The sequence below is a fragment of the Streptomyces sp. SAS_270 genome (assembly GCF_052543295.1).
Genome location: NZ_JBMNDS010000015.1, coordinates 1 through 115343 on the forward strand (window position 1 = coordinate 1; position 115343 = coordinate 115343).

Consider the following 115343-nt stretch of genomic DNA (forward strand, 5'->3'; position numbering starts at 1 on the left):
AATGTGTGCAGGTAATCCTGCGAAACACTCGCGTTGAGCGGAACAGCCGGGCGGAATAAGCCCAACCGTTCACAGCGTCCTCGCTAATGCGCCTACCGAAACAATGCCCGGCAGGACTTTTTTCAAAGGAACCTCGCCCCGACCGATCGGCCGGAGACGGGGTATCAACATATCTGGCGTTGATTTTTGGCACGCTGTTGAGTTCTCAAGGAACGGACGCTTCCTTTGTACTCACCCACAGAACATTTTCTGGGGCTTTCCTCCGGGCGCTTCCCTTCGGTCTTGCGTTTCCGACTCTATCAGACCGTTTTCCGATCCGATTTCCTCGGCGCTTTCCAGGTTTTCGCTTTCGCGTTTCCCTTTCCAGCGGCTCCGACTTTATCAGAGATTCTGAGTCGGAATTCCCCGCCCCGTTCGGGGACTGGTTCCGGCGCACGAAGCGACCGGGTTCCCGTTCAGGCGGAGACGTAAACGTACTGGAGCGGGGCGCCCCGATGCAAATCGAGGCGCCCCGCTCCGGGTTGGCGCGTGCGAGAGGGTCAGACCTCGACGACGACCGGGAGGATCATCGGGCGCCGGCGGTAGTTGTCCGAGACCCATTTGCCCAGCGTGCGGCGGATGAGCTGCTGCATCTGGTGGGGCTCGACCACGCCGTCCTGGGCGGACTTCTCCAGGACCTCGGTGATCCTCGGGACGACCTCGCTGAAGGCGGAGTCGTCGATGCCCGAGCCGCGGGCCTGGATGTGCGGGCCGCCGGTGATCTTGCCGGTGCTGGAGTCCATCACCACGAACACCGAGATGATGCCCTCGTCACCGAGGATCCGCCGGTCCTTCAGGGCGGGCTCGCCGACATCGCCGACCGAGAGGCCGTCGACGTACACGTAACCCGCCTGGACCTTGCCGGAGATCTTGGCCTTGCCCTCGACGAGGTCGACGACGACGCCGTCCTCGGCGATCACGATGCGGTCGTGCGGGACGCCGGTGAGGGCGCCCAGCTCGGCGTTGGCGCGCAGGTGGCGCCACTCGCCGTGGACCGGCATCAGGTTCCGCGGCTTGCAGATGTTGTAGAAGTACAGCAGCTCGCCCGCGGAGGCGTGGCCCGAGACGTGCACCTTGGCATTGCCCTTGTGGACGACGTTCGCGCCCCAGCGGGTCAGGCCGTTGATGACGCGGTAGACGGCGTTCTCGTTGCCCGGGATCAGCGACGACGCGAGGATCACCGTGTCGCCCTGGACGATGCGGATCTGGTGGTCCCGGTTGGCCATGCGCGAGAGGGCTGCCATCGGCTCGCCCTGCGAGCCCGTGCAGACCAGCACGATCTGGTGGTCGGGCAGGTCGTCGAGCGTCTTCACGTCGACCACCAGGCCCGGCGGGACCTTCAGGTAGCCGAGATCCCGGGCGATGCCCATGTTGCGGACCATCGACCGGCCGACGAAGGCGACACGACGGCCGTACTCGTGGGCGGCGTCCAGGATCTGCTGGATGCGGTGGACGTGGCTGGCGAAGCTCGCCACGATGATCCGCTTACTGGCCCCGGCGAAGACCTGGCGCAGCACGTTCGAGATGTCGCGCTCGGGCGGGACGAAGCCCGGGACCTCGGCGTTCGTCGAGTCCGAGAGAAGGAGATCGATGCCTTCCTCGCTCAGACGTGCGAACGCGTGCAGGTCCGTGAGGCGGCCGTCCAGCGGAAGCTGGTCCATCTTGAAGTCACCCGTGTGGACCACCATGCCCGCAGGGGTGCGGATGGCGACCGCGAGGGCGTCCGGGATGGAGTGGTTGACCGCGACGAACTCACAGTCGAAGGGGCCGATGCGCTCGCGGTGGCCCTCGGCCACCTCAAGCGTGTACGGGCGGATGCGGTGCTCCTGGAGCTTCGCCTCGATCAGGGCGAGGGTCAGCTTGGAGCCGATCAGCGGGATGTCCGGCTTCTCCCGCAGGAGGAAGGGGACACCGCCGATGTGGTCCTCGTGGCCATGCGTGAGGACGATGCCCTCGATGTCGTCGAGGCGGTCCCTGATGGACGTGAAGTCCGGCAGGATCAGGTCGATTCCGGGCTGCTCCTCCTCGGGGAAGAGCACGCCGCAGTCGACGATCAGCAGACGGCCTCCGTATTCGAAGACCGTCATGTTTCGGCCGATTTCACCGAGGCCGCCGAGCGGGGTGACCCGCAGGCCGCCCTTCGCGAGCTTCGGCGGGGCGCCGAGTTCAGGATGCGGATGACTCAAAAGACTCTCCTCACCACACGCGCCACGTACCTGTAAGGCACGTGGCGCGCATGACGTTCGTGCAGTAGCAGTTGTCTGTGTGGGGTGCAGGCCCGTGGCCTGCGTTGTCGTACGTATTCAGTTGTGAAGTCTGTGGTTAGAGCTGTACCCCGCCGGCGGCAAGATCGATCTTGAGCTGCGCGGTCTCCTCGGGTGACAGTTCGACCATGGGTGCGCGCAGCGGTCCGGCCGGCAGGCCCTGGAGGGCGAGCGCGGCCTTCGTGGTCATGACGCCCTGGGTGCGGAACATGCCGGTGAAGACCGGGAGCAGCTTCTGGTGGATCTCGGTGGCCTTCTGGACGTCGCCCGTGACGTACGCCTCGAGGAGGGCGCGCAGCTCGGGGGTGACGACGTGGCCCACCACGGAGACGAAGCCGACCGCGCCGACCGAGAGAAGCGGCAGGTTCAGCATGTCGTCGCCGGAGTACCAGGCGAGGCCGGAGCGGGCGATGGCCCAGCTGGCCCGGCCCAGGTCTCCCTTGGCGTCCTTGTTCGCGACAATACGCGGGTGCTCGGACAGACGCACCAGCGTTTCGGTGCTGATCGGTACGCCGCTGCGGCCGGGGATGTCGTAGAGCATCACCGGCAGCTCGGTCGCGTCGGCGATGGCCGTGAAGTGCCGGTACAGGCCCTCTTGCGGGGGCTTGTTGTAGTACGGCGTCACGGTCAGCAGGCCGTGGGCGCCGGCCTTCTCGGCGGCGCGAGCCAGTTCGATGCTGTGGTGTGTGTCGTTCGTGCCGACGCCGGCGACGACGTGGGCACGGTCGCCGACCGCCTCCAGTACGGCTCGTACGAGATCCGATTTCTCCGCGTCGCTGGTGGTCGGGGACTCGCCGGTGGTGCCGTTGACGATCAGACCGTCGTTGCCGGCGTCCACCAGGTGGGTTGCGAGCCGCTGCGCGCCGTCGAGGTCGAGTGCGCCGTCCGCCGCGAAGGGCGTGACCATGGCGGTGAGGACCCTCCCGAAGGGGGTCTGCGGAGTGGAGGTCGGAGCCATGGGTAACACGCTACTCGCTGCTCCATGCCTGGTCTGCCCTCGGGGTGGGCGACAAGTCGCGACAAAGGTGGAGCCCGGCACTGCCTGCTCGGGGGTTCAAGCAGTGCCGGGTCCGTTTGATCAGGCTAGATGAACTTCTCGAAATGCCGCAATACGGACACTTCGCACGGCTGATCCGTACATCTGTGCCGCCCGGGAGAACTGAGGTGCCCTACGGGGCCACGCGACCGTTGGCGTTGAAGGCCGCGTAGGTGAGCGGCATGAGCTTCGCCCACTCCGCCTCCATCTTCTCGCCGACCATCTCGATCTCCCGCTGCGGGAAGGACGGGACCTTGGCGAGCTCGTGCTGGGTGCGCAGGCCGAGGAAGTGCATCAGCGAGCGCGCGTTGCAGGTGGCGTACATCGAGGAGAAGAGGCCGACCGGGAGGACCGCGCGGGCGACCTCGCGGGCGACGCCGGCGGCGAGCATCTCCTGGTACGCCGCGTACGCCTGGCGGTAGGAGTCCTCCATCGTGCGGCCGACCAGCTCCTGTTGGGCCTCGGTGCCGTCCACGAAGACGTACTTGCCGGGGCGGCCCTGCTGGACCAGCTTGCGGGACTCGCCCGGGACGTAGAAGACGGGTTCGAGCTCCCTGTACCGGCCCGATTCCTCGTTGTACGACCACCCCACGCGGTGCCGCATGAACTCGCGGAAGACGAAGATCGGGGCGCTGATGAAGAACGTCATCGAGTTGTGCTCGAAGGGGCTGCCGTGCCGGTCCCGCATCAGGTAGTTGATCAGGCCCTTGGAGCGCTCCGGGTCCTTCTGCAGCTCGTCCAGCGACTGCTCGCCGACGGTCGAGACACGGGCGGCGAACAGCACGTCCGAGTCGGACGCGGTGTGCTTGACCAGCTCGACGGTGACATCGCTGCGGAAGCTTGGCTTGAGGTCGTCGGCGGGGGTGTCGGTCACGGCTTGGAGGGTCCTTCCCATCACGTCTCTCGGGCGGCGACCACTCTACGGCCCGGCACTGACAACGGGGCGTTCGGTACCGTGCCGCGACATTCGGCAGCGAACTTCTGCGAATTCGGCGAAACTGGGCACCTTTTGGGCTCTTCGAGCGTCTGTGTTGGTGACAGTGATTCGTTCGAGTCATCCGGGACACCCGACGGCTCCGATGTCTCTGATGTCTCTGATGTCTCTGATCCCTTCGAGTCTCCAGAGGAGAAGCGCTCCCCATGTTCCGTCGGCGCGAGCCCGTTCCGTTCGCCTTCATCGCCGAAGCCGACCAGTTCCGCAGCAACGTCACTCCCCCGCCCCGCGAGCGCGCGTCCGCCGGGCAGGTGGCCGGGCAGTGGCTCATAGGCCTCACCGTGGTCGCCGGGCTCGTGGGCGCTCTGCTGATCGGCACGCCCTCGCTGTCCCTCGACCAGTCACCGGCCAAGACGCAGCACTCCGAGGCCTCCGACGGGCGCTGACGCCCCCACGCCGCCCGAATGGCGTGGGACATACCCCCTTGGACCCCCAAGGGTGGTGAGCAGGCACGCGGCTCGATAACCTCACCGGGCATCACCCATGCGTGGATTGAGTGAGGATCAGTCGTGCCCCTGCCCTTCCTGACGGCGGACCGCGCCTTTGACGAGGCGGCGGACGATCTCGCGCTGCCCTTCGACGACCGCGATCACTGGCGGCGCCCGTACCGGCCCGGCCCCTGGCGGGTGGGCGCGGCCGCGCTGCTCCTGCTGCTCGCCTCGTACGTGCTCTTCGCCGCGGTCGTCATCGCGCTCACCGGCACCGTGGCCGCCGCGGGAGCGGTCCTGGGCGGAGCCGCGTTCGTCATCCTCTGCGCCCTGCGACTGCTGCGGGTCGGCACGTGGGTGAGCGCGATCGGGCTGCGTCGCGTGGCCTTCTTCCGTACCCGGACGACGTCCTGGGACCAGATCGTTGCGGTACGGACGGTCCAGCAGCCGGTGCGCTGGCTCGGGCTGCCCCGCACGGTGCAGGGGCAGGCTCTGGTCGTCGTACGCGGGGATCGGACGGCCGATGACCAGGCGCCGCTGCTGACGTCGCACAGTGCGGACTTCCTGGCGCGTATGGAGGCCTTCGACCGGGCGGCCGACTCCATCGAGGCATGGGCCGCGGAGTACGGCCGAGGCTGACCGGAACGCGTCGGAGCGCGTTCTCAGGCCTCGACAGGCGGCCTTCCCTCATGGAGTGCGATCGCGCGCTGCATCGCCTTGCGGGCGCGCGGGGTGTCGCGGGCGTCGTGGTAGGCGATGGCGAGGCGGAACCAGCTGCGCCAGTCGTCGGGGGCGTCCTCGGTCTCGGCCTTGCGCTTGGCGAAGACCTCGTCGGCCGAGTCACGGTCGATACGGCCGCCCGCGGTGCGCCTCAACTCGTCGACGGGCAGGCCGCCTTCGGCGTCGAGTTCGGCGGCGAGCCGGTTGGCCTTCCGCACGAACTGGGTGTTCTTCCAGAGGAACCAGAGGCCGATCACCGGAAGGATGAGGACGGCGACGCCGAAGGCGACGGTCACGACCGTGCCGGTCTGTATGAGCATGACGCCGCGGCTGCCGACCAGGACGAAGTAGACGACCAGGACGGCTGCCGTGACGGCGTAGGTGATTTTCGCGCGCATGTCTGCTGCCAGCTGTCTGTGACTGACCGACGGCTCAGCCGAGGTCCAGGAAGTGTTCCAGGCCGAAGGTGAGGCCCGGCGTGGTCACCACGCGGCGCACACCGAGCAGGATGCCCGGCATGAAACTGCTGTGGTGGAGGGAGTCGTGCCGGACGGTGAGGGTCTCGCCCTCGCCGCCGAGCAGGACCTCCTGGTGCGCCAGCAGGCCGCGCAGGCGGACCGCGTGCACCCGGACACCGTCGACGTCCGCGCCGCGCGCGCCGTCGAGGGCCGTCGCCGTGGCGTCGGGCTGCGGGGCACTGCCCGCCTTGCGACGCGCCTCGGCGATGAGCTGGGCGGTGCGCGTCGCGGTGCCGCTCGGGGCGTCCACCTTGTTCGGGTGGTGCAGCTCGACGACCTCGACGGACTCGAAGTACGGCGCTGCGATCTGCGCGAACTTCATGGTCAGCACGGCGCCGATGGAGAAGTTCGGGGCGATGAGCACGCCCGTCCGCGGCGACGCGGCCAGCGCGGTGTTCAGCTGTGCGAGGCGCTCGTCGGTCCAGCCCGTCGTACCGACCACCGCGTGCATGCCGTGCCGTACGCAGAAGTCGAGGTTGTCCATGACCGAGGCCGGGGTGGTCAGTTCGACCACGGCCTGGGCGCCGGTGTCGACCAGCGTCTCCAGCTTGTCGCCGCGGCCGAGGGCGGCGACCAGCTCCATGTCGTCGGCGGCCTCGACGGCTCGTACCGCCTCGGATCCGATACGGCCCTTGGCACCGAGGACCGCCACGCGCAGCTTGCTCATGTTCTTGATTCCTTAGTCGAGGGCTTGCCCGACAGTCGAGGACCTACGTGACCGCTTCGTGCAGACGGGAGGCCTGTTTGTCCTTGAGCGGGCCGATGACCGAAAGCGAGGGCCGCTGTCCCAGGATGTCGCGGGCGACGGAGCGCACCTCGTCCGGGGTGACCGAGGCTATCCGGGCCAGCATGTCGTCGACGGACATCTGCTCGCCCCAGCACAGCTCGCTCTTGCCGATGCGGTTCATCAGCGCGCCGGTGTCCTCGAGGCCGAGGACGGTGGAGCCCCTGAGCTGGCCGATGGCGCGGTTGATCTCGTCGTCGGACAGGCCGTCGGCGGCGACCTGGTCGAGTTCGTCGCGGCAGATCTTCAGCACGTCGTGGACCTGCGAGGGCCGGCAGCCCGCGTACACGCCGAAGAGGCCGCAGTCGGCGAAGCCCGAGGTGTACGAGTACACGCTGTAGGCCAGGCCGCGCTTCTCGCGGACCTCCTGGAACAGCCTCGACGACATTCCGCCGCCCAGCGCCGTGTTGAGGACACCGAGCGCCCAGCGGCGGTCGTCCGTGCGGGCCAGGCCCGGCATGCCGAGGACGACATGGGCCTGCTCGGTCTTGCGGCCGAGGAGCTCCACGCGTCCGGCGGCACGGATGGCGCGGCTGCCGTCGCGCGGGGCGATCGGCTCGGCGGCGGTCTGCTTGAGGGCGCCTGCCTTCTCGAAGGCGGCGCGGACCTGGCGTACGACCTTGTTGTGGTCGACGTTGCCCGCGCAGGCGACGACGAGGTGAGTCGGGTCGTAGTGCTTCTTGTAGAAGCGGCGGATGCGGTCCGCGGTGAGGGCGTTGACCGTGTCGACCGTGCCCAGGACGGGGCGGCCGAGCGGGGTGTCGCCGAGCATCGTGTGCGCGAACAGGTCGTGCACGCAGTCGCCCGGGTCGTCCTCGGTCATCGCGATCTCTTCGAGGATGGCGCCGCGCTCGACGTTGACGTCCTCTTCGCGTATCAGCGAGCCGGTCAGCATGTCGCAGACGACGTCGATGGCGAGCGGCAGATCGGCGTCGAGCACGCGTGCGTAGTAGCACGTGTACTCCTTCGCCGTGAACGCGTTCATCTCGCCGCCGACCGCGTCCAGGGCGGAGGAGATGTCCAGGGCGGACCTGCGGCTGGTGCCCTTGAAGAGCAGGTGCTCCAGGTAGTGCGTGGCACCGTTCAGGGACGGGGTCTCGTCGCGGGAGCCCACGTGCGCCCAGATGCCGAACGTCGCGGAGCGCACGGAGGGCAGCGTCTCGGTGACGATGCGCAGGCCGCCCGGGAGGGTGGTCTTGCGGACCGTGCCGATTCCGCCGGTGCCCTTGATGAGGGTTTGGGTACGGGCGACGGCCCGCGCCTCCGAAGAGGTGCGGGCCGTCGTCGTGGAGCTACTCGACGTCACTTGTCGGTGTCGTCCTTCTTGTCGTCGTCGCCTTCACCCTCGATGACCGGGATCAGGGAGAGCTTGCCGCGGGAGTCGATCTCGGCGATCTCGACCTGGACCTTGGAGCCCACGCCGAGCACGTCCTCGACGTTCTCCACGCGCTTGCCACCGGCGAGCTTACGGATCTGCGAGATGTGCAGCAGACCGTCCTTGCCCGGGAGCAGCGACACGAACGCACCGAAGGTCGTCGTCTTCACGACGGTGCCCAGGTAGCGCTCGCCGACCTCCGGCATGGTCGGGTTGGCGATCGAGTTGATCGTGGCGCGGGCCGCCTCGGCGGACGGGCCGTCGACCGCACCGATGTAGATGGTGCCGTCGTCCTCGATCGTGATGTCGGCGCCGGTGTCCTCCTGGATCTGGTTGATCATCTTGCCCTTGGGGCCGATGACCTCACCGATCTTGTCCACGGGGATCTTGACGGTGATGATCCGCGGGGCGTTGGGGGACATCTCGTCCGGCGTGTCGATCGCTTCCATCATCACGTCGAGGATGTGGAGGCGGGCGTCGCGGGCCTGCTTGAGGGCCGCGGCCAGGACGGAGGCCGGGATGCCGTCCAGCTTGGTGTCGAGCTGGAGGGCGGTGACGAACTCCTTGGTGCCGGCGACCTTGAAGTCCATGTCGCCGAAGGCGTCCTCCGCACCGAGGATGTCGGTGAGGGCGACGTAGTGCGTCTCGCCGTTGATCTCCTGGGAGATCAGACCCATGGCGATACCGGCGACGGGGGCCTTGAGGGGCACACCGGCGTTCAGGAGCGACATGGTGCTGGCGCACACGGAACCCATGGACGTCGAACCGTTGGAGCCGAGGGCCTCGGACACCTGACGGATCGCGTAGGGGAACTCCTCGCGCGTCGGCAGCACCGGCACGAGGGCGCGCTCGGCGAGGGCGCCGTGGCCGATCTCGCGGCGCTTCGGGGAGCCGACGCGGCCGGTCTCACCGACGGAGTACGGCGGGAAGTTGTAGTTGTGCATGTAGCGCTTGCGGGTCACCGGGGAGAGGGTGTCCAGCTGCTGCTCCATGCGGAGCATGTTGAGGGTGGTGACGCCCAGGATCTGGGTCTCGCCACGCTCGAACAGCGCCGAGCCGTGCACGCGCGGGATGGCCTCGACCTCGGCGGCGAGCGTACGGATGTCCGTGACGCCTCGGCCGTCGATGCGGACCTTGTCCTTGATGACGCGCTCGCGCACCAGGGACTTGGTCAGCGAGCGGTACGCGGCGGAGATCTCCTTCTCGCGGCCCTCGAACTGCGGGAGGAGCTTCTCGGCGGCGATGTCCTTGACGCGGTCCAGCTCGGCCTCGCGGTCCTGCTTGCCGGCGATGGTGAGCGCCTGCGCGAGCTCGCTCTTGACCGCGGCGGTGAGGGCCTCCAGGACGTCGTCCTGGTAGTCGAGGAAGATCGGGAACTCGGCGGTCGGCTTGGCGGCCTTCGCGGCGAGGTCCGACTGCGCCTTGCACAGGACCTTGATGAAGGGCTTCGCGGCGTCGAGACCGGCGGCCACGACCTCCTCGGTCGGCGCCTCGGCGCCACCCTTGACCAGCTGGATGGTCTTCTCGGTGGCCTCGGCCTCGACCATCATGATCGCGACGTCGCCGTCCTCGAGGGTGCGACCGGCGACGACCATGTCGAAGACGGCGTCCTCGAGCTCGGTGTGCGTCGGGAACGCGACCCACTGGCCGTTGATCAGCGCGACGCGGACGCCGCCGACCGGGCCGGAGAAGGGCAGACCGGCCAGCTGCGTGGACGCGGACGCGGCGTTGATCGCCACGACGTCGTACAGGTGGTCGGGGTTGAGGGCCATGATCGTCGCGACGACCTGGATCTCGTTGCGCAGGCCCTTCTTGAAGGACGGGCGCAGCGGGCGGTCGATCAGGCGACAGGTGAGGACGGCGTCCTCGGAGGGACGGCCCTCACGTCGAAAGAAGCTGCCGGGGATCTTGCCGGCGGCGTACATCCGCTCCTCGACGTCCACCGTGAGGGGGAAGAAGTCGAGATTGTCCTTGGGCTTCTTGGAAGCGCTGGTGGCCGACAGCACCATGGTGTCGTCGTCCAGGTACGCGACGGCGGAGCCGGCGGCCTGCTTGGCCAGGCGGCCCGTCTCGAAGCGGATGGTGCGGGTGCCGAAGGAACCGTTGTCGATAACGGCCTCGGCGTAGTGGGTCTCGTTCTCCACTAGCGTTTTCTCCTCGTCTTCGTCCCGGTCCTGCCCGTGTGGCAGGGGGACGGTGGCGGAGAAGCGCTCCGTCTTGCGGGCCGGTCTTCGATCGAAGCACCCGGGGGTCTCTTTCGCCCGGGGGCCACTACCGAGGACCGGCGGCGGCGAGGTGCGCTTCTCCTCGTTCGGTGTGGGTGATGACGCCCTACCCGGTGGGGTGGGCGGTATCACTCTGTGTCGTACGTATTGCGTTGTGCCACCACACTACAAAGCGGCAGTGACACTCCGCATGTTTCCGCACGTACAGCAAATCTGCACGTACAGCAAAAGGGAGCGGCCCCCTTCTTCAGTGGGAACCGCTCCCTTCACGGCGTCTTACTTGGCGCCGGCCGCACCGCGGCGGATGCCCAGGCGGTCGACCAGCGCACGGAAGCGCTGGATGTCCTTCTTGGCCAGGTACTGCAGCAGGCGGCGACGCTGACCGACCAGGATCAGCAGACCACGGCGGGAGTGGTGGTCGTGCTTGTGGGTCTTGAGGTGCTCGGTCAGGTCCGAGATCCGGCGCGAGAGCATGGCGACCTGGACCTCGGGGGAGCCGGTGTCGCCCTCCTTCTGGCCGAACTCGGTGATGATCTGCTTCTTCGTAGCGGCGTCGAGCGACACTCGTACTCCTCGTAGTCCTGTGATTGCCACCGAGTGCCCCTGGTCCACATCTCAGGGGAGCTTCCGTTACTCGGGAGGCGGGGATCCGCTGGGCGCGGCCTTCAGATCCCTGGGCAGTTCCTTGCGGAGTGCCTTCATCGGGGTCCGAGGGTGCGTACACAAACGGCCGCTACACAGGGTACCAGGGCATACGACGACCTCGTGCCCGGCGTCAATCCGCCTTCGTGCCCGGCGTCAGTCCGCCCGTCGGCGGGTGTCAGTTCGCCTGGCGGCGAGTGTCAGTCCGCCTGGCGTTTGGCCGCCCAGACGCACAGGACCACGATCAGGATCACGACAGGGATGATCCACATCAAGGAGGAGCCGCCTCCACCGCTTCCGTAGTGGTGGCCGCCCCCATAAGTGTGACGGTAGCCGCCGCGTCGTCCGCCGATGGCGAGCAGGTGTGCGTCGTGGAGATTCATGCGGCGGACTCTAGTCAGCGTTTCCCTGACATGGTCACGTCGTCACGGAGGCGTGACACGTCTGTGGCGCGGAGGGTACCCGCGTCAGCGCCACGGCGGGGCGGGATGTCCCGTACCGGTGACTACCAGCTCGTTTCCCGGTGCATGCCAGGAGTGAGCGCATAGGGTGACCGCACAGTTCGCACGTACGTGGGGAAGGGGCCGCTCGACCATGGCCGAGGCAGAGGACCAGGACGTCAGGGCACGCAAGGAGCGGGAGAAGGACGAGCTCTACGCCCTCGACATCTCGGGTGTCGAATGGCAGAGCGCGCCGGGCACGGAGGAGCACGAGGAGCGGGTGGAGATCGCCTACCTGCCCGGGGGCGCGGTGGCCATGCGTTCGTCCCTCGACCCGGAGACGGTCCTGCGGTACACCGAGGCGGAGTGGCGTGCCTTCGTGCTCGGGGCTCGGGACGGGGAGTTCGATCTGGAGCCGACGCCGCACAACGGTGGGACGGCAGCGCAGTAGAAAGCGGCAGAGGCCTTACAAGCGGGGACGGGCAGAGCGACGCCGCGCCGCTGTTCAATCTGTCGGCCCTGGCGACGACTGCGAGCAGCTTGCCCGTCGTCTGCCGCCCGTCGCCCGACTGCCGGGCCCTGAGCGGTCTTGCCGTCCCTGAAGTGCTCGTCGTCGAGGTGCTCGTCGTCGTTGCCGCGCAAGAAGAGCCGACCGCCCGGGCGCAGGGGGCGTGAGTCGAGGCTCGGGCGAACAGGTCCTTTCCACGGGGAAGTGGGCGATAACGCCCGTAATGATGGCTGTGTTTGTCCGTTTTGAGGGTCAATCGTGAGCGTGCGCAGGCGACTTCTGGGCAGGGTGTGACGTAGCGGGCAGTCGCGGTGGGGTGGACAGGCCTGCCCTATTGACAGTCATGGTGATTAGGCTGGGACCGGGCGCGACGCCAGAACCCGTGACCGGCTTGCCCGCGCCCCAGGGGGAGAGCCGCGTGGAATCGGACGACCTCGAACGACTTCGGACGACTACGAGCGACCACGGACGACCGCGGACGGAACGAGCAATGACCGTCCCGGCACCGCACGAGGGTGCTCGACCACACCAGGAGGAATTGTGAACAGCGATCGGGACGGGATCCGCGGGGGCTGGGCCACACCCGGCGATGACCAGTCCGACGCGGAGTCCGCCGTCGAGACGACGGGCGAGTTCACCATCGACTACGCGCCGCCTGCCTGGTACACGCAGAACGCGTCGGAGGGGTCGGGCGACGAGGCGTCGGATCCGAAGGCTTCGGAAACGTCCGAGACCCCGGAGGCTTCGGCTGCTTCGGCGGCTGCGCCCTCGGCTCCGGCCGCTCCCTCCTTGCCTGTTCCGCCGGCGCCGCCCGTTCCGCCGGTACTGCCCGTCGGCGGTCCCCTTGCCGTGCCGAAGTTGCCCGTGGGGAGTGGGTTCCGGCCGGAGACGGCCGAACCCGAGCCTGTCGCTGCCGCTGCGGCGGATCCGGCTCCAGCCGCGGATGCAGGAAGTCCGGCGGCTCTGCCGAATCTCCTCGGCTTCCCCGCGGGCGGTGCTCCGGGGCAGTGGGCTCCGCCCGCACCGGTCGCGCCCACCGCGCCGCCCGCCCCTGTTGCTCCGGCCCCTTCCGAGGAGGCGGAGTCCGGAAACGGGGATCTTGAGAGTGGCGCCACCATGCGGATCTCCGCTGTCGCTCTGAAGCGGGAGATCGCGGAGCGAGAGCCTGTTGACGCCGAAGCCGAGCGGGCCGCGGGGCCCGATGCCGAGCCTGAGGTCGAAGTCGAGCCCGACGCCGAAGTCGAGGCGGAGGCCGAGCCCGAGGTCACCGAGGACGACGGTGCTGACGCCGGCGCCGAGGCCGACGTCGTGGAGTTGTCGCTCCGCCGTCCCGCCGAGCCCGCTCCGGAGCAGGAGCCGGAGCAGGAGCCGGTAGGCACTGAGGGTGACGACGCCGATGGCGTGGACGCCGTAGATGTGGTGGAGGAAACCGCTGACGCCGGTGACGTGGCATCGGCCTCCTCCGAGGATGAGGACGAGAACGAGGTCCAGGACGCGGCCCTCGCCGAGGCGCCTGAGGTGCCTGAAGTGCCGGAGGCCCCCGAGGCCGCTGACGTCGAGGTCGTCGACGCCGAAGCAGTCGATGCCGAGGTCGTCGACGACGTGCCGCAGGACGACATCAATGACGCCGTCCCTCAGGGTGCCGAGCCTCAGGACGCGGTGCCCGCGGCCGTGCCCGTACAGGACGCCCCGCCTGCGTGGGCTCCGCCGCCCGCGCCTCAGGGTGGGCTGCCGCCGTTGCCGCCCACGTACCAGCCTGCCGCGCCCGCTCCCGCCGCCCAGTGGCCCGCGTCCACCGAGCCCGCGGTCGCTGACGCCGGTCCGGCTGCGCCGCAGCCGCAGGGACAGCCTCCGGCGCAGCCGTTCCACCCGCAGGCGCCGCAGCCCGCTCCCCCGGCGTGGCCGTCCTCCCCCAGCGCGGGTGCACCTGCTCCGCAGCCGCCCGTGCCGCCCCTGCCGAACCCGGTGCCGGCCCAGGCGCAGCCCGGGAGTTACGGCTTCCCGCAGGCCAGCACTCCCCCTTCTCCTCCGACTCCGCAGGGCAGTTACGGTTTCCCGCAGCCCGCGGCCGCCGCGCCCGCGCCCCACCCGGCTCCCAACCCGGCGCCCCAGGGCCCCGGTTACGGCTTCCCGCCGCCGGCTGCGCCCGCTGCCCCGCAGCCCCCGGCACCGCAGTCCGCCGCCCCGCAACTCCCCACCCCCCAGCCGGGCTACGGCTTCCCGCAGCCCCCGGCGCCCAACTCACCTTCCCCGCAGGGTGGTTACGGCTTCCCGCAGCAACAGCAATCGCCCCAGCCGCCGCAGCCACAACCGCAGCCGGCGCAACCCGCCCCAGCACCCCAGGCACCCGCGCCCCAAGCCCCCGCCCCACAGGCGCACGCCCCGCAGCAGCCCGTCGACCCCCGTGCCGGTGCCGCCTGGCCGCAGCCCGTGCAGCACGACCAGCGGCAGCCGACCAACCCCGGTGCCGCGCCGCTCGGTTACACGGCGGCCGTGGAGCTGTCCTCCGACCGGCTGCTGAACAACAAGAAGCAGAAGGCCAAGAGCGGGCGGCCCGCCGCCTCGTCGCGGTTCAAGATCGGCGGCAAGAAGGAGGAGGCCGAGCGGCAGCGGAAGCTCGACCTGATCCGTACGCCGGTGCTGTCCTGCTACCGGATCGCCGTCATCAGCCTCAAGGGCGGCGTCGGCAAGACGACCACGACCACCGCGCTCGGTTCCACGCTCGCCACCGAGCGGCAGGACAAGATCCTCGCGATCGACGCCAACCCGGACGCCGGTACGCTCGGCCGCCGGGTGCGTCGCGAGACCGGGGCCACCATCCGAGACCTCGTCCAGGCGATCCCGTACCTCAACTCGTACATGGACATCCGGCGGTTCACCTCCCAGGCCTCGTCGGGGCTGGAGATCATCGCCAACGACGTCGACCCGGCCGTGTCCACGACCTTCAACGACGAGGACTACCGGCGCGCGATCGACGTGCTGGGCAGGCAGTACCCGATCATCCTCACCGACTCGGGCACGGGCCTGCTGTACAGCGCCATGCGCGGGGTGCTCGACCTCGCCGACCAGCTCATCATCATCTCGACGCCGTCCGTCGACGGTGCGAGCAGCGCCAGTACGACGCTGGACTGGCTGTCGGCGCACGGGTACGCGGATCTCGTCTCGCGGTCCATCACCGTCATCTCCGGGGTACGCGAGACCGGCAAGATGATCAAGGTGGACGACATCGTCGGCCACTTCGAGACGCGCTGCCGCGGAGTCGTGGTCGTGCCCTTCGACGAGCACCTCGCCGCGGGCGCCGAGGTCGACCTCGACATGATGCGGCCGAAGGTGCGGGAGGCGTACTTCAACCTCTCCGCGATGGTCGCCGAGGACATCGTGCGGCACCAGCAGTCGCACGGGCTGTGGACGAACGACGGCAACCCGCCGCCGGTCGCCGCCCCGCCGATGCCCGGCCAGGGATATCCGGGCCAGCCCACACCGGGCCAGCCGGTTCCGGGCCAGCCCGGCCAGGGCCAGGTCCCGCAGCCGCCCCAGCCCGGTCAGCCGTACCCGCAACCCGGTCAGCCGTACCCGCAACCCGGTCAGCCGTACCCGCAACCCGGTCAGGCATACCCGCAGCAGGGCCAGCCCTACGCCCAGCCGCAGCCGCAGCCGCAGCCGCACCAACCGCAACAGCAGCAACAGCCCGGCCATCAGCCCTCCCCCCAGCCGCACCAGCCGTACCCCGCCTACCCCCAGCCCGGCCAGGCACCGCACCCCCAGCCAGGCCAGGCCGCAGTGCCCCCGCAGGCGCCACAGCCCGCGCCCCTGCCCGCGCCTCAGCCCGGCCAGCCGTACCAGCCGGGGCAGCCGTTCCAGCCCAACTCCCCCGCGCCGGGGCAGCCGTACCAGTTGAACCAGCCGGAACAGGGGCAGACCCCGCCCCCTCCGGCGCCCCCTCAGCAGTAGCGCGAAGTCACCCGGACGGCCCCTTTCGGGGTGTCATTTCGGGCCAGGGCCCGCACCGTTCACCCACGGTGCGGGCCCTGCGTGTGTCCAGGGGCGAAAAGGGGCGCCACTCCCTGGCCAGGAGGGCGTCACCGGTCTGAACCAATGGGCGTCAGATTCGAGCCAACTCGTTATTTCCGCAGGCCACATGGGGTCCAACTGCCGTTGACGTGCGTGGAGCGCCGCTGATAGACACACACATCAACCCCGCCGGCGTCACCTGATCAATCTCCTGCTCCAGTACTGCGACAAGCCATCCCTGTGCGAGCGATGACGCGAGGTCACCGACTGATGAACAGATTCGAGAAACACAGCAGTGGGCTTCGGCTCATCGCCGCCGCGGGCGCCGCGGCGCTCACCCTCACCGCCGGTCTCGCGACCCCGCTCAACCCCGCGCCGCAGCAGGCCCAGGCCAAGGAGAGCAAGAAGGTCCTGACCGTCGCGGTCGCGCAGAGCGTCGACTCGCTCAGTCCGTTCCTGGCAAGTCGTCTGATCAGTACGAGCATTCACCGGCTCATGTACGAGTACCTGACCAACTACGACCCCAAGGACAACCACGTCGTCCCGGGCTTCGCCACCAAGTGGGAGCCGTCGGCCGACAAGCTCACCTGGACCTACACGATCCGCTCCAACTCCAAGTGGTCGGACGGCCAGAAGGCCACCGCCGAGGACGCGGCGTGGACGTTCAACAAGATGATGACCGACGAGGGCGCGGCCACGGCCAACGGCAGCTTCGTCGGGAACTTCAAGAAGGTCACGGCTCCCAGCGCCACCCAACTGGTGATCGAGCTGAAGAAGCCGCAGGCCACGATGACGGCGCTCGACGTGCCGATCGTGCCCAAGCACGTCTGGGAGAAGGTCAAGGACTTCTCGAAGTTCAACAACGACAAGTCGTTCCCGATCGTCGGCAACGGGCCGTTCGTCCTGACCGACTACAAGGCCGACAGCTACGTACGGCTGAAGCCCAACAAGACCTTCTGGCGCGGCACCCCGAAGTTCGACGAGCTGGTCTTCAAGTACTACAAGGACGGCGATGCGGCCGTCGCCGCCCTTCAGAAGGGTGAAGTGTCGTTCGTCTCCGGGCCCCTGACGCCGGCTCAGGCCACCGCGCTCAAGAGCCAGCAGGACATCAAGGTGAACGACGCGCCGGGCCGCCGTTTCTACGCGATCGCCACCAACCCGGGCGCGCAGGCCAAGGACGGCAAGAAGTTCGGCGACGGACACGAGTCGCTGCGGAACGAGAACGTGCGGCACGCCCTGTTCATGGCGGTCGACCGCAAGACGATCGTCGACAGGGTCTTCCAGGGCCACGCGGTCGAGGGCGCCGGCTACATCCCGCCCCGCTTCTCGTCGTACTTCTGGAAACCGTCGACGAGCCAGGAACTGGCCTACGACCCGGCGAAGGCGGCCCAGCTCCTCGACCAGGCGGGCTACAAGAAGAACGGTGACGGCAAGCGCGTCGGCAAGAACGGCAAGCCGATCAACTACCGCATCCTGTGCCACGCCACCGACCCGAACGACAAGGCGGTCGGCCAGTACCTCAAGGAGTGGTGGGGCAAGCTCGGCATCGGGGTCACGCTCAACTGCCTGGACAACGTGACCGACCCATGGCTCGCGGGCAAGTACGACCTGGCCTTCGACGGCTGGTCCGCCAACCCCGACCCCGACTTCCTGCTGTCGATCCAGACCTGCGACGCGCTCCCGGCGACCCCCAAGGACACCGGGGCGACGGACAACTTCATCTGCGACAAGAAGTTCGACGACCTCTACCACCAGCAGCTCGCCGAGTACGACGCCACCAAGCGGGCCGAACTCGTCAAGCAGGCGGAGTCACGGCTGTACGACACCGGGTACATGAACGTCATGGCGTATCCGAACGCGGTCGAGGCCTACCGCACCGACCAGATCAAGTCGATCACCACCATGCCCGAGGCCGCGGGCAACATCTACGGCCAGGACGGCTACTGGAGCTGGTGGTCGGCGGTTCCGGCCGGGTCCTCCGGTGAGTCCTCCGACGGTTCGAGCTCGACGGGCGTCATCATCGGCATCGTCGCGGGCGTCGTCGTCCTCGCGGGCGCCGGAGTGTTCCTCGCGATGCGCCGCCGGTCCACCGCCGGGGACCGCGAGTAGGCAGCACGCATCACCGGCACCTCGATGGGCGTACGAGCGAATGAGTAGTTCATGACCGCTGACGCAACACCCGCGCTGGTCGAGACGATCGGCGGCCCGGCTCAGGCCGGGCCGTCGGTCCGCGGACCAAGGGCGCGCACCAGGACCGCGTATCTGCGCTATGTGGCGGGCAAGCTGGGCGGCGCGGCCGTCTCGCTGCTCGCCGTCCTCGTCACCAGTTTCTTCCTCTTCCGACTGATCCCCGGCGACCCGGTCAAGTACATGACGGGCGGCCGTCAGGTCTCGGCCGAACAACTCGCGGCGTACCGCAGGGAGTTCGGTCTCGACCTGCCGGTGTGGGAGCAGTTCACGGACTACTGCGGCAAGGCGCTCACCGGCGACCTCGGCACCTCCTACCAGTTCCGGGCGCCGGTCATCGACAAGATCACCGAGGCGCTGCCGAACACCCTGCTGCTCACCGGCACGGCGTTCGTCCTCTACACGGCGCTCGGTATCTTCCTCGGCACACGCGCGGCCTGGCGCAACGGCGGGCTCGGTGACCGGCTCAACACCGGTCTGGCGCTGACCCTTTACTCGATCCCGTCGTTCTGGCTCGGACTGCTGCTCATCATCGTCTTCTCGGTGGGCATCGGCCCGATCCCCGGGCTCTTCCCGACCGGCGGCATGGAATCGGGCGGCGAGGAGGGCTTCGCCTACGTCCTCGATGTCGCCCACCATCTCGTCCTGCCGGTGCTCACACTGGTCGCGGTCGAGTACGGACAGACGCTGCTCGTCACGCGCTCGGCGCTGCTGGACGAGATGGGCAGCGACTATCTGACGACCGCGCGGGCCAAGGGACTTCGGGACGATCTCGTACGGCGTCGGCATGCCGTTCCCAACGCACTGCTGCCGACCGTGACGCTGATCTTCATCAACCTCGGGCGGACCGTGGCGGGAGTGATCCTCGTCGAGACCGTCTTCTCCTGGCCGGGCCTCGGCGGGCTCTTCTACCAGGCGTTGAGCGTGCCCGATCTGCCTCTGGTCCAGGGGCTGTTCTTCGTTTTCGCGGCAGCTGTGGTCGTGATGAACACGCTGGCCGATCTGATCTATCCGCTGCTCGACCCCCGGGTGGGCCGATGACGACCGAATCAACCGCCACTGAACCCACAGGCGTGGACAAGGCCCCCGCTCCGACGGCGGCGCGGAGCCCCCGGGCCCTGGCCTGGCAGCGCAGGCGGCACTCCGCCGCCCGCTTCTGGAAGCAGTACCGCACCCATCACGCCGGCGTGTTCGGCCTGGCCGCGCTCGCGCTCTTCGCGCTGATCGCACTGACCGCGCCGTTGACCGTCGGCTCCGACGTGCAGAGCGTGACCGACGCGCCCGGCGATGCGATGGAGAGCCCGAGCACCGAATTCCCGTTGGGCACCGACCAGTTCGGGCGCAGTCTGCTCGGCCTCGTGGTGTGGGGCGCGCGGGTCTCGCTGCTCGTGGGGCTGCTCGCGGCCGTGCTGTCGGTGGCGATCGGCGCGTTCATCGGCATCACCGCCGGGCACTTCAAGGGCTGGTACGCGACCGTACTGATGCGGATCACGGACTGGTTCCTGGTCATGCCGACCCTGGTGCTCGCGATCGCCCTCGCGACCGTGATGTCCCGCTCGCTCGGCACGATCATCCTGGCGATCGGTGTCACGACCTGGCCGACGACGGCCCGGCTGGTGCGCGCGCAGACCCTCGCCGTGGAGTCGCGGCCTTACATCGAGCGCGCCAAGGCGCTCGGCGGCGGCCACTGGCACATCATGTCCCGGCACGTCCTGCCGAACGTGATGCCGCTGGTGCTGGCCCAGACGACCCTGATCATCTCCTCGGCGATCCTCGCCGAGGCGACGCTCGCCTTCCTCGGCCTCGGCGATCCGACGGTCGTGTCCTGGGGCGGGCTGCTCCAGGACGCGCGGGAGGCGGGTGCGGTGAGTTCGGGCAAGTGGTGGTATCTGGTGCCGCCGGGCATCGCGATCGCCACCGTCGCGCTGGCGTTCACGCTGTGCGGCCGTGCGGTCGAGTCGGTTCTCAACCCCAAGCTGGGGGTGGCGCGTTGACGCTCCTGGAGGTCAGGAACCTCGAAGTGACGTACGCGGGCGGAGCCGCCGCCGTGCGCGGAGTGGACCTCGCGGTGGAGGCGGGGCAGAAGCTCGGGATCGCGGGCGAGTCCGGCTGCGGCAAGTCCACGCTGGCGCTGGCGCTGCTGCGGCTGCTGCCCGCGGGGGCACGCACGAGCGGTGAGATCCTCCTCGACGGCGAGGACGTGCTGACGATGAAGTGGGGCCGGGTGCGCGCGGTGCGCTGGGCCGGGGCGTCGATCGTCTTCCAGGGCGCGATGCACTCGCTCAACGCCGTGCACCGCATCGGCGACCAGATCGCCGAGCCGATCCTGCTGCACAGGAAGGCGACCCCGGCGGGCGCGAGGAGCAGGACCGGTGAACTCCTCGAACACGTCGGCCTGCCCGCCGCCCGCGCGGACGCCTACCCGCACGAGCTCTCGGGCGGCCAGCGCCAACGCGTCATGATCGCCATGGCGCTCGCCTGCGACCCGCAGCTCGTCATCGCCGACGAACCGACCACCGCCCTCGACGTGATGATCCAGGCACAGATCCTGCGCCTGATCGAACAGCTCGTCGCGGAGCAGGACGTGGGTCTGATCATGATCAGCCACGACCTGGCGGTGCTGGCCGACACCTGCGACCGGCTCGCGGTGATGTACGCGGGCCGCGTCGTCGAGGAGGGGCCGGCGCGGCAGGTGTACGAGAACGCCCAACACCCGTACAGCAAAGCCCTGTCGGCGGCGTTTCCGCGCATCGGTGACGCGGCGTCGCGGTTCGCGCCGCGCGGCCTTCCGGGCGACCCGCCCGACCCGGCGGCGCTGCCGTCCGGCTGCACGTTCCACCCGCGCTGCGCGGTGGCGCTCGACTCGTGCGGCACGCAGGACCAGGTGCTGCGCGCGGCGGGCGGTGGCCGGTGGGCCGCCTGCGTGCACGTGGGCACCACGGCTCAGGAATCCGCGCCGGAACCCGAGGCGGACGACGCGAGGAGCACCGCATGACGACATCGGCCTCGCCTCTCCTCACCGCCGAGGGCCTGCACGTGAGCTTCCCGGGCCGGCACGGCGCCGACCGGGCCCGGGCCGTCGACGGCGTCGACCTCGACATCCGGCCCGGCGAGATCGTGGCGCTGGTCGGCGAGTCGGGCTGCGGCAAGACGACGCTGGCCCGCTCGCTCCTCGGCCTCGTCCCGCCGACGGGCGGCCGCGTGACCTTCGACGGCAAGCCGCTCGACTACTCCTCACGCGCCCTGAAGGCCTACCGCAAACGCGTCCAACTGGTGCTGCAGGACCCGAGCGGCTCACTCAACCCCCGGCACACGGTCTACGACGCGGTGGCCGAGGGCCTGCGCATCCACCGGTACGGCGGCGACGAGCGGGCGGCGGTCGCCGAGGCCCTCTCCCGGGCCGGGCTCAGGCCGCCCGAGCGGTTCTTCCTGCGCTACCCGCACGAGCTGTCCGGCGGCCAGCGCCAGCGTGTCGTGATCGCGGGCGCGCTCGTCCTGGAACCCGAACTCATCGTCGCCGACGAGCCGGTGGCCTCTCTGGACGCCTCCGTACGCGGCGAGATCCTCGCCCTGCTCCTGCGTCTGAGGACCGAACTCGGCCTGTCCGCCCTGGTGGTGACCCACGACCTGGGCCTGGCGTGGAACATCGCCGACCGGGTCGCGGTGATGTACCTGGGCCGGATCGTGGAGACCGGCGAGGTCGAACAGGTTCTGACTGCACCTCAGCACCCGTATACCCAGGCCCTGTTGTCGGTCCTGCCTGAGGCGCCGGGCGACCCGGTGGTGCTGACGGGCGAGCCCCCGGATCCGTCCCGCATCCCCGCGGGCTGCCGTTTCCACGCGCGGTGCCAGATCCTGGCGAGCGGCGAGGCCGAGCGGGCCGGGGTCGCGGACGCCTGCCGGGGCCAGGACCTGGAGGTGCTGAGCGGCGGCGGTGAGGCGCAGGTGGCGTGCCACTGGGCGCGGGCACGCGTCAGTACGTGATGCCGGCAACGTGAAAAAAAGGGGGCGGCCGGTGCTCGCGAAAGCACCCGCCGCCCCCTTCGCGTACTACCGACTCCCCTACCGCAGACGGGAGTTACTCCCCGTCATACGCCTCGATCAGCTCGCGCGAGCGCTTCACGTCGTCGGCGATGGCTTCGAGGAGCGCGTCGATGGATTCGAACTTGGCCATGCCGCGGACGTAGGCGAGGAAGTCGACCGCGACGTGCAGGCCGTACAGGTCGAGGCCGACGCGGTCGATGGCGTACGCCTCGACGGTGCGCTCGGTGCCGTCGAACTGCGGGTTCGTGCCGACGGAGATCGCGGCCGGCATGGCCTCGCCCTCGACGTGCAGCCAGCCGGCGTACACGCCGTCGGCCGGGATCGCGGTGTGCGGGAGGGTCTCGACGTTGGCGGTCGGGAAGCCGAGTTCGCGGCCGCGCTGGGCGCCGCGCACGACGATGCCCTCGACGCGGTGCGGGCGTCCGAGGATCTCGCGGGCTCCCTCGACGTCGCCCTCGGCGACCAGCCGCCGGGTCATCGTCGAGGAGAAGGGCTCGCCGCCGCCCGCCTCACCGGTCACGTACAGGTCCACGATCTCGACCTCGAAGTCGTACGTCCGGCCCTGCTCGGCAAGGAAGTCGACGTTCCCGGCGGCCTTGTGGCCGAAGCGGAAGTTGGGGCCCTCGACGACGGCCCTGGCGTGCAGCTTGTCGACCAGGACCTTCACGACGAAGTCGGCCGGCGACAGCTTCGAGAACTCGGTGGTGAAGGGGAGGATGAGCAGCGCGTCCACGCCCAGCTCGGCCATCAGCTCCGCGCGGCGGTGGTGCGGCGCGAGCAGCGGCGGGTGGCTGCCGGGGCGCACGACCTCGCTGGGGTGCGGGTCGAAGGTGACCACGACGGAGGGGACGCCCAGCTCACGGGCGCGTTCCACGGCGTGCCGGATGATCAGCTGGTGTCCGCGGTGCACCCCGTCGTAGGAACCGATGGTGACGACGCTGCGCCCCCAGTCCTCGGGGATGTCCTCCAAGCCACGCCAGCGCTGCACTGTGACCGCTCCTTGTCGAACTCGAACCCGAACCCGTGTCCGTGTTTGCCTCTTACGCAGCTCTAAGGGTGCCATGCCGGGTGCGCTCGGCTTGCATCGGCATCACGCTGTGACGAGGAGCACGGCGAGCCCGGCGGAGCGGGATCAGGCGGGGACCCGGACCCCGGCCAGGTTCTCGATCATGCGGCGGGTGCTCGGGCCGACCACCGCGGCCCACTCCTCGGGCGCGCCGGTCAGCCAGTGGGCCACGAGACCGGCGAAGCCGGGGACCTGCCGGGCCAGGTCGACCAGGCCGCGGTCGAAGCCGGTGGCCCCTGCCGGGGTGCGGACCAGGAGCAGTCCCGCGCGGTGCACCAACTCCCGGGTGCGCTCGGCGTCGTCGCCGCGCGCCGCGCCGTCCGCGGCCGCCCGCAGCAGGGCGTCGAGGACCAGCGGGTCGCGCTCCTGCGCCAGCAGCAGTTCCAGCAGCTCCCGCCGCAGGGGCCGCGAGAGGCGGCTGCCCGGTGCGGCGAGGACGGCCGCGAGCGCCGCCCGTACCTGCGGAGGACGCCCCGCCAGCAGCCCGCTGACCAGCGGGTGCAGCACGGCGCGCGCGGCGGGCCCGTGCTCCTCCAGCACCCGGTCGACATATGCGGCCACCGGCGTGGCGGCTTCCGGGCACAGCTCCACGACTTCCCGTACAAGGCCCGCGACCCGGCGGGCGAGCGCGGGCGTGGTGACGTCGGCGAGGGCGCGCAGGGCCTCGTCCGTGTCCGGTCCCGGCCTGCGCAGCAGCCGGGCCCGGAAGGCGGCGAGGACCGCGTCGCAGTGGGTGGCGAGGGCGGCGACCAGCGGGCTCGCGGGCACCTGCGGGTCACCGGCCGCGAACCGTTGCAGGGCCGGTGGGAGATAGCGGGCGCGGGTGATCGGATCGCGTGCGAGGAGGCCGAGCGCGCCGCCGTGCAGCGTGCAGTCGGCGGGGCTGGACAGCAGGGCGAGCGCCGCGTAGCGCAGCAGTTCGCGGTCGGCCTCCGTGCGTACGTGGGGCGCGGCCCGCAGCCCGTACGCCACCGCCGCCACGTGCCGTGCCGGACGCTCGTCGTGTGCCCACCGGTCCACCGCCCGGCACAGCGCCGAGGGTTCCTCCTCCGCGAGCACGGCCAGCAACTCGTCCCCGCGCCGGTGCGCACTCCCCACCAGCGCCTCCGTGAGATCGTCCAGCGCCCGCCGCCGATGCGCGTACAACAGCGCCTGCGCCGCCGTCGCCACGGTCGCGTCGGGCGTGGCGGGAAGCGGCCGCTCGTCGTCGAACCAGCGGGTGAGATACGGCTGTACGACAGCGGGGGCCGAGGCGAGAAGCCGGGCGACGGCGTCGAGGAAACGGGCGGGGTCGGCGGAGGGACGAGCGGCGGGAGCATGCCAGACCGTGGGGCCGGCAGGAGCTTCGGCGTGCTGGGGAGCCGAAGGGGCGGGGCAGTCGGGTTCGGCGGTAGCACGGTCGGCGTTCGCCGCGTGCCGAGCCGGGTCGGCCATGGCGCGTGCACCGTCCGCGGTGTGCCAAGAGGGATCGGCCGTCGACCAGGGATCGGCCTCATGAGGGACGGGGCGGCCGGGGCCTGCCATGGCGCGGCCGGCATCCGCAGCATGCCGGGCAAAGTCGGCGGCCGAGGGGGAGTTTGTCGGTGTGGTCGTTGTGCGGGGTGCCTGGTCGGCCACCACTAGCCGCCGCAGCAGGTCGACGCGTTCCGCCTGCGGCAGCGGGAGCGCCTCCCAGAACGGTGGTCCGAACTCCTCCGGTACGCCCCGGCCCTCCTCCCGCCATGTCACGATCCGCTCGGCGAGCAGCCGTAGGAGGCCGATGTACGCCGTCGCGTCGGGCACCCGCAGCAGGACGTCGCCGACCAGGTGGCCGGCCCACCAGGCGGAGTCCTCGGGCGGGGCGGGTACGGCGGGCCGCAGGGCGTCCAGGGCGTGGACGAGGTCCTCCAGACGGCAGGCCAGCGCCGCGGCACCCTGCTCCCGGCCCAGGAGGAGCAGGGCCTGCACGACGGGGCCGATGCGGTGCCGCGGGACGGGGACGGCCCGGGACGCGTACGCCCCGGACGCGAGCCGGGAGGCCCGGGCGCGGCGGCGGCGTGAGGCGGCGCTCGCAGTCGACGGCCCGGCGCCCACTCCCCGCGTCGCCGCACCCCGGCCCCGGTGGACGAGGGAGTGCAGGGCCGCGTCCAGGTCCAGGTGTGTGCCCTGGATCCAGTCGGCGAGTTCCTCGTGGGCGAAGCGGTAGCCGTTTCCCGCGGGGACGAGGAGCCCCTCGGTGAGCACGGCGGAGGCCCAGCCGGTGGTGCCGCCGAACCGGCGTCCGGCCGCCGGCCCCCACGGGAAGACGGCCTCGAAGGAGGCGCGGTCCAGCTCGCCCTGCCCGGGCCCCAGCGAGCGGCGCGCCGCCTCGTGCACCTGGCCGGCGACCTGGGCCGCGAGGCGGCGTACGGCCGTGCCGCGCAGCCCGCCCGTCGCGGCGAGCCGTACCGCGACGCGCAGGCACATCAGGTCCAGGTGGGCGGCGAAGACCTCGTCCCGGCCGGGGCGTCCGGCGGGGCCGTCCGGCAGCGCGGCCCGTACCTCCGCCAGCAGCCGCAGCGTGAGCGGATGCCGGGCGTCGGCCTCGGCGAGCGCCCTTTCGGGAATCCCGTACCCGAGGCGCGCCCGCCGCGCCTCCTCCTCGGTCAGGTCGCCCAGCCACACACAGGGCGGGAACGACCCGCTCGCGCCCGGGGAGGGCACCGCGCCCCCGTCCCCGTGCAGCAGCTCGCGCGCGAACCCGGCCCCCGCCTGCTCCCAGTACTCCGCGCGGCACGCGACGACCAGCCGTGCCCCGCTCCCCCGCAGCCACTCGGCCGTCCCGTGGGTCCACTCGGGCAGCCGGTGGGCGAGGGCGGGCGGCATCTCCTCGGGGCTGTCGAGGAGGAGCAGCAGCGGACGGCCCGCGTCGCGCGCGAGCCGTGCCAGGCGTTCGGGCCCGATGTCGCCGAGTTCGCCGCCGTAGCCGCCGACGGGCAGCACCCCCGAGGACGCCCCCGCACCGTCGCCAGACGCCGCCACGATCCGCCCCGCCCGCTCCAGCGCCCTTGCCGCCGCGTCCGCCACGGACGCGTCCGTGTCCCTGAGGTCGGCCCCGCGCAACCACAGGGTCGGCGCCGGTGCCGCGCCCCGGGTGCGGCGCGCGGCGAGGGCCGCCAGTTCCGTCGTGCGGCCGCTGCCGGGCGGGCCGACCAGCCCGAGGACGGCGGCCGGGCCGTTCTCGAAGGCGGTGAACTCCCTTACGGTGTCGGCTCGTTCGACGAGCCCCGAGGGCGCCGCCCCTGGTCCGTCCGAGCCCACGGACGTCGCCGTGAGTTCCAGGATCCCCGCGAGGTTGAGGTCGGCTCCGTACGCCGGCACGGTCGCCGCGTTGCGGTCGAGGACCTCGCGGAGTGCGGCGCCCCGCAGCGGGACGGCGAAGCCCGCCGCCCGGTGGCCGTTGTGCAGCGCGGTGCCGAGGACGGCGACGACCGCCCCGGTCGCGGCGTCCAGGACCGGCCCGCCGGCCGCTCCGCCGCCCAGCCGCAGCGCGTCGGTGCCGGCCGTGCCGATCGCCAACTCCAGTGCGTGGTCCACGAGATGGAAGCGGTCGGTCGCCGTGTACGTCACGGTGGACGTGCCGAGGACACGGGCCTCGCGCCAGCCGCCCGCGGCGATCCGTACGTACGCACCGGTCTCGGCCCCGTCCCGCACGGTGACGGGGAGCGGGTCGAGGCCGAGACCTTCGGTGCGTACGAGTGCGAGGTCGCCGTCCGGCAGTGCGGTGACCGCGTCGGCGCTCACCACGCAGGTGCGGTCGCCGGGGGCGTGCAGGACCAGCCGGGCGAGTCCGTCGACCGCCTCGTGGCTGGTGAGAACCGTGCCGTGGTGGTCGACGGCGAAGCCTGTGCCGCGCGGGCGTCCCGCCAGGTCGCAGATGCGTACCAGGGGCTCGTGCCGCGTGTCCCGGGTGTCGTCCGGTGCGTACCGGTTCCCGGTGCGCGGGCCCCGTTCCGCCATGGTCGAACCTCCCCGCCGTGCTCCTTCTTCCGAAGGTAGGGGCGAGGTGATCAGCGGGACAGATCGCGTGGCGAACGCGCCCCCTTCCGCTCCCGCGGTTCACTCCGAGCGCCTGCCCGATGGGGTGAATCAGGGCATGCGGATGGATACAACCTTGGGTGGGGGAACCGAGGGGGGACCATGGAGCGGCGGGCACGTTCCCCGTGACCGCCGCTCCACGGGCAGCACTCAGGCAGGGCTCAGGCCCCGAACACGGCGAGGCTCTTCGCCTTGCCCTTCTGTTCCTCCACCAGCGCCAGGAAGCTGCCCGCGGCGTCGAAGACGGCCACGGCGCCCTTGCCCGCGTAGACCTCGGGCATCTCCAGGCGTACGCCGTTGAGGAGGAGCCGGGCCCGCCTGGTGTCGACGTCCCAGCGGGGGAACGCGGCGGTGGCGGCATCCGCGATCGGCATCACGGTCAGCTCCTGCTGGAGCTGGTCGAGGGTGCGCGCGGAGTCGAGCTTGTAGGGGCCGACCCGGGTGCGGCGCAGGGCGGTCAGGTGGCCGCCGACGCCGAGGTCGGCACCCAGGTCACGGGCGAGCGCCCGGATGTAGGTGCCGGACGAGCAGACCACCGAGACGACCAGGTCCAGGACGGGGGTGCCGTCCTCGGCCACGGCGTCACGCATGTCGTACACCGCGAAGGAGGAGATCTTGACCGGGCGGGCCGGGATCTCGAATTCCTCGCCCTCGCGGGCCCGCTTGTAGGAGCGCACTCCGTCGATCTTGATGGCGCTGACCTTGGACGGCACCTGCATGATGTCGCCGGTCAGCTTGGCGATGCCGGCGTCGACGGCATCGCGCCGCACGCCCGACGCGTCCGTGGACGACGTGATGTCGCCCTCCGCGTCGTCCGTCAGCGTGTTCTGCCCGAGACGGATCGTACCGAGGTACTCCTTCTCGGTGAGGGCGAGGTGCCCGAGGAGCTTGGTGGCCCTCTCCAGGCCGAGGACGAGGACGCCCGTGGCCATGGGGTCGAGGGTGCCCGCGTGGCCGACGCGGCGGGTCCTGGCGATCCCGCGCATCTTGGCCACCACGTCGTGCGAGGTGAAGCCCGACGGCTTGTCCACGATGACAAGCCCGTCGGGCGTCCGGTTCTTCTCGGTCATTCCGCGGCGTCGCCGTCCGTCTCGTCGTCCTCGCCCGGCTTCTTGTACGGGTCGGCGTCACCCGCGAAGGTGGCGCCCGCGGAGACCTCGCGGACCTTCTCGTCCGAGGCCCGTGCCTTGTCGAGCAGGTCCTCGATGGTCTTCGCGGTGTCCGGCAGGGCGTCCGCGACGAAGGTCAGGGTCGGCGTGAACTTCACGCCCGCCGCCGCCCCCACCGCCGAGCGGAGCACGCCCTTGGCGCTCTCCAGGCCGGCGGCCGCGGCCGCCCGCTCCTCGTCGTCCCCGTACACCGTGTAGAAGACGGTCGCCTCCCGGAGGTCCCCGGTGACCCGGGTGTCCGTGATGGTCACATGCGAGCCGAGCCGCGGGTCCTTGATCCCGCGCTGCAGCTTCTGGGCCACCACCTCTCGAATGAGGTCCGCCAGCCTCTTAGCCCGCGCGTTGTCGGCCACTGGTCCGTCTCCCTCGTTCTTCCTGTACCAAGTGCTGCGTACTACAAGTGCTGCGTACTACGTTGTCGGTCACTCGTCGTCGTCGCCATGGAAGCGCCGCCGTACCGACAGCAGCTCGATCTCGGGGCGGCCGGCGACCAGCCGTTCGCACCCGTCGAGTACGTCGGTCACATGTCCCGCGTCGCCGGAGACGACCGCCAGGCCGATACCGGCCCTGCGATGCAGATCCATGTGCTCGACCTCCGCCGCGCTCACCGCGTACTTGCGCTGGAGCTCGGCCACGATCGGGCGGACGACGGAACGCTTCTCCTTCAGGGACCGTACGTCGCCGAGAAGGAGGTCGAAGGACAGAGTCCCCACATACATGTGTGATCCGGATGTCCCGCCGGTACGGGATAGACGCCCTGCCAAGGCTCTTGGCAGGGTCATCAGAACCGTACAACGAACGGCCGGGGCCGATCGACGGAAATTACTCTCCGCCGACCGGCCCCGGACCGGACCGATACTCGGATACCGAGTGGACCGCGCTCTACGAGCGGGGCTTCTCGCGCATCTCGTACGTCGCGATGACGTCGTCGACCTTGATGTCGTTGAAGTTGCCGAGGTTGATACCGCCCTCGAACCCTTCGCGGATCTCGGTGACGTCGTCCTTGAAGCGACGCAGACCGGAGATGTTGAGGCTCTCCGCGATGACCTTGCCGTCGCGGACGAGGCGCGCCTTGGTGTTGCGCTTGACCTCTCCGGAGCGGACCAGGACACCGGCGATGTTGCCCAGCTTGGACGACTTGAAGACCTCGCGGATCTCCGCCGTGCCGAGCTCGACCTCCTCGTACTCCGGCTTGAGCATGCCCTTGAGGGCCGCCTCGATCTCCTCGATGGCCTGGTAGATCACCGAGTAGTACCGGACGTCGACGCCTTCGCGCTCCGCCATCTGCGCCGCGCGGCCCGCAGCGCGGACGTTGAAGCCGATGACGATGGCGTCGGAGCCGGTCGCCAGGTTGATGTCGGACTCGGTGACCGCACCCACACCGCGGTGCAGGACGCGGATGTCGACCTCGTCGCCGACGTCGAGCTGGAGCAGCGAGGACTCGAGAGCCTCCACCGAACCGGACGCGTCGCCCTTGATGATGAGGTTGAGTTCCTGCACCAGGCCGGCCTTGAGGGCCTCGTCCAGGTTCTCCAGGGAGAACCGGACGCCACGCCGGGCGAAGTTGGCGTTGCGCTCGCGCGCCGCGCGCTTCTCGGCGATCTGACGGGCCGTGCGGTCCTCGTCGACGACCAGGAAGTTGTCGCCGGCACCCGGGACGTTGGTGAGACCCAGGACCAGGACGGGGGTCGACGGACCCGCTTCCTCGACGTTGTTGCCGTTGTCGTCGAGCATCGCCCGGACACGGCCGTACGCGTCGCCGACCACCATGGTGTCGCCGATGCGCAGCGTGCCGCGCTGGACCAGGACCGTCGAAACGGCACCGCGTCCGCGGTCGAGGTGGGACTCGATCGCAATACCCTGCGCGTCCTGCTCCGGGTTGGCCCGCAGGTCGAGCGAGGCGTCCGCGGTCAGGACCACGGCCTCCAGCAGTTGGTCGATGTTCAGACCCTGCTTGGCGGAGATGTCGACGAACATCGTGTCGCCGCCGTACTCCTCGGCCACCAGACCGAACTCGGTGAGCTGACCGCGCACCTTGGTCGGGTCCGCGCCCTCGACGTCGATCTTGTTGACCGCGACCACGATCGGCACGTCGGCCGCCTTGGCGTGGTTCAGCGCCTCGATCGTCTGGGGCATCACACCGTCGTTGGCCGCCACCACGAGGATCGCGATGTCGGTCGACTTGGCACCACGGGCACGCATGGCGGTGAACGCCTCGTGACCGGGGGTGTCGATGAAGGTGATCCTGCGCTCTTCACCGTTGACCTCGGTGGCGACCTGGTACGCGCCGATGTGCTGCGTGATACCGCCGGCCTCGCCCGCGACGACGTTCGTCTTGCGGATGGTGTCGAGGAGGCGGGTCTTGCCGTGGTCGACGTGACCCATGACGGTGACGACCGGCGGACGGACCACCAGGTCTTCCTCGTCGCCCTCGTCCTCGCCGAACTCGATGTCGAAGGACTCGAGCAGCTCGCGGTCCTCCTCCTCGGGGCTGACGATCTCGAGGACGAAGTTCATCTCGTCCGCGAGGAGCTTCAGCGTCTCGTCGGAGACGGACTGCGTGGCAGTGACCATCTCGCCGAGGTTCATCATCACGCCGACGAGCGACGCCGGGTTGGCGCCGATCTTCTCGGCGAAGTCGGTGAGCGAAGCACCGCGCGACAGGCGGACGGACTGTCCGTTGCCGCGAGGCAGCATCACGCCGCCGACCGACGGGGCCTGCATGGCCTCGTACTCCTGGCGCCTCTGCCGCTTCGACTTGCGACCACGACGCGCGGGACCACCGGGGCGACCGAAGGCGCCCTGTGTGCCACCACGGCCACCGGGACCACCGGGACGGCCACCGAAGCCGGGACGACCGCCGCCGCCACCGCCGGGACCACCGGGACGACCGGCGAAACCGCCGCCACCGCCACCGGGACCGGCCGGACGACCGGCGAAACCGCCACCGCCGCCACCGGGACGACCGGCGAAGCCGCCGCCACCCGGACGACCGCCGCCGCCACCGGGACCACCGGGACGACCGCCGCCGCCACCGGGACCGCGGCCACCGGGGCCACCGCCGGGACGCGGGCTACCCGCAGCGGGACGCTGCGGCATCATGCCGGGGTTGGGACGGTTGCCACCGGGGCCACCGCCCGGACGCGGAGCGCCGCCCTGCGGGCGGGGCATGCCGCCGGGGGTCGGACGGGCACCGCCCGGACCGCCCTGCGGACGCGGAGCGCCGCCGGGACCGCCCTGGGGACGGGGAGCACGGTCCTGACCCGCGCCCTGCGGACGCGGAGCGCCACCAGGACGGTCACCACCGGGACGCGGGGCGCCACCCGGACGGGGCGCCTGCGGGCGCGCCATGCCGGTGGAGCCACCCGAGGTGAACGGGTTGTTGCCCGGACGGGGACCGGCCGGACGAGCGCCCGGACGCGGGGCCTGGCCGCCGGGACGCGACGCGCCACCCTGACGGTCGCCGCGCTCGGGACGGTCACCACGGCCCTGGCCGCCCTGCGCGGGACCGGCCGGACGAGCGCCACCGGGCTTCGGGGCGCCGGGACGGGCACCCGGACGTGCGGCACCTGCGCCTGCACCGGCGGCCGGAGCCGCGGGGGCCGACGGGGGCGCGGTGAACTCGGGCACCGCCGGAGCCGGAGCCGCCGGAGCGGGCTTCGGGGCGGGCTTGGGGCCCGGACGCGGGCCCGCAGCAGCCGGGGTCACCGGAGCAGCGGCCGCGGGCGTCTCCGCAGCGGCCGGCTTCGGGGCCGGCGGGCGCGGGGCTGCCGGACGGGCGGCCTGCGCGGGAGAGGGGGCTGCCGGCCTCGCCGGGGCAGCCTTGCGCGGGGCGGGCTTGCCGCCTCCGCTGCCCTGCTGGAGGGCATCAGTCAGCTTGCGTACAACGGGCGCCTCGATCGTCGAGGACGCCGAACGGACGAATTCACCGAGTTCTTGGAGCTTGGCCATGACGACCTTGCTCTCCACCCCGAACTCCTTGGCGAGTTCGTATACCCGGACCTTAGCCACTTCGCTCCTTTTAGGTCCGGGTTGCGTCCGGACCGTCGCTACTTCATGGGCGTACTCATCGCGTGCTCATCGAGTGCTCATCGCAATCTCGACCTACTTCCAACTCGCGGGGTACCAGGGCCGCACGGAGGTTCCGTACGACACGTCTTACGGTGTTGCCTGCTCGACGTAGAGACGCAACGCCGCTGTGTCGAGCGCTCCCGGGGCACGCAGCGCCCTCGTGAACGCCCGGCGGCGGACCGCCAGGTCGAGACAGACCAGGGCGGGGTGCACATACGCACCCCGGCCGGGCAGCGTACCGCGAAGATCGGGGACACATTCGCCCTCGACCGCCACGGTGCGCAGCAGATCGCTCTTGGCCGCTCGCTCCCGGCACCCCACACAGGTGCGCTCAGGGCATGCGCGGGCTCGCGTCCGGCCAGACACTCTTAAGTCTACCTCCCCGCACCGACCTCACCCCTTTGGGGCAAAAGTCGAACGGTTGTTGTCGTGATCCAAGCCACTTACGGCTCAGATCTATTCCCCGTCCCCGCTCCCGGGCTGTTCGGTGTCGGGACGGATGTCGATGCGCCAGCCGGTGAGGCGGGCCGCAAGCCGGGCATTCTGCCCTTCCTTGCCGATCGCCAGCGACAGCTGGTAGTCGGGGACCGTCACCCGCGCGGAGCGGGCCGCGAGGTCGACGACCTCGACCTTGGAGACCCGGGCCGGGGAAAGGGCGTTCGCGACCATCTCCGCCGGGTCGTCCGACCAGTCGACGATGTCGATCTTCTCGCCGTTCAGCTCGGCCATCACATTGCGCACCCGGCCGCCCATCGGGCCGATGCAGGCGCCCTTGGCGTTGAGCCCCGACCGGGTGGACCGGACGGCGATCTTCGTGCGGTGGCCGGCCTCGCGGGCGATCGCGGAGATCTCGACGGAACCGTCGGCGATCTCCGGCACCTCCAGCGCGAAGAGCTTCTTCACCAGGTTGGGGTGCGTGCGCGAGAGCGTCACGGAGGGACCGCGCACGCCCTTCGCGACCCGGACGACGTACGACCGCAGGCGCAGGCCGTGCTGGTACGACTCACCGGGCACCTGCTCCTGGACGGGCAGGATGGCCTCCAGCTTGCCGATGTCCACCAGCACGTTCTTCGGGTCGCGGCCCTGCTGGACGACACCGGTGACGATGTCGCCCTCGCGGCCCGCGTACTCGCCGAGCGTCGCGTCGTCCTCGGCGTCCCTCAGGCGCTGCAGGATGACCTGCTTGGCGGTGGTGGCGGCGATACGGCCGAAGCCCGACGGGGTGTCGTCGAACTCGCGTGCCTCCTGCCCCTCCTCCAGGTCCTCGGGGTCCTCCTTCGCCCACACGGTCACATGGCCGGTCTCCCGGTTGAGCTCCACGCGCGCGTGACGGCGGCTTCCCTCGGTGCGGTGGTAGGCGATGAGGAGGGCCGACTCGATCGCCTCGACCAGCAGGTCGAAGGAGATCTCCTTCTCCCGCACCAAACCCCGCAGGGCACTCATGTCGATGTCCACGGCTACGCCTCCTCTGCGTTCTCTTCGGTCTCTTCGTTCTTGTTCTTACGGTTGAACTCGACCTGGACGCGCGCCTTGGCGACGTCATCGAAGGCGAGTCGCCCGGCGGTGGCCTTGCGGCCCTTCACGCCGGGCACTTCGGTGTCGACGCCCTCGTCGTCCACCGAGAGGATTCTCGCGACCAGTTCGCCGCCACCGGCGGCCTCGGTCAGCTTGAACTTCACCAGGCGGTCGACGGCGCGTACGTAGTGGCGGTGCTCGGTGAGCTCTCGTTCGGCACCCGGGGTACCGACCTCCAGGTCGTACTCGCCCGGACCCATCAGGTCGCTCTCGTCGAGCTTCGCCGAGAGCGCGCGGCTCACATCGGCGATCTGGTCGAGGTCGGCACCGGCATCCGAGTCGACGACGACACGCAGCACCCGCTTGCGCCCGACCGAGTCCACCGCGATCTCCTCGAGATCGAGTCCCTGGGAGCTGACGAGCGGTTCCAGGAGTTCTCGCAGCCTCTCGCTCTGGGTGGTGCTCATCCGGGTGACTCCTCGGCCGCGTGTGCTGTTGTGGGTAGGTCGCGTGTCAGGTCAAAGGGTATCCGGTCCCGGAGGGTGTTGCCGTCCACCGGAGACGCACTTCGGCCCGTGCGGGCGCGGGGCGCGGTTGCGGGAGAGCCGCTGGCCGGTGATCGCCCCGGACGCGGGTACCGTGATCACGGGCGTGCCGCCCTCCCGTTCGTACGAGCCTGCCGAGGACGTCTGCCGTGCCGTTCACCCTGCCGCCGCGCACCCCCTCGGGGCCGCGCCGAAGGAGCCTGCTCGCTTCGGCCGCGGGCGCCCTGGTGCTCGCGGGCTGTTCCGCCCCCGAGTCCACCACCGACACCACCGGCGGAAGCCCCTCGGCCGCCGACCGGGCACGCGCGCGTGCGGCGCGCGACAGCGAGACGCTGGCCGGGCGGTACGCCGCCGTGATCGCCGCGCATCCACCGCTGGAGGGGCGGCTGCGGCCGCTGCGTGCCGAGGTCGTACGGCATGCGGAGGCGTTCGGGGGTGGGAGCGGAGGCGGTGGCCGGGCGTCCTCCTCGGCGTCTGCGTCTGCGTCTGCGTCTGCGTCCGCGCCGGTTTCGGAGTCGGCACCGGCTTCGGCCGGCGGCTCCCCTGCCGTTCCGGCCACGGAGAAGGACGCGCTCGCCGAGCTCGCGGCGGCCGAGCGCACCTTGGCGGACGAGCGCACGAAGACGCTGGTGGAGGCGCCGGGCGAGCTGGCCAGGCTGCTGGCCTCGGTGGCGGCGGCCGGTGCCGCACACGCGTTTCTGCTGACGGAGGGGGCGAAGTGAGCCTGACGACGAGCGGGACGGGCAGCGCGACGGCCGAAGAGGCTGAGCTGCGGGCTCTGCAGGCCGCGCTCGGGGCCGAGCACGCCGCCGTGTACGGGTACGGCGTGGTCGGCGGCAAGGTCCAGGAAGGCCGACGGGACGAGGCGCGGGCGGCGTACGCGGCGCACCGGGCGCGGCGCGACGCGCTGGTGCGGGCCGTACGGGACCTGGGCGGCAAGCCCGTGGCCGCGTCCGCCGGATACGCGCTGCCCTTCCCGGTACCGGACTCGGCGGCGGCCGTACGGCTCGCCGCGGAGCTGGAGGAGCGGGTGGCCGGGGTGTACTCCGACCTCGTACGGGCCTCAGCGGGCGACCGGCGGCGTACGGCCGCCGAGGCGCTGCGGGAGGCGGCGGTGCGGGCAGTGCGCTGGAGCGGCGAGAGCGTAGCCTTCCCTGGTCTCGCCGAGCGGGCGGCGGCCACGGGCACGGACACAGCCACGAGCGCGCCTTCCGTGTCGGCAGCACCGGGCACGTAGACGCCAGACATAGAGGCGTCGCACATGTACACGCCCCACATGTCGACGCTGTACATGGCCGCGCCGCACACGCCCGCACCGCACCGCACATGTACACACCGCACACGTGGGCAGTCGACGTGTGGGCAGCGCCCACGCGTCGCGACCTCGAAGGGAACATCTCGCGTATGGCTTTCGAACCGCCACAGCGCCTCGTGCGGGCACTCGGCGAGACGCGGCACAACGGGTCCGACGGCTCAGGCGGAGTCGGTGGCGCCGGCGAGTGGCTGGAGAGGCTGCCGGAGCTGGCTCGACAGGCCGTGGATCTACGCGAGTTGACCGTCGAGCGGGTGCAGGCGCCCGGTGGGCGCAGCAGCCTGGTGGTGCTGGTGCGGTTGATCGACGGGACACCCGCCGTGCTGAAACTGGCGCCCGAGCGCGCCCGGCCGGCGAGCGAGCGGGCCGGGCTCGCCCACTGGGACGGCCGGGGCGCGGTGCAGCTGCTCAACCCCGGCGACACCGAGGGCGTACTCCTCCTGGAACGGCTCCAGCCCGATCTGTCGGTGCGGTCGCTGCCCGAGGCGAAGGCACTGCTGGAGGCGGCGGGGACGCTGCGTCGACTGTGGGTCGAGCCGCCCGCGGCTCATGTCTTCGAGACGGTGGCAGAGCGGACCGGGCGGCAGGCCGCGGCGATGCGGGCGGGCGTCGGCGAGGACGCCGAGGTCGCGGCGCTGGTGGACACGGCGCTCGCGGCCCGCGAGGAGCTGCTCGCCGACCCTCCCGCGCAGCGGCTGCTGCACGGCACCTTCCGGCAGAGCAAGGTGCTCGCCGGTGAGCGCATGCCCTGGCTGGCCGTGGGCCCCGACCCGGTGGTCGGCGAGTGCGCGTTCGACCTGGCCCGGCTGGTCCGCGACCGGGTGGAGGACCTGATCGCCTCCCCGTCCGGCGCGTCGATCACCCGGCGCCGGGTGAAGCGGCTCGCCGAGTCACTGGAGGTGGACCAGGAACGGCTGCGGGGCTGGACGCTGTTCCGGGCGGTCGAGTCGGGCGTACGGGCCCGGCGGGTCGGCCGCCTCCAGGACGCGGAGCTGCTGCTGGAGTTCGCAGGGTGGCTGTAGGGGGCTGAAAAATTCAGCCCCTCCGGCGTCTGAGGCGCGGGGGTCCAGGGGCGGCGCCCCGGAACACGGGCGGGGAAGGGGCGGAGGGGGCGAAAGAAGCACCCCTCCGCCCGATCGGCGGGCCGTCAGGCCGTGAGGCGGGCGATCGCCTCGTCGACCGTGAGCTCCTCGCGCTCGCCGGTCTTGCGGTCCTTGAGCTCCAGGACACCCTCGGCGGAGCGACGGCCGGCGACCAGGATCTGCGGTACGCCGATGAGCTCCGCGTCGGTGAACTTCACGCCCGGCGAGACGCCCGCGCGGTCGTCGACCAGGACGCGCACGCCCGCCGCGCCCAGCTTCTCGGCGACGTCGAGGGCCAGTTCGGTCTGCAGGGCCTTGCCCGCGGCGACCAGGTGGACGTCGGCGGGAGCGATCTCCTTGGGCCAGCACAGGCCCTGCTCGTCCGCGGTCTGCTCGGCGAGCGCCGCGACCGCACGGGAGACGCCGATGCCGTACGAGCCCATGGTCACGCGGACCGGCTTGCCGTTCTGGCCGAGCACGTCGAGCTGGAAGGCGTCGGCGTACTTGCGGCCCAGCTGGAAGATGTGGCCGATCTCGATGGCGCGGTCCAGCTTGAGGCCGGTGCCGCACTTGGGGCAGGGGTCGCCCGCCTCGACCACGACGACGTCGAGGTAGTCGTCGACCTCGAAGTCACGGCCCGCGACGACGTTCTTCGCGTGCGTGTTGACCTTGTTGGCGCCGGTGATCCAGGAGGTGCCGGCGGCGATGCGCGGGTCGGCGATGTAGCGGACCTTGTCCAGGCCCTGCGGGCCCACGTAGCCGCGTACGAGGTCGGGACGGCCCTCGAAGTCCTCGGCCGTGACGAGTTCGACCTCGGCCGGGGCGAGGTGCTCGCCGAGCTTGCCGAGGTCGACCTCGCGGTCACCGGGGACACCGACGGCGACGATCTCGCCGTCGACCTTGACCAGGAGGTTCTTGAGGGTCGCCGAGGCCTGGACGCCGAGGAGTTCGGCGAGGGACTCGATGGTCGGGGTGTCGGGGGTGTCCAGCTCCTCGACCGCGGGGTGCTCGGCGGCTTCGGCGGCCGGGGCCACGTAGGTGACGGCCTCGGTGTTGGCCGCGTAGTCGCAGGCCGGGCAGTCGACGAAGGTGTCCTCGCCGGCGGGGGCCGGGGCGAGGAACTCCTCGGAGGCCGAGCCGCCCATGGCGCCGGAGACGGCGGAGACGATGCGGTGGTCCAGGCCGAGGCGGTTGAAGATCTTGATGTACGTCTCGCGGTGCAGGGCGTACGACTGCGCGAGGCCCTCGTCGGTGGTGTCGAACGAGTACGAGTCCTTCATCTGGAACTCGCGGCCGCGCAGGATGCCCGCGCGCGGACGGGCCTCGTCGCGGTACTTCGTCTGGATCTGGTAGAGGATCACGGGCAGGTCCTTGTAGGACGAGCACTGGTCCTTGACCAGCTGGGTGAAGATCTCCTCGTGGGTCGGGCCGAGGAGGTACTCCGCGCCCTTGCGGTCCTTGAGGCGGAACAGCTCGGGGCCGTACTCCTCCCAGCGGCCGGTCGCCTCGTAGGGCTCCTTGGGCAGCAGGGCCGGCAGCAGGACCTCCTGGCCACCCATGTCGTCCATCTCCTCGCGGACCACGCGGGCGACGTTCTCCAGGACCTTCATGCCCAGCGGCAGCCAGGACCAGATGCCGGCCGCGCTGCGACGCACGAAGCCCGCGCGCACCAGCAGCTTGTGGTTGAGCGTCTCGGCGTCCGCCGGGTCGTCACGCAGTGTCTTGATCATCAAACGGGACATGCGCTGGACCTGGGCCATGGTTCTCGACTCCTGCTGCGTAAGGGTGGTGGCTAGGAGGTTAGCCGGGCGGCCCATCCCGGCGGAAATCGGTTAGCGACGGCGCAGGGGCAGGGGGGCGCCCATCACGGCGTACGGCTTCGGGGCGCTGGGGAAGAGGACCTGCCTGGCCAGGTCCTCGTAGCCGAGCGAGCGGTAGAGCCCTCGGGCGGGGCTCTCCGTGTCGATCGCCGAGAGGATCGAGCGGGGTTCGGCGGCGCTGTCCGTGATGGTGGTGATGAGGGTCCGGCCGATGCCGTGGTTCTGGTAGCGCGGGTGGACGTGCAGCTCGGTGATCACGAAGGAGTCGTCGAGCCAGCCGTCGCGGTCCTGGGCGCGCAGATAGGGCTCGACGACCGTGGACCACCAGTGCGTACGGTCGTTGGGCATGCCGTAGACGAAGCCGACGAGCCGTCCGTCGCCGGTGGTGGCGCCGAGGGCGCGGGCTCCCGGGTGGGTGAGGTGCCGCAGCACGATCTGGCGGCGTACGGCGATCTCGTCGGCGCCGAGCCCGAAGGCCAGTGCCTGCACGGCGAGCGCCTCGTCGACCCGGGCGGCGAGGTCCAGGGGGCCGATGACCACGTCGTCGGGGTTGCGGTGGCCCTGGCCGGGAAAGCGCAGCATGCCGGGGAGACTACAGGCCATGTTCGTGTGCCTGAACGGCACTCTCGGGTACGGGAAAGGGCCTGTCTCAGAACAGGACGCTCATGAACGCCCCGACCTCCTGGAACCCCACGCGCCGGTAGGCGGCACGCGCCGGGGTGTTGAAGTCGTTGACGTACAGGCTCACCACCGGGGCCACGTCCGCCAGCGCATAGCGCAGGACCGCCGCCATGCCGGGGGCGGCGAGGCCCTTGCCGCGGTACTCGGGGGCCACCCAGACGCCCTGGATCTGGCAGGCCCGCGGGGTGGCGGCGCCGATCTCGGCCTTGAAGACGACCTTGCCGTGCCGGTCGACGCGGGCGAAGGAGCGGCCGGCGCCGACCAGTTCGGCGACCCGGGCCTGGTAGAGGAGGCCGCCGTCACCGGCGAGCGGCGAGACGCCGACCTCCTCGGTGAACATCGCCACGCACGCCGGCATGATCGTTTCCATCTCGTCCTTGCGGATGCGGCGGACGTACGGATCCGGGGCGATGTCGGTCGGCATCCGGTCGGTGACCATCAGCGGCTGGTTGCTGCGGACGTCCCGGGCGGGGCCCCAGCTGGGCTCCAGCAGTCGCCACAGGAGGGAGGTGGCCTCGGCGGGGCCGACGACCGAGGAGCAGCGGCGGCCGGCGCGGCGGGCGCGGTCGGCGAAGGCGCGGACGGCGCGTGGGGTGGCGCAGATGGGGACGAGGTTCGCGCCGGCGTAGCAGAGGGACGTCAGCATGCCGTCCTCGTACCAGCCCCACATCTCGCCGCCGAGGCGCCACGGGTCGAGGCCGGCGACCTGCACCCGGGAGGCGACGAAAGCGTTCGCGACCGGCTCGCGGTCGAGGACTGCGAGCGCGGCGTCCAGGTCACTCGGTTCGAGGACCCTGGTGGTCGTCTGGGTCAACACGTGCGGGGCCCTCACCCTGGGGTCTGCTGATCTCCGCACTGTACCTGGCGGAAACTGGCTGCGCCGCCCTGTGCGGAAGGGGGTTGTCACCGCCCCCCTCCGCCTGTGCCCGTCCCGTGTTCCGAGGGACCTTCCGGTCAGCCCGCCACCGACACCGAAGGCTCGCCCGACGTGATGCCGTCGGCCTCCATCTGCTCGGCCAGCTTCATGGCCTCTTCGATCAGGGTCTCGACGATCTTCGACTCGGGGACGGTCTTGATGACCTCGCCCTTGACGAAGATCTGGCCCTTGCCGTTGCCGGAGGCGACACCGAGGTCGGCCTCGCGGGCCTCGCCGGGGCCGTTGACGACGCAGCCCATGACCGCGACGCGCAGCGGGACCTCCATGCCGGTGAGGCCTGCCGTGACCTCCTCGGCGAGCTTGTAGACGTCGACCTGGGCGCGGCCGCAGGAGGGGCAGGAGACGATCTCCAGGCCGCGCTGCTTGAGGTTGAGGGATTCGAGGATCTGGAGGCCGACCTTGACCTCTTCGACGGGGGGCGCCGACAGGGAGACGCGGATCGTGTCGCCGATGCCCTCGCTGAGCAGCGCGCCGAAGGCGACCGCCGACTTGATGGTGCCCTGGAAGGCGGGGCCCGCCTCGGTGACACCGAGGTGGAGGGGGTAGTCGCAGGCAGCGGCCAGTTGGCGGTAGGCGTTGACCATGACGACCGGGTCGTTGTGCTTGACCGAGATCTTGATGTCGCGGAAGTCGTGCTCCTCGAAGAGCGAGCACTCCCAGAGGGCGGACTCGACGAGCGCCTCGGGGGTGGCCTTGCCGTACTTCTGGAGGAGCCGCTTGTCGAGGGAGCCCGCGTTGACGCCGATGCGGATCGGGGTGCCGGTGTCCTTCGCGGCCCGCGCGATCTCCTTGACCTGGTCGTCGAACTGCTTGATGTTGCCGGGGTTCACGCGGACGGCCGCGCAGCCGGCGTCGATCGCCGCGAAGACGTACTTCGGCTGGAAGTGGATGTCCGCGATGACCGGGATCTGGGACTTGCGGGCGATGGTGGCGAGCGCGTCGGCGTCGTCCTGCGTGGGGCAGGCGACGCGGACGATCTGGCAGCCGGACGCCGTCAGTTCGGCGATCTGCTGAAGCGTGGCCCCGATGTCGGAGGTACGCGTCGTCGTCATCGACTGCACCGAGACGGGTGCGTCTCCACCCACGGCCACGGTTCCGACCTGGATCTGCCGGCTCTTGCGGCGCTCGGCGAGCTTGGTCGGAACGGACGGCATGCCGAGAGAAATCGCAGTCATCTGCTGTGCAACCCCAAGTTGTGGATCAAGGTCCCGGAATCGTGGGCTCCAGGCCTCGAGATTACGGCACCGCCCCGCGGCCGAGCACATCCCGCAGGTAAACCCACTCAATAGTGAGCGGCCGGACACAAAGCGTGCCCGACCGCTGCGAACAGTTTCCTGCTAGGAGATTTTCACCGGGTTAACGACGTCCGCGATGAACACCAGGATCGTGAAGCAGACGAAGATTCCGGCCACCACGTAGGCCACCGGCATCAGCTTCGCGACGTCGAACGGGCCCGGGTCCGGGCGGCGCAGCAGCTTCGCCGCGCCCCGCCTCAGCGACTCCCAGAGCGCGCCCGCGATGTGCCCGCCGTCCAACGGCAGCAGCGGGAGCATGTTGAACAGGAAGAGGGAGAGGTTGAAGCCCGCGACGAGCATCAGCATCATCGCGATCTGCTGGGACGCGGGGATGTCGAGGGTGAAGACGTCACCGCCGACGCGGGCCGCGCCGACCACGCCCATCGGGGAGTCCGCCTTGCGCGGGCCGTCACCGAAGGCCGCGTCCCACAGGTCGGGGACCTTGCCCGGCAGCGAGATCAGCGACTCGACGCCGTTCTGCATCATGTCGCCCATACGGTCGACGGACTGGCCGAAGGACTGCTCGACGATGCCGGCGGCGGGGGTGAAGCCGAGCCAGCCCGCGTACACGTACTTGCCCTCGACGTAGCCGCCGCTGCCGTCGGTCTTGCTCACCTGGTTCTTGACCAGGTGAGCGGTCAGGTCGAGCTGCTTGCCCTTGCGCTCGACGGTGAGCGTGACGGCCTTGCCGGGGTTGGCGCGGATGTCGGACTGGAGCGCGGACCAGTCGGGGACGGCCTTGCCGTTGAAGCCGACGATCTTGTCACCGGGCTTGACCCCCGCGTCCATGGCGGGCGCGACCGGGTCCTTCTTGGTGCACTTGTCGCGGTTCTCGCTGGCCTGGATGACACACGGCGAGACCGTGCTGACCGTGGTCGTCTGGGTGTTGACGCCGAACGTCATCATCACGCCGAGGAAGATCGCGACGGCGAGGATCAGGTTCATGAAGGGGCCGGCGAACATCACGATGACGCGCTTCCACGGCTTGCGCGTGTAGAAGAGGCGGGTCTCGTCGCCGGGCTGGAGCTCCTCGAAGGCGGCCGACCTGGCGTCCTCGACCATGCCCCGGAAGGGGGAGGTGGAGCGGGCCTCGATCTTGCCGTCGGGTCCGGGCGGGAACATGCCGATCATGCGGATGTAGCCGCCGAGCGGGACCGCCTTGATGCCGTACTCGGTGTCGCCCTTCTTGCGCGACCAGATGGTCGGGCCGAAACCGACCATGTACTGCGGCACGCGAATGCCGAAGAGCTTGGCCGTCGACAGATGCCCCAGCTCGTGCCAGGCGATCGAGACCAGCAGGCCGATCGCGAAGACGACTATGCCGAGGATCATCATCAGGGTCGTCATGCACGGGCCTCCGCGGTCGTGTGCGCTGTGGTCTTGGTCAGCTCACGGGCCCGGGCACGCGCCCAGGTCTCCGCTTCGAGGACGTCCGCGACGGTCAGGGAAGTTCCCGTTCGAGGGCTGCCGTGTTCCTCGACCACGCTCGTTACGGTCTCCATGATCCCGTTGAACGGCAGCGCGCCGTTCAGGAACGCGTCCACGCACTCCTCGTTGGCGGCATTGAACACTGCCGGAGCCGTGCCCGCGAGCCGCCCCACGTGCCGGGCGAGCCCGACCGACGGAAACGCGTCGTTGTCGAGGGGAAAGAACTCCCAGTTCGACGCCTTGGTCCAGTCGAAAGCGGGCGCCGCGTCGGGAACGCGCTCGGGCCAGCCGAGCCCGATGGCGATCGGCCCGCGCATGTCGGGGGGCGTCGCCTGGGCCATCGTCGATCCGTCCGTGAACTCAACCATCGAGTGGACATACGACTGGGGATGCACCACCACCTCAATGCGTTCGAAGGGAATGTCGTAGAGGAGGTGCGCCTCGATGACTTCGAGCCCCTTGTTGACGAGGGTCGCGGAGTTGACGGTGATGACCGGTCCCATGGCCCAGGTGGGGTGCTTCAGGGCGTCCTCGGGGGTGACGTCCGCCAGTTCGGCCTTCGTACGTCCGCGGAAGGGGCCCCCGGAGGCGGTGACGACGAGTTTGCGTACGTCGGCCCGGGTGCCGGAGGCGAGGGCCTGGAAGAGGGCGGCGTGCTCGGAGTCGACCGGGATGATCTGCCCGGGCTTGGCGAGCGCCTTCACCAGCGGGCCGCCGACGATGAGCGACTCCTTGTTGGCGAGCGCGAGGGTGCGGCCCGCCTCCAGGGCGGCGAGGGTCGGGGCGAGACCGATGGAGCCCGTGATTCCGTTCAGCACGGTGTGGCAGTCGGAGGCGGCGAGGTGAGTGGCCGCCTCCGCTCCGGTGAGGATCTCGGGGAGCGGCTCCCCCGTCCCGTAGCGCGCCGTCAGGGCCTCGCGCAGCGCCGGTACGACGTCCTCGCGGGCGACGGCGACCGTGCGCACCCGCAGGCGGTGGGCCTGTTCGGCGAGGAGGGCGACCCTGCCGCCGGCGGCGGAGAGTCCGGTGACCCTGAACCGGTCGGGGTTGCGCAGCACGAGGTCGATGGCCTGGGTGCCGATCGAGCCGGTGGAACCGAGGATCACCACGTCCCTCGGACCGTCCCCGTCGACGGGGTCGAAGACGAGATGCGGATCGGCGAGGGGGGCTGGACTGTCGCTCATCCCTCCATTGTTGCCGTAAAGCGTCCGGGGCAGGTAAAGGGGGCTTCCCGGCTACCGCTTACGGCGGCGCTGTCTGCGCGACTTGGTGGTGCGGCGGGCCGGGGCGCGGGTCCTGCCGGAGCCGTCGGCGGGGCCCGGGGCCTTGGCGGAGGGAGTGGTGTCGGGGCGGGCGGCGTCCGAGGAAGCGGCGTCGGCGGTTTCGGCGCCGGGCGGCGTGAAGTCACCCTCGACGACGCCCTCCGCGGTGTCCAGCGTCGGGGCGGTGAAGTGCAGGCCGTCGGTGGGAGCACGGCGGGTCTCGGTCCCCGGGGCCGCGGCGTCCAGGTTGAAGACGTAGCCGACGGACTCCTCCTTGATGGCGTCCGTCATCGCGCCGTACATGTCGAAGCCCTCGCGCTCGTACTCGATGATCGGCTCGCGGCCGAGCGTCCAGCGCAGGCCGATGCCGTCGCGGAGGTAGTCCATCTCGTAGAGGTGCTCGCGCCATTTGCGGTCGAGGACGGAGAGGACGACCAGGCGCTCCAGGTCGCGCAGTGCCTCGGCGCCCAGTTCCGCCTCCCGGTCCTCGTAGCGGCAGTGGATGTCGTTCGTGACCGCGTCGAGCAGGCGGTCGACGGTGAGGTTCTCGCGGCCGTCCGCCTCGTCCTCCAGCTCCTCGACGGTGATCCGGACCGGGTAGAGCTGCCTGAGGGCGCCCCACAGCCGCTCCAGGTCCCATTCCTCGGCGAAGCCCTCGCTCGTCTCCTGCCCGATGTACGCCCGGATCGTGTCGTCCATGAAGTGCACGATCTGCTCGCGCAGGTCCTCGCCCGCGAGGACGCGGCGGCGCTCGGCGTAGATGAGGGTGCGCTGCCGGTTGAGGACCTCGTCGAACTTCAGGACGTCCTTGCGGGACTCGAAGTGCTGCCCCTCCAGCTGCGACTGGGCGGAGGCGATGGCGCGGGTGACCATCTTGTTCTCGATGGGGACGTCGTCGGGGACGTTCGCCATCGACATCACCCGGTCCACCACCTGGGCGCGGAAGAGCCGCATCAGGTCGTCCTGGAGCGAGAGGTAGAAGCGGGAGGCGCCCGGGTCGCCCTGGCGGCCCGAGCGGCCGCGCAGCTGGTTGTCGATGCGCCGGGACTCGTGGCGCTCGGTGCCGAGGACGTAGAGGCCGCCGAGTTCCTTGACCTCGTCGTGCTCGGTGGCGGCCTTCGCCGCGACGCGTTCGACGGCGGCCCGGCGGTCCTCCTCGCCCGCGTCCTCGGGGAGGCCGGCGAGCGCCATCGCCTCCGGGTTGCCGCCGAGCATGATGTCGGTGCCGCGGCCCGCCATGTTGGTGGCCACGGTGACCGCTCCCCTGCGGCCGGCCTGGGCCACGATCTGGGCCTCGCGCTGGTGGTTCTTGGCGTTGAGCACCTCGTGCCGGATGCCGTGTTCGCGCAGGTGCGCGGAGAGGATCTCGGACTTCTCGACCGAGGTGGTGCCGACCAGGATCGGCTGGCCCTGCTCGTGCCTTTCCGCGATGTCCGCCAGGATCGCGGCGGACCATCGGCCGGTTGGTGGGGATCGGGACCACGTGCAGCTTGTAGATCTGGTGGAACTCGGCCGCCTCCGTCATGGCGGTGCCGGTCATGCCGGCGAGCTTTTCGTAGAGGCGGAAGAAGTTCTGCAGGGTGATCGTGGCGAGCGTCTGGTTCTCGTCCTTGATCGTCACGTCTTCCTTGGCCTCGATGGCCTGATGCAGTCCCTCGTTGTAGCGGCGGCCCGCGAGGATACGGCCGGTGTGCTCGTCGACGATGAGGACCTCGCCGTCCACGACGACGTAGTCCTTGTCCCTCCTGAAGTGCTCCTTGGCCTTGAGCGCGTTGTTGAGATGCCCGATGAGCGGGGTGTGGTCGGACTCGTAGAGGCTGTCGATGCCCAGCTGGTCCTGGAGGAACTCCACGCCGGGGTCCAGGATCGCGACGGTGCGCTTCTTCGGGTCGTACTCGTAGTCGTGGCCGGCCCGCAGCTCGGCGAGGTGGTCCTTGTCGGCCTGCGTGGTGAAGTTCTCCTCCTGCACGCGGACGCCCTTCATGCGCTCCACCAGCTTGGCGAAGGCCGCGTACCACTGCGTGGGCTGGTCGGCCGGACCGGAGATGATCAGAGGGGTGCGGGCCTCGTCGATGAGGATCGAGTCGGCCTCGTCGACGATCGCGAAGTGGTGGCCGCGCTGCACGAGTTCGTCCCTTGACCAGGCCATGTTGTCGCGCAGGTAGTCGAAGCCGAACTCGGTATTGGTGCCGTACGTGATGTCGCAGGCGTACTGGGCGCGCCGGTGCGCCGGGGTCGACTCGGACTTGAGGACGCCGACGCTCAGGCCCATGAAACGGTAGGCGCGGCCCATCCACTCGGCGTCACGTTCGGCGAGGTAGTCGTTGACCGTGACGAGGTGAACTCCCTTGCCGGACAGGGCGTTCAGATAAACGGGCAGGGTGGCGACGAGGGTTTTGCCCTCACCGGTCTGCATCTCGGCGATGTTGCCGAGATGCAGGGCCGCGCCGCCCATGACCTGGACGTCGAAGTGGCGCATGCCGAGGGTGCGGCGGGCGGCCTCGCGGATGGCGGCGAAGGCCTCGGGCAGCAGGTCGTCGAGGCTCTCGCCGTTCTTGTGTCGCTGCCTGAACTCCGGGGTGAGGGCCTGGAGTTCCTCGTCGCTGAGCCTCTCGAACTCCTCCGCCAGGAAGCCCACCTGTTCGGCGATGCGCTGCAGTCTGCGCAGCACCCGGCCCTCGCCGGCCCGCATGATCCTGCCGGTGATCGCCTCAAGTCCTTTTCCCGGCGCCATTCCACTCATTGTCGACGCACAACTTCCGTGCAGCAAGCAGTGGAATGGCGGACGGGACTCCAGGGAATTCCTGTGAAAACGTCGACGAAAGGGCCCTCGTTTCACCTACGGGTGCAGAATTCGACGGATGAGGCCGGATTCACCGAATGGGTCGGTGGAGGTTGTCGTGTTTCGACGGTCCGGGCGTGGCGTCCGCGATCCAGGGGCCCTCGCCGGACGGGTCGATGATTCCGTGCTCCAGCCACTCGTAGGTGCCCGACAGGACGCCCTTGACCACCCTGCCGTCGAGGTCGTCGGTGTTGGTCCACAACCGGCCGAAGAGTTCGTCGACGCGGATGCGGGCCTGACGGCAGAAGACGTCGGCGAGTTGGTAGGCCTCGCGGCCGTGGTCCTCGGTGGTGCGCAGGAGTTCGGCACGGACGCAGGCCGCGCTCATCGCGAAGAGTTCGGCGCCGATGTCGACGATCCTGCCGAGGAATCCCTGCTTGGTCTCCATCCGGCCCTGCCAGCGGGACATGGCGTAGAAGGTGGAGCGGGCGAGCTTGCGGGCGGTGCGCTCGACGAAGCGCAGGTGCCCCGACAGGTCGACATGCCCGTCCGGGTGGAAGTCGCCGTACGCGCCCGGGAGTTGACCGGCTCCCGCGACCAGCTTCGGCAGCCACTTGGCGTAGAACAGACCGGCGCCCGCGCCCGCCTTGGCCTTGTCGGAGAGGGACTTCTCGGGGTCGATCAGGTCGCCCGCGACCGACAGGTGGGCGTCGACGGCCTCGCGGGCGATCAGCAGGTGCATGATCTCCGTGGAGCCCTCGAAGATGCGGTTGATGCGCAGGTCGCGCAGGATCTGCTCGGCGGGGATCGCGCGCTCGCCGCGGGCGGCGAGGGACTCGGCGGTCTCGAAGCCCCGGCCGCCGCGGATCTGCACGAGTTCGTCGGCCATCAGCCAGGCCATCTCGGAGGCGTACAGCTTGGCGAGCGCGCCCTCGATGCGGATGTCGTTGCGGTCCTCGTCGGCCATCTGCGAGGACAGGTCGAGAACGGCCTCCAGGGCGAAGGTGGTGGCCGCGATGAAGGAGATCTTCGCGCCGACCGCCTCGTGGTGGGCGACCGGCTTGCCCCACTGCTCACGCGCCGCCGACCACTCGCGGGCGATCTTCAGGCACCATTTGCCGGCCGCGACGCACGACGCGGGCAGCGAGAGGCGTCCGGTGTTGAGCGTGGTCAGGGCGATCTTCAGGCCGGCGCCCTCGGGACCGATGCGGTTGGCGGCGGGGACCCGGACCTGGTGGAAGCGGGTGACGCCGTTCTCGATGCCGCGCAGGCCCATGAAGGCGTTGCGGTTCTCCACGGTGATGCCGGAAGAGTTGGTCTCCACGACGAAGGCGGTGATGCCGCCCTTGTGGCCCTCGGACTTCGGGACGCGTGCCATGACGACGAGGAGGTCGGCGACCACACCGTTGGTGGTCCAGAGCTTCACCCCGTCGAGGACGTAGTCGTCGCCTTCCGGGATCGCCGTCGTGGCGAGCCTGGCCGGGTCGGAGCCCACGTCCGGCTCGGTCAGCAGGAAGGCGCTGATGTCGGTGCGGGCGCAGCGCGGCAGGAACTGGTCGCGCTGCTCCTGCGTGCCGAACAACTTCAGCGGCTGCGGTACGCCGATCGACTGATGGGCCGAGAGCAGGACACCGATCGCGGGGCTGGCCGAGCCCGCCAGCGCGAGTGCCTTGTTGTAGTACACCTGGGTGAGGCCGAGGCCGCCGTACTTGGTGTCGATCTTCATGCCGAGGGCGCCGATCTCCTTGAGACCGGTGATCACCTCGTCCGGGATCCGGGCCTCGCGCTCGATCAGGGCGCCGTCGACTTTCGTCTCGCAGAAGTCGCGCAGCTTGGCGAGGAACTCCTCACCGCGCTGTGCGTCGTCGTCCGGGGGCATGGGGTGCGGGTGGATCAGGTCGAGCCGGAAGCGGCCGAGGAACAGCTCCTTCGCGAAACTGGGCTTGCGCCAGTCCTGTTCGCGCGCGGCCTCGGCGACCTGTCGGGCCTCACGTTCCGTGACCGTGGGCTGATGGGGTGTTGCGGACATGAGGGTCACCTCGCCGCGAATAGGGATCTTGGGCCTGTACGTCGATCATGCGGATGTACGCCGATCCTGCGGACGTACGTTACCGACCGGTGCTACCCGATCGTATGTACCCGATTCGGGGCGACCCCACCAGTCCTCGCGCGCCGATCAGCCGATGCCCACCGAGGACGCCTTGATGTCCGGGCGGCTCGAAACGTGAAGGAAACGGGGACGGCGGTGTTGCATATGGGGTCCTTCCGGGGGACGGTTCGCGTACGTCCTTTCAGTGGATGCCGGGCCACGAAGAGGGTGCCGCGTACTTCGTCGCCGCCCGACCGCACCTACAAAGACGGCCGGAACTGTCGTACGGAAATTGATTGTCGAAGCGCTTCGACAACCTATGGACACCCACCACCCGTCGAGCTACTGTCAAGCCACCCTCACACCCGTTATCCGCAGCGCACTCTGTCGAAGCGCTTCACACACGCATGGAGAGCTGGATGGTCACCCTCGCCGAGGTCGCCCAGCACGCCGGAGTCTCGGCGAGCACGGTGAGCTATGTGCTCAGCGGCAAGCGGTCCATCTCCGCGGGTACCCGGCAGCGGGTCGAGCGGAGCATCCAGGAGCTGGGCTATCACCCCAACGCGGGCGCCCGGGCCCTGGCGAGCAGCCGGTCCAACATCATCGCGCTGATGGTTCCGCTCCGCACCGACATGTACGTCCCCGTGATGATGGAGATCGCCATCGCGGTGGCGACGACGGCCCGCGCGCACGGGTACGACGTACTGCTGCTCACCGGCGAGGAGGGTCCCGATGCCGTGCGCCGCGTCACCGGCAGCGGGCTCGCCGACGGGATGATCCTGATGGACGTCGAACTCGACGACGAGCGGCTGCCGTTGCTGCGCGGCACCGACCAACCGTCCGTGCTCATCGGTCTGCCCGCCGACACCACGGGGCTGACCTGCGTCGACCTCGACTTCGGCGCGACGGGGGCGCTGTGTGCCGAACACCTGGCGGTCCTCGGCCACCGTGACATCGCTGTCATCGGCGAGGCGCCCGCGGTGTACGAGCGGCACACCGGCTTCGCCGAGCGCACTCTCGACGGACTGCGCTCCCGCTCCCGGGAGTTGGGCCTGCGCGTGCTGCACCGCCCCTGCGAGGGCGGGTACGACGCGATGGCCGTGACCCTCGCGCGGGTCCTCGACGAACGCCCGAACACCACGGGGTTCGTCGTACAGAACGAGTCCGCGGTCGAGCCGCTGCTCGCGCTGCTGCGCCAGCAGGGCCGTGCCGTGCCCGAGGACGTCTCCGTGATCGCGATCTGCCCGGACCAGGTCGCCGTCCAGGCCTCGGTGCGGCTCACCTCGGTCGCCATCCCCGCGCAGGAGATGGGCCGGCACGCGGTGGAGCACTTGGTGGCCAAGCTCGACGAGCGCGGCAAGGACGAAGTCGTGCTGATCGCCCCGGAGTTGACCGTTCGAGCGAGTTCGGGACCGGCCCCTTCCGCGTCCTAGTCCGCACCCGCCGCCACCCCGCGAGGGCGGCTTCACCTCTCGCCCGCCCCGCCCGCCCCTCCTGAACCACGCGCCCGGCAGGCGGCACCCCTGCCTGCCCTCCGCTGCCTTCGTCTCCTCCGCCTGAGTTCCCTGCCTCGACTCCCTCAGGAGCACCCGCCGTGAATCTGCCTGCCGAAATCCAGCCTCAGGTCAGCCTCGCCCAGTCCTCCCCGACCCTCGGCACGTTCCGCGAGCGCGACGGCGCGCTGGAGTGGAGCGGCCGGCAGGAGACCGTCCGTATCGAGCCCTGGGGTCCTGACGCGGTCCGGGTCCGGGCGCGGCTCGGCGGCCCGGTGGTCGAGGGCCTGCCCGGCGCGCTGCTCGACGAGGCGCCCGCCGCCGCGGCCACCGTCAAGATCGAGGACGGCCGGGGAACGCTGACGGTCGGCGCGCTCACCGTCGAGGTCAGCGCCGAGGGCCTCGTACGGTTCGTGCGCACCGACGACGGAACCGAACTCCTCACCGAGGCACGCGCCCACTTCTGGTGGCCCGGCCCGCGCCTGTACACGCCGGTCGGCAACGGCTACCACCGCCTGGAGCAGCGCTTCGCCGCCTACGAGGGCGAGAAGCTGTTCGGCCTCGGCCAGCACCAGCACGGCCGTCTGGACCAGAAGGGCACGGTCCTCGACCTCGTCCAGCGCAACGCGGAGGTGAGCATCCCGGTCCTCACCTCCAGCCGCGGCTACACGCTGCTGTGGAACAGCCCGGCGATCGGCCGTGTCGAGCTGGCGGACAACGGCACGCGCTGGGTGGCGGACTCGGCGCGCCAGATCGACTACTGGATCACCGCGGGCGCCCCGGCCGACGGTCAGCGCCGCTACAGCGCCGTCACCGGCCGTACGCCGATGCTGCCCGAGTGGGCCGCGGGCTTCTGGCAGTGCAAGCTGCGCTACCGCACACAGGACGAACTCCTCGCCGTGGCCCGGGAGTACAAGCGGCGCGGCCTGCCCCTGGGCGTCATCGTCTGCGACTTCTTCCACTGGACGCATCTGGGCGACTGGAAGTTCGACCCGGCGGAGTGGCCCGACCCGGCGGCGATGCAGGCCGAGCTGCGGGAGATGGGCGTCAAGCTGGTCGTGTCGGTCTGGCCGTCCGTGTCACCGCTCTCCGAGAACCACCAGCTCATGGAGCAGCGGGGCCACTTCATCGGCACGCAGTACGGCCCGATGGCGCACGCCGACTGGCCCGACAAGGAGGTCGCCTCGACCGTCCAGGTCGCCTTCTACGACGCCACGAACCCCGAGGCCCGCGACTTCATGTGGTCGAAGGTCCGCGACAACTACCTGCAGCCGTACGGGATCGACGCCTTCTGGCTGGACGCCTGCGAGCCCGAGCTGAAGCCCGGCTTCCAGGAGAACCTGCGCTACTGGGCGGGCCCCGGCCTGGAGGTCGGCAACATGTACCCGCGCGAGAACGCCCGCACCTTCTACGAGGGCATGATCGCCGAGGGCGAGACGGAGATCGTCACGCTCAACCGCTCGGCGTGGGCGGGCAGTCAGCGTTACGGCGCGGCCCTGTGGTCCGGCGACATCGGCACGGACTTCGCGACGCTGCGCCGCCAGATCGCCGCCGGCCTCAACACCGCACTGTCCGGCATCCCCTGGTGGAACACCGACATCGGCGGCTTCCACGGCGGTGACCCGGACGACCCCGCGTACCGCGAAGTCATGGTCCGCTGGTTCCAGTTCGGCGCGCTGTCCCCGCTGATGCGCCTGCACGGCTTCCGCGACCCCGGCACGCCGCTGGGCCCGGAGATGACCGGCGGTCCCAACGAGGTCTGGTCGTACGGCGAGGAGGCCGGCGCGATCCTGGAGAAGTACCTGCGGCTGCGCGAGCGCCTGAAGCCGTACGTCCTGGACGTGATGCGCGAGGCCCACGAGGAGGGTCTGCCGGTGATGCGCCCGCTGTTCCTGGAGTTCCCCGCGGACCAGGCGGCCTGGTCGGTGGACGACGCGTACCTCTTCGGCCGGGACCTGCTGGTGACCCCCGTGCTGACGGCAGGCGCCACGGCCCGCACGACGTACCTTCCGGCGGGCGCCACGTGGACGGACGCGTGGACGGGGGCGTCGTACGACGGGGGCAGCACGGTCACCGTGGATGCCCCGCTGGACCGCATCCCGCTGTTCCTGCGGGACGGGGCGCGGCTGCCCGTGGCGGAGTAGCCACGCTCCCCGGACGGGCGGGGAGCCGCCCCGGCAGTCGGCCGGAACGGCTCCCCCTGGCTCAACTACTGCTGACCGTCAGGTTGTTGGTGGTGAAGTTGAGGCCGCCGGACGAGGACGTGATCTCGTAGCCGAACTGCACGTCTCCGATGGTCTCGTCGCCGAACCAGTGCTTGGTGTCCTTGATCCACTTGAGGATCGGCAGGATGTTCACGGTGCCGGAGGTGGAGTTGGAGGTGCGCACGAAGGAGAAGACCTCGTTCGCACCGTTGTTGCCCTTGTACACGGTCCAGGTGTGACCACCGAGCGTCAGGTTGCCCTGCGAGGCGCCGAGCGGCCCGACGGCGCCGGTCTTGTTGACCCAGAGCATGATCTCGTAGTCGTAGTCGGTGTCCCAGATGTCGTACGACGTGTTGTACGCACCGGAGGACGGGACGGAGACGTTGTAGCTGCTGCTGAGCGAACCGAGCGAGGTGATCGACTTGTTGACCACCTTCTTGGAGTTCGGGTACGACTTGATGCCACCGGTGTTGGGGTGGTTGGCGTTGACGCCCCAGTTGGTGCCGGAGTTGGCCCAGATGCACTGGCTGCCGGCGCCGGAGCCCCAGATGTTGTTGTAGAGGGTGTAGCCGTTCAGGCTGGTGTTGCCCCACTGGTCGCAGGAGGACCAGACCGCCGCGGAGGCGGGGGCCGAGGCGAGGCCGATGGTGGCGCCGAGGGCGAGTGCGGGAGCCAGCAGAGCCTTGGCGACCTTGCCCGACGTTCGTGTTGCCATGGTGTCCCTTCCATGGGTGGGGGGAAATTGCGGGTGCTACTGCGGCCCCGGATCGAGAACGCAGTCCTCTCCGGCGCGCAGGTCGAGAGTTCGCGCCCGGAGAAAGTCCGAAGGCCGGCACGGCAGGTGCGGCCCGGTGGTACGACGGCTGCGCGGGAGCGGGAGGGCTCGTTGTGACGTAGGGGGGAAGAGAGCCCCGTCAGCGGCACAAGGAACTGGGCGACAAGCCACGGCGAACCCGCCGCCGCGAACCGAGGGGGCACCCCCGTGGCTTTGGGACCGCCGCGGCCAACCGCCGGTCAGGAGCAGGTCGGCCGCGGCGGAGCTGTGAGGGCCGGGGAGAACGGGCGGGCGCGGGTCAGCCCTTGATCGCGCCGGTGAGCATGCCCTTCTTGAAGTGCCGCTGGACGAAGGGCGAGAGGACGGCGACCGGCAGCAGCGCCATGACCATGACGGCCATCTGGACGGCCAGCCCGGACAGCTGACCGGTCTTGATGGCCTGGCCCATACCGACGGGCGCCTGCTGCTTCTGGACGAGCTGGATCATGACGTTCTGCAGCGGCATCATGTCCTGGTCGTTGAGGTAGAGCGAGGCGTTGAACCAGGCACTCCAGTAGCCGACCGCGTAGAACAGCGTGATCACCGCGAGGACGGCACGCGAGAGCGGCATGATGATCTGCCACAGGATGCGGAAGTCACCGGCGCCGTCGATACGGGCGCTGTCGGTGAGCTCCGGCGAGATGCTCATGAAGAACCCGCGCAGCACCAGGATGTTGAAGACGCTGATCGCGCTCGGCAGGATCAGCGCGAGATAGCTGTCCATCAGACCGAGGGTCTGCACCAGCAGATAGGTCGGGATGAGACCGGCGCTGAAGAACATGGTCGCCAGCAGCAGCATCAGGATCCAGCGGTGGCCGAGCGAGCCGATGCGGGACAGTCCGTACGCGCACAGGACGGACACCGTCATCGAGAAGGCCGTGCCGACCAGGGTGATGAGGATGCTGATGACCGCCGCGCGGGTGACCTGGCCGCCGCTGAGCAGTTCCCGGTAGGCGATGAAGGTGATGCTCTTGGGCACCATCACCAGACCGCCGGCCTCGTCGATGGTCCTGCGCGAGGAGAGGCTGGTGACGATCACGATCCAGAGCGGGAAGAGGATCCCCACGCAGGCGAGGGTCAGGACCAGACCCTTGCCCGCCAGACCGGCCTTGCCGGGCTCCTCCTCCCACACCGGCCGGGGCGGCGCGGCCCACCGGCCGGGCTCGCGCACGGGCTCGACGGGCTTGTCGATGACGGCGGTCACTTCTTGTACACCCCCTGCTCGCCCATGAGATGGGCCACTTTGTTCGCGGCGAGGACCAGGCCGATGCTGACGACGCCCTTGACGAGTCCGGCGGCTGCCGCGTAACCGAAGTCCTGGTTGCGGACGCCGTTCCACCACACGAAGGTGTCCAGGACCTCCGAGGCGCCCGGTCCCACCGCGTCGCGTTGCAGCAGGATCTGTTCGAAGCCGACGGTGAGGGCGTCACCGACGCGCAGCACCAGCAGCAGGGCGATCATCGGGCGCAGCGCGGGCAGCGTGACGTGCCACATGCGGCGCCAGCGTCCCGCGCCGTCCATCGCGGCGGCCTCGTACAGGTCCGGGCTCACCGACGCCAGCGCGGCGAGGAAGACGATGATCCCCCAGCCGGCGTCCTTCCACACGGACTGCGCGGTGACCAGGAACTTGAAGGTGCTGGGGTCGGTCATGATGTCGAGGCCGTCGTAGCCGTGCTGGCGCAGCAGCTGCGAGAGCAGGCCGGCGCCGCCCAGCAGCTGCTGGAAGACCGAGATCACCAGCACCCACGAGAAGAAGTGCGGCAGATAGAGGACGGCCTGCGCGAAGGCCCGCACCCGGGGCCTGACCACGCTGTTGATGAGCAGGGCGAGCACGATCGGGATGGGGAAGAACAGCACGAGCTGGAGGAAGAACAGCACCAGGGTGTTCTGGACGGCGCTCCAGAAGGCGGAGTCCTCGAAGATCCGCTGGAAGTTCTCCAGACCCACCCAGGGGCTGTGCAGCATGGACATGACGCCGTTGTCGCTGATGTACGGGTCGTAGTCCTGGAACGCGACCACGTTGCCGAGGATCGGCACGTAGTTGAAGAGCAGGATCAGCACGACGGCCGGCAGCACCATCAGGAGCAGGACGCGGTCGCGTCTGAACCTGAGCCGCAGACTCAGCTTTCCCGGCCGTCGCGCGCGCCGGGGACCGGTGGCGCCGCCGGGCGCCACCGGGGTCTTCTCCGTTGTGTCGGCCTCGGCCCTGCTCCGAGGCACCGTGCTGTGGGACACGGCCGTTCTCCTCGCCTCGATGCCCGGTCAGTTGGCCGCGGAGCCGTTGTCGTCGAGGATCTTCTTGTACCAGTCGCGCAGCTTGTCGCCGCCCTTGCTCTTCCAGTCGGAGACGGCCTGCTGCATGTCGCTGATCTTCTTGCGGCCGCGGACGATGTCGTCCTCCAGCTGCTCGAAGTCGTTGGAGAGGTTGGTGTAGCGGTTCGGCTCGGTGATCTGCATGCCGTAGAAGGAGGACTTCTTGGTGAAGGCGCCCATCCGCTGCTGCCACTCGACCTGCCCCTTGGCGACCTCGGGGAAGTCGGGGTGCGCGATGGTGGCAGCGGGGCTCGCCACCATGACGAAGGCGTTCATCACGTCGATGTTGCCCTGGTCGGTCTTGGTGGGGACGCCGTCCTTGACGGTGTAGTGGGTGCCCTCCACTCCGTAGTTGGTCATCATGTACTCCTTGGTGCCGTACGGCGCCGCGGTGACGTTGGCGACGGCGAGCACGTCGCGGATGACCGACTCGGAGGCCTTCTTGTTGATGAAGGCGAAGATGCCTGCGGGCTGTTCGGCCCACATGGTGGGGTTGCCGCCGTCATGGCCCCAGACGTCCATCCCCCAGATCTTGAAGTCCGGGTTCTGGGTGGCCTGTTCGGCGGTGCGGCTCCACCACTGGGAGATGTTGTTGGGGTAGATGAGGAACTCGCCCGCCGCGAACTTGGGTCCCGGGTCGGGGGCGTTCTTGCCCATCTTGGAGTCCGGGTGGACGACCCCCGCCTCGAAGAGCTTGCGGGACCACTCCAGCGCTTCCAGGTACTCGTCGGTCTCGATGCGGTAGATGAGCTTGCCGTCGACCAGGTTCCAGCCGAGCGGCTTCTCGCTGCCGGAGAGCACTCCGAAGGCCTGGAAGGCGGTCCACTTCATGTCCAGGCATGCCCAGCGCTTGGCCTTGGCGTTGGTGATCTCCTTGGCCAGGGCCATGAACTCGTCGCAGGACTTGGGGAGTTCGTAGCCCTTCTTCTCGAAGATGTCCTGGCGGTACAGGGGCACGATGCTGGGGGCCCAGGGGGCCGGCATCGGCAGGCCGCGCAGCTTGCCGCCGAAGATGGAGCGCCGCCAGGCGTCCGTGGGGATCGCGGCGAGGTTCGGGAAGTCCTTGACCGCGTCGCCGGAGAGGTAGGGGCCGAGGTCGGCGAACTTGCTGATGACGGCGGTGGGTATCTTGCCGTTCATGTTCCAGCCGGGGACGACCACCACGTCCGGGACGTCGCTGGAGGCGAGCACCGCGCCGAGCTTCTGCTCGTAGGTGTTGCCGTCCTGGTTCTGCCAGGTGACGTCCACACCGGTGAGGGCGTTCATGCCCTTGTAGTAGGCGTTGCCGCTCTTGGGCGGGGAACCCCAGAACGGCGACATGATCGTGATCTTGCCGCCCTTGCCGAGTTTCTTCGGCACCGACGTCTTCAGCCCCGCGAGGTCCAGCTTGCTGGTGAAGCCGATCGCGGAGCCGTTCTTGGCGGGGATGTCCGGCGTCACCACATTGCTCGCGACGTAGGCCGGCAGGAGCTTCTTGGCGTCCTTGCCCGACGTGGTGCCGTCCCGCGAACCGCCGTCCGAACCGCCGCAGGCGGCGAGCAGCGGCATTCCCCCGGCCACGGCGGCCGCGGCGACCGCCGTGGAGGCGAGGAAGCTTCTCCGACTGGGAGCGGAGGGGGCGGAGTTCGGCGTCATTGCGTCAACCCTTCGTGGCGCACAGCAGGACACCCGGCGGAGGAGCCGTCGGCTGCGGTGTCTTGAGTGGAACTGGCTGAGCTGAAGCGGTCCTTCGACGCATACCGGGGCTTGCGCACCCCAGCCGGGCAGTTCGAGTAGTCGAAGCGCTTCGATGTTGCTGCGAGGTTAAGTGAACACCTGGGGGTGCACAAGACTCGCTCCCAACATTCCTCGGAGGTATGGAGGACTGGAGCAGTTCGGCCTGCCGCCTGAAATCACGGAGAGGAAACGGAGTTGTTGCGCCGAGGTCTCTTGACACCCACCCCTCAGTCGAATGAGCATCGAAGCGCTTCGAAAGAGTCTCCCCGCTCCATCGCAAAGGGATCCCCACGTGACCGCACAAACGCCGCCCACGCCGCCTTTCCGCGATCAGCAGCTGCCTTTCGCGAAGCGCATCGACGACCTTCTGTCGCGGCTCACGCTCGACGAACGGATCGCGCTCCTGCACCAGTTCGCGCCCGCGGTGGAGCGTCTGGGCATCGCCGCCTTCCGCACCGGTCAGGAGGCGCTGCACGGGGTGGCCTGGATGGGCCCGGCGACCGTGTTCCCGCAAGCGGTGGGCCTGGGCGCGACCTGGAACGACGATCTCGTACGCCGGGTAGGCGAGGCCGTGTCGACGGAGGTCCGCGCCATGCGGGCCCGCGACGACCGTGTCGGCCTCAACGTCTGGGCCCCCACGGTCAATCTGCTGCGCCATCCGCTGTGGGGCCGGGGCGAGGAGGGCTACTCGGAGGACCCGAAGCTGACCTCGGCCATCGCCACCGCCTACACCCGGGGCCTGCGCGGCGACCACCCGACGTACTGGCGCACGGCCCCCGTCCTCAAGCACTGGCTCGCGCACAACAACGAGACGGGCCGCGACGTCACGTCCTCCTCGGTCCGCCCGCGGGTGCTGCACGAGTACGATCTGCGCGCCTTCCGCGAGACGGTCGAGGCGGGCGCGGTGGCCGGTGTGATGCCGGCGTACAACCTGGTCAACGGCCGCCCCAACCACGTCTCGCCGTATCTGCGCGAGCATCTGCGCACCTGGACGGAGGAGGAGCTCCTGGTCTGCTCGGACGCGGGCGCCCCCTCCAACCTGGTCGACTCCGAGCACTACTTCGACACGCACGAGGAGGCGACCGCGGCGGCGGTCCTCGCCGGGGTCGACAGCTTCACCGACCACGGCACGGACAGCTCGAAGATCGTCGAACGTGTCCAGGGCGCCCTGGTCCAGGGCCTGTTGAGCGAGGCCGACATCGACGCGGCGGTCCGCCGTCAGCTCTCGGTCCGCTGCCGGCTCGGCGAGTTCGACCCGCAGGCGGACCCGTACGCCGGCGCCGCGGACTTCGACACCCCCGCGCACCGCGCCCTCGCACAGGAGGCCGCGGAGCAGGCGGTCGTCCTCCTCAAGAACGACGACCTGCTGCCGCTCGCGCCGGACACCCGTGTCGCCGTGGTCGGCCTGCTCGCCGACGAGTGCAAGCTCGACTGGTACAGCGGCTCGCTGCTGCACCGCTCCACCCCGCTCGAAGGCCTGTACGAGCGTTTCGGCGCCGACCGGGTCGACTTCGCGGAGGGCGTGGACCGCATCCGGCTGAAGACGTCGTCCGGTACGTATCTGAGGGTCCCGGCGGCCGAGGAGACGGCCGACGAGGTGCGCGGCGCCGAAGGGGCCCTCGACCCGGCGCTCCTCGCGGGCCGCACGGACCTGCCCCCGCTCACCGCCGACGCCACCGGCAGCGAACTCGCGCTGATCGACTGGGGCGAGGGCGTGCTGACGCTCCGCGCGCCCGACGGCCGCTACCTCTCGGTCGCCGACGACGGATACGTCCGCGCCTCGGCGGACCAGCCCGGCGGCTGGGTCGTCCAGGAGACCTTCCGCCTCGAACCCTCCGAAACCCATGCGACCGGCCACCTCCTCAAGCACCTCGGGACGGGTAGGCACGTCTCTGTCGCCGCCGACGGCGTGAAGGTTGCCGACGGGAACGCGGAAATCTTCGAGCTGGAGATCACGGAGCGCGGCGAGGAAGCGGTGGCCCGCGCGGCGGCCGCGGCGGACGTCGTCCTGGTCGTGGCGGGCAACGACCCGCACATCAACGGCCGCGAGACGGAGGACCGCACGACGCTGCGCCTGCCCGCCCAGCAGGAACGCCTGCTGCGCGCCGCCCGCACCGCGAACCCGAACACGGCCGTGGCCCTGGTCTCCGCGTATCCGTACGCGCTGGATGTCACGGACCTGCCAGCCGCCCTGTGGACGGCGCACGGCGGTCAGGCCGCGGGGACGGCGCTCGCCCGGGTCCTGGCCGGCGACGTCTCCCCCGCGGGCCGCCTCCCGCAGACCTGGTACGCCGCCGACGAGGACCTGCCGGACCTCCTCGACTACGACGTGATCGGCGCCCGGCAGACGTATCTGTACTTCGAGGGCACGCCGCTGTTCCCGTTCGGACACGGCCTGTCGTACGCGAAGTTCACGTACGGGAACCTCAACACCTCAGTGAACGGCGACCGGTTGGCGGTGTCCTTCACGGTCACCAACACCGGCGCCGTGCCCGCCGACGAGGTCGCCCAGCTCTACACCCGCGCCGTCGACCCCTCCGTGCCCCGCCCCCGCCGCGAACTCGTCGCCCACCGGCGCGTCCACCTGGCCCCGGGCGCCTCGGCGGACCTGACCTTCGAACTCCCGCTCTCCGCCTTCGCGTTCTGGGACGTGGCGCACGGCACCTGGCGGCTGGAGCCGGGCGGGTACGAACTTCTGGCGGGCGCGTCGAGCGAGGACATCCACCTCCGTACGACGATCGACCTCGACGGCACTCCGGGCACCCCGCGCCCGGTGCGCGAACTCGGCCTGGCGGCAGCCGACTTCGACGACCAGACAGGCACGGTGATCGTCGACCGTACAAAGGTGTCGGGCGACGCGATGACACCGGTGGACGGCGGCACGGGCGAACTGGTCTTCCGCAACTGCGACTTCGGGACCGGCGCCGGGCGTCTCACGGTCGAGGCGGCCGGCGAGGGAGTCCTGGAACTCGCCCTGGACGGCGGCGAGTCGCTGCTCACGGTGACCCTGCCGACCACCGAGGGCCCCTACGACTACCGCACGACCACCGTCGACACCGGCTTCACCGCCGTCGATGTGCACGACGTCCACCTCAGGCTGCGCGGCCCGCTGCGGCTCGCGCACGTCGGCTTCTCCGGTTGAGGGTCCGGAGGGGCCGGCACAGAGGAAGGGGCCCGGCACCGGAAGGCATCGGTGCCGGGCCCCTTCGTCGGGTGTCCTCAGCCCTCGGGCGTGAGGAGCCCGCGCTCGTAGGCGCGGACGAGCCGACGGGGTACGGCGTACTCGCGGCCGTCGACGAAGAACGGGACGAGATCGGGGGTCGCCGCCTTCCACTGTGACCTGCGGTGACGGGTGTTGGAACGGGACATCTTGCGCTTGGGGACGGCCATGCGCAGCACTGTACATGAAAACGATTGTCACTAGCTATAGGGGCTTTCGGAACGCCGACGGCCGGAGCCCCCGCACAGCGGGCTCCGGCCGTTGGATTCAGATGTGGGGTCCGGCCCCTGCTTCTAGAGCGCGAGCCCCGTCAGCACGAGCACCCGCTCGTAGGTGTAGTCGTCCATCGCGAACCGGACGCCCTCGCGGCCGACACCGGACTGCTTCACGCCGCCGTACGGCATCTGGTCGGCGCGGTAGGACGGCACGTCGCCGACGACGACGCCGCCGACCTCAAGCGCGCGGTGGGCGCGGAAGGCGGCCTGCAGATCGTGCGTGAACACACCTGCCTGCAGGCCGTACTTGGACGCGTTGACGGCGGCGAAGGCCTCCGCCTCCCCCTCCACCTTCTGCACGGTGAGGACGGGCCCGAAGACCTCCTCGCAGGAGATCGTCACGTCGGCGGGTACGTCGACGAGGACGGTCGGCGCGTAGGAGGCACCGTCCCGCTTGCCCCCGGCGAGCAGCGTGGCACCGGCCTGTACGGCTTCGTCGACCCACGACTCGACACGCTTGGCGGCGTCCTCGCTCACCAGCGGCCCCACATCGGTCGTGGCGTCGGACGGGTCACCGGTGACCTGGGCCTCCACGGCGGCGACGACACGCGGCAGCAGCCGCTCGTACACCGAGGCGTCGGCGATCACGCGCTGCACGGAGATGCAGGACTGGCCGCCCTGGTAGTTGGAGAAGGTCGCGATACGGGTCGCGGCCCAGTCCAGGTCCGCGTCGCTCGCGAAGTCGGCCAGCACGACGGCCGCGCCGTTGCCGCCCAGCTCCAGCGTGCAGTGCTTGCGCGGCACCGAGTCCATGATCGCGTAGCCGACCTTGTCGGAGCCGGTGAACGAGATGACGGGCAGCCGCTCGTCCTGGACCAGCGCGGGCATGCGGTCGTTGGCGACGGGCAGCACGCTCCAGGAGCCGGCCGGGAGGTCGGTCTCGGCGAGCAGCTCACCGATGACGAGGCCCGACAGCGGGGTGGCGGGCGCCGGCTTCAGGATGATCGGCGCGCCGACCGCGATCGCCGGGGCGATCTTGTGGGCGCAGAGGTTGAGCGGGAAGTTGAAGGGCGCGATGCCGAGGACGACGCCCTTCGGGAAGCGCCGGGTGAGGGCGAGCCGTCCCTGGCCGCCGGGGTCGGTGTCGAGGCGCTGGGCCTCTCCGCCGTTGAACCGACGCGCCTCCTCGGCCGCGAACCGGAACACGGACACGGCCCGGCCGACCTCGCCACGGGCCCACTTGACGGGCTTGCCGTTCTCGGCGGAGATGAGCTGGGCGATCTCCTCGGTGCGCTCGACGAGGCGCTTGCTGACGTGGTCGAGGGCGGCGGCGCGGACGTGGGCCGGGGTGGCGGCGAACTCGTCGCGCACGGCGTGCGCGGCGGCCACGGCCTCCTCCACCTGGGCCTCGGTAGGCACGCTGACCTGGCCGACGAGGCGGCCGTCCCACGGCGAGGTGACGTCGAAGGTGGTCTCGCCGGTGGCCTGGCGGCCGGCGAGCCAGAAGGCGTGCGTTGAAGTCATCTCGAGTCCCGGCCCTTCCGAGGCTTATGTGTCCTTGGCTGTCCCGCCCCACGGTAGGCCCCGCCCTCCGGGCGGTCGCTTATCCGATCCGTAGCACTCCCCCACCCGCTCACACCACTTCGGCCACCCACAGCCAGGCGCCGCAAACCCCGGGCACCGGGGGTGGGTGGGCAAACCCCGGGGCCAGGGGTGGGTCATGCAGCCCGGCGCTCACGGGGCGCCGCTGCGCCCACCCGTGCCGCCCCTGGCGGCACGATTGCCCGCAGAAACGCGCCCCCGCCTACCTCACCCGCCCCCGCCGGCAACCGCCTTCAACGCCAGCCAAAGTTCCATCCGCACATCCGGATCATCCAGCGACCGCCCCAAGATCTCCTCCACCCGCCGCATCCGGTACCGCAGCGTGTGCCGGTGTACCCCGAGGTCCGCCGCCGCCGCGTCCCACTGCCCGTGCCGGGACAGCCAGGCCCGCAGGGAGGCGACGAGATCACCGCGCCCGGTCGCGTCGTGTTCCTTCAGCGGCCGCAGCAACCCGTCCGCGAACGCCCGCACCGCGTCGTCGGCGAGGAGCGGCACCACCGACCCGGCCGCCAGCTCCTCGTGCTCCACGAGCGTCCGCCCCCGCCGCCGTGCGACGGACAGCGCCTGCTCGGCCTGCTTGTACGCGGCGGCCGCGGCGATCGGCCCGGCGGGCGCGGACAGCCCGACGACCAGCTCGTCCTCGTCCCCCGCGGCCGCCTCGCGAACCGTGGCCCGCGCCGCCTCCAACTCCGCGGCGTACTCCTGACACGCGGCCACGGCCGCACCCCCGTCCACGGCGAGCGCGACGAGCCGATCCCCGTCGGGCACGACGAGCACGCACTCCCCGGCCCGCGCGGCGGCGGACTCGACGACTTCGGCGAGCCCGCCGAGCGGGTCGCCGTCGACGGCGGCGGACGCGACCGCGCCCCCCACCCCCACCCCGACCGCGGACACGGACACGGACTCGGCGAGGATCAGCCGGAACGGCGCGTCGAGCAGCGCCCCGTACAGCTCCCCGGCGACGGCCCGCGCATGGTCGGGTTCCCCGGCGAGCAGCATCCCCACCACAGCCGCGCCGATCCGCTGCTCGGCGGCGTGCAGGGAACGCGACCGCTCGGTGGTGAGCGTGAGCAGGGCGATCGCCGAGTGCACGGCGTACCGCTCGGCGGTGCCGAGGGTGGCGGCCGTGCCCACGGCGAGCGCGGCCCGCGGCCGCCGCCCGGTGCCCAGCGAGTGCAGCTCGACCCGGTCCTCGCCGCCGACGACGGAGCTGGCGGGCGCGGGCCGCTCCCGCAGCCGTTCGACGTCCGCGGTGAGCCGGGCCGCGCGCCGCCCGGCCCAGTCGGGCGCGGTGGCGACGACGGCACCGGAGGCGTCGTACAGGGCGGCCCATCCGTCGACCTGGGAGGCGAGGGCGGCGAGCAGCCCCTCGGGGCCGCCGCTCAGCGCCTGCTTGGTCAGCTCGCGCTGCGCGGCGAACCCGGCGGTGACCGCGCGGTACTGGTCCGCCGCGATCGCGGCGGACACGGCCTTGCTGATGGCGAGGAACGGCGTACGCCGGGGTACTTCGAGGAGCGGCAGCCCCTCTTCCTCGGCGGCGTCGACGAGCGCCTTCGGGATGTCCTCGTAGTTGACGCCGACGGCGAAGCCCAGCCCGACGACACCCGCTCCGGCCAGCCGTTTCACATACCGCCGCATGGCCTCGGGCTCCTCCGCGTCCAGCTTGAGCGCGGTGATCAGCAGCAGTTCCCCGCCCTCCATGTAGGGCACGGGGTCGGCGAGCTCGCTGACGTGCGCCCAGCGGACGGGGACGTCGAGACGGTCCTCACCCGCGCGCACGGTCAGCTTGAGCGCGGAGTGGTGGACGAGCGAGGCGAGCGTGGGGGGCATGAGGCCTTCAGGTCTGTGTGATCTTTGTGATCTTTTGGCCGCGACGTATGAACGACCTGTGTCGATTCTGCCTCACCGTACGGTCACCGGGTGACCGTACGAAACCCTCGCCCCGCCCACTCCCTCCCCGAAGATCCACCCACCCCCCTCCCCGAAGATCCCCACTCACCCCCGGAGATCCACCAGCAGCGGCGGCGCATGCTCCCCCCGCACGCTCGTCAGTGACAGCACCGCGTGCCCCGGCGGCACCCCCTGCGCCAGTTCGGAGGCGGACCAGCGCTCCCGCTCGACCTGTCGCACGGTGACGGCGTCCGTGGTCACGGCCTTCCCGGTCACCAGCTTGCGCAGGGCGTGGATGGCCCGGGTCATCGGCTGGTCGGCGAAGACGGTGTGCTTGGCGACGTCACGGGTCTCCACCCACTCCGTGCCCCACGCATGGGCGAACCGGCTGCCGTCCCAGGTGGTGACGCCGGAGAAGGCCATACGGCAGCCGACGGCCCCGTACAGCGGCCCGTGCAGCGCCTCGGGTACGTCGCCGATCGTGCGCAGCGCGAGCACCACGCCCGCGTTCTGGGACCGCAGCCGCTGAATCCGGCGTACGGAATCCGCGGTCAGCGCACCCGTGGCGTCATCGAGCACCAGACACGCGAAGTGAGACCGTTCGCCGCCGCTCTCACCCCCGCGCACCACCGCCGCGAACTGCGCCAGCACCAGCCTCGTGATCAGCCGCGAGGCCTCCTCGTGCCCGTGCTCGGGCACGTCGATGCGGACCCGCAGCGGATGGTGGGCGACGGCCCGCACGGAGAAGGGCCGCGCGCCGCCCGCACCGAAGAACTCGGCGAAGGCGGGCCGGTCCAGCAGCGCGAGCCGGTCGGCGAGCGCCGGACCGGGGTCCGCCGTGCTTCCGGCCTGCCGGGCCCGCGCTTCGAGCTCGCGGCGCATGGCGGCGTGCGCGTCGCCGGACAGTGCCTCCCGCAGGGAGGCCAGGGCGGAGGGCACGCCCTCCAGGAGTTCGCGCAGCTCGGGCAGGGAAGGGAAGACGCCGTGCACGGCCCGGTAGGGGCCGAGGAGCTGGGCGAGCGCGGTGGCGGCCCGCTGGCTGCCGACACCGTCCAGGTCTCCGACCAGGGCTTCGGCGAGGAAGGCGGCCGCTTCGTCGGGGTTCTCGGAGTCGGCGTACGGGTCGAGGTCGTGGACCGAGGTGGGGTCCCCGATCCGCACCACGACGTCGAACGCCGAGTCGGGCCCGAGGGGCGTACCGGCGGCCGCGACCACCACCACGGCGCACCGCCCGGTGAGCGCCTGCAGACCGAGCGATTCCACGACGGGCCGGACCAGGTGACGCGTCTTGCCGCAGCCGGACGGCCCCACGGCGAGCAGCGAGGTGCCGAGGGCGTCCGTGTCGAGGGCGGCGCCCACACCGCTGTAGGCGAGCGGGGTACGTTCCGCCGCCGCCCACCGGCCGATGCGCACCTGCCCCTCCCACGCGTCGTGCCGCATGGTGCGGGCGGGCAGGTCGCGGGCGCCGGATGGGTGGGTCCAGGCCGCGGCGCCGTTGCGCAGCACGGTGTCGGTGAAGAGCGCGAGGCGGCTCGTGTCGCGTGTCGCGAGGTTCCAGGCGTGCCGTACCCGGGCGCAGTCCACGTCGTTCATACGGCCGGTGAGCAGCTCGGCGGTGAGCAGCTCGGCCGCCTGGTGCTGCCCGGCGGCGCGGAGCTCGGGCCACTGGGCGGGCGGCAGGGTCGCGGCGGACGGTTCACGCGGGCCGTCGTTCGCCCTGCCGCGGGCGGCGAGCCACTCCTTGCCGAGCGCCCACCAACCGCCGATGCGGGCGAAGGGCCACAGGACCAGCAGCGTGATGAGCGTGTACAGCAAGTCCGTCAGCAGCTGCGACTCGAAGATCTCGTAGCCGCCGGTGATCAGGACGAGGAGGGAGAACAGCGGCGCGACGACCGGCAGGGCGTCCCAGCCGACGCCGGGGAAGGCGTTCGGGAAGACGAAGCTCAGCGTGATCAGTGCGCCCGCGACCGCGAGCAGGGCACGGCCGGGCTGTCCCCGGCGGGTGACGAAGTGGCGTACGACGTCGGGCCAGCTGCCGAGGCGCCCCACGCCGTAGACGAGCAGGCCGAAGAACACGCCGTCGTAGACGACCCCCGCCTCCCGCCCCTCCATGCCCTTGGGGGAGGTGGTGCCGGCCCACCACCAGTCGTCCGGCGTGAACAGCTTCAGCACGGCCCACTGGTACGGCAGCCCGCCGTGCCGCCATACGGACCAGAGGAGAAGCGCCACCACCAGCGGCACCACGAGACCGATGATCGTGACCGGGGAGAGCCGCTCCGCCGCCTTGGCCGGGCGCGGTGTGCGGTAGCCGTACCGCCAGATCCCGGGCCCGGCGGCCGGCCGCGGCTCGTTCAGCCACTCCACGGCGCTCGGCCGGTGCGCGGACGCCTGCTCGGGAACGGGCGGCGGCCCGGCGGGCACGGACGGCGGTCCGGCCGGCATCGCGGGCATGCCCGGAACCGGCGGCGGGGGCCCCGCGGGCCGCGGCACAGGATTCGCATGCGTACCCCGCGCGTCCTGCGTCCCGTCGCTGTTCATCGCCCTTGCCCCCTGACCAGCTGCTGCGTACACCGTCCGCGAGTCAATCTAACGCCCCCGCAAGGGGAGTTCACCGCTTACGCGGCCGGGTCCGCCTCGCCGGGCCGGCAGGCCTCTATGTCCACGGCGGACAACCCGAATCGCCGACAACGCCCACATGGAGCATGCCGACCCTCCGCTCCCCGCCCTAGCCTGCGAGAAAAGAAGGCAAGCGTCCGAAAACACCCCCGCCCGGAACACCCGCCCGCCGGGAGCCGTCCGGTTCGCAGGATCATCATCAGGGAGCCCCTCATGACCGCACTTCCGCAGGAGCGCCGCGTCGTCACCGCCATCCCCGGCCCGAAGTCGCAGGAACTGCAGGCCCGCCGCCTCGCCGCGGTCGCGGCCGGTGTGGGGTCCGTGCTGCCGGTCTTCACCGCGCGCGCGGGCGGCGGGATCATCGAGGACGTCGACGGCAACCGCCTGATCGACTTCGGCTCCGGCATCGCCGTGACGTCCGTCGGCGCCTCCGCCGAGGCCGTCGTACGCCGCGCCTCGGCGCAGCTCCAGGACTTCACGCACACCTGTTTCATGGTCACGCCGTACGAGGGCTACGTCGCCGTCGCCGAGGCGCTCGCCGAGCTGACGCCGGGCGACCACGCCAAGAAGTCGGCGCTGTTCAACAGCGGCGCCGAGGCCGTCGAGAACGCCGTCAAGATCGCCCGCGCGTACACCAAGCGCCAGGCCGTCGTCGTCTTCGACCACGGCTACCACGGCCGTACGAACCTCACGATGGCGCTGACCGCCAAGAACATGCCGTACAAGAACGGCTTCGGCCCGTTCGCGCCCGAGGTCTACCGCGTGCCGGTGGCGTACGGCTACCGCTGGCTGACCGGCCCCGAGAACGCCGGCGCGGAGGCCTCCGCCCAGGCGATCGACATGATCAACAAGCAGATCGGCGCCGAGAACGTCGCCGCGATCATCATCGAGCCGGTGCTCGGCGAGGGCGGCTTCATCGAGCCTGCCAAGGGCTTCCTGCCGGCGATCAGCAAGTTCGCGTCCGACAACGGCATCGTCTTCGTCGCCGACGAGATCCAGTCCGGCTTCTGCCGCACCGGCCAGTGGTTCGCCTGCGAGGACGAGGGCATCGTCCCGGACCTGATCACCACCGCCAAGGGCATCGCGGGCGGCCTCCCGCTCGCCGCCGTCACCGGCCGCGCCGAGATCATGGACGCCGCGCACGCGGGCGGCCTGGGCGGCACCTACGGCGGCAACCCGGTGGCCTGCGCGGGTGCGCTCGGCTCGATCGAGACGATGAAGGAGCTCGATCTCAACGCCAGGGCGAAGGCGATCGAGGCGACGATGAAGACCCGCCTGACCGCCATGCAGGACAAGTTCGACATCATCGGCGACGTCCGCGGCCGTGGCGCCATGATCGCCATCGAGCTGGTCAAGGACCGCGACACCAAGGAGCCGAACGCCGAGGCGACCGCCGCGCTCGCCAAGGCCTGCCACCAGGAGGGCCTGCTGGTGCTGACCTGTGGCACGTACGGAAACGTCCTCCGCTTCCTGCCGCCGCTGGTCATCGGCGAGGACCTCCTGAACGAAGGCCTCGACATCATCGAGCAGGCCTTCGCCCGCATCTGACGCCCCACCCGCCCCACGGCCGGATTCCGCTTCACTCGTGTGGGTGAACGCGGGCCCTTCCGGCGCCTCGGCGGCAAGGGTCAGAGCGTGTGAAGAAGGTGTGCGAGGTGCATGACGGGACGCGATTCCGCCTGTCGGACCCGCACCCCCTGCCGTAGGTTCTATGCAGATGAGAGATACACCCCGCCCACAGGGGACTGTGGGCGACACCGGGTCGGGGCCTCCCCAGCTTCGCCCTGGTCGTGCCCTCGCGCACACACTCGGAGCCTCTGGCTCCGGATCTCCTCACCGATCGGACAGTCGCCCGCCCCAAACCCCCCGGGGCGTGCGACAACCCGATCCGGACGGCCGCCTCGGAACTACCCCCCCTGTTCCGGGGCGGCCGTCCTCTTTCGGACTCCTCGGGCTTCTCGGATTCTTCGCTCTTCCGGCCGTCCTCTTCGCCCTGATCACCTGGCAGGTCGTCGTGGGCGGCCCTCTTGCGCGCGCGGACGAACGCCTCAGCGCCGCCGTCGTGCAGCCCGAGCGGATCTACGGATTCCTCTCCGACTTCGGCAACAGCACGGTCGCCGTTCCCGTCCTCGCCGCCGTCCTGGTGTACGTCGCATGGCGCGCCCGGGCCGCCCGGCTGCCGCGCTGGTGGCTGGAACCGGCCGCCGGGGCCGTACTCATGGCCGCCGTACCGGCGCTGGTCGTCCCCCTGAAGGAACTGACCGCCCGGCCGGGCCCACCGACCATGGGCCCGGACTCGGGAACCGCCTTCTACCCCTCGGGCCACACGGCGACCGCCGTCATCGCCTACGGCACCGCGACCCTGCTCCTCCTCCCCTGGCTGCACGGCCGCCGCAGCCGCCGCGCCCTGCTCGCCGCCTGCGCCGCCCTCAACCTCGCGGTCCCCTTCGGCCTGATCCGCCGCGGCTACCACTGGCCCCTGGACGTGGCGGGGAGCTGGTGCCTGTGCACGATGCTGCTCGCCGCGCTGTGGCTCTTCCTCAGCCGAAGTAGCCGTCGAAGTTCTTCGAGAACTCCCGGTTCGCGAAGCGGTCCCAGTTGACCGACCAGGTCATCAGGCCGCGCAGGGCGGGCCAGGTGCCGTGGGTGGCGTACGAGCCGCAGTTGGTCTTCCTGGTCAGACAGTCCAGGGTCTTGTTCACCTCTGCCGGCGACACGTATCCGTTGCCCGCGTTGGTCGTCGCCGGCATGCCGATCGCGATCTGATCGGGGCGCAGCGGCGGGAAGACGTTGTTCGCGTCGCCCGCGACCGGGAAGCCGGTCAGGAGCATGTCGGTCATCGCGATGTGGAAGTCGGCGCCGCCCATGGAGTGGTACTGGTTGTCGAGGCCCATGATCGACCCGGAGTTGTAGTCCTGGACGTGCAGCAGCGTCAGGTCGTCGCGCAGGGCGTAGATCACCGGGAGGTACGCTCCCGCGCGCGGGTCCTGGCCGCCCCACTTGCCGGTGCCGTAGTACTGGTATCCGAGTTGGACGAAGAAGGTCTCCGGCGCCATCGTCAGCACGAACTTCGTGCCGTACTTCGCCTTCAGGGTCTTCAGGGCCGAGATCAGGTTGACGATCACGGGCGTGGTCGGGCTCCTGAAGTTGGTGTCGCTCGCGTCGAGGGAGAGTGAGTGGCCCTCGAAGTCGATGTCCAGGCCGTCGAGGCCGTAGGTGTCGATGATCTTCGAGACCGACGACACGAAGGTGTCGCGGGCCGCCGTCGTCGTCAGCTGGACCTGGCCGTTCTGGCCGCCGATGGATATCAGGACCTTCTTGCCCGCCGCCTGCTTGGCCTTGATGGCCGCCTTGAAGTCGGCGTCGCTCTCGACGCTCGGGCACTCGGTGACCGGGCAGCGGGTGAAGCGGATGTCGCCGGAGGTGGTGGAGGTGGGTTCGCCGAAGGCCAGGTCGATGACGTCCCAGCTGTCGGGGACGTCGGCCATCCGCGTATAGCCGGCGCCGTTGGCGAAGCTCGCGTGGAGGTAGCCGACCAGGGCGTGGGCGGGCAGGTCGGTGGAGCCGCTCGATCCGGCCGATGTCGTCGCGGTCACCGCTGCCGATCTGGCCGACTCCCCCGCGTCGTTCACCGCGGCGACCTGGAAGCTGTACGCGGTGGAGGGCGCGAGGCCGCTCACGGTGGCCGAAGTGCCGGTCGCCGTCTGGACTTTCGCCCCGTCGCGGTAGATCGCGTAACCGGTCGCGCCGGAGACCGCGGACCAGGACAGGGGGACGCTGCTGGACGTGACGGTGCCGGCCTTGAGGCCGGTGGGCGCGGCGGGCGGCTGACCGGCGTCGACGCCGGGGCCGGTCAGGGAGACGTCGTCGGCGTAGTAGGCCCCGGTGCCGTACCAGCCGTGGGTGTAGATCGTGACCTTGGTGGTGGACGCTCCGGTGCGGAAGGTGCTGGTGAGGTGCTGCCAGTCGGGGGCGGACTGGGTCCAGGTGGAGACGTCGGTGGTGCCGGTGCCGCTCGCGCCGAGGTAGACGTAGCTGCCGCGGACGTATCCGGCGAGGGTGTACTGCGAGTCGGGTTTGACGGTCACCGTCTGCGCGCACTGGGCGTTGTCGCTGCCGGCCGGGGTCGCCTTCAGCGCGGAACTTCCGCTGTGCACAGGTGAGTTGACGCTCGCACCGCTGCCCGCGGTACAGGTCCAGCCGTCCAGGCCGGACTCGAAGCCGCCGTTTCGGGCGAGGTCCGCGTCGGCCGCACGGGCGGCCGACGAGAGCGCGGTAATGCCGGGTACGGCCAGGAGGACGGCCGTGCCTACAGCGAGAAGTCGGCGACGCGCGAGTGGTCTGGTGCGATCCACAACTGCCTCCAGGCATGGGGGGATTCAGGAGGGTGGAGCGCGCCCAATTTGGTCCAGACCAATTCACTTGTCAAGACCTCTGACGGTCAGCGGTCCTCCTCTATGGCGAGACCCGCGGCCGCCTCGTGCATCGCCAGTTCCAGCAACGCCGGGTCGGTGAGGGTGCCCGAACCGTCCGGCGGGACGAGCCAGCGGACACTGCCGCTCGACCGTCCGGGGTACGGCACCACGATCCACGTGCCGCGCCCCGCCGTGCGCACCCCCGTGCCCAGCCACCGGGCCGCCGTGCCCGCGGGCACGAAGAAGCCCATCCGGGCGTCGCCGAAGTCGACGAGCACCGGGCCGGGTTGGTCGATCACGCGGGTCAGTACGTCGAGCGTGGGATAGCCGAGAGCACCCGGCAGGATGAGCACGTCCCAGAGTTTTCCCGCCGGAAGCAGCGCGACCCCGAGGGGATTGCGCTCCCATTCCCACCGGCAGGCCTCGGGATCCGGAGCCACGGATGCCAGCCACTCGACCGCGGTCTTGGCCCCTGTCATGACGGAACCTCCCTCTTTCTCGTGTGGACGCCAGTCGCGTCACAGGAGAGAGGGAGGTCCCCGGCCGAGCATTACGCGGGTTTCCTCTACCAGTTGGTAGTGAACCGCGTCACTGCGGTTGAGCAGGGCGTACGCCGTTGGATCAAGGGCGCTTCGATGCGCCCCCGTGCCCCGCCGGGCGTCAACTGTCGAAGCCCAGCCCCAGCTTGTCCATGGTCTTCAGCCAGAGGTTGCGGCGCCCGCCGTGCGCGTCCGCGCGGGCCAGCGACCACTTGGTGAGGGCGATGCCCGTCCAGGCGAAGGGCTCGGGCGGGAAGGGCAGCGGCTTCTTGCGGACCATTTCGAGGGAGGTGCGCTCCGTGGTCTCGCCCGACAGCAGGTCCAGCATCACGTCCGCGCCGAAGCGGGTCGCGCCCACACCGAGGCCCGTGTACCCGGCCGCGTACGCGACCTTCCCCTGGTGCGCGGTGCCGAAGAAGGCAGAGAAGCGCGAGCAGGTGTCGATGGCGCCGCCCCACGCGTGCGTGAACCGCACGCCCTCCAGCTGCGGGAAGCAGGTGAAGAAGTGCCCGGCGAGCTTCGCGTACGTCTCCGGGCGGTCGTCGTACTCGGCGCGCACCCGGCCGCCGTACGGATAGATCGCGTCGTACCCGCCCCACAGGATGCGGTTGTCGGCGGAGAGCCGGAAGTAGTGGAACTGGTTGGCGCTGTCGCCGAGTCCCTGGCGGTTCTTCCAGCCGATGGAGGCGAGCTGGTCGGCGGTCAGCGGTTCGGTCATCAGCGCGTAGTCGTAGACCGGCACGGTGTACGACCGCACGCGCTTGACCAGGTTCGGGAAGATGTTGGTGCCGAGCGCGACCTTGCGGGCGCGAACCGAGCCGTACGGCGTGCGGACGGCCATCCCGGCGCCGTACGCCTTCAGATCGAGCGCGGGCGTGTTCTCGTACACCCGCACCCCCAGCTGCACGCAGGCGCGCTTGAGGCCCCAGGCGAGCTTGGCGGGGTGCAGCATGGCGACGCCGCGGCGGTCGTGCAGACCGGCCAGGAAGGTCGGCGAGTCGACCTGCTCGCGGACCGCGTCGGCGTCCAGGAACTCGACGCCGTCCGCGAGGCCCGCGCGCTCCAGTTCCTCGTACCACTCCCGCAGTTCGGCCGCCTGGTGCGGCTCGGTGGCGACGTCGATCTCGCCGGTGCGCTCGAAGTCGCAGTCGATGGAGTAGCGGGCGACCGCCGCCTCGATCTCGTCGAGGTTGCGGGCGCCCAGCTCCTCCAGCTTCCCGATCTCGTCCGGCCAGCGGGCGAGCCCGTTGGCCAGACCGTGGGTGAGCGATGCTGCGCAGAAGCCGCCGTTGCGGCCGGAGGCGGCCCAGCCCACCTCGCGGCCCTCCACCAGCACCACGTCCCGCTGCGGGTCGCGCTCCTTGGCGATCAGCGCGGTCCACAGTCCGCTGTAGCCACCGCCGACGACGAGCAGGTCGCAGGTCTCGGCGCCGGTGAGGGCGGGCTCGGGGCGGGGCTTGCCGGGGTCGTCCAGCCAGTACGACACCGGCTGGGCTTCGGAAAGAGACTTCGTCCAACTGCTCATGGCGCCTGGGGCCATGATTTCAACTCCCTACGAGCGTTATGCCTTTTGCCTGTTCCGACGGTTTCCTACGACCATGGCGAACAGGACGAACAGTACGGCGATGAGGAACATGGCCGTACCGATGACATTGATCTGAACGGGTGTTCCGCGCTGCGCCGAACCCCAGACGAACATGGGGAAGGTGACGGTCGAGCCCGCGTTGAAATTGGTGATGATGAAATCGTCGAAGGAGAGCGCGAAGGCGAGCAGTGCGCCCGCGGCGATCCCGGGGGCCGCGATGGGCAGCGTGACGCGCACGAAGGTCTGCACCGGCCCTGCGTACAGGTCCTGCGCGGCCTGCTCAAGACGCGGGTCCATCGACATCACACGTGCCTTCACGGCGGTGACGACGAAGCTGAGGCAGAACATGATGTGGGCGATGAGGATCGTCCAGAAGCCCAGCTGGGCGCCCATGTTGAGGAACAGGGTGAGCAGCGAGGCGGCCATCACGACCTCGGGCATCGCCATCGGCAGGAAGATCAGCGAGTTCACCGCGCCGCGCGCGCGGAAGCGGTAGCGGACCAGCGCGAAGGCGATCATCGTGCCGAGGATGGTGGCGCCGAGCGTCGCCCAGACGGCGATCTGCAGGCTGAGCGAGAGCGAGCCGCACATGTCGGCGACACCGCACGGGTCGCGCCAGGCGTCCGTGGAGAAGTTCTGCCACTCGTAGTTGAAGCGCCCCTTCGGCTTGTTGAAGGAGAACACCGTGACGACGACGTTGGGCAGCAGCAGATATCCGAGCGTCCCCAGTCCCGCGATGACGACGAAATGACGCTTGAGCCAGTTGACGAAGGCCATTTAAACCAGATCCTCCGTCCCGGACTTACGGATGTAGAACGTGACCATGAAGAGGATTCCGGCCATGAGGATGAACGAGAGCGCCGCGGCGGTCGGATAGTCGAGAATCCGCAGGAACTGCGTCTGGATGACGTTGCCGACCATGCGGGTGTCCGTGGAGCCGAGCAGGTCGGCGTTCACGTAGTCACCGCTGGCCGGGATGAAGGTCAGCAGTGTTCCGGAGACGACGCCCGGCATCGACAGCGGGAAGGTCACCTTGCGGAAGGTGGTGAACGGCCGCGCGTACAGGTCGCCCGCCGCCTCGTGCAGCCGCCCGTCGATCCGCTCCAGCGAGGTGTAGAGCGGCAGGATCATGAACGGCAGGAAGTTGTACGTCAGACCGCAGACGACCGCGAGCGGGGTCGCGAGGACGCGGTCGCCGGCCGTGATGCCGAGCCAGCTGGTGACGTCCAGGACGTGCAGCGAGTTGAGGGCGCCGACCACCGGGCCGCCGTCCGCGAGGATCGTCTTCCAGGCGAGGGTGCGGATCAGGAAGCTGGTGAAGAACGGCGCGATCACCAGGATCATGATCAGGTTGCGCCAGCGGCCCGCGCGGAAGGCGATCAGATAGGCCAGCGGGTAGCCGAGCAGCAGGCACAGGATCGTCGCCGAGCCCGCGTAGAGGATGGAGCGCAGGAACTGCGGGTAGTAGTCGACCAGCGCGTCCCAGTACGTCTGGAAGTGCCAGGTGACCTTGAAGCCGTCCTCCAGGGAGCCCGTCTGCACGGACGTGGAGGCCTGGTAGACCATCGGCAGCGCGAAGAAGACGATCAGCCACAGCATGCCGGGCAGCAGCAGCCAGTACGGCGTCAGGCGGCCCCGTTTGCGCGGCGGCTTCTTCTCGGGCGCGCTGGGCGCGAGAGGCGGTGGCGCCTCGGTGAGCGTCGACATCAGGCGGCCTCTTCCTCGACCGACTCGACACCCGCGTCTATGTCCTGCGCCGCGTCCAGGCCGAAGGTGTGCGCCGGGTTCCAGTGCAGGACGACGTCGGTGCCGGGCACCAGGCGGGGGTCGCGGTCGACGTTCTGTGCGTAGACCTCGAACTCCGGGCAGACCGCGCTGTCGATGACGTACTGCGTGGAGACGCCGATGAAGCTGGAGTCGGCGATCTTTCCGGTGATGCGGTTGCGGCCCGCCGGGATCTCCCCTGCGTCGTCGGCGTGCGTCAGCGAGATCTTCTCGGGGCGCACGCCGACCAGCACCTTGCCGCCGGTCGCCGTGGGCGCCGAACATCGCGCCTCGGGCAGCATCAGCTTGCCGCCGCCGGCCCTGAGGACGATCTCGTCGCCGCTCTTGGAGTCGACCTCGGCCTCGATGAGGTTGGAGGTGCCGAGGAAGTTGGCGACGAACGTGGTGTTCGGGTTCTCGTAGAGGTCGACGGGCGAGCCGAGTTGCTCGACGCGGCCTCCGTTCATCACGGCGACCGTGTCGGCCATGGTCATGGCCTCCTCCTGGTCGTGCGTGACATGGATGAAGGTGATGCCGACCTCGGTCTGGATGCGCTTGAGCTCCAGCTGCATCTGGCGGCGCAGCTTGAGGTCGAGGGCGCCGAGGGGTTCGTCGAGCAGGAGCACCTTGGGCGTGTTGATCAGCGCGCGGGCCACGGCGACACGCTGCTGCTGGCCGCCGGAGAGCTGGTGCGGCTTCTTGCGGGCCTGCTCGCCGAGCTGGACGAGCTCCAGCATGTCCTCGACCTGCTTCTTCACCGACTTGATGCCGCGCCGGCGCAGACCGAAGGCGACGTTCTCGAAGATGTCGAGGTGCGGGAAGAGGGCGTACGACTGGAAGACGGTGTTCACCGGCCGCTTGTACGGCGGCAGGTTCGTCACGTCCTGGTCGCCGAGCGAGACGGTGCCCCCGGAGGGCTCCTCCAGGCCGGCGATCATGCGCAGGGTGGTGGTCTTGCCGCAGCCCGAGGCGCCCAGCAGGGCGAAGAAGGAGCCCTGCGGCACGGTCAGGTCGAGCGGATGCACGGCGGTGAAGGAGCCGTACGTCTTGCTGATCCCGGAGAGGCGGACGTCGCCGCTGTTGTCATTCGTCATCGTGGTCACGCCCCTGTGAGCTTCGCGAACTTCTCTTCGTAGGCCGTCTCTTCCTTCTGGCTCAGTGAGCGGAAGGCGTGCGACTTGGCGGCCATGGCCTTGTCAGGAATGATCAGCGGGTTGTTCGCCGCGTCCTTGTCGATCTTCGCGAGATAGGGCTTCACCCCGTCGACGGGACAGACGTAGTTGATGTAGGCGGCGAGCTTGGCGGCCGGCTCGGGCTCGTAGTAGTAGTCCATGAGCCGCTCGGCGTTCGTCTTGTGACGTGCCTTGTTGGGGATCAGCATGTTGTCCGTGGACGTCAGGTAGCCGCTGTCGGGGATGACGAAGTCGACGTCGGGGCTGTCCGCCTTGAGCTGGACGACGTCACCGGCCCAGGCGACGCAGGCCGCGAGGTCGCCCTTGGTGAGGTCGGACGTGTAGTCGTTGCCGGTGAAGCGGCGGATCTGGCCCTTGTCGACGGCCTTCTGGAGGCGCGCGATCGCCGCGTCGAAGTCGTCGTCGGTGAACTTCGACGGGTCCTTGCCCATGTCCAGCAGCGTCATGCCCATGCTGTCGCGCATCTCCGAGAGGAAGCCGATGCGCCCCTTGAGCTTGGGGTTGTCGAGCATGTCGGAGATCGACTTCACCTCGATGCCGTCGAGCGCCTTCTTGTTGTAGGCGATGACGGTCGAGATGCCCTGCCAGGGGTACGAGTAGGCGCGGCCCGGGTCCCAGTCGGGGTTGCGGAACTGCTGCGAGAGGTTGGTGTAGGCGTGCGGCAGGTTGGCCGCGTCCAGTTTCTGGACCCACCCGAAGCGGATCATCCGGGCCGCCAGCCAGTCGGTGACGACGATGATGTCGCGTCCGGTGTCCTGGCCCGCCGCGAGCTGCGGCTTGATCTTGCCGAAGAACTCGACGTTGTCGTTGATGTCCTCGGTGTACTTGACCTTGATGCCGGTGCGTTCGGTGAACGCGTCGAGCGTGGGGTGGTGCTTCTCGCTGTCGTCCACGTCCATGTACTCGGTCCAGTTGGAGAAGTTGATCGTCTTCTCCTTGGCCGAGTGGTCCTCGGCGGAGACGCCGCCCTGGGTCTTGCCGGCGGCGGGGATCCCGCAGCCGCTCAGCGCCCCGAGACCGCCGACGGCGAGCGCGCCGCCGGCGGAGGCGCGCAGCAGTGAACGGCGGCTGAGAGAGGCCCTGCCGTTCCTGTAACTGCGCCGCATGGCGGCCAGTTGGACCGGGGAGAGTCGGTCGGGCTCGTACTGCTCCATGCTCGTGGTGCCTTTCCGGAGTGTCGCGGCCTGGTCTCGGCCTGGTCTGCCCCCTGCGGTAGCCGGCCGGTCGCCGGCGAACGGTCGGTCGATCCCGGCCGATCCGTCGCCCGCGACCGGTCGGCCGGCTACGGCCGGTCCCCGAAGATCGTGCGGTGCCAGCCCTTCCTGACCTCCGCCGTGTTGTCGAACATGACGTGCTTGATCTGGGTGTACTCCTCGAACGAGTACGCCGACATGTCCTTGCCGTAACCGGACGCCTTGTATCCGCCGTGCGGCATCTCGCTGATGATCGGAATGTGGTCGTTGACCCACACGCAGCCCGCCTTGATCTCGCGGGTGGCGCGGCCGGCCCGGTACACGTCGCGGCTCCACGCGGAGGCGGCCAGCCCGTACGGCGTGTCGTTGGCGAGGCGGATGCCCTCGTCGTCGGTGTCGAAGGGGAGCACCACCAGGACGGGACCGAAGATCTCGGACTGCACGATCTCGCTGTCCTGGGCGGCGCCCACGACCAGGGTGGGCCGGTAGTACGCGCCGCTCTTGAGCTCTCCCTGGGGGGCCTCGCCGCCGGTGACGACCTCGGCGTAGGCGCGGGCCCGGTCGACGAATCCGGCGACGCGGTCGCGCTGGGCGTGCGAGATCAGCGGGCCGAGGTCGGTGCCGGGCGCGAAGGGGTCGCCCACGCGGACGCTCGCCATGAGGGCGGCCGTCTTCGTGACGAACTCCTCGTAGAGGGGCCTTTGCACGTACGCGCGCGTGGCGGCCGTGCAGTCCTGGCCGGTGTTGATGAGCGAGCCCGCGACCGCGCCGTGCACGGCGGCGTCCACGTCGGCGTCGTCGAAGACGACGAAGGGGGCCTTGCCGCCCAGCTCCAGGTGGAGCCGCTTGACGGTCGAGGTGGCGAGCTCGGCGACCCGCTTGCCGACGGCGGTGGACCCGGTGAAGGAGGTCATGGCGACGTCGGGGTGGCCGACCAGGTGCTCGCCCGCGTCCTTCCCTGCGCCCGTGATGATGTTGACGACCCCGTCGGGGATCCCGGCCGCGGTCGCCGCCTCGGCGAACAGCAGCGAGGTGAGCGGGGTCAGCTCGGCGGGCTTCAGCACGATCGTGTTGCCCGCGGCGATGGCCGGGAGGATCTTCCAGGCCGCCATCTGGAGGGGGTAGTTCCAGGGCGCGATGGAGCCGACGACACCGATGGGCTCACGGCGTACGTACGAGGTGTGGTCGCCGGAGTACTCGCCCGCGGACTGCCCCTGGAGGTGCCGGGCCGCGCCCGCGAAGAACGAGGTGTTGTCGATCGTGCCGGGCACGTCGAACTCACGGGTGAGCTTGAGGGGTTTGCCGCACTGCAGGGACTCGGCCTGCGCGAACTCCTCGGCGCGGTCGGCGAGCACGGCGGCGAAGCGGTGCAGCGCGTCGGAGCGCTCGCCGGGGGTGGCACCCGCCCAGCCGGGGAACGCCTGACGAGCCGCGGCGACGGCCGCGTCCACGTCCACGGTGCTCGCCAGTTCGTACGAGTAGACCTCGTCGCCGGTGGCGGGGTCGACCACCGCGTGCGTGCGGCCGGAGGTGCCCTTGGTCAGCCGCCCGGCGATGTACTGGGCGCCGTCCGCGAAACGGTCCTGCGCCTGGAAGCGATGGCCCGCATTGTGCATGTCGCTCTCCTCCGCCACCCTCCCCGTCCAGCGGGGGTCGGCGTAGCTCCAGCTCGATTTGAGTGCCGATCCTGACAGAGCAATGGCACTCCAACAAGTGATTCCGTTGTTGCCTTTTGGTTACGCGACGAATTCTGTCGATCAGTTAAGGAAAGCGTCGACCAGGTGTCGAGTCCACCGGGAAAAGGCAGGACGGAGTGTCAGTGGTGCGTGCCAGACTCGCGTGCATGGGGAAGATCGATTCTTGGGAAGTCCTGACCAGGGAAGTCCGCGCGGGGGCGAGGGTCAAGTACCTGCACTTCTGGGGGCACCGGCCACGTCGCGCCGGGCAGGTCGACGCGAGCTGTCTGAGCCAGTGGTGGCCGTCGCCGTTCACCGTGGAAGGGGTGCGCTACGCGACCGCCGAGCACTGGATGATGGCGGGCAAGGCGCGGCTCTTCGGGGATGCGGAGGCGGAGCGGCAGGCCGTCGAGGCGCGCAGTCCCGCGCTCGCCAAGAAGGTGGGGCGGCTGGTGCGCGCTTTCGACGACTCCGTGTGGGATCGGGAGCGCTACGAGATCGTGGTGGAGGGCAGCGTCCACAAGTTCGCCGCATACCCCGATCTGCGGACGTTTCTGCTGGCCACCGGTGACCGCGTCCTCGTGGAGGCCAGCCCCGTGGACCGCGTCTGGGGCATCGGGCTCGCGGCGGACGACGAGCGGGCCGCGCATCCCGAGAAGTGGCGGGGGCCGAATCTGCTGGGCTTCGCCCTGATGGAGGCGCGGGAGAGACTGCGCGAGCGCGGCTGACGCTCACAGGAGCGACAGCTCCGAGGGCCTACAGGTCCTGGCGGACGTGCTGCGCGGCCGGCGGCAGTGACAGGGACAGCGACGTGGAGAAACCGTCGCCGCCGTCGTCGGAGTCGCCGTCCCCGCTGTCGTGGCGCGCGACCAGGACGATCACCACCACGGCGATGCCCAGCGCGATGCCGACGGCTCCGCAGATGATCCCGGCGAGCGCCTGACCCGGGTTCGTCGCTTCGCCCCGGCGCGCCTTGCGCCGGCCGAGCGCGCCGAAGACCACGCCCAGGATGCCGAGCACGATGGCCAGCGGCCACACGCAGAACACGAGGGCGGCGAGGATCCCGAGCACCAGCCCGGCGGTGCCCATCCCGTTGCTCGGCGCGAGCGGCATCGCCGGCCAGCCGTAGCCATGACCGTACGGCGGCAGGCCGGGGCCCTCGGGACCCACAGGCGGTGGGGGGACCGGTTCGCCGTGGACGGAGGGAGCGGAGAAGACAGAGGGAGAAGAGGGAGAAGAGGGAGAAGGGGCGGAGGGGAACGTGTGAGTGCCGCGCCGCGGAGGCCGGGGCGTTTCCACCGGGGGCGCCCACGGGTTCGGCTCCGCACGCGGGACGTCGACGACCTTGTCCAGGGGGACCCGGGACTCACCGGCGGGACCCTGCCCGGGAGCCGGATCGGAAGGCCGGCCCGCGGCGGGCCCCGCGCCGCCTGGGCCGACGGACACACCGGGCGCCCTGTCCACCGGACCGGCCGACACACCGGGCACCGCGTCCACGGGACCGACGTACGCACCAGGCACCGCGTCGGCCACGGCGTCCTCCGCGCTGGGCCCGGGTGCGCTGCCCTCGCAGGACGAGGACGGCGACGCCCACCCGAGCGCGCCCGCCACCTCCGGCCCTCGCTCATCGCCCCGCCCGGCGGACCCACCGAAAGCCTCGCCCGCACCAGGCGTCGCGGCCTCCCCGGCGGGAGCCGGTGCGCTGTCCTCGGCGGGAGGAGGGGCCGGGGGTGCCCACGGATTCGCGGCAGCCGCTTCCGGCTCCTGCGCGTCGTCGGGCATGTGCGGTCCCCCCTTTGTCGTACGTTTTGTCGTACGTTCCGTCATGCTACGGCCCGAGCCCCCGGCGTGTGGCGGTCGGCCTACGATGATCCCGAGTCACCGATCAGCCGATCACCCGCGCCCAGCCGACCACGGTCCGCAGGCGCCGTTCCCGGGGAGGAACCCCTTGACCGAGCACGTCGACATCCGCGATCCGCACGCCTTCATCGCCGGACTGCCCAAGGCCGAACTGCACGTGCACCACGTGGGCTCCGCGTCCCCGCGCATCGTCTCCGAGCTGGCCGCCCGCCACCCCGACTCCAAGGTGCCCACCGACCCCGAGGCCCTGGCCGACTTCTTCACGTTCACCGACTTCGCCCACTTCATCAACGTGTACCTGTCCGTCGTCGACCTCATCCGCACCCCGGAGGACGTACGGCTGCTCACGTACGAGGTGGCCCGCGACATGGCACGCCAGCAGGTGCGCTACGCCGAGCTGACCCTCACCCCGTTCTCCTCGGTCCGGCGCGGCATCGACGAGCGCGCGTTCATGGAGGCGATCGAGGACGCCCGCAAGGCGGCGGAGGCGGAGCTCGGCGTGGTCCTGCGCTGGTGCTTCGACATCCCCGGAGAGGCGGGGCTGGAAGCGGCGGAGGTGACGACGCGGCTGGCCACGGACGACCGGCTGCGCCCCGAGGGCCTGGTCTCGTTCGGGCTCGGCGGGCCGGAGATCGGCGTACCGCGGCCGCAGTTCAAGCCGTACTTCGACCGCGCCATCGCCGCCGGCCTGCGCTCCGTGCCGCACGCCGGTGAGACGACGGGCCCGGAGACGGTCTGGGACTCCCTGCGGGACCTGCGCGCCGAGCGCATCGGGCACGGCACCAGCTCCGCGCAGGACCCGAAGCTCCTCGCGCACCTCGCCGAGCACCGCATCGCCCTGGAGGTCTGCCCGACCTCCAACATCGCCACTCGCGCGGTCCGCACCCTCGACGAACACCCGGTCAAGGAGATGGTGGCCGCGGGCGTGCTCGTCACCATCAACTCCGACGACCCGCCGATGTTCGGTACCGACCTCAACAACGAGTACGCGGTCGCCGCCCGGCTCCTCGACCTCGACGAGCGGGGCCTCGCCGCGCTCGCCAAGAACGCCGTCGAGGCGTCCTTCCTGGACGGGCCCGGCAAGAAGAAGCTCGCCGAGGAGATCGACACGTACACCTCGGTGTGGCTCGCACCCTGACTCCCGTCGGCTTCACAATGGGCGCATGCACACCGTGACTGCCGTCGCCCACCGCGGCGACCCCTACCGCGTCCGTGAGAACACCCTCGACTCGCTGCGTTCCGCGCTGCGACTGGGCGCGGACGCGGTGGAGGTGGACGTCCGCCTCACCCGCGACGGGGTGCCCGTACTGCTGCACGACGGGACGCTGAAGCGGCTGTGGGAGCAGGACCGGCCGGTGCGCTCGCTCTCCTTCGACGAGGTGCGCGGGCTCACGGCCGGCGGGGTGCCCACGCTCGTGGACGCGCTGGCGGCGATCGGTGACGCCCGGCTCATGATCGACCTGCCGGGCGGGCCGGACGGACGGGCCGTACGCCGGATCGTCGACGTCGTGCGCGAGTGCGGGGCCGAGGAGCGGGTGTACTACTGCGCGGGCGCCGAGACCATGCTCGCGGTGCGCGCGGCCGACCCCGCCGCGGAGATCGCGCTGACCTGGACGACCCTCGCGCCGCCGCGGCCCGCGCTGCTCGCGGCGGTCCGGCCCCGCTGGCTCAACTACCGCTTCGCGCTGGTCGATCGCGACCTCACCGCCCGCGTCCACCGGGACGGCCATCTGCTGTCGGTGTGGACCCCGGACACCCGGCGCTCCATGCGGCGGCTCCTCGACATGGGCGTGGACTCGATCACGACCAACCGCATCGACGCGTTGTGCGCCCTGCGCAAGGGGACGACGTGACGGCGGCGGAGAAACGCTAGACGCGGGAGTGCTGCGCGACCGTCGCCGGATCGGCCGGGCTCGTGCGGGTCACGTACTGCGGTACCGGGGCCGTGTCCTTGCCGGTGTCGCGGACGAGGCCGTAGCGGATCGCGCCCTGGGCCGGGCCGGTGGTGACGTCCGCCTCGACCGCGTCCCGGCTCGACGGGAAGACGCTGAGGCCGTAGTCGGCGCCGCGCTCGTTCACGGTGAGGGTGACCGCGCCGTCGAGGTAGAAGTACTCGTTCTGCCACATCTGCTGGGTGCCGGCCGGCGGTACGGCGTAGCCGATGTCGGGCCCGCCCATGCCGGACGTGTAGCCGTCGCCGCTGTCCGGGAAGGTGTCGTCCATCCGGCGGCCGCCGCCCGACGCCACATGGAAGAGCTTGCCCTTCAGTCCGGTCCAGCTCGGCATGGCCAGCGCTCCGGCCCGGTACTTCGGGGAGATCTGCCAGCGGACCAGGACATAGCCCTGGCCCTTGAGCACCACGTTGTCCCCGCGGTGGTTCATCACGGCGTGCGCGCCGCCGCTGCTGGTGAGCCCTGACTCGGGCCGGTGCGGCAGCGCGGCGGGCCGCGCGCGGGGGTCCGGGGCCGGGTCGACGGCGTCGACGACGGTGCCGTACGGCTGGACGCGGGTGCCGGCGGACGCGGAAGGCGAAGGAGTGGCGGACGGGGAGGTCGAGTGCGACGGGCTCGCCGGGGCGGCCGTGTTCCGGGCCGGCGGACGGGCCGTGCTCGCGGCCGTCGGTGCGAGGGCCCGCGGCGGCGGGGCGTCCGGCACCTGCGTCACGACGTACACCCCGCCGGCCGCGAGGGTCGCGCCCGCCGTCACCGCGACGGCGGGCTTGCTCAGCACGCCGAGCACCTTCGCCGACCAGCCGACCGGCACCGCCGCGGCGACGGCCGCCGCCGTCTTGCCGCCGAGCGCCAGGGACAGCGTGAAGCCGACGGGTATCGGAACGAGGGCGATGCCGACGAGGAGCCGTTCGGCCGGTACGACAGTCTCGGCGGGCCCGGAGCAGCGGGCGCAGCCCCGGATGTGCCGGGCGAACCGCTTGCGCCACACCGAGTCGGGCCGCCCGCCCCAGCGGGCGGTCACCTTGCGCAGGTCCGGGCAGGACGAGTCGAGGGCGCGCACGATGCCGCGCGCGGCCTCCAGGCGGGCCTTCATGCGCTGGACGCGGACGGCGGCATGCTGGCGGCTGATCCCGACGGCCGCGGCCAGTTCGCGCCGGGTGAGCTCGCCCGCGACCTCCAGCCACCACAGCGAGAGCAGTTGGCGGTCCTCGTCGTCGAGCCAGCGCACGGCTTCCGCGACCTCGCGTCGCTGCCCCTCCAACTGGAGCCGCAGCACGGTCAGTTCGGCGAAGTCGGCGGCCTGGTCGCCCGCGCCGTCGTCCAGCGTCTCGGACGTGCGGCGGCGCGCCCGGTCGCGTATCTGGCGCATGGCGATGGCGACCAGCCAGGACCGGAAGCTGTCCGGGTCGCGCAGCGAGCCGAGGTTGTCGACGGCGCGCAGCATGGTCTCCTGCACGACGTCGTCGACGTCCGCGTGGCCGTTCAGGGCACGGCCGACGATGTTGTAGACGAGGGGGAGCCAGCCCGCGACCAGCTCGTCCAGTGCCCGCCGGTCACCGTCCTGCGCCGCCGCGATGGTGGAGCGCCACTGCCGCCCGTCCACGTACGTACCTCGCACCTTTCGATGTCACCGACCTGCCGCCGGTCTTCCCCGCACCCTCTCAGCCGCGGCTTCGCCTGCCCGCTCCCTATGTCGGAGATCACACCGGCCGGGTAAGGCCGCAGAGGCCTGCGCCCCGCCTCCGCATATGGAGACGGAAGGACGCCTTCCGCGATAACACTTTTCCGGCGCCGAAACTTTCGCCGCGCCCGCCCTAGGGGTGAACCCGCACAACACCCTTGTGCACAGCGGGTGTTGCTCCGGGCGGATACCAGGGGCGGTGCCCTCCTCGGCGACGATCCGCGAGGCGGCGGGCGGCCACAGGATGATCACCAGACGCCTGCAGACCCCTTCCCACACCACTCAGGAGCAGCCGCATGCCTGTTCGCAGCCGAACCCTCACCGCCGTGGCCACCGCCCTCGTCCTGGGCCTGACGGCCGGACCACTGGCCGCCCCCGCATTTGCCTCGTCCCCCGCCGCGGCCGCGGCCGCGCACTCCGCCGCTGCCGGCCCTGACGCCGCGGCCCTGCGCGCCGCGCTCGCCGGGCTGCCGGACTCCGATGCGACGGCCGCGCTCGTACGGGTCGGCGGCAGCGACGGCACATGGCGAGGGAGCGCCGGGGTGCACGATCTGGAAAGCCGCCGCAAGGCGGACCCGAACGCGCGCTTCCGTGCCGGTTCGACCACGAAGGTCGTCACGGCGGCGGTGGTGCTGGACCTCGCGGCCGAGGACAGGATCGACCTCGGCGCCCCCGTGCAGAAGTACCTCCCCGAGCTGCTGTCGCCCGCCTTCAAGCCGATCACCGTACGGCAGTTGCTGAACCACACCAGCGGGATCCAGGCGGGCGACGGCTTCGGCGACTCCTTCGAGGACGTGTACGCGCACCGCTTCGACACGCTCACCCCGAAGCAGGTCGTCGCGTCGGCGGTGGCCAAGGGCCCGGAGTTCGACCCGGGCGAGCAGCAGGACTACCTGAACATCAACTACACGATCCTCGGCATGCTGATCGAGAAGGTCACGGGCCACTCGTACGCCTCCGAGGCCGCCCGGCGCGTGCTCCGGCCCGCCGGGATGCACCACACGTACTTCCCGGGGACCGACCCGCGTATCCACGGCCCGCACAACCACGGCTACCAGGCCGTGAAGCAGGCCGACGGCACGACGGAGTTCGTCGACGTCACCGACTGGAACCAGGCGGACCGCTGGGCGGCCGGCGACATGATCTCCACGACCGCGGACCTGGAGCGGCTGATCACCCACCTCTTCCGGGGCGAGATCGTCCCCAAGCCGCAGCTGGAGGAGATGTTCACCGTCCCCTCGGGCATCGAGGGCGCCGACATGAGCGCCGGGCTCCAGCGCTTCGAGTACGGCGGCAAGGTGTACTGGCTCAAGTCGGGCGCCCGCTACGGCTACAGCGCGGTCGTGGTGGCCACCCGCGACCTCTCCCGCACCCTCGTCTACTCCGTCAACTCCACCGACGCGAAGGGCGAGTCGATGAACCCGGTGGCCCAGCGGATCGCGCTGGCGGCCCTCAAGTAGCCACGGCGAGCGGCGGCGGAGCCGAGGTGAGCGCCTCCAGCCGCTTAATCCTCGTGCGGACGACGTACAGCGGGATCACCCCGAAGACCCCGAAGGACATGTCGATGACCGACCACCAGAAGGGGATGCCGCGGAGCGGTCCGCAGATCAGGGCGAGCGGGACGATGCCGGCGCAGGCGATCATCGCGAACTCGACGACCCAGATGTTGCGGACCGGGTCGCGGTAGGGCCCGTAGAAGGCGACGGCGATCACGAGGTGCGCGAACGCCAGCCAGTCCGTGCCGTACAGCAGGAAGGGGTACTGCTCGTCGGCGACGTCGACCCCGTGCCGTACGCGCTCGATCCAGTCCATGAGGGCGGGCAGGTGCTCCGGCACGGACAGGGACCTCAACAGGTCCTCGGTCCAGTGCAGTTCGTGCACCAGAGGGAAGGCCGTCGCCCCGCTCAGCACCAGGCAGACGACGAAGAGGACCAGCCACACACGGATGCCCTTGAGAAGGGCGGCTCTGTCACCACCACGGTCGCTCATGGCAGGAGCGTACGCCCTGGTTGAACGTGTTCAAAACCTGCCCCCGTACCCACTGAAGGCGCTACAGCCCCGCGATCGCGTTCCACCGCTTGGCGAACTCCGTGCGTTCCGTTGACGCGATGTCGCGGGCGATCGCGAGGCGCCTGCGCATGGCGGAGTCGGGGAAGATCAGCGGGTCCTCGGCGAGGGCGGCGGTGTCCTTGTCCGTGGAGGAGGCGAGGACGTCCTGGGCGGCGGGGACCGGACAGACGTAGTTGACCCAGGCGGCCAGCTCCGCGGCGACCTCCGGCTGGTAGTAGTAGTCGACGAGCTCCTCCGCGTTGGCCTTGTGGCGGGCCAGGTTGGGGATCATCAGCGACTCCGCCCACAGTTCCGCGCCCTCCTCGGGGACGACGAAGCGGATGTCGGGGTCGTCGGCCTGGAGCTGGATCACGTCCCCGGAGTACGCCTGGCACGCGAGTACGTCACCGCTCGACAGGTCCTTGATGTAGTCGTTGCCGGTGAAGCGCCGGATGTGACCGCTGTGCACACGCTTCTCGACCTGGTCGCAGACGGTGTGGAAGTCGTCCGCCGTCCACTTGGTGATGTCTACGCCGTTGCCCTGCATGAGCAGCGCGAACGCCTCGTCCAGTCCGGAGAGCAGGGTGACGCGGCCCTTCAGGTCGTCCGCCCACAGGTCGGAGACGTGCTTGATCTCGCGGCCGACCCTGCGTCGGTTGTACGCGATGCCGGTGATCCCCGACTGCCACGGCACGGTCGACCTGCGCCCGGGGTCGAAGGCGGGCGAACGCAGCAGCGGGTCAAGGTACTTGGTGATGTTGGGCTGGCGGCTGCGGTCCATCTCCTGGACCCAGCCGAGCCGGACGAACCGGGCGCACATCCAGTCGCTGATGACGATCAGATCGCGGCCCGTCCGCTGATGGTTCATGAGGGACGGGCTGATCTTGCCGAAGAACTCGTCGTTGTCGTTGATCTCCTCGACGTAGTCGACGGCGATCCCGGTGCGCTTCTCGAAAGCGTCCAGCGTTGGCCGACGTGTCGTGTCCTCGTCGTCGGTGTCGATGTACAGCGGCCAGTTCGCCCAGGTCAGCCGCTTGTCGCTGGCGGAGAGGTCGGCTCCGGCGCGGTCGCCGGGTGACACATAGGCGGCGGGCACCCCACAGCCGGCGAGCGCGCCGAGGGCAGCGCCACCGCCGAGCGCGCGCAGCAGGGACCTACGGGACGGCGAGGAGTTCTTCGACGTGTGGGGCACCCGGGCAGCATGCCGCCCTGCCCACCGCGCGGACAATGGACGGTGCGTCGAGCGGTGGCGCACCGACCCGACACCCTGTCGATCAGCCCGTACGCCGCTCCCCCGCGCTCCCGGCGTCCACGGCCGGCGCGTTCCAGCTGGCGAGCAGCCCGAGCGCGTCCTGCGCTCCCGTGCCGGGCGCCGGGAGGTAGCCGACCAGGACCTGGCCGGGCTCGGTGGTGTGCAGGATCTCGAAGTCGAGGTCGAGCGCGCCGACCAGCGGGTGGCGCAGCCCGTACCGCCCGGGCCCCTTGTCCCGAACGTCCTGGCGCGCCCACAGCACCCGGAACTCCTCGCTCTTCACCGCGAGCGTGCCGATCAGCCCGGTCAGTACGGGATCGTCCTGGTGCCGTCCCGCGCCGACCCGCAGAAACGCGACCGTGGACTCCGCCTTGGCCTGCCAACTGTCCGCGAACAGCTCGCGGTAGGCAGGGTCGAGGAAGACGAGGTGCGCGAACGTCCGCTCGTCCGGCGGCAGTTGGCCGAAGTCACCGAAGACGGCGGCCGCGAGGGGGTTCCAGGCCAGCACCTGGGTGGCGTGCCCGCACAGGTAGGCGGGCCCCGGCTGCGCGTCGATCAGCCGGCGCAGCGCGGGCCGTACGGCGGCCCCCTGTGCCGCGCGGGCTCCGCGGGGGCGGGCCGGCAGCGCCCGGTCGGGGCGGGCGAGGTTGCGCAGGTGCTCCTGCTCGGCCTCGTCGAGGCGCAGCGCCCGTCCCACCGCTTCGAGCACGCCGTCCGACACATGCGGGTTGCGGCCCTGCTCCAGACGTACGTAGTACTCGACGCTGACCCCCGCGAGCTGCGCCAGCTCCTCACGGCGCAGCCCCGGCACCCTGCGCTGCCCGTACGAGACCAGCCCCACGTCGTCCGGCCGCAGCCGGGCCCGCCGGGACCGCAGGAACTGACTGAGTTCGGCGCGCCGCTCCCCTACCGCTGTCATGTGTCCGAGTATCCCCGGCGGGCGGCGCGCCTGGGTGGTCAAGTCTTTCCCCCCGTTCAGGTGTGCCTGTCGGGGCCTCGGTGGCGAGCGCAGAGTCGTGGTCATCGGCGATGCTCGCCAACGACTCATGGACGGATGTACGACGATGACTCTTCCCCGGCGCTCCCTCGGCTCGACCGGCCTGTCCCTCTCCACGATCGGCCTCGGCGGCTGGGCCTTCGGCGGTGACGGCTGGCGCTTCACGTGGGGTACGCAGGACGACGTGCAGTCGATCGCGACCGTGCACCACGCGGTCGAGCTGGGCGTCAACTGGATCGACACGGCGGCCGTGTACGGCCTCGGGCACTCCGAGGAGGTGATCGGCAAGGCGCTGGCCGGGCTGCCCGAGGCGGACCGGCCGTATGTCTTCACCAAGGCGGGCCTGGTCTGGGACCCGGAGAACCCGGCGGCGGCGCCCAGCCGGATCATGCGGCCCGACAGCGTGCGGCGCGAGGTCGAGGACTCGCTGCGCCGGCTCGGCGTGGAGCGGATCGACCTGTACCAGGTGCACTGGCCGGACACGGGCGCTTCGCTGGACTGGGACGGCGAGGGCGCCCCGGCGGGTGGGGGCCAAGTCACCCCGCTGGAGGAGTACTGGCAGGTCATGGCTGATCTGAGAACCGAGGGCAAGGTGCGGGCGATCGGGCTCTCGAACCACGGTCCCGAGCAGTTGGAGGTCGCCCGGCGGATCGCGCCCGTCGACGCGATCCAGCCGCCGCTGTCCGTCCTCAACCGCGCCGCCGAGCCGGAGATCGACTGGGCCGCGGACCACGGCACCGGCGTGATCGTCTACTCGCCGCAGCACTCCGGCCTGCTCACCGGTTCCTTCACCCGCGAGCGCGTCGCGTCCCTCGACCCCTCCGACTGGCGCCGCACGCACCCCGACTTCACCCGCGACCTCGACCGCAACCTGGACACGGTCGAGCGGCTGCGTACGGTCGCCGAGGCGCACGGCACGACCGTCGGCGCCGTCGCGATCGCCTGGGCCGTGGGCCGGCCGGGTGTCACGGGCGCGATCGTGGGGGCCCGTCGGCCGGAACAGACGGCGGACTGGCAGCGGGCGGCCACGCTGGAGCTGACGGCGGCGGAGTCGGCGTACATCGCGGAAGGCTGACCACCCCGAAGTGGGAAACACCGCGGCCCCGTACGGGATCAACTCCCGTCCGGGGCCGCGCAGTTCGTGTGATCAGCCGTCCAGCGACGTCATCACGTGCTTGATCCGCGTGTAGTCCTCGAAGCCGTAGCCCGAGAGGTCCTTGCCGTAGCCGGACTTCTTGAAGCCGCCGTGCGGCATCTCGGCGACCAGCGGGATGTGGGTGTTGATCCACACGCAGCCGAAGTCGAGGGACTTCGACAGCCGCATCGCGCGCCCGTGGTCCTTGGTCCACACCGAGGAGGCGAGGGCGTAGTCGACGCCGTTCGCCCAGGCGATGGCCTGCGCCTCGTCCGAGAAGGACTGGACGGTGATGACCGGGCCGAAGACCTCGTTCTGGATGATCTCGTCGTCCTGCTTCAGGCCGGAGACGACGGTCGGGGCATAGAAGTAGCCCTTCTCGCCGACCCGGTGGCCGCCCGACTCGACCTTGGCGTGCGCGGGCAGGCGCTCGATGAACCCGGTGACCTGCTTGAGCTGGTTCGGGTTGTTCAGCGGGCCGTAGAGCACGTCCTCGTCGTCCGGCTGCCCGGTCTTCGTGTCCGCGGCGGCCTTGGCGAGCGCGGCCACGAACTCGTCGTGGATGGACTCCTGGACGAGCACGCGCGTGGCCGCCGTACAGTCCTGGCCGGCGTTGAAGAAGCCCGCGACCGAGATGTCCTCGACGGCCTTGGCGATGTCGGTGTCCTCGAAGACGACGACCGGCGCCTTGCCGCCCAGCTCCAGGTGGACCCGCTTGAGGTCCTTGGACGCCGACTCGGCGACCGACATGCCCGCGCGCACCGAACCCGTGATGGAGGCCATCGCCGGGGTCGGGTGCTCGACCATCGCGCGGCCGGTGTCACGGTCGCCGCAGATGACGTTGAAGACGCCCTTGGGGAGGATGCCGCCGATGATGTCGGCCATCAGGGCCGTGGAGGCGGGGGTGGTGTCCGACGGCTTCAGGACGACCGTGTTGCCCGCGGCGAGCGCCGGGGCGAACTTCCATACGGCCATCATCATCGGGTAGTTCCACGGCGCGACCTGGGCGCAGACGCCGATCGGCTCGCGGCGGATGATGGAGGTCATGCCCTCCATGTACTCGCCGGCCGAGCGGCCCTCGAGCATGCGGGCGGCGCCCGCGAAGAAGCGGATCTGGTCCACCATCGGCGGGATTTCCTCGGACCGGGTCAGCCCGATCGGCTTGCCCGTGTTCTCCACCTCGGCCGCGATGAGCTCCTCGGCCCGCTCCTCGAACGCGTCCGCGATCTTGAGGAGGGCCTTCTGGCGCTCGGCGGGGGTCTGGTCGCGCCAGGCCGGGAAGGCCGCGGCGGCGGCCGCCATGGCGGCGTCCACGTCCGCCTGCCCGGACAGGGGCGCGGTCGCGTACGCCTCGCCGATCGCGGGATTGACCACCTCGGTGGTCCGTCCGTCGGCGGCGTCACGGAATTCGCCGTCGATGTAGTTGCGCAGACGACGCAGCTCGGTGCTCACTGCCGGGCCTCCAAAGTTCGGGAGTTCAGGAGTTCAGGTGTCCAAACGCTGAGACACCCACCCTAATCGGTGCCTCCACGTTTTCAACACCCCCGGCGCCATCAGAACTGCGAAATCCGCAAACAGGAGTCACGTAAACAACGAATTTCATCGATCTGCCCTTGCGGAACTGTCGAGACGTCGTGCACAGTGAGGTCGTGGCCAGTCGAAGCGCAGACCCCAGGGACGCACGGGACACCCGTGAGTCCAGGAACGGCACTCCCCAGCTGGATGCCGTCTCCCTCGCCATCATCGAGCAGTTGCAGCAGGACGGACGCCGTCCGTACGCCGCCATCGGCAAGGCCGTCGGTCTCTCCGAGGCCGCCGTGCGCCAGCGCGTGCAGAAGCTGCTCGACCAGGGCGTGATGCAGATCGTCGCCGTCACGGACCCGCTCACCGTGGGTTTCCGCAGGCAGGCGATGGTGGGCGTCAACGTCGAGGGCGACCTCGACCCGGTGGCGGACGCGCTGACGGCCATGTCGGAAGTCGAGTACGTGGTGATGACCGCGGGCTCGTTCGACATCCTCGCCGAGATCGTCTGCGAGGACGACGACCACCTGCTGGACGTCATCAACAAACGCATCCGGGCCCTGCCCGGCGTGCGCTCCACCGAGAGCTTCGTTTATCTGAAGCTCAAGAAGCAGACCTACATGTGGGGAACCCGATAGCCGTGAGCACCAAGGACCTCAGCCGAACCGCGTACGACCACCTGTGGATGCACTTCACCCGCATGTCCTCGTACGAGAACGCGCCCGTCCCCACGATCGTTCGTGGCGAGGGCACTTACATCTACGACGACAAGGGCAAGCGCTACCTCGACGGTCTCGCGGGTCTGTTCGTGGTCCAGGCGGGCCACGGCCGCACCGAGCTGGCCGAGACCGCCTTCAAGCAGGCGCAGGAGCTGGCCTTCTTCCCCGTGTGGTCGTACGCCCACCCGAAGGCCGTGGAGCTCGCCGAGCGTCTCGCGCACCACGCGCCGGGCGACCTCAACAAGGTCTTCTTCACCACGGGTGGCGGCGAGGCCGTCGAGACCGCGTGGAAGCTGGCGAAGCAGTACCACAAGCTCACCGGCAACCACACGAAGTACAAGGTCATCTCGCGTGCGGTCGCCTACCACGGCACCCCGCAGGGCGCCCTGTCGATCACCGGCCTGCCCGCCCTGAAGGCCCCCTTCGAGCCGCTCGTCCCGGGCGCGCACAAGGTGCCGAACACCAACATCTACCGCGCCTCGATCCACGCCGACGACCCGGAGGCCTTCGGCCGCTGGGCCGCCGACCAGATCGAGCAGGAGATCCTCTTCGAGGGCCCGGAGACCGTCGCCGCGGTCTTCCTTGAGCCGGTGCAGAACGCCGGCGGCTGCTTCCCGCCGCCGCCCGGCTACTTCCAGCGGGTGCGAGAGATCTGCGACCAGTACGACGTGCTGCTCGTCTCCGACGAGGTCATCTGCGCCTTCGGCCGCCTCGGCACGATGTTCGCCTGCGACAAGTTCGGCTACATCCCGGACATCATCACCTGCGCCAAGGGCATGACCTCGGGCTACTCCCCGATCGGCGCGGCCATCGTCTCGGACCGGATCGCCGAGCCGTTCTACAAGGGCGACAACACCTTCCTGCACGGCTACACCTTCGGCGGCCACCCGGTCTCCGCCGCCGTGGCCCTCACCAACCTCGACATCTTCGAGCGCGAGAACCTCAACCAGCACGTCCTGGACAACGAGGCCAACTTCCTGCAGACCCTGCAGAAGCTGCACGACCTGCCGATCGTCGGCGACGTCCGCGGCAACGGCTTCTTCTACGGCATCGAGCTGGTGAAGGACAAGGCCACCAAGGAGACCTTCACGGACGAGGAGTCGGAGCGTGTGCTCTACGGCTTCGTCTCCAAGAAGCTCTTCGAGTACGGCCTCTACTGCCGCGCCGACGACCGCGGTGACCCGGTCATCCAGCTGTCGCCGCCGCTGATCTCCGACCAGTCCACCTTCGACGAGATCGAGGGGATCATCCGTCAGGTGCTGACGGAGGCGTGGACGAAGCTCTGATCCTCCCGAAGCTCCGATCTTCCTTCTGGATGATCAACACCGGCCCCGGTACCGCCCGTTCGAGTGAGAATGGCGGCCCCGGGGCCGTGTGCTGTCCGGCCTCCGGGCCCCGACTCCCTAGCGTGCCCAGTGACCGATCGGCCCTGCCTTCGTTCCCCCGACCGGGGGACTCGGCTCGGTAAATCAGATCTGACTTGAGGTGTACGCGATGGTGGCCCCGCCGGACAACGACGTGCTCTGGGCACGCGCCCTGCACGTCAAGCACAACGGCTCGCCCGCACTCAGCGGCGTCTCGCTCGGCGTCCGCGAGGGCGAGATCCTCGCCGTCGGCGGCCCGCGCGGCAGCGGCAAGACGACCCTCCTGCGGTGCCTGTCCGGACAGCTCCTGCCACAGCAGGGCGAGGTCTGGTTCAACAGCACACCCGTGCACACCATGGGCCCGCTCACCCGCGAACGGCTGCGCCGCGACCGCTTCGGCTGGATCGACCCGGCGCCGGTCCTCGTCCCCGAGCTGAACGCCTGGGAGAACGCCGCCCTGCCGCTGATGCTGCGCGGCAACGGACGCAAGGGCGCCAAGACCGCAGCCCTGGAGTGGCTGGAGCGCCTCGACATCGGTGACTGCGCCCGCAAGCGTCCGCACGCCCTGCTCCAGGCGGAGCGCCAGCGCGTGGCCATCGCCCGCGCCCTCGTCGCGGCCCCCACCGTGCTCTTCGCCGACGAGCCCACCGCCCCGCTGCACCGCGCCGACCGCGCCCAGGTACTGCGCACCCTCACCACGGCCGCCCGCTCGCACGGCATCACCGTGGTGCTGGCCACGCACGACGCGGACACGGCGGCCCTCGCCGACCGCACGGTGTCGCTGCTCGACGGACGGCGCGTGAAGACCGTCCACCTGCCCCCGGTCACCGAGTCGGAAGGCCGGGCCGCGTGCTCGCTCTCCGTCTAGCCCGCGGCGCCCACCCCCTCGTCCAGCTGCGCCGGCTCCTGGTCGCCGCCGCCGCGGCGGGCACCGGCTTCCTGCTGCTGTGCACGCTGGGGTACGCGATGGCGCACCCGGACGACTCCGGCGGCTCGGCACTCCGGCTCGCCTGGTGCGTCGCGCCCGCCGCCGCCACCGTGTACTTCGCGGTCGCCGTCGCCCGGACGGACCCGGGGACCCGGCCGCGCCCCGGGCTCGCGGCGGTGGGGCTCGGCCCCGCACGGCTGATGGCCGTCTCCGCCACGACGACCGCCCTGTCCTGCACGCTCGGCTCGATGCTCGCGCTGCTCTTCTTCCTGCATCTGCGCGGCGACCTGACGGGAATGCCCTTCGACGGCGCCGCGGCCGACTTCCTCGCCGCGAACGAGTCGCTCCCCCTGCCGGCCGCCCTGACCCTGCTGACCCTCGTGCCGCTCGCCGCGTCGGTGTCCGCCGCGCTGGTGCTGCGGCCGCGGGGCGGCAAGCCGGGGCGCGGCGGACGGCACGGCGCGCGGGGGGCGTCCCGTACGGGCGCCGAGGCCGGCGGCGAGTCCGGCCCGTACGCCGACCAGCCGGGCCGCCCGCTGGACCCGCAGCAGCCCGCGCCGCCCCTCCCCGCCCCCGGCGGGCTCCCCTGGGGCACTGCCGTCCTCGCGGCCGGTCTCGCCGTGGAGACGTACGCGAGCCGCTCCGGGCATGCCGCCGGGCCCGCCCTGCCGGGCGGTTTCGCGGGCGGACCCGCCGGGGTGCTCGCCGGCTGGGCCCTCACCGCGCTCGGTCTGGCCCTCGCGGGGCCCGCGATCACCCATGTGTGCGGGCGGCTGCTGCAGTCCGTACGCCCCGGGGCGCTACGGCTGCTCGCCGGGCGCATCCTCCAGGAGGAGGCCCGGCGCATCGGACGTCCGCTGGGCGTGGTGTGCGCGGTGGCCTCCGGGGCGTACGCCGTCGCGACTCTGTACACGGGCGCACGCCCCTCCTTCGGCCCGCTCACCACCCTGGGCGGGCTGCTCGTCGCCGGATGCGCCGTCGCGACGCTGCTGACGGCGGCGGTCGAGGCGCGGCAGGCACGCGCGGACACCACGGCCGCGCTGCTGGGGCTGGGTGCCCCGGCGACGGTGCTGCGCAGTGCGGCACTGCTGCGCGCGGGCGCGCTGGCCGCCGTGTTCCTCCCGCTGACCTGGGTGGTCGCCGAGCTCGCGGCGATTCCGCTGGCCGGCTGAGCATGCGTACGGAGAAAGTCCGCGCGGGACGATGAGTTTCGCGTGGGCCGGCCGTCCACCCCTCCGTACGGCACCCCACCTCGCAGGGAGAGACCTCGCATGTACCAGCAGATGATCTTCGTGAACCTGGCTGTGAACGACGTCGCCGCCTCGAAGAAGTTCTTCACGGAACTCGGCTACTCGATCAACCCGCAGTTCTCCACGGACGACTGCGCCTGTGTCGTGATCAGCGACACCATCGTCGCGATGATGCTGAGCAAGCAGCGCTACGCGGACTTCACGAAGAAGGAGATCGCGGACCCGACCACGACCAGCGAGGCGCTGCTGTGTCTGAGCGCCGAGAGCCGCGCGAAGGTCGACGAGCTCGTCGACAAGGCGCTCGCGGCGGGCGGCACGGGCACCGGGGGAAACATGGACGAGGACTTCATGTACGGCCGTTCCTTCGACGACCTCGACGGTCACTCCTGGGAGGTCGTGTGGATGGACCCGGCGGCGGTCCAGGGCTGAGAGCGCCTGCCTAGCATGGGCGGGTGCAGACGAGCCCGGCCCATGCGGCCCACCACGACGACCGCGAGATCGAGACGCTCGAGGAGTTCGACGCGACCGTCTCGGCCCGCGGCACCCTCGCCGGATACCGCGTACAGGGCGTCGACCTGACGGACCGCACAAGGGAGTTGCTGACGACGGCCACCGCGGAGGCTGTCTTCCTCGGCTGCCCGATGCGGGAGGACGCGGCGGTGAAGGTCCGCGCCGACGGCGCCCTGGTCTTCCCGCCGGTCCCGCATCTGCCCTTCGATCCCTACCGCGGACACCTGTACACACCCGGCGAGTTGTTCGCCGATCTCGACAAGGGGTACGAGCGGACGCCGGACGCGCTCGCCTACGCCTGGTTCGGGCGCACCGGGGCCGACCGCGACATCTTCGCGTCGATGCTGCGCGCCGTCCACGACGACTCGATCTCCGACGCCCTCGACGAACTCCTGCGCGACACCCGGGTGGTGGGCGTCATGGGCGGTCACGCGATGGCGCGCGGGACGGAGGCGTACGCCGGTGCCGCACGGCTCGGCCGCGAGCTGACCCGTGCCGGGTTCACGGTGGCGACCGGCGGCGGTCCGGGCGCCATGGAGGCGGCGAACCTGGGCGCGTACGCGGCGCCGTACGACGACGCCATGCTGGAGGAGGCCTGCGGGCTCCTCGCGAAGGCGCCGTCGTTCTCCCCCTCGGTCACCGACTGGGCGCGGTGCGCCTTCGAGGTGAGGTCCCGCTGGCCGAAGGGCGGCGCCTCGGTCGGCATTCCGACCTGGTTCTACGGCCACGAGCCGCCGAACGCCTTCGCCTCGCACATCGCCAAGTACTTCGCCAACGCCACCCGCGAGGACGGGCTGCTGGCCCGCTCGAACGCGGGTGTCGTCTTCCTGCCGGGCGCCGCCGGGACCGTCCAGGAGATATTCGACAACGCGACCCCGAACTACTACGAGTCGCGGGGCGTGCCCACGCCCATGGTCCTCGTGAACCGGGCGCACTGGACCGAGAAGCACCCGACCTGGCCGCTGCTCCAATCCCTGGCCAGGGAGCGCCCGATGGAGTCCCGGATCGCCCTGGTGGACCGCATCGATGACGCTCCGGAGGCGCTCAAACACTTGGGCGGTTAATGGCGAGGCAAAGCCAATGCCCGTGCGGCCTCCACGGATTGACATCCCTTAGGCCGCACTTATAAACCTGTGAGACTCGTGGGGGCACTGTTGACCCGGCAGAACCCCCTAACCCCCCGCAGTTGCGCAACCTGTGAAGGGCAACCGTGTCCATATCTCGCCGTACCGCACGTTCTGTGCGCATCCTCGGTGTTGCCTCCGCCACTGCCGCGCTCGCGCTCGGCGTCGCGGGCAACGCAATGGCCTGCAACATCCGTGACTTCTCCGCCGTCGCCGGCTGCGACGACAACGGGAAGGGCACCATCACCGTCACCGACACGGACGCCTCCGGCAAGGAGGCCACCATCTCGGTCTACCTCGAGTCGAACGGCGCCGACGAGAAGCTCGTCGGCGAGAAGACGGTCACCGGCACCCGCGAGGGCGCGACCGTCACGTTCTCCGAGGAATGGGCCCCGAAGGCCCAGTACCGTGTCCACATCAAGGCCGAGAACAACATCGTCAACGAGGACATCACGCCGAACCTGACGACGCCGTCCGAGGCGTGCAAGGGCTCGGGTTCGGAGACGAAGCCCCCGGCACCTTCCGAGACCCCGAAGCCGTCGGAGACCCCCTCGGCCTCCCAGACGCCCTCGCCCTCGGAGACCCCGTCCGAGTCGAGCAGCACCGCTCCCGCCACGACGACCGGCGACAACTCCCCGTCCCCCGCGGCCGGTGACTCCAACCTCGCCGAGACCGGTGCGAACTCCAACACCGGCATGATCGCCGGTATCGCCGGTGCCCTCGTCGTGGTCGGCGGTGGCGCGGTGTTCCTCGGCATGCGCCGCCGTGGCGCGTCGAAGGCCAACTGACCCACCCGTAAGTCGTACCAAGCCGTGGCCCGCCCCCTGCGTGCAGGGGGCGGGCCGCACGCTTGTCAGAACGTCGCGCGTTCCAGCCAGAACTCCAGCAGTTCACGCTCGCCCAGGACCTCCAACTCCGCGCTGTCCAGCGGGAGTCTGCGGTAGAAGCCGAGCAGTACGGCGGTCAGCGGGCCACGCAGCGCGACCGCCGCCTTCTCGTGACCGCGGCGCCACTCGACCCCCTTCTCGGTGAGCTCGACGCACCACTCGGCGTTCAACTCCGGTGCGGTGTCGGTGGCGTGGAGGTGGATGCTGCGGCCGGGGCCGGTCAGCTCGCGCGCCGCGTCGTGCGGGTCCGTCCGCCGCACGTACTCGACGATCTGGAGCCACTCGTCGATCGCGTCCGCGGCCACCTCGGGCGCGATGTCGTAGGGCAGCCCGGCGGCCAGTGCGGCGTCGGCACGGTGGATCGCCAGCTCGTGCGTCATCCGGCGGGCCCAGAAGCCGGTGTTGTGGACGCCGGCCCACGCCCACACCTCCGTGTCGGGCCCGGCCTCGCGCAGCGCGGCGACCAGAACCTCACCGGTCTCGGCGAGCCAGGCGTCCAGCGCGGCGGCATCGCCCTTGGCCTCGGGCCCACCGGCCCGCCGCACCTCCTCGTCGCGGACGGGCTCCTGGGCCCGCGTCCGGACGATGTACTCGACCCAGCGAAGGGCTCCGCCCGTGTGGCGCACAAGCGCCTCCAACGACCAGTCCGGGCAGGTCGGCACGGTCGTGGACAGGTCGGCGCCGGAGGCCACCACGGCCCTCAACTGCCGCACCTGGAGCTCGATCTCGTCGCAGTAGCGGTCATGTCCGAGAAGCGTCATGATCCGCACCTTATGTGCCGACCGACTCCACGGGTACGACAATTTTCGGCTGCGTCGAACGATCAGCCGAGCACGACGATCTCGGCCGCGTCGAACGACACGCCGACCTCGTCCCCCGGCTCCGGCGCGTCCCGCAGCGCGCACGCCGCCTCAAGGCGCGGCGCGTCCTGCGGTTGCAGTTGTACGGCGACGTGGGTGCCCCGGAAGGTGTGTGCGGCCACGGTGCAGCGCAGGCCGTCCGCCGCCGCCACGAGCCGTACGCCGGCGGGCCGTACGAGCAGCGTGCCCGGGCCCTGCGGGGAACCCTCGGGGACCGGGACCTTCCCCCAGGGCGTGTCCGCGGCCTCACCGCTCACTGTCGCCTCGACCACGTTGTCGAAGCCGAGGAAGCGCGCCACGAACTCGTCCGCCGGGTGCTGCCAGACCTCAAGGGGCGTACCCGACTGGGCGATCCGCCCGTCGCGCATCACCACGACGCGGTCGGCGAGCGCGAACGCCTCGCCCTGGTCGTGCGTGACGGCGAGCACTGTGGTGCCCAACTCGCCGAACAACTCCCGTAGTTCGACGACAAGGCGTTCGCGCAGCGAGCGGTCGAGCTGGCCGAGCGGTTCGTCGAGCATCAGCAGGCGGGGGCGCGGCGCCAGCGCGCGGGCCAGCGCGACCCGCTGCTGCTCGCCGCCGGAGAGCGCGGCGACGGCACGCCTGTGCGCACCCGGCAGCCCGACGAGATCCAGCAACTCCCGCACCCGCAGGGCCTGTTCATCCTTCGACGCGCCGTGCATGCGCAGCCCGAAGGCGACGTTGCCGCCGACGTCCCGCTGCGGGAAGAGCTGGTGGTCCTGGAACATCAGGCCGACGCCCCGCTTGTGCGCGGGCACGCCGTTCATCTCCCGGCCGCCCAGCCGCACCCGCCCCGCGTCGAGGGGCTGAAGCCCGGCCACGGCCCGCAGGAGTGTCGACTTGCCGCTGCCGCTCGGCCCGAGCACGCACACGATCTCGTGCTCGGCGACGTCCAGGTCGACGGCGTCGAGCACGGCCCGCCCGCCGAAGCGCACGGTCGCGTCCTGAAGGCTCAGCAGCATCTAGAACTCCCCGGTCGAAGTGGTGCGGACGCGTTCCAGGAGCAGCAGTGCCACCGCGCACACCGCCATCAGGATCGTCGAAAGCGCCATCGCCTGGCCGTAGTTGAGATCACCCGCGCGGCCCAGCAGCCGGGCCACGGCGACCGGCAGCGTAGGGTTGTCCGGCCGCGCGATGAAGACGGTCGCCCCGAACTCGCCCAGCGACACGGCGAACGCGAACCCGGCCGCGACCAGCAGCGCCCTGCGCACCATCGGCAGGTCCACCTCGCGCCACACCCGCCACGGCGACGCCCCGAGCACCGCGGCGGCCTCCCGCAGCCGCCCGTCCACGGCCCGCAGGACGGGCAGCATGGTGCGGACGACGAAGGGGACGCCGACCAGCGCCTGCGCGAGCGGCACGAGCAGCCACGAGCTGCGCAGGTTCAACGGCGGCTCGTCCAGCGCGATCAGGAACCCGAAGCCGACCGTCACCGCGGAGACGCCCAACGGCAGCATCAGCAGCGCGTCGAAACCGCGCACGAGGCGCCCTGCCCGCCGGGTGAGGGCGGCAGCCGCCAAGCCCCCGATCAGGACGGCGATGACGGTGGCGGCGAGCGCGTACCGCAGCGAGTTGCCGATCGCCTCGATCGGCGCGACCAGGAAGATCCCGCCGTCGTCACGCGTGAGCGCCTTGTAGTACGTGAACCCCGGTGCGTCCAGCGACCGTTGGACGAGCACGGCGAGCGGCAGCACCAGCAGCACGGCGATGCTCACCAGCACCCCCGCGAGCAGGGCCCACTGCCCGGCCCCGCGCGGCCGCCGGGCGGTCATGGAGGCGTCCACCAGGCGCAGGGCGCTCTCCCGGCGCCGTACGGTCCAGGCGTGCACGGCGAGGATCGCGCCGACGGCCGCGAACTGGATGATCGTCAGCACCGCGGCCGTGGAGAGGTCGAAGATCTCGGAGGTCTGCCGGTAGATCTCGACTTCGAGCGTGGAGAAGGTGGGGCCGCCGAGGATCTGCACCACACCGAAGGAGGTGAAGGTGAAGAGGAAGACCATGAGCGCGGCCGCGGCCACGGCCGGGCCCAGCGCCGGAAGCGTCACCTTCCGCCAGGCAGCGAACCGCGAGGCGCCCAGCATCCGGGCGGCCTCCTCCTGCCGCGGATCGAGCTGCGCCCACAGGCCGCCGACGGTCCGTACGACGACCGCGTAGTTGAAGAACACATGCGCGAGCAGGATCGCCCACACGGTGGTGTCCAGCCGCAGACCCCACAGCTCGTCGAGCAGTCCGCGGCGGCCGACGAGCGCCAGGAACGCCGTACCGACGACAACGGTCGGCAGCACGAACGGAACGGTGACCACGGCCCGCAGGATCTGCTTGCCCCTGAAATCGAAGCGCGCGAAGACATATGAGCCGGGGAGCGCGATCAGCAGCGTGAGCGCCGTCGACACGAGCGCCTGCCAGGTGGTGAACCACAGGACGTGCCGGATGTCGGACTGCATGAGGACGTCCCCGATCCGCCCCCACCGCCAGACCCCGTCGACCTTGAGGCCACGCGCGACGATCGCGGCGACGGGATAGGCGAAGAAGACCCCGAAGAACGCGACGGGCACGGCCATCAGACCGAGCCGCGCCGCGCTCCCCCGGAGATCTTTCCGGGGCCGGGGCGCTACTTCAGTACGAGCGAGGTCCACGACTTGACCCACTGGTCACGGTTGGCGGCGATCCTGGCGGGGGCCATGGTCTCGGGGTCCTTGGCCGCCGGGCCGTACTTCGTGAACTCGGCGGGCACCTGCGCCCCCTCGACCACGGGGTAGACGAACATGTTGAGCGGCATGTCCTCCTGGAACTTCCTGGTGATCAGGAAGTCGATGAGCGCCTTGCCGCCCTTGGCGTTCCCGGCGTTGCTCAGCAGGCCCGCGTACTCGACCTGGCGGAAGCAGGTGCCGGCCGCGACCCCGGTCGGCGCGGTCTTCGGCTTCGGGTCGCCGTAGATCACCTCGGCGGGCGGCGAGGAGGCGTACGAGACGACCAGGGGCCGGTCGGCCTTGGCCTTCTTGCCGCCCGCCGAGCCGGAGAACTCGTCGTTGTACGCCTGCTCCCAGCCGTCGACGACCTTCACGCCGTTCGCCCTGAGCTTCTTCCAGTAGTCCTGCCAGCCGTCGTCGCCGTACCGCGCGGCGCTCCCGAGCAGGAAACCGAGGCCGGGCGAGGAGGTGGAGGCGTTCTCCGTGACGAGCAGGTTCCTGTACGCGGGCTTGATCAGGTCGTCGAGCGAGGCCGGCGGTGTCAGCTTGTGCTCGCTGAACCAGGCCTTGTCGTAGTTGACGCAGATGTCGCCCGAGTCGATGGGCGTGACCCGGTGCTTGTCCTGGTCGACCCGGTACTCGGACTTGATCGTGCCGGCGCCCTTGGCCTCGTAGGACTGGAACAGCCCGTTGTCGAGGGCCCGGGAGAGCAGGGTGTTGTCGACGCCGAAGAAGACGTCGCCCTGGGGGTTGTCCTTGGTGAGGATCGCCTTGTTGACGGCCTGCCCGGCGTCGCCGTCCTTGAGGACCTTGACCTTGTAGCCGGACTCCTTCTCGAACGCCTTCAGTACGGCCTTGGAGTAGACGAAGGAGTCGTGGCTGACGAGCGTCACGGTCTTGGAGGCGGCGCCCCCGCCGCCGGCGGAAGCGGAGTCGGACGAGCCGCAGGCGGACAGCGTGACGATGCCGAGTCCGGCCGCCGCGACCACTGCCGTGATCCTGCTGATGGTGGTGCTCACTGGATTCCTCCTGGAGTGACCAGGAAGAGACGCGGCCCTGCCCGGGAACCTCTGAGAGTTCCCGGGCAGGGCGCAACAGCTTGAGTGATGACCGAACTTCCTACCCAGAATGACCTGGGCAAGGTTCAGAGGGTCTGCGGTCTGTCCCGCACTCTCAGCGCTGTGGCGCTCCCCTGTCGGAATATGAAGATGTACGTACGCGGATCAGACTACCGCTCGCTGGCAGCGAGCTGTCCGCACGCCCCGTCGATCTCCTGGCCGCGGGTGTCCCGGACGGTGACCGGCACGCCGTGCGCCGCGATCGCCTCGACGAACGCCTTCTCGTCCTCGGGCCGCGAGGCCGTCCACTTGGAGCCGGGTGTGGGGTTCAGCGGGATCAGGTTCACATGCACCGGCTTGCCCCGCAGGAGCCTGCCGAGACGGTCACCGCGCCACGCCTGGTCGTTGATGTCGCGGATGAGGGCGTACTCGATGGAGAGCCGGCGTCCCGACTTGGCGGCGTACTCCCATCCGGCGTCCAGCACCTCGCGCACCTTCCACCGCGTGTTCACGGGGACGAGGGTGTCGCGCAGCTCGTCGTCCGGCGCGTGCAGCGAGATCGCGAGGCGGCACTTGAAGCCCTCGTCGGCGAACCGGTGGATGGCCGGCACCAGCCCGACGGTGGAGACGGTGATGCCGCGCTGCGACAGTCCGAGTCCGTCGGGCTCGGGGTCGGTGAGGGCCCGGATGGACTGGACGACCCGCTTGTAGTTGGCGAGCGGCTCACCCATGCCCATGAACACGATGTTGCTCAGCCGCGCCGGACCGCCCGGAATCTCGCCGTCCCTGAGGGCGCGCATCCCGTCCACGATCTGATGGACGATCTCGCCGGTGGACAGGTTGCGGTCGAGACCGGCCTGGCCGGTGGCGCAGAACGGGCAGTTCATCCCGCATCCGGCCTGCGAGCTGATGCACATGGTCACCCGGTCCGGGTACCGCATCAGCACGGACTCGACGAGCGTCCCGTCGAAGAGCTTCCACAGGGTCTTGCGGGTGGTGTCGTCGTCACAGCTGATGTGCCGCACGACCGACATCAGCTCCGGCAGCAGCGCCTCCTGGAGCTTCCCGCGCGAGGCGGCCGGAATGTCCGTCCACTCCGCGGGGTCGTGCGCGTACCGCGCGAAGTAGTGCTGCGACAGCTGCTTGGCGCGAAACGGCTTCTCACCGATCGCGGCAACCGCCTCTTTACGCTCGGCGGGCGTGAGATCGGCAAGGTGCCGCGGCGGCTTCTTGGCTCCGCGGGGGGCGACGAATGTGAGTTCTCCGGGCTTAGGCATGGCTGTACCAGTGTCGCAGATCAATTGGCGTGACCTGCGGCCGTCGCCTCCGGGGCCCTCGAAAGGCCCGGCGACACCCGGTGCGGCAGTCGGCGGGCCAGGGGCAGGACGGCGGCGCCGAGGAGGAAGCCGATTGAAAAAGCATCGCTCCCACGCAGATCATCCCCCGTTGAAAAACCCGAGGGACATGGACGAAGGGCCCGCCGTCCGGTGGACAGCGGGCCCCGCACCAGCGGACCCGTGGGTCAGCCGGAGCCGACGAAGAGGACGAGAAGCAGCCAGACCACCGGGGCCGTGGGCAGGAGCGAGTCCAGCCGGTCCATGATGCCGCCGTGGCCCGGGAGCAGCGTGCCCATGTCCTTGATGCCCAGGTCACGCTTGATCATGGACTCGCCGAGGTCACCGAGCGTGGCGCTGACCGCGACCGCGAAGCCGACGATCAGACCCTGCCACCAGGTGCCGTCGTCGATCAGGAAGTGCATGCACAGTGCGCCCGCGACCATCGCGAAGGAGACCGCGCCGAACAGACCCTCGCGGGTCTTGCCGGGGCTGATGCGCGGGGCGAGCTTGTGCTTGCCGAAGCGCCAGCCGATCGCGTACGCGCCGGTGTCGCTGACCACGGTCAGCAGCAGGAACGTCAGGACGCGGCGCGGCCCGTCGTCGGCCGTGAGCATCAGCGCGACGAAGGTGGCCAGGAACGGCACGTAGAAGGCCGCGAAGACCCCCGCCGTGACGTCCCTGAGGTAACCCTCGGGCGGTTCCGTCATGCGCCAGACCAGGACGGCCAGTGCGGTGAGTGCCATCGCCACCCACGCGCCCTCGGTGCCCCGGACGTATCCGGCGACGACCATCGCCGCGCCACCGACCGCCAGCGGGACGAGGGGCGCCTTGATGCCCTTGCGCTCCTCCAGCCGCGAGGTGAGCTCCCACAGGCCCACGACCACGGCGACCGCTATCACGCCGATGAAGACGGCCTTGACGACGAACAGGGATGCGGCGATCACCGCGCCGAGCCCGACGCCCACTCCTATGGCCGCGCCCAGGTCGCGTCCCGCACTCTTCTTCTGAGGTGCGGGGACGGGCTGGGGGGCGGCGCTGGGCATGGGCTCCTGCGGGCTCTGCGGATTGTGCGACGGGGTCCCGAAGGGCACCGGCGCTGTGAACGGGCTGTCGTCGCGGAACGGGGGGCCACTCAGCCGAGCGGCCCCCCGGTCGCCATCCTGGTCTCCGCCATGTGCGGGTACGTCGGGCACGATGGGCATGGGGCGAGTCTGCTGGGCTTCATGCCCATCGTAGGTGGGACCCGCCGGGGCAGCCCCCTGGACAGGCCCCTGGTCGGACGGCCCCCAGTACCCGGCTTTTGGCGGTGCTCCCCAGGAAGAGTCGTTCATCAGACCTCGAGAAGCTCAGCTTCCTTGTGCTTGAGGAGCTCGTCCACCTGGGCGACATACTTCGCCGTGGTGTCGTCGAGCTCCTTCTCGGCGCGGCGGCCCTCGTCCTCGCCGACCTCGCCGTCCTTGATCAGCTTGTCGATGGTGTCCTTGGCCTTGCGGCGCACGGAGCGGATCGAGACCTTGGCGTCCTCACCCTTGGTCTTGGCGACCTTGATGTAGTCCCTGCGGCGCTCCTCGGTCAGCTCCGGGAAGACCACTCGGATGAGGCTGCCGTCGTTGCTGGGGTTGACGCCCAGGTCGGAGTCGCGGATCGCCTGCTCGATGTTGCGCAGCGCGGTCTTGTCGAACGGGGTCACCACGGCCATGCGCGGCTCCGGCACCGCGAACGAGGCCAGCTGGTTGATCGGTGTCGGTGCGCCGTAGTAGTCGGCCACGATCTTGTTGAACATCGCCGGGTGCGCACGGCCTGTGCGGATAGCGGCGAAGTCGTCCTTGGCGACCACGACCGCCTTCTCCATCTTCTCCTCGGCCTCGAGGAGGGTCTCTTCGATCACCACTTGCTCCTGCGTGTCTTGAGTAGGCCCGGCTTCCGGTGGGTGGCGGCCGGCTGCGTCGCGTCTTGTTCCTGCACGGTTCCCGACCGGCAGGACATTGTCCATCCCCCGGTCAGGGTCCGTCCCCCGACAGGGCGGGGCCCCGGTCGGGATGGGGCTCGGTCAGGCTCGGCTGCTCTGGTCACCCACAAGAGTGCCGATCTTCTCACCCTTGACGGCGCGCGCGATATTGCCCTCCGCCAGAAGCTCGAAGACCAGGATGGGCAGCTTGTTGTCCCGGCACAGGGTGATGGCCGTCATGTCGGCGACCTTGAGGTCGCGCGTGATGACCTCGCCGTAGCCGAGCGAGTCGAACTTCACCGCTTCGGGGTTGGTCTTCGGGTCGGAGTCGTAGACCCCGTCCACGCCGTTCTTGCCCATCAGCAGGGCCTCGGCGTCGATCTCCAGGGCCCGCTGGGCGGCGGTGGTGTCGGTGGAGAAGTACGGCATGCCCATGCCGGCGCCGAAGATGACCACACGGCCCTTCTCCAGGTGGCGCACGGCACGCAGCGGGATGTACGGCTCGGCGACCTGGCCCATGGTGATGGCGGTCTGGACGCGGCTGTCGATGCCCTCCTTCTCCAGGAAGTCCTGGAGGGCGAGGCAGTTCATGACCGTGCCGAGCATGCCCATGTAGTCGGAGCGGGCCCGGTCCATGCCGCGCTGCTGCAGTTCGGCGCCGCGGAAGAAGTTGCCGCCGCCGATGACGACCGCGATCTGGGCACCGCCGCGCACGACGGCCGCGATCTCGCGGGCGATCTTGTGCACCACGTCTGGGTCGACGCCCAGTCCCCCGCCACCGGCGAACGCCTCACCGGAAAGCTTCAGCAGAAAGCGTCCCGCGCCTTTGCCGTCGTCGCTCTTCTCGCCGTTGTCGGCCTGGGTGGTGGTCATGGAGATCTCGCCTCTTTTACGTGTCGCACATACGAAGAAGGCCATTGCCGATGGGGTGCTGACTCCCATGCGCGGCAATGGCCTCCTCGTCAGATCTGCTGTCGTCCGCCACACGCGCGTGCGGGGCCGCATACGCGATTGGCGCGGACGACTGCTGTCGACCCTAGCGGGGTCGCGCGTCGATCGCGGTACGGACTCAGATGCCGACCTTGATGCGCGTGAAACGCTTCAGGGTGACACCGGCCTCGTCCAGGACCTTCTGGACGGACTTCTTCTGGTCCAGCGCGTAGGGCTGGCCCAGGAGAGTCGCCTCCTTGAAGAAGCCGTTGACGCGACCCTCGACGATCTTCGGGAGGGCGGCCTCGGGCTTGCCCTCGGCGCGGGTGGTCTCCTCGGCGACGCGGCGCTCGGTCTCGACGACCTCGGCCGGGACGTCCTCCTTGGAGAGGTACTTCGGCGCGAAGGCGGCGATGTGCTGCGCGACACCCTTGGCGAGGTCGGCGTCGGCCTTGTCCAGCTCGACCAGGACACCGATCTGCGGGGGCAGGTCGGGCATGGTGCGGTGCATGTACGCGGCGACGTAGCTGCCGGAGTACGCGGCGAAGCGGTCCAGGACGATCTTCTCGCCCAGGGTCGCGTTGGCCTCGTCGACGAACGCCTGGACCGTCTTGCCGGCCTCGATCTCGGACGCGAGCAGCGCCTCGAGGTCGGCCGGGGCGGTGGCGGCGACGTGCTCGGCGATCTGGTTGGCGACGGCCTGGAACTTCTCGCCCTTGGCGACGAAGTCCGTCTCGCACTTCAGCTCGACCAGGACACCGGAGGTGTTGTCGTCAGCGATGATCGAGACCACGGCGCCGTTCTCGGCGGAGCGGCCCTCGCGCTTGGCGACGCCCTTCTGGCCCTTGATGCGCAGGGCCTCGACGGCCTTGTCGACGTTGCCCTCGGCCTCGTCCAGCGCCTTCTTGCAGTCCATCATGCCTGCGCCGGTGAGCTCACGGAGCTTCTTGACGTCGGCGGCGGTGTAGTTCGCCATGATTCCTGGAATCTCTCTCGAAGTCTGAAGATCTACGGGCCGAACGGCGGGGGCTTGGTGTGCCCCCGCCGTTCGAATACCCGAAGGGGTGAGGGGTCAGGCCTGCTCGGCGTCCGCGGCGGGAGCCTCGGCGGCCGGAGCCTCGACCTCGGCGGCAGGGGCCTCGGCAGCGGGGGCCTCGGCCGGAGCCTCGACCTCGGCAGCGGCCTCAGCCGGCTTCTCGTCCTCGGCGGCAGGCGCCTCGTCGGCCTTCTTCTCGCCCTCGAGCAGGTCGCGCTCCCACGCGGCCAGCGGCTCGCCCGCGGCCTTGTCACCCTCGGCGGCCTTGCCGGCGCCGGAACGGGAGATGAGGCCCTCGGCGACGGCGTCGGCGATCACGCGGGTGAGCAGGGTGACGGAGCGGATCGCGTCGTCGTTGCCCGGGATCTTGTAGTCGACCTCGTCGGGGTCGCAGTTGGTGTCGAGGATGGCGACGACCGGGATGTTGAGCTTCCGGGCCTCACCGACCGCGATGTGCTCCTTCTTGGTGTCCACGATCCAGACGGCGCTGGGAACCTTGGACATCTCGCGGATACCACCGAGGGTCTTCTCCAGCTTGGCCTTCTCGCGCGAGAGCACGAGAAGCTCCTTCTTGGTGAGACCGGACGCGGCGACGTCCTCGAAGTCGATCTGCTCGAGCTCCTTGAGGCGCTGCAGACGCTTGTAGACGGTCGAGAAGTTGGTGAGCATGCCGCCCAGCCAGCGCTGGTTGACGTAGGGCATGCCGACGCGGGTGGCCTGCTCCGCGATGGCCTCCTGCGCCTGCTTCTTCGTGCCGACGAACATGACCGTGCCGCCGTGGGCGACGGTCTCCTTGACGAACTCGTAGGCGCGGTCGATGTACGACAGCGACTGGAGCAGGTCGATGATGTAGATGCCGTTGCGCTCGGTGAAGATGAAGCGCTTCATCTTCGGGTTCCAGCGACGGGTCTGGTGACCGAAGTGGACGCCGCTTTCCAGCAGCTCCCGCATCGTGACGACGGCCATAGCCGTTCTCCTTGATTTTCTCGGTTGTGCCGCGTGTGCCGGACGGCACTCGCGCCTGACGCCCGCGTGCGCCTTGCCCTGAGGACCGAGGAGCGCTGACATCGGCTTTCGTCTTGCGACTCATGGCCTGATGTCGGGGCGTGCGAAGTCGACCCGGTGACCCGGATCGCCACATGAAGTGTACGGGACCCGCGAGGTGCCGGGTGACGCCGCTGTCCACAACCGGTCGGTACTCCACAGGTCCCGGTCCTCCCGGCCCGATCCGCGGCACGGTTGCGGCATGCGAGCGAAACGATGTGTGCGTACGTGGCCGGGGGTGCTGCTGTTGTTGACGGCGGCCGTTCTCGGGGTGCCGTCCCCGTCCGCTCTCGCGTGGCCGAGCGGTACGGCACCGCCCGGACCACCGGAGCAGGACGCCCCGGTACCGTCCGTCGCCCGCGCCTGGCCGGTGGGCTCCCGCCCTCTGGTCGTACGCGGCTGGGAGCCTCCGGCGACGCCCTACGGCCCGGGCCACCGGGGTGTGGACCTGGCGGCGCTCGCGGGCACCTCGGTGCGGGCGGTGGCCCCGGGCCGGGTGTCCTTCGCCGGGCGGGTGGCGGGCCGGGGCGTGGTCTCGGTGGAGCTCTCGGGGACGGGCGAACCCCCGCTGCGGACGACGTACAGCCCGGTCCGCGCGACGGTGGAAAAGGGCGACGAGGTCGCGGCGGGCGACACCCTCGGCGCCCTGGAGCCCCCGTCCGCCCACTGCCCGGCATCGTGCCTGCACTGGGGCCTGCTGAGAGCGGGGACCTACCTGGATCCCTTGTCGCTGCTGCCGCCCTGGCTGCTCAACAGGGGGCCTTCGCGTTTGCTCCCGGTGCCCGGGTGACCAGGGGGCTAGCCCCGAACCCCCCGCAGTGCCATGGCGACCGCCGCGTCGGTGACGGCCCCCGGATCCTCGGCCGCGCCGAGCTCGATCCGCCGCACCGCGGCATCCACGATGCCCTGCAACAACATCGCCGCAAGCCGCGGCTCCGCATGCCCGATGGCCCCGAGCGCCTCGCCGATCATCGCGACAAGCCCCCCGTGCGCGGCACGGATCTTCTCGCGCGCACCGGCGTCGAGCTCGCTCGCGGAGATGGCGACCACGGCCCGGTGCCGCCGGTCCCCGACGAGGGCGAGCTGCCGTCGGACGTACTGCTCCACCTTGCCCTCGGGGCTGTCGGCCGCGGCCATCGCCGCCTCGACCTCCGCCGCCCAGAGGGGGAAGTCGACCTCGCACAACTCCTCGACGACGGCCGCACGGGAGCGGAAGTACTCGTAGACGGAGGAACGCGCGAGCCCCGTCCGCTCGGCGAGGGCCGGGAAGGTCAGCGCCTCCGTCCCGCCCTCGGACAACAGGGACCGTGCCGCGTCCAGCAGGGCGGCTCGCTGCATCGACCGGTGCTCGGCCACGGAGGCCGCTCGAATCCTTGGCACGTCAACCACTTTACGGACGGACCGCCCCCGGCGGCAGTCACTCCGCCCACCCGCCCGAACAAGGCCCCGGCCGGAAACGGGCCGGGCAGGGACGATTCAGCACCCTGCACCACCGGGCTCAGCGCCCGAAGCTCGCCAGCTTCGCCCGCAGCTGGAGCACGGACTTGGTGTGGATCTGGCTCACCCTGCTCTCGGTCACACCCAGCACATTGCCGATCTCCGCGAGAGTGAGCCCTTCGTAGTAGTACAGCGTGACGACGGTCTTCTCGCGTTCCGGCAGGGTGTTGATCGCACGCGCAAGGAACCTCCGCAGCTCCCTGTCCTCGGCGACCTCCACGGGGTTGTCGGCCGCGGTGTCCTCCAGGGTGTCCATGAGGCTGAGCCGGTCACCGCCCTCGCCGCCGACGTGCAGCAGTTCCTCCAGGGCGACCACGTTGGCCAGCGACAACTGGCTGAAGACCGCGTGGAGTTCCTCCACCCCGATGCCCATCTCGGAGGCCACCTCGCCCTCCGAGGGCGTACGCCGCAGCTTCGCCTCCAGCGTGGCGTAGGCCCGCTCGACGTTGCGCGCCTTCTGCCGCACCGATCTCGGAATCCAGTCCAGCGCCCGCAGTTCGTCGATCATCGCGCCCCGGATCCGGGTGATCGCGTAGGTCTCGAACTTGATCTCCCGCTCGATGTCGAACTTCTCGATGGCGTCGATCAGCCCGAACACCCCGGACGACACGAAGTCCGCCTGCTCGACATTGGCCGGCAGACCGACGCTCACCCGGCCCGCGACGTACTTGACCAGCGGCGAGTAGTGCAGGATCAGCTGCTCCCGCAGCCGCTCGTCGCCCGTCGCCTTGTACGAGCGCCACAGCTCGTCGAGGGTCGAGGGAGCGGGCGGGCGCACGCTACCGCCGTCGCGGGCAGCTGGGGGAATCGCCGCCCGGTCGGACCCGGAGGTGTGCTGGGGCATTCGTCGCCTTGTGCCGTTCTGCCGTGAACTGGGGGTGCCTGGGTGAGCTGTCGGTCTGATGTCGAGTTGCCTGTCTACGTCGGAATCCACGTGAGCGTAGCGTGACTGGAGTGTCGCAGTGCGCGAAGGGCGGGGGATCACCCCTGCGCAGATACGTTCCGCTGGACGCTCCCCGGGGTCAGAACCGTCGCCCTGTGTGATCACCGGGAAGCACCAACTGCGGGAATTGCCAAGGGTGTCGGCGGTTCGCCCGGACGGCCGAACACTCTCGGTCAGCACTCCTTCCGATCACCGCGGACGGAGATCATTGCCTGGCGTGTCAACTTCCAGCCGTCGCCGTGTCGTTCGACGTAACCAAGTGATCGGAGCTCGTACAGTCTCCCGACCACGTCGTCCTTCGCCGTTCCGGCCTCACGGGCGATCTCGTCCGCGCTCGCGGCCGCCCGGCCCGGCAGTGCGGCCAGCACCCGCCGCGCCCCCGGCTCCAACAGGTCGCGCGGCAGCACGGGCCCGTGCCGGTCCGGGGCGAGCTCTCCCATGTCGCCCACCAGTTCGGCGACTTCCTCGGCGTCGGAGACCAGCACCGCTTCGCCGCGCAGGAGTTCGTGCACCCCGGCCGACAGCCCACTGGTGACCGGTCCGGGAACCCCCATCGTGAACCGCCCCAGCCGCTGCGCCGCCCGCGCGGTGACCAGCGCCCCGCTGCGGTACGCCGCCTCGACGACCACGGTCCCCCGGGTGAGCGCCGCGATCACCCGGTTGCGGAGGATGAACCTGCTCGGTGTCGGGTGGTCGCCGGGCGGCAACTCCCCCACGACCAGCCCCTGTTCCGCGATCCTGGTGATCAACTGGGTATGGCCGCGCGGATAGGGCCGGTCGACGCCGCAGGCCAGCACGGCGACGGTCGCGCCGCCCGCACCGAGGGCGCCCCGGTGCGCGGCGCCGTCCACGCCGTACGCGCCGCCCGACACCACCACCCAGCCCCGCTCCGCGAGCCCGGAGCCGAGCATGGCCGCCACATGTGCCCCGTACTCGGTGCAGGCCCGCGCCCCGACGACCGCCACCGAACGCAGCGCCCATATCCGCAGGCTGGGCCGCCCCCGCACCCACAACCCGGTGGGCCGGGAGTCACCCAGGTCGTCGAGTTGCGCGGGCCACTCCGGGTCACCGGGGCAGACGAACCGCGCCCCGGCCGCCCGCGCCTCGGCCAGATCCCGCTCAGGCCGCACCCGGCCGACCCGCCCCCGCAGCCCCTCCCAGCGCTTCGCCGAAGCCCCCGGCAGCGGCTCGCCTCCCCCCACCAGCCGCCGCGCCACCTCCACGGCCCCGAACTCCCGCAGCCACCGTCCGCCGAGTTCGTCCCCGGGTTCGATGATGCGGGCGAGGGCCACCCGGGCATGCCGTTCGTCGTCCGTCATGGGCGCGAACCGATCAGCATCGGCACGCCTCGGGGTACGCCGGTGCGCAGTTGCAGGGCGAGGGCGACGTCCCCGGCGTCGGGGCGGTTGTGCCCGCTCAGGTCGGCGACACTCCAGGCGACGCGGAGCACCCGGTCGAGGCCGCGTGCCGTCAGCGCGCCCCGCTCCAGGCCCCGTTCCGCCTCGTCCATCGCGCCCGGCCGCGCCTGCCAGCGGCTGCGCAGTTCCCGCCCCGGCACCTCGCTGTTGGTGTGCCACGGGGTCCCGGCGAGACGTGCGGCCGCGCGCTCCCGGGCCGCGCGCACCCGGTCGGCCACCGTCCGCGTCGATTCGCCCTGGGCGCCGCGCTCGGTCAGTTCGGCCCGGGTGACCGGCTCCACGTCGACCCTCAGGTCCATCCGATCGAGCAGGGGCCCGGAGAGTTTGGCCTGGTAGCGGCGGACGCTGGAGGGCGGGCATTCGCAGAGGTCGTTCGCGACGCTGAAGCGCCCGCAGGGGCAGGGATTGGCCGCCAGGACCATCAGGAACTTCGCCGGGAACCGCACGACTCCGGCGCTGCGCGCGATGACGACGTACCCGGCCTCCAGCGGCTGGCGCAGGGCGTCCAGCGTGAAGCCGCTGAACTCCGGTGCCTCGTCCAGAAAGAGCACCCCTCGATGTGCCAGCGACACCGCTCCGGGCCGCGCGAGCCCTTTGCCGCCGCCGACGAGCGCCTGCATCGTCGCCGAGTGGTGGGGCGCGCAGTAGGGCGGGTCGTTCACCAGCGGTTTGCCCGCCGGCAGCAGGCCCGCGACCGAGTGAACGGCCGTCACCTCCAGGGACTCGGTCCGGGTCAGCGGGGGCAGGATCGCCGGCATGCGCTCGGCCAGCATCGTCTTGCCCGCACCCGGTGGGCCCTGGAGAAAGACGTGGTGGCCCCCGGCGGCCGCGACCTCCATCGCGGTGCGCGCCGAGAGCTGACCGACCACATCGGCGAGGTCGTGCCCCCGGTCGTGCTCGGCCACGGCCATGCCGCACAGGCCGGTCGCCTCGCCCGTGCCGGGCAGGCGCAGCCCGGCGAGCAGCGGGTCGGGCCGGCCGACCTCGTCCGGCGGTTCCTCGGGCACCGGTTCGTCCGTGAGCACCGCGATCAGCTGGCGCAGGCTGCGGACCCCGAGCACGGAGACGCCCGGCACCAGGGAGGCCTCGGCCGCCGCGCACTCCGGGACCACGACCTGCTCGTAGCCCGCGTCGGCCGCGGCCAGGACAGCCGGCAGCACGCCCCGCACCGGCCGCACCCTTCCGTCCAGGCCCAGCTCGCCGATCATCACGATGTCGGCGAGGACGCGGGGATCGATGCGCTCGGCGGCTCCGAGCACGGCGCACGCCACCGCGAGGTCGAAGCCCGATCCGCCCTTGGGCACGGACGCCGGGCTCAGTCCGACCGTGAGTTTCTTCTGGGGCCACTCGGCTCCGGAGTTCACCACCGCGGCCCGCACCCGGTCGCGGCTCTCCGTCAGGCTCTTGTCCGGGAGCCCCACCAGCGTGAAGGCGGCGACTCCGGGCTCCAGGTCGGCCTGGACCTCGACCACCACGCCCTCGACGCCGACGAGCGCCACGGAACACGTACGCGCGAAGCCCATCAAGCCACCCCCCGCACATGCTCGACGACGGGTGCT

91 protein-coding genes and 2 pseudogenes (1 of these 93 running past the window's edge) are annotated in these 115343 nt (G+C 70.5%); 30 read left to right on the plus strand and 63 right to left on the minus strand.

What is annotated here, in order from left to right:
* Positions 1 to 539 precede the first annotated feature (539 nt).
* From ACN6LB_RS12975 to thyX, 3 genes are all read right to left on the minus strand, one after another.
* The gene (locus ACN6LB_RS12975; protein WP_356149324.1) at positions 540 to 2225 is read right to left on the minus strand and encodes a ribonuclease J; all 1686 of its coding nucleotides are present in this window, start codon (positions 2223 to 2225) and stop codon (positions 540 to 542) included.
* A 136-nt stretch (positions 2226 to 2361) separates the two neighbouring features.
* The gene (gene dapA / locus ACN6LB_RS12980; protein ID WP_445025937.1) at positions 2362 to 3261 is read right to left on the minus strand and encodes a 4-hydroxy-tetrahydrodipicolinate synthase; all 900 of its coding nucleotides are present in this window, start codon (positions 3259 to 3261) and stop codon (positions 2362 to 2364) included.
* Positions 3262 to 3472: 211 nt separating this feature from the next.
* A complete protein-coding gene (thyX, locus tag ACN6LB_RS12985; protein WP_356149316.1) occupies positions 3473 to 4213 on the minus strand; it encodes an FAD-dependent thymidylate synthase in 741 nt (246 codons plus the stop codon).
* Positions 4214 to 4479: 266 nt separating this feature from the next.
* Here thyX and ACN6LB_RS12990 point away from each other — a divergent pair, with 266 nt between their 5' ends.
* Entirely contained in the window at positions 4480 to 4719 is a 240-nt protein-coding gene (locus ACN6LB_RS12990; protein WP_445025938.1) for a hypothetical protein, read from the plus strand.
* A gap of 123 nt (positions 4720 to 4842) precedes the next feature.
* On the plus strand, positions 4843 to 5400 hold the full coding sequence (locus tag ACN6LB_RS12995) for a hypothetical protein (RefSeq protein WP_445025939.1): 558 nt from the start codon (positions 4843 to 4845) through the stop codon (positions 5398 to 5400).
* Positions 5401 to 5423: 23 nt separating this feature from the next.
* Here the strand turns inward: ACN6LB_RS12995 and ACN6LB_RS13000 are convergent, their stop codons facing one another.
* The 6 genes from ACN6LB_RS13000 to ACN6LB_RS13025 form a co-directional block, all read right to left on the minus strand.
* A complete protein-coding gene (locus ACN6LB_RS13000) occupies positions 5424 to 5879 on the minus strand; it encodes a hypothetical protein (protein WP_445025940.1) in 456 nt (151 codons plus the stop codon).
* A 34-nt stretch (positions 5880 to 5913) separates the two neighbouring features.
* On the minus strand, positions 5914 to 6666 hold the full coding sequence (dapB, locus tag ACN6LB_RS13005) for a 4-hydroxy-tetrahydrodipicolinate reductase (RefSeq protein ID WP_445025941.1): 753 nt from the start codon (positions 6664 to 6666) through the stop codon (positions 5914 to 5916).
* 43 nt (positions 6667 to 6709) lie between these two features.
* Positions 6710 to 8089, minus strand: coding sequence for a M16 family metallopeptidase (locus ACN6LB_RS13010; protein ID WP_356148550.1), 1380 nt, complete (start codon positions 8087 to 8089; stop codon positions 6710 to 6712).
* Complete coding sequence (locus tag ACN6LB_RS13015; protein WP_356148547.1) at positions 8086 to 10302, minus strand: polyribonucleotide nucleotidyltransferase; 2217 nt, start codon at positions 10300 to 10302, stop codon at positions 8086 to 8088. The genes ACN6LB_RS13010 and ACN6LB_RS13015 overlap by 4 nt, the downstream gene beginning before the upstream one ends.
* Positions 10303 to 10659: 357 nt before the next feature.
* Positions 10660 to 10947 (minus strand): 30S ribosomal protein S15, encoded by a 288-nt coding sequence (gene rpsO / locus ACN6LB_RS13020; protein ID WP_030945091.1) that lies wholly within the window; start codon positions 10945 to 10947, stop codon positions 10660 to 10662.
* A gap of 278 nt (positions 10948 to 11225) precedes the next feature.
* Positions 11226 to 11408, minus strand: a complete 183-nt coding sequence (locus tag ACN6LB_RS13025) for a hypothetical protein (protein ID WP_356148537.1) — start codon at positions 11406 to 11408, stop codon at positions 11226 to 11228.
* A 211-nt stretch (positions 11409 to 11619) separates the two neighbouring features.
* Between ACN6LB_RS13025 and ACN6LB_RS13030 the strand changes: the two genes are divergently transcribed.
* The 7 genes from ACN6LB_RS13030 (at position 11620) to ACN6LB_RS13060 (ending at position 22155) form a co-directional block, all read left to right on the plus strand.
* Positions 11620 to 11916, plus strand: a complete 297-nt coding sequence (locus ACN6LB_RS13030; protein ID WP_445025942.1) for a DUF397 domain-containing protein — start codon at positions 11620 to 11622, stop codon at positions 11914 to 11916.
* 597 nt (positions 11917 to 12513) lie between these two features.
* Positions 12514 to 15924 carry an SCO5717 family growth-regulating ATPase gene (locus tag ACN6LB_RS13035; protein ID WP_445025943.1) on the plus strand — a complete coding sequence of 1137 codons (3411 nt, stop codon included), beginning with the start codon at positions 12514 to 12516 and terminating at the stop codon, positions 15922 to 15924.
* Positions 15925 to 16254: 330 nt separating this feature from the next.
* A complete protein-coding gene (locus tag ACN6LB_RS13040) occupies positions 16255 to 18093 on the plus strand; it encodes an ABC transporter substrate-binding protein (protein WP_445025944.1) in 1839 nt (612 codons plus the stop codon).
* Positions 18094 to 18144: 51 nt separating this feature from the next.
* Entirely contained in the window at positions 18145 to 19212 is a 1068-nt protein-coding gene (locus ACN6LB_RS13045; RefSeq protein ID WP_445025945.1) for an ABC transporter permease, read from the plus strand.
* Entirely contained in the window at positions 19209 to 20165 is a 957-nt protein-coding gene (locus ACN6LB_RS13050) for an ABC transporter permease (protein ID WP_445025946.1), read from the plus strand. Before ACN6LB_RS13045 ends, ACN6LB_RS13050 begins: the two co-directional genes overlap by 4 nt.
* A complete protein-coding gene (locus ACN6LB_RS13055; RefSeq protein ID WP_445025947.1) occupies positions 20162 to 21166 on the plus strand; it encodes an ABC transporter ATP-binding protein in 1005 nt (334 codons plus the stop codon). Before ACN6LB_RS13050 ends, ACN6LB_RS13055 begins: the two co-directional genes overlap by 4 nt.
* Complete coding sequence (locus ACN6LB_RS13060) at positions 21163 to 22155, plus strand: ABC transporter ATP-binding protein (protein WP_445025948.1); 993 nt, start codon at positions 21163 to 21165, stop codon at positions 22153 to 22155. The genes ACN6LB_RS13055 and ACN6LB_RS13060 overlap by 4 nt, the downstream gene beginning before the upstream one ends.
* Before the next feature lie 94 nt (positions 22156 to 22249).
* On the opposite strand, the gene ACN6LB_RS13065 is transcribed toward ACN6LB_RS13060, so the two are convergent.
* From ACN6LB_RS13065 to rimP, 9 genes are all read right to left on the minus strand, one after another.
* Entirely contained in the window at positions 22250 to 23203 is a 954-nt protein-coding gene (locus ACN6LB_RS13065; RefSeq protein ID WP_356148334.1) for a bifunctional riboflavin kinase/FAD synthetase, read from the minus strand.
* Between the two features lie 144 nt (positions 23204 to 23347).
* A complete protein-coding gene (locus ACN6LB_RS13070) occupies positions 23348 to 27259 on the minus strand; it encodes a trypsin-like peptidase domain-containing protein (protein WP_445025949.1) in 3912 nt (1303 codons plus the stop codon).
* Positions 27260 to 27498: 239 nt separating this feature from the next.
* On the minus strand, positions 27499 to 28407 hold the full coding sequence (gene truB / locus ACN6LB_RS13075; RefSeq protein ID WP_356148340.1) for a tRNA pseudouridine(55) synthase TruB: 909 nt from the start codon (positions 28405 to 28407) through the stop codon (positions 27499 to 27501).
* Positions 28404 to 28859, minus strand: a complete 456-nt coding sequence (rbfA, locus tag ACN6LB_RS13080) for a 30S ribosome-binding factor RbfA (protein WP_356148344.1) — start codon at positions 28857 to 28859, stop codon at positions 28404 to 28406. The genes truB and rbfA overlap by 4 nt, the downstream gene beginning before the upstream one ends.
* Positions 28860 to 28928: 69 nt before the next feature.
* Positions 28929 to 29225, minus strand: coding sequence for a DUF503 domain-containing protein (locus ACN6LB_RS13085; RefSeq protein ID WP_356148350.1), 297 nt, complete (start codon positions 29223 to 29225; stop codon positions 28929 to 28931).
* A gap of 163 nt (positions 29226 to 29388) precedes the next feature.
* A complete protein-coding gene (gene infB / locus ACN6LB_RS13090) occupies positions 29389 to 32517 on the minus strand; it encodes a translation initiation factor IF-2 (protein WP_445025950.1) in 3129 nt (1042 codons plus the stop codon).
* A 147-nt stretch (positions 32518 to 32664) separates the two neighbouring features.
* The gene (locus ACN6LB_RS13095) at positions 32665 to 32943 is read right to left on the minus strand and encodes a YlxR family protein (protein ID WP_356149502.1); all 279 of its coding nucleotides are present in this window, start codon (positions 32941 to 32943) and stop codon (positions 32665 to 32667) included.
* A gap of 90 nt (positions 32944 to 33033) precedes the next feature.
* Entirely contained in the window at positions 33034 to 34032 is a 999-nt protein-coding gene (gene nusA, locus ACN6LB_RS13100) for a transcription termination factor NusA (protein WP_356149505.1), read from the minus strand.
* A 2-nt stretch (positions 34033 to 34034) separates the two neighbouring features.
* A complete protein-coding gene (rimP, locus tag ACN6LB_RS13105; RefSeq protein ID WP_356149509.1) occupies positions 34035 to 34559 on the minus strand; it encodes a ribosome maturation factor RimP in 525 nt (174 codons plus the stop codon).
* 227 nt (positions 34560 to 34786) lie between these two features.
* On the opposite strand from rimP, the gene ACN6LB_RS13110 reads away from it, so the two are divergent.
* The 3 genes from ACN6LB_RS13110 to ACN6LB_RS13120 all read left to right on the plus strand — a co-directional run bounded on the left by ACN6LB_RS13110 (position 34787) and on the right by ACN6LB_RS13120 (position 36971).
* On the plus strand, positions 34787 to 35359 hold the full coding sequence (locus ACN6LB_RS13110; RefSeq protein WP_445025951.1) for a hypothetical protein: 573 nt from the start codon (positions 34787 to 34789) through the stop codon (positions 35357 to 35359).
* Entirely contained in the window at positions 35356 to 35874 is a 519-nt protein-coding gene (locus tag ACN6LB_RS13115) for a ferritin-like domain-containing protein (RefSeq protein WP_445025952.1), read from the plus strand. The genes ACN6LB_RS13110 and ACN6LB_RS13115 overlap by 4 nt, the downstream gene beginning before the upstream one ends.
* A gap of 167 nt (positions 35875 to 36041) precedes the next feature.
* A complete protein-coding gene (locus ACN6LB_RS13120; protein ID WP_445025953.1) occupies positions 36042 to 36971 on the plus strand; it encodes an aminoglycoside phosphotransferase family protein in 930 nt (309 codons plus the stop codon).
* A gap of 125 nt (positions 36972 to 37096) precedes the next feature.
* On the opposite strand, the gene ACN6LB_RS13125 is transcribed toward ACN6LB_RS13120, so the two are convergent.
* From ACN6LB_RS13125 to ACN6LB_RS13160, 8 genes and pseudogenes are all read right to left on the minus strand, one after another.
* Positions 37097 to 38791: a proline--tRNA ligase gene (locus tag ACN6LB_RS13125; RefSeq protein WP_445025954.1), complete on the minus strand. Its 1695-nt coding sequence runs from the start codon at positions 38789 to 38791 to the stop codon at positions 37097 to 37099.
* A 72-nt stretch (positions 38792 to 38863) separates the two neighbouring features.
* Positions 38864 to 39433 carry a GNAT family N-acetyltransferase gene (locus ACN6LB_RS13130; protein ID WP_356143925.1) on the minus strand — a complete coding sequence of 190 codons (570 nt, stop codon included), beginning with the start codon at positions 39431 to 39433 and terminating at the stop codon, positions 38864 to 38866.
* 67 nt (positions 39434 to 39500) lie between these two features.
* Positions 39501 to 40349 (minus strand): GNAT family N-acetyltransferase, encoded by an 849-nt coding sequence (locus ACN6LB_RS13135; protein WP_356143921.1) that lies wholly within the window; start codon positions 40347 to 40349, stop codon positions 39501 to 39503.
* 137 nt (positions 40350 to 40486) lie between these two features.
* Entirely contained in the window at positions 40487 to 41644 is a 1158-nt protein-coding gene (ispG, locus tag ACN6LB_RS13140; RefSeq protein ID WP_445025955.1) for a flavodoxin-dependent (E)-4-hydroxy-3-methylbut-2-enyl-diphosphate synthase, read from the minus strand.
* A 162-nt stretch (positions 41645 to 41806) separates the two neighbouring features.
* Positions 41807 to 43111, minus strand: coding sequence for a M50 family metallopeptidase (locus ACN6LB_RS13145; RefSeq protein WP_356143917.1), 1305 nt, complete (start codon positions 43109 to 43111; stop codon positions 41807 to 41809).
* The gene (gene dxr / locus ACN6LB_RS13150; RefSeq protein WP_445025956.1) at positions 43108 to 44376 is read right to left on the minus strand and encodes a 1-deoxy-D-xylulose-5-phosphate reductoisomerase; all 1269 of its coding nucleotides are present in this window, start codon (positions 44374 to 44376) and stop codon (positions 43108 to 43110) included. The genes ACN6LB_RS13145 and dxr overlap by 4 nt, the downstream gene beginning before the upstream one ends.
* A gap of 51 nt (positions 44377 to 44427) precedes the next feature.
* Positions 44428 to 47188, minus strand: a pseudogene (gene secA / locus ACN6LB_RS13155) (preprotein translocase subunit SecA).
* A gap of 139 nt (positions 47189 to 47327) precedes the next feature.
* On the minus strand, positions 47328 to 49265 hold the full coding sequence (locus tag ACN6LB_RS13160; protein ID WP_445025957.1) for an acyl-CoA dehydrogenase family protein: 1938 nt from the start codon (positions 49263 to 49265) through the stop codon (positions 47328 to 47330).
* 479 nt (positions 49266 to 49744) lie between these two features.
* Between ACN6LB_RS13160 and ACN6LB_RS13165 the strand changes: the two genes are divergently transcribed.
* The gene (locus ACN6LB_RS13165) at positions 49745 to 50758 is read left to right on the plus strand and encodes a LacI family DNA-binding transcriptional regulator (protein WP_356143910.1); all 1014 of its coding nucleotides are present in this window, start codon (positions 49745 to 49747) and stop codon (positions 50756 to 50758) included.
* Between the two features lie 161 nt (positions 50759 to 50919).
* A complete protein-coding gene (locus ACN6LB_RS13170; RefSeq protein ID WP_445025958.1) occupies positions 50920 to 52962 on the plus strand; it encodes a glycoside hydrolase family 31 protein in 2043 nt (680 codons plus the stop codon).
* Between the two features lie 61 nt (positions 52963 to 53023).
* Here the strand turns inward: ACN6LB_RS13170 and ACN6LB_RS13175 are convergent, their stop codons facing one another.
* The 4 genes from ACN6LB_RS13175 to ACN6LB_RS13190 form a co-directional block, all read right to left on the minus strand.
* A complete protein-coding gene (locus ACN6LB_RS13175) occupies positions 53024 to 53737 on the minus strand; it encodes a glycoside hydrolase family 12 protein (RefSeq protein ID WP_445025959.1) in 714 nt (237 codons plus the stop codon).
* A gap of 358 nt (positions 53738 to 54095) precedes the next feature.
* Positions 54096 to 55040: a carbohydrate ABC transporter permease gene (locus ACN6LB_RS13180; protein ID WP_356143904.1), complete on the minus strand. Its 945-nt coding sequence runs from the start codon at positions 55038 to 55040 to the stop codon at positions 54096 to 54098.
* On the minus strand, positions 55037 to 56071 hold the full coding sequence (locus tag ACN6LB_RS13185; RefSeq protein ID WP_356143902.1) for an ABC transporter permease: 1035 nt from the start codon (positions 56069 to 56071) through the stop codon (positions 55037 to 55039). The genes ACN6LB_RS13180 and ACN6LB_RS13185 overlap by 4 nt, the downstream gene beginning before the upstream one ends.
* A gap of 27 nt (positions 56072 to 56098) precedes the next feature.
* Positions 56099 to 57784 carry an extracellular solute-binding protein gene (locus ACN6LB_RS13190; protein ID WP_445025960.1) on the minus strand — a complete coding sequence of 562 codons (1686 nt, stop codon included), beginning with the start codon at positions 57782 to 57784 and terminating at the stop codon, positions 56099 to 56101.
* A 373-nt stretch (positions 57785 to 58157) separates the two neighbouring features.
* On the opposite strand from ACN6LB_RS13190, the gene ACN6LB_RS13195 reads away from it, so the two are divergent.
* Positions 58158 to 61007 carry a glycoside hydrolase family 3 C-terminal domain-containing protein gene (locus ACN6LB_RS13195; RefSeq protein ID WP_445025961.1) on the plus strand — a complete coding sequence of 950 codons (2850 nt, stop codon included), beginning with the start codon at positions 58158 to 58160 and terminating at the stop codon, positions 61005 to 61007.
* 77 nt (positions 61008 to 61084) lie between these two features.
* Here ACN6LB_RS13195 and rpmF read toward each other — a convergent pair whose 3' ends face one another.
* The 4 genes from rpmF to ACN6LB_RS13215 all read right to left on the minus strand — a co-directional run bounded on the left by rpmF (position 61085) and on the right by ACN6LB_RS13215 (position 67330).
* On the minus strand, positions 61085 to 61255 hold the full coding sequence (gene rpmF / locus ACN6LB_RS13200; RefSeq protein WP_445025962.1) for a 50S ribosomal protein L32: 171 nt from the start codon (positions 61253 to 61255) through the stop codon (positions 61085 to 61087).
* 123 nt (positions 61256 to 61378) lie between these two features.
* Entirely contained in the window at positions 61379 to 62824 is a 1446-nt protein-coding gene (locus ACN6LB_RS13205; RefSeq protein ID WP_356149652.1) for an aldehyde dehydrogenase family protein, read from the minus strand.
* A 285-nt stretch (positions 62825 to 63109) separates the two neighbouring features.
* The gene (locus tag ACN6LB_RS13210; protein WP_445025963.1) at positions 63110 to 64732 is read right to left on the minus strand and encodes a PucR family transcriptional regulator; all 1623 of its coding nucleotides are present in this window, start codon (positions 64730 to 64732) and stop codon (positions 63110 to 63112) included.
* A 165-nt stretch (positions 64733 to 64897) separates the two neighbouring features.
* Entirely contained in the window at positions 64898 to 67330 is a 2433-nt protein-coding gene (locus ACN6LB_RS13215; RefSeq protein WP_445025964.1) for an ATP/GTP-binding protein, read from the minus strand.
* A gap of 291 nt (positions 67331 to 67621) precedes the next feature.
* Between ACN6LB_RS13215 and gabT the strand changes: the two genes are divergently transcribed.
* On the plus strand, positions 67622 to 68956 hold the full coding sequence (gene gabT / locus ACN6LB_RS13220; protein ID WP_356135548.1) for a 4-aminobutyrate--2-oxoglutarate transaminase: 1335 nt from the start codon (positions 67622 to 67624) through the stop codon (positions 68954 to 68956).
* A gap of 199 nt (positions 68957 to 69155) precedes the next feature.
* Positions 69156 to 70010 carry a phosphatase PAP2 family protein gene (locus ACN6LB_RS13225; RefSeq protein WP_445026009.1) on the plus strand — a complete coding sequence of 285 codons (855 nt, stop codon included), beginning with the start codon at positions 69156 to 69158 and terminating at the stop codon, positions 70008 to 70010.
* Here the strand turns inward: ACN6LB_RS13225 and ACN6LB_RS13230 are convergent.
* From ACN6LB_RS13230 to ACN6LB_RS13265, 8 genes are all read right to left on the minus strand, one after another.
* Entirely contained in the window at positions 69949 to 71763 is a 1815-nt protein-coding gene (locus ACN6LB_RS13230; protein ID WP_445025965.1) for a chitinase, read from the minus strand. The two genes, ACN6LB_RS13225 and ACN6LB_RS13230, sit on opposite strands and share 62 nt — an antisense overlap.
* 86 nt (positions 71764 to 71849) lie before the next feature.
* Positions 71850 to 72302, minus strand: coding sequence for a hypothetical protein (locus ACN6LB_RS13235; protein WP_445025966.1), 453 nt, complete (start codon positions 72300 to 72302; stop codon positions 71850 to 71852).
* A gap of 181 nt (positions 72303 to 72483) precedes the next feature.
* On the minus strand, positions 72484 to 73902 hold the full coding sequence (locus ACN6LB_RS13240) for an NAD(P)/FAD-dependent oxidoreductase (protein ID WP_445025968.1): 1419 nt from the start codon (positions 73900 to 73902) through the stop codon (positions 72484 to 72486).
* Between the two features lie 21 nt (positions 73903 to 73923).
* A complete protein-coding gene (locus ACN6LB_RS13245; RefSeq protein ID WP_445025969.1) occupies positions 73924 to 74724 on the minus strand; it encodes an ABC transporter permease in 801 nt (266 codons plus the stop codon).
* The gene (locus tag ACN6LB_RS13250) at positions 74725 to 75654 is read right to left on the minus strand and encodes an ABC transporter permease (RefSeq protein WP_356135561.1); all 930 of its coding nucleotides are present in this window, start codon (positions 75652 to 75654) and stop codon (positions 74725 to 74727) included.
* Complete coding sequence (locus tag ACN6LB_RS13255) at positions 75654 to 76814, minus strand: ABC transporter ATP-binding protein (protein WP_445025970.1); 1161 nt, start codon at positions 76812 to 76814, stop codon at positions 75654 to 75656. Before ACN6LB_RS13255 ends, ACN6LB_RS13250 begins: the two co-directional genes overlap by 1 nt.
* On the minus strand, positions 76811 to 78058 hold the full coding sequence (locus tag ACN6LB_RS13260) for a polyamine ABC transporter substrate-binding protein (protein ID WP_445025971.1): 1248 nt from the start codon (positions 78056 to 78058) through the stop codon (positions 76811 to 76813). The genes ACN6LB_RS13255 and ACN6LB_RS13260 overlap by 4 nt, the downstream gene beginning before the upstream one ends.
* Positions 78059 to 78186: 128 nt before the next feature.
* A complete protein-coding gene (locus ACN6LB_RS13265; RefSeq protein ID WP_445025972.1) occupies positions 78187 to 79713 on the minus strand; it encodes a gamma-aminobutyraldehyde dehydrogenase in 1527 nt (508 codons plus the stop codon).
* A gap of 227 nt (positions 79714 to 79940) precedes the next feature.
* On the opposite strand from ACN6LB_RS13265, the gene ACN6LB_RS13270 reads away from it, so the two are divergent.
* Entirely contained in the window at positions 79941 to 80501 is a 561-nt protein-coding gene (locus tag ACN6LB_RS13270; protein WP_445025974.1) for an NADAR family protein, read from the plus strand.
* Between the two features lie 28 nt (positions 80502 to 80529).
* On the opposite strand, the gene ACN6LB_RS13275 is transcribed toward ACN6LB_RS13270, so the two are convergent.
* Positions 80530 to 81555 carry a DUF4190 domain-containing protein gene (locus tag ACN6LB_RS13275; RefSeq protein ID WP_445025975.1) on the minus strand — a complete coding sequence of 342 codons (1026 nt, stop codon included), beginning with the start codon at positions 81553 to 81555 and terminating at the stop codon, positions 80530 to 80532.
* Positions 81556 to 81621: 66 nt separating this feature from the next.
* On the opposite strand from ACN6LB_RS13275, the pseudogene ACN6LB_RS13280 reads away from it, so the two are divergent.
* Both ACN6LB_RS13280 and ACN6LB_RS13285 read left to right on the plus strand, forming a co-directional pair.
* A pseudogene (locus tag ACN6LB_RS13280) lies at positions 81622 to 82771 on the plus strand (adenosine deaminase).
* A 25-nt stretch (positions 82772 to 82796) separates the two neighbouring features.
* A complete protein-coding gene (locus ACN6LB_RS13285; protein WP_356135572.1) occupies positions 82797 to 83486 on the plus strand; it encodes a glycerophosphodiester phosphodiesterase in 690 nt (229 codons plus the stop codon).
* A 16-nt stretch (positions 83487 to 83502) separates the two neighbouring features.
* Here ACN6LB_RS13285 and ACN6LB_RS13290 read toward each other — a convergent pair whose 3' ends face one another.
* A complete protein-coding gene (locus tag ACN6LB_RS13290; RefSeq protein ID WP_445026010.1) occupies positions 83503 to 85188 on the minus strand; it encodes a sigma-70 family RNA polymerase sigma factor in 1686 nt (561 codons plus the stop codon).
* 374 nt (positions 85189 to 85562) lie between these two features.
* Here ACN6LB_RS13290 and ACN6LB_RS13295 point away from each other — a divergent pair, with 374 nt between their 5' ends.
* Positions 85563 to 86726, plus strand: coding sequence for a serine hydrolase domain-containing protein (locus ACN6LB_RS13295; RefSeq protein WP_445025976.1), 1164 nt, complete (start codon positions 85563 to 85565; stop codon positions 86724 to 86726).
* Here ACN6LB_RS13295 and ACN6LB_RS13300 read toward each other — a convergent pair.
* The 3 genes from ACN6LB_RS13300 to ACN6LB_RS13310 all read right to left on the minus strand — a co-directional run bounded on the left by ACN6LB_RS13300 (position 86719) and on the right by ACN6LB_RS13310 (position 89486).
* A complete protein-coding gene (locus tag ACN6LB_RS13300) occupies positions 86719 to 87255 on the minus strand; it encodes a hypothetical protein (protein ID WP_445025977.1) in 537 nt (178 codons plus the stop codon). The two genes, ACN6LB_RS13295 and ACN6LB_RS13300, sit on opposite strands and share 8 nt — an antisense overlap.
* A gap of 61 nt (positions 87256 to 87316) precedes the next feature.
* Entirely contained in the window at positions 87317 to 88507 is a 1191-nt protein-coding gene (locus tag ACN6LB_RS13305) for an ABC transporter substrate-binding protein (protein WP_445025978.1), read from the minus strand.
* 82 nt (positions 88508 to 88589) lie between these two features.
* Positions 88590 to 89486: a helix-turn-helix transcriptional regulator gene (locus tag ACN6LB_RS13310; RefSeq protein WP_445025979.1), complete on the minus strand. Its 897-nt coding sequence runs from the start codon at positions 89484 to 89486 to the stop codon at positions 88590 to 88592.
* A gap of 145 nt (positions 89487 to 89631) precedes the next feature.
* Here ACN6LB_RS13310 and ACN6LB_RS13315 point away from each other — a divergent pair, with 145 nt between their 5' ends.
* A complete protein-coding gene (locus ACN6LB_RS13315; protein WP_445025980.1) occupies positions 89632 to 90639 on the plus strand; it encodes an aldo/keto reductase in 1008 nt (335 codons plus the stop codon).
* 72 nt (positions 90640 to 90711) lie between these two features.
* Here the strand turns inward: ACN6LB_RS13315 and ACN6LB_RS13320 are convergent, their stop codons facing one another.
* Positions 90712 to 92151, minus strand: coding sequence for a gamma-aminobutyraldehyde dehydrogenase (locus tag ACN6LB_RS13320; RefSeq protein WP_445025981.1), 1440 nt, complete (start codon positions 92149 to 92151; stop codon positions 90712 to 90714).
* Positions 92152 to 92333: 182 nt separating this feature from the next.
* Between ACN6LB_RS13320 and ACN6LB_RS13325 the strand changes: the two genes are divergently transcribed.
* The 7 genes from ACN6LB_RS13325 to ACN6LB_RS13355 all read left to right on the plus strand — a co-directional run bounded on the left by ACN6LB_RS13325 (position 92334) and on the right by ACN6LB_RS13355 (position 98903).
* Positions 92334 to 92858, plus strand: a complete 525-nt coding sequence (locus ACN6LB_RS13325; protein ID WP_369232969.1) for an Lrp/AsnC family transcriptional regulator — start codon at positions 92334 to 92336, stop codon at positions 92856 to 92858.
* Entirely contained in the window at positions 92843 to 94225 is a 1383-nt protein-coding gene (locus ACN6LB_RS13330; protein ID WP_445025982.1) for an aspartate aminotransferase family protein, read from the plus strand. Before ACN6LB_RS13325 ends, ACN6LB_RS13330 begins: the two co-directional genes overlap by 16 nt.
* A gap of 208 nt (positions 94226 to 94433) precedes the next feature.
* A complete protein-coding gene (locus tag ACN6LB_RS13335) occupies positions 94434 to 95171 on the plus strand; it encodes an ABC transporter ATP-binding protein (protein ID WP_356135591.1) in 738 nt (245 codons plus the stop codon).
* Positions 95153 to 96403, plus strand: a complete 1251-nt coding sequence (locus ACN6LB_RS13340) for a hypothetical protein (RefSeq protein ID WP_445025983.1) — start codon at positions 95153 to 95155, stop codon at positions 96401 to 96403. Before ACN6LB_RS13335 ends, ACN6LB_RS13340 begins: the two co-directional genes overlap by 19 nt.
* A 99-nt stretch (positions 96404 to 96502) precedes the next feature.
* Complete coding sequence (locus ACN6LB_RS13345) at positions 96503 to 96910, plus strand: VOC family protein (protein ID WP_445025984.1); 408 nt, start codon at positions 96503 to 96505, stop codon at positions 96908 to 96910.
* A 23-nt stretch (positions 96911 to 96933) separates the two neighbouring features.
* Positions 96934 to 98055: an LOG family protein gene (locus ACN6LB_RS13350; protein ID WP_356135597.1), complete on the plus strand. Its 1122-nt coding sequence runs from the start codon at positions 96934 to 96936 to the stop codon at positions 98053 to 98055.
* 176 nt (positions 98056 to 98231) lie between these two features.
* Positions 98232 to 98903: an LAETG motif-containing sortase-dependent surface protein gene (locus ACN6LB_RS13355; protein ID WP_356135599.1), complete on the plus strand. Its 672-nt coding sequence runs from the start codon at positions 98232 to 98234 to the stop codon at positions 98901 to 98903.
* 65 nt (positions 98904 to 98968) lie between these two features.
* Here ACN6LB_RS13355 and ACN6LB_RS13360 read toward each other — a convergent pair whose 3' ends face one another.
* The 10 genes from ACN6LB_RS13360 to rpsB form a co-directional block, all read right to left on the minus strand.
* Positions 98969 to 99763, minus strand: a complete 795-nt coding sequence (locus ACN6LB_RS13360; RefSeq protein WP_445025985.1) for a maleylpyruvate isomerase family mycothiol-dependent enzyme — start codon at positions 99761 to 99763, stop codon at positions 98969 to 98971.
* Positions 99764 to 99825: 62 nt separating this feature from the next.
* Positions 99826 to 100845, minus strand: a complete 1020-nt coding sequence (locus ACN6LB_RS13365; RefSeq protein ID WP_356135603.1) for an ABC transporter ATP-binding protein — start codon at positions 100843 to 100845, stop codon at positions 99826 to 99828.
* A complete protein-coding gene (locus ACN6LB_RS13370; protein WP_445025986.1) occupies positions 100846 to 102519 on the minus strand; it encodes an ABC transporter permease in 1674 nt (557 codons plus the stop codon).
* Positions 102495 to 103592 carry a thiamine ABC transporter substrate-binding protein gene (locus ACN6LB_RS13375; RefSeq protein ID WP_445025987.1) on the minus strand — a complete coding sequence of 366 codons (1098 nt, stop codon included), beginning with the start codon at positions 103590 to 103592 and terminating at the stop codon, positions 102495 to 102497. The genes ACN6LB_RS13370 and ACN6LB_RS13375 overlap by 25 nt, the downstream gene beginning before the upstream one ends.
* A gap of 209 nt (positions 103593 to 103801) precedes the next feature.
* Positions 103802 to 104908 (minus strand): 23S rRNA (adenine(2503)-C(2))-methyltransferase RlmN, encoded by a 1107-nt coding sequence (rlmN, locus tag ACN6LB_RS13380; protein ID WP_445025988.1) that lies wholly within the window; start codon positions 104906 to 104908, stop codon positions 103802 to 103804.
* A 245-nt stretch (positions 104909 to 105153) separates the two neighbouring features.
* Complete coding sequence (locus ACN6LB_RS13385) at positions 105154 to 106299, minus strand: phosphatidate cytidylyltransferase (protein ID WP_445025989.1); 1146 nt, start codon at positions 106297 to 106299, stop codon at positions 105154 to 105156.
* Positions 106299 to 106856, minus strand: coding sequence for a ribosome recycling factor (frr, locus tag ACN6LB_RS13390; protein ID WP_445025990.1), 558 nt, complete (start codon positions 106854 to 106856; stop codon positions 106299 to 106301). The genes ACN6LB_RS13385 and frr overlap by 1 nt, the downstream gene beginning before the upstream one ends.
* A 162-nt stretch (positions 106857 to 107018) precedes the next feature.
* Positions 107019 to 107789 carry a UMP kinase gene (gene pyrH, locus ACN6LB_RS13395; protein ID WP_356135612.1) on the minus strand — a complete coding sequence of 257 codons (771 nt, stop codon included), beginning with the start codon at positions 107787 to 107789 and terminating at the stop codon, positions 107019 to 107021.
* A 196-nt stretch (positions 107790 to 107985) separates the two neighbouring features.
* The gene (gene tsf, locus ACN6LB_RS13400; protein WP_445025991.1) at positions 107986 to 108822 is read right to left on the minus strand and encodes a translation elongation factor Ts; all 837 of its coding nucleotides are present in this window, start codon (positions 108820 to 108822) and stop codon (positions 107986 to 107988) included.
* A 96-nt stretch (positions 108823 to 108918) separates the two neighbouring features.
* Positions 108919 to 109848, minus strand: a complete 930-nt coding sequence (rpsB, locus tag ACN6LB_RS13405) for a 30S ribosomal protein S2 (protein ID WP_445025992.1) — start codon at positions 109846 to 109848, stop codon at positions 108919 to 108921.
* Positions 109849 to 110128: 280 nt separating this feature from the next.
* Here rpsB and ACN6LB_RS13410 point away from each other — a divergent pair, with 280 nt between their 5' ends.
* Positions 110129 to 110716, plus strand: coding sequence for a M23 family metallopeptidase (locus ACN6LB_RS13410; protein ID WP_356135619.1), 588 nt, complete (start codon positions 110129 to 110131; stop codon positions 110714 to 110716).
* Positions 110717 to 110724: 8 nt separating this feature from the next.
* On the opposite strand, the gene ACN6LB_RS13415 is transcribed toward ACN6LB_RS13410, so the two are convergent.
* From ACN6LB_RS13415 to ACN6LB_RS13435, 5 genes are all read right to left on the minus strand, one after another.
* A complete protein-coding gene (locus ACN6LB_RS13415) occupies positions 110725 to 111282 on the minus strand; it encodes a TetR/AcrR family transcriptional regulator (protein WP_445026011.1) in 558 nt (185 codons plus the stop codon).
* A 142-nt stretch (positions 111283 to 111424) separates the two neighbouring features.
* On the minus strand, positions 111425 to 112267 hold the full coding sequence (whiG, locus tag ACN6LB_RS13420; RefSeq protein WP_356135621.1) for an RNA polymerase sigma factor WhiG: 843 nt from the start codon (positions 112265 to 112267) through the stop codon (positions 111425 to 111427).
* A 272-nt stretch (positions 112268 to 112539) separates the two neighbouring features.
* Complete coding sequence (gene dprA / locus ACN6LB_RS13425) at positions 112540 to 113685, minus strand: DNA-processing protein DprA (protein ID WP_445025993.1); 1146 nt, start codon at positions 113683 to 113685, stop codon at positions 112540 to 112542.
* On the minus strand, positions 113682 to 115307 hold the full coding sequence (locus tag ACN6LB_RS13430) for a YifB family Mg chelatase-like AAA ATPase (RefSeq protein ID WP_445025994.1): 1626 nt from the start codon (positions 115305 to 115307) through the stop codon (positions 113682 to 113684). The genes dprA and ACN6LB_RS13430 overlap by 4 nt, the downstream gene beginning before the upstream one ends.
* Positions 115307 to 115343, minus strand: partial view of a YraN family protein gene (locus ACN6LB_RS13435; RefSeq protein WP_445025995.1) — the final stretch only. 344 nt of this gene lie beyond the right edge of the window; 37 of the gene's 381 nt are visible here — the last part of the coding sequence; its start codon lies off the right edge, out of view; the stop codon is at positions 115307 to 115309. The genes ACN6LB_RS13430 and ACN6LB_RS13435 overlap by 1 nt, the downstream gene beginning before the upstream one ends.

Excerpts from the sequence above, each read along its gene's own strand:
- ACN6LB_RS13030 (WP_445025942.1), top strand. The coding sequence starts at position 11,620 with ATGGCCGAGGCAGAGGACCAGGACGTCAGGGCACGCAAGGAGCGGGAG.
- ACN6LB_RS13060 (WP_445025948.1), top strand. The coding sequence starts at position 21,163 with ATGACGACATCGGCCTCGCCTCTCCTCACCGCCGAGGGCCTGCACGTG.
- rpsB (WP_445025992.1), bottom strand. The coding sequence starts at position 109,848 with ATGGCCGTCGTCACGATGCGGGAGCTGCTGGAAAGCGGCGTCCACTTC.
- ACN6LB_RS13070 (WP_445025949.1), bottom strand. The coding sequence starts at position 27,259 with ATGGCGGAACGGGGCCCGCGCACCGGGAACCGGTACGCACCGGACGAC.
- ACN6LB_RS13295 (WP_445025976.1), top strand. The coding sequence starts at position 85,563 with ATGCCTGTTCGCAGCCGAACCCTCACCGCCGTGGCCACCGCCCTCGTC.
- ACN6LB_RS13190 (WP_445025960.1), bottom strand. The coding sequence starts at position 57,784 with ATGACGCCGAACTCCGCCCCCTCCGCTCCCAGTCGGAGAAGCTTCCTC.
- ACN6LB_RS13130 (WP_356143925.1), bottom strand. The coding sequence starts at position 39,433 with ATGCTGCGCTTTCCCGGCCAGGGCCACCGCAACCCCGACGACGTGGTC.
- dxr (WP_445025956.1), bottom strand. The coding sequence starts at position 44,376 with ATGAGCGACAGTCCAGCCCCCCTCGCCGATCCGCATCTCGTCTTCGAC.
- ACN6LB_RS13125 (WP_445025954.1), bottom strand. The coding sequence starts at position 38,791 with ATGGCCCAGGTCCAGCGCATGTCCCGTTTGATGATCAAGACACTGCGT.
- ACN6LB_RS13235 (WP_445025966.1), bottom strand. The coding sequence starts at position 72,302 with ATGACAGGGGCCAAGACCGCGGTCGAGTGGCTGGCATCCGTGGCTCCG.
- ACN6LB_RS13275 (WP_445025975.1), bottom strand. The coding sequence starts at position 81,555 with ATGCCCGACGACGCGCAGGAGCCGGAAGCGGCTGCCGCGAATCCGTGG.
- dapB (WP_445025941.1), bottom strand. The coding sequence starts at position 6,666 with ATGAGCAAGCTGCGCGTGGCGGTCCTCGGTGCCAAGGGCCGTATCGGA.
- ACN6LB_RS13175 (WP_445025959.1), bottom strand. The coding sequence starts at position 53,737 with ATGGCAACACGAACGTCGGGCAAGGTCGCCAAGGCTCTGCTGGCTCCC.
- ACN6LB_RS13385 (WP_445025989.1), bottom strand. The coding sequence starts at position 106,299 with ATGAACGACTCTTCCTGGGGAGCACCGCCAAAAGCCGGGTACTGGGGG.
- tsf (WP_445025991.1), bottom strand. The coding sequence starts at position 108,822 with ATGGCGAACTACACCGCCGCCGACGTCAAGAAGCTCCGTGAGCTCACC.
- ACN6LB_RS13310 (WP_445025979.1), bottom strand. The coding sequence starts at position 89,486 with ATGACAGCGGTAGGGGAGCGGCGCGCCGAACTCAGTCAGTTCCTGCGG.
- ACN6LB_RS13285 (WP_356135572.1), top strand. The coding sequence starts at position 82,797 with ATGCACACCGTGACTGCCGTCGCCCACCGCGGCGACCCCTACCGCGTC.
- ACN6LB_RS13300 (WP_445025977.1), bottom strand. The coding sequence starts at position 87,255 with ATGAGCGACCGTGGTGGTGACAGAGCCGCCCTTCTCAAGGGCATCCGT.
- ACN6LB_RS13260 (WP_445025971.1), bottom strand. The coding sequence starts at position 78,058 with ATGGAGCAGTACGAGCCCGACCGACTCTCCCCGGTCCAACTGGCCGCC.
- ACN6LB_RS13045 (WP_445025945.1), top strand. The coding sequence starts at position 18,145 with ATGACCGCTGACGCAACACCCGCGCTGGTCGAGACGATCGGCGGCCCG.
- ACN6LB_RS13160 (WP_445025957.1), bottom strand. The coding sequence starts at position 49,265 with ATGTCCGCAACACCCCATCAGCCCACGGTCACGGAACGTGAGGCCCGA.
- ACN6LB_RS13145 (WP_356143917.1), bottom strand. The coding sequence starts at position 43,111 with ATGACGACCCTGATGATGATCCTCGGCATAGTCGTCTTCGCGATCGGC.
- ACN6LB_RS13270 (WP_445025974.1), top strand. The coding sequence starts at position 79,941 with ATGGGGAAGATCGATTCTTGGGAAGTCCTGACCAGGGAAGTCCGCGCG.
- ACN6LB_RS13245 (WP_445025969.1), bottom strand. The coding sequence starts at position 74,724 with ATGGCCTTCGTCAACTGGCTCAAGCGTCATTTCGTCGTCATCGCGGGA.
- ACN6LB_RS13000 (WP_445025940.1), bottom strand. The coding sequence starts at position 5,879 with ATGCGCGCGAAAATCACCTACGCCGTCACGGCAGCCGTCCTGGTCGTC.
- truB (WP_356148340.1), bottom strand. The coding sequence starts at position 28,407 with ATGACCGAGAAGAACCGGACGCCCGACGGGCTTGTCATCGTGGACAAG.
- gabT (WP_356135548.1), top strand. The coding sequence starts at position 67,622 with ATGACCGCACTTCCGCAGGAGCGCCGCGTCGTCACCGCCATCCCCGGC.
- rpmF (WP_445025962.1), bottom strand. The coding sequence starts at position 61,255 with ATGGCCGTCCCCAAGCGCAAGATGTCCCGTTCCAACACCCGTCACCGC.
- ACN6LB_RS13365 (WP_356135603.1), bottom strand. The coding sequence starts at position 100,845 with ATGCTGCTGAGCCTTCAGGACGCGACCGTGCGCTTCGGCGGGCGGGCC.
- ACN6LB_RS13240 (WP_445025968.1), bottom strand. The coding sequence starts at position 73,902 with ATGGCCCCAGGCGCCATGAGCAGTTGGACGAAGTCTCTTTCCGAAGCC.
- ACN6LB_RS13335 (WP_356135591.1), top strand. The coding sequence starts at position 94,434 with ATGGTGGCCCCGCCGGACAACGACGTGCTCTGGGCACGCGCCCTGCAC.
- ACN6LB_RS13265 (WP_445025972.1), bottom strand. The coding sequence starts at position 79,713 with ATGCACAATGCGGGCCATCGCTTCCAGGCGCAGGACCGTTTCGCGGAC.
- ACN6LB_RS13345 (WP_445025984.1), top strand. The coding sequence starts at position 96,503 with ATGTACCAGCAGATGATCTTCGTGAACCTGGCTGTGAACGACGTCGCC.
- ACN6LB_RS13360 (WP_445025985.1), bottom strand. The coding sequence starts at position 99,763 with ATGACGCTTCTCGGACATGACCGCTACTGCGACGAGATCGAGCTCCAG.
- ACN6LB_RS13025 (WP_356148537.1), bottom strand. The coding sequence starts at position 11,408 with ATGAATCTCCACGACGCACACCTGCTCGCCATCGGCGGACGACGCGGC.
- ACN6LB_RS13040 (WP_445025944.1), top strand. The coding sequence starts at position 16,255 with ATGAACAGATTCGAGAAACACAGCAGTGGGCTTCGGCTCATCGCCGCC.
- rlmN (WP_445025988.1), bottom strand. The coding sequence starts at position 104,908 with ATGCCTAAGCCCGGAGAACTCACATTCGTCGCCCCCCGCGGAGCCAAG.
- ACN6LB_RS13085 (WP_356148350.1), bottom strand. The coding sequence starts at position 29,225 with ATGTATGTGGGGACTCTGTCCTTCGACCTCCTTCTCGGCGACGTACGG.
- pyrH (WP_356135612.1), bottom strand. The coding sequence starts at position 107,789 with ATGACCACCACCCAGGCCGACAACGGCGAGAAGAGCGACGACGGCAAA.
- ACN6LB_RS13210 (WP_445025963.1), bottom strand. The coding sequence starts at position 64,732 with ATGCCCCCCACGCTCGCCTCGCTCGTCCACCACTCCGCGCTCAAGCTG.
- ACN6LB_RS13215 (WP_445025964.1), bottom strand. The coding sequence starts at position 67,330 with ATGAACAGCGACGGGACGCAGGACGCGCGGGGTACGCATGCGAATCCT.
- ACN6LB_RS13165 (WP_356143910.1), top strand. The coding sequence starts at position 49,745 with ATGGTCACCCTCGCCGAGGTCGCCCAGCACGCCGGAGTCTCGGCGAGC.
- rimP (WP_356149509.1), bottom strand. The coding sequence starts at position 34,559 with ATGAGCACCACCCAGAGCGAGAGGCTGCGAGAACTCCTGGAACCGCTC.
- ACN6LB_RS13430 (WP_445025994.1), bottom strand. The coding sequence starts at position 115,307 with ATGGGCTTCGCGCGTACGTGTTCCGTGGCGCTCGTCGGCGTCGAGGGC.
- whiG (WP_356135621.1), bottom strand. The coding sequence starts at position 112,267 with ATGCCCCAGCACACCTCCGGGTCCGACCGGGCGGCGATTCCCCCAGCT.
- ACN6LB_RS12990 (WP_445025938.1), top strand. The coding sequence starts at position 4,480 with ATGTTCCGTCGGCGCGAGCCCGTTCCGTTCGCCTTCATCGCCGAAGCC.
- ACN6LB_RS13120 (WP_445025953.1), top strand. The coding sequence starts at position 36,042 with ATGGCTTTCGAACCGCCACAGCGCCTCGTGCGGGCACTCGGCGAGACG.
- ACN6LB_RS13050 (WP_445025946.1), top strand. The coding sequence starts at position 19,209 with ATGACGACCGAATCAACCGCCACTGAACCCACAGGCGTGGACAAGGCC.
- ispG (WP_445025955.1), bottom strand. The coding sequence starts at position 41,644 with ATGACTGCGATTTCTCTCGGCATGCCGTCCGTTCCGACCAAGCTCGCC.
- ACN6LB_RS13250 (WP_356135561.1), bottom strand. The coding sequence starts at position 75,654 with ATGTCGACGCTCACCGAGGCGCCACCGCCTCTCGCGCCCAGCGCGCCC.
- dprA (WP_445025993.1), bottom strand. The coding sequence starts at position 113,685 with ATGACGGACGACGAACGGCATGCCCGGGTGGCCCTCGCCCGCATCATC.
- dapA (WP_445025937.1), bottom strand. The coding sequence starts at position 3,261 with ATGGCTCCGACCTCCACTCCGCAGACCCCCTTCGGGAGGGTCCTCACC.
- ACN6LB_RS13410 (WP_356135619.1), top strand. The coding sequence starts at position 110,129 with ATGCGAGCGAAACGATGTGTGCGTACGTGGCCGGGGGTGCTGCTGTTG.
- ACN6LB_RS13315 (WP_445025980.1), top strand. The coding sequence starts at position 89,632 with ATGACTCTTCCCCGGCGCTCCCTCGGCTCGACCGGCCTGTCCCTCTCC.
- ACN6LB_RS13205 (WP_356149652.1), bottom strand. The coding sequence starts at position 62,824 with ATGACTTCAACGCACGCCTTCTGGCTCGCCGGCCGCCAGGCCACCGGC.